The sequence below is a fragment of the Tepidiphilus baoligensis genome, from assembly GCF_012911495.1.
Lineage (GTDB): Bacteria > Pseudomonadota > Gammaproteobacteria > Burkholderiales > Rhodocyclaceae > Tepidiphilus > Tepidiphilus olei.
This window is the reverse complement of record NZ_JAAAUB010000008.1, coordinates 1-113,652: the sequence shown is the minus strand read 5'-3', so window position 1 is coordinate 113,652 and position 113,652 is coordinate 1. Positions and strand designations below refer to the sequence as shown.

Below are 113,652 nucleotides of genomic sequence, written 5' to 3'. Positions count from 1 at the left end.
TCTCTCGCTCATCTCCGGGGCTCGCGCCATTCAGCAAGGCAAGGTGTGGGTGCTGGGGGGCGACATGGCAGAAGCCAGCCACCGACGCGAGGTCTGCCCCGACATCGCCTATATGCCCCAAGGTCTGGGCAAGAACCTCTATCCGACGCTTTCCGTGGCCGAGAACATCGACTTCTTCGGCCGCCTTTTCGGCCACGACGCCGCCGAGCGCAAGCGACGCATCGAACAGCTCACGCGCGCCACGGGGCTCTTCCCTTTTCTCGATCGACCCGCCGGCAAACTCTCGGGCGGCATGAAGCAGAAGCTCGGCCTATGTTGCGCCCTCATCCACGATCCCGAGCTCTTGATCCTCGACGAGCCGACCACCGGCGTCGACCCTCTGTCTCGCCGGCAGTTCTGGGCGCTCATCGACGACATTCGCGCCGCACGGGAAGACATGAGCGTGATCGTGGCCACCGCCTACATGGAGGAGGCGGCACGCTTCGACTGGCTCGTGGCCATGGACGAGGGAAAAGTACTCGCCACCGGCTCGCCGCAGGAATTGCTCGAGCAGACCGGTAGCGACACCCTGGAACAGGCCTTCATCGCGCTGCTACCGGAAGAGAAGCGCCGGGGATATCGACCCGTCGAAATCGGATCGCTACCCGAGCGGGGCGACGAAGAGATCGCCATCGAGGCGAAAGATCTGACGATGCGTTTTGGCAATTTCGTTGCCGTCGACCACGTCAGCTTTCGCATCCGCCGTGGCGAGATCTTCGGCTTTCTTGGCTCGAACGGTTGCGGCAAGACGACGACGATGAAGATGCTCACCGGGCTACTCACGCCCTCCGAGGGCAAGGCCTGGCTCTTCGGCAAGGAAGTCGACCCGCGCGACATCGATACGCGCCGCCAAGTGGGCTACATGTCGCAGTCCTTTTCGCTCTACGACGAGCTCACGGTGCGGCAGAACCTCGAGCTGCACGCGCGGCTCTACGGCATCCCCAAGGAGAAGATCGCCGATCACGTCCAGGAAGTGGTGCAGCGCTTCGGACTCTCGCGAATCATCGACGCCCTTCCCCCTTCACTGCCCCTGGGACATCGGCAGCGGCTGTCGCTCGCGGCCGCCGTCATCCATCGACCGAAAATATTGATCCTCGACGAGCCGACCTCGGGGGTCGACCCGGTGGCGCGCGACGGGTTCTGGAACCTCTTGCTCGAGCTGTCGCGCCGCGACGGCGTGACGATCTTCATTTCCACCCACTTCATGAACGAGGCGGAGCGCTGCGACCGCATCTCGCTGATGCATGCCGGGAAAGTGCTCGTCACGGGAGCGCCGGCCGAGATCGTGCGCGAGGGCGGTCACGAGTCGCTCGAAGCGGCCTTCATCGACCATCTGGAACGGGCTGCACAAGAGGGGCAACAGGCCGACGATACCCAAGGGTCGACCGCCATGAGCGGCGAAGAACGCAAACGCACGGCGGGTCTGACCGAAAAAGCGCCGGTGCGGGGAACGACGCACACCACCTCCTTTTTCAGCCTGCGCCGGATGCTGAGCTACCTGGTGCGCGAAGCTCTGGAACTGCGTCGCGACCCGATCCGCCTGTCGCTGGCGCTGGTGGGCAACGCCATCTTGATGCTGGTGATGGGCGTTGGCATCACCATGGACGTGGAGGATCTGACCTTCGCCGTCCTCGATCGCGACCAGACCACGCTGAGCCAGTCGTACGCCCTCAATCTGGCCGGTTCGCGCTATTTCAGCGAGCAGCCTCCGATCGCCGACTACGAAGAAATGGACCGGCGAATGCGCTCGGGCAAACTGGGTCTGGCGGTCGAGATCCCGCCAGGCTTTGCACGCGACCTCGCGCACGGCAAACCGGTGGAGGTCGGGGCGTGGATCGACGGAGCGATGCCTTCGCGCGCAGAGACGATCCGTGCCTATGTCCAGGGGATTCACGCGCAGTGGCTCCAGACACAAGCGCGCGAACGCCACTTGCCCGACCCGACGCTGGCCACGATCGAGATCCGTTTCCGCTACAACCCGGACGTGAAGAGCATCGTCTCGATGGTACCCGCAGTCATCCCGCTGCTACTGATGCTCATTCCGGCGATGCTCGCCGCCTTGGCGATCGTACGCGAAAAGGAACTGGGGTCGATCACCAACTTCTACGTCACCCCGACGACGAGGATGGAATTCCTCCTCGGCAAGCAAATCCCCTACGTGATTCTCTCCCTCATCAGCTTCGTGCTGCTGCTCGCGCTGGCCGAATTCGTCTTTCGCGTGCCCGTCAAGGGAAGCTACCTGGCGCTGTTCCTGGGTGCAATCTTGTATGTCATGGCCTCGACCGCCTTGGGTATATTGATCTCGAGTTTCATGCGCAGCCAGATCGCGGCGCTCTTCGCCACGGCGGTGCTCACACTGCTGCCGGCGACGCAATTCTCGGGCCTCATCGATCCGGTCTCCTCGCTCGAGGGTGGAGGTCGGCTGATCGGCGAAATCTATCCGACCACCCACTTCGTCGTGATTTCTCGTGGTACGTTCTCCAAAGCCCTGGGCTTGGGCGATCTGCCCGACGCCTTCGTGCCGCTCGCGCTCGCCTGGCCCATCCTCTTTGGCTTGTCGGCGGCACTACTGCGCAAACAGGAGCGTTGAACCGTGCGCTGGTCCCACGTCTGGCATCTCGGCATAAAAGAGTTCTACAGTCTGGGACGAGACCCGGTGCTGTTGGTGCTGATCCTCTATGTCTTCACCTTCTCCATTCATTCCCGGGCCACGTCGATTCCCGAAACACTCAACAAGGCACCGATCGCCGTGGTGGACGAGGACCGCTCGCAGCTCTCCGAACGTATCCTCCATGCCCTCTATCCACCGTATTTTCTGCCGCCGGAGCGCATCGACACCGCCACGATGGATGCGCGCATGGACCGCGGACTGGACACCTTTGCGCTGAACATCCCGCCCGATTTCGAGCGCGACGTGATGGCTGGCAAGAAACCGGCAATCCAGCTCAACGTCGACGCCACCCGGATGAGCCAGGCATTTACCGGCAGCGGCTACGTGCAGACCATCGTCAATGAAGAGATCGCGGCCTACGTCGCTCGCCGCAAGGCGCAGGAACGCCAGCCCGTGGAGCTCAGCTTGCGTATCCGCTTCAACCAGGAATTGAACAAATCCTGGTTCGGGGGCATCATGGGCATCATCAGCGAAGTGACGATGCTCTCCATCGTGCTCACCGGCGCAGCGCTCATCCGCGAGCGCGAACATGGCACGATCGAGCACCTCCTGGTGATGCCGGTCACCGCACTCGAGATCATGTTGAGCAAAATCTGGTCGATGGGGCTGGTCGTCCTGGTCGCCGCGACGCTTTCGCTCATCTTCGTGGTGCATTACTGGATCGGAGCGCCGCTGCAGGGTTCGGTACCGCTCTTCGTGGCGGGAACCGCCGTCCATCTGTACGCCACCACGGCGATGGGCATATTCTTGGGCACGATGGCACGCTCCATGCCACAGCTCGGCCTGCTGCTCATGCTCATCCTGCTCCCCTTGCAGATGCTCTCCGGAGCGACGACGCCACGCGAGAGCATGCCGCAATTCGTCCAGGACATCATGCTGCTCGCACCGAACACGCATTTCGTGATGCTCGCCCAGGGCATCCTCTACCGCGGTGCGGGGTTCGACGTGGTCTGGCCCCAGTTTGCGGCGCTCGCGGTGATCGGCACGGTGCTCTTCCTCTCCTCTCTGATCTACTTCCGCAAGATGCTGGAGACGCAGCAGTGACGGTCGATCCCCGACTTCCCTCGGGTCGAAGCCCCGCAATGAGAGGCGCCACGAACGGCCTAGGGCACGTGGACAGGGCAGTCTCGTCCGCAGCCCGGACGCACTCCACTCCCCGCTTGGCAGTGCGTCTCGGCACGCTCTTGTCCCTGATCGCCTCGAGCATGCTGTTCGTCGCAGGGGCGGCGGTGGCGCGCGCCGACACAGCGCTCCCCTGTGTCGCGCCACCACCGCCGGATACGTCTGCGCTCGTATCACCACGCCAGGCGACCGGCGCGCCCGAGGCTGCGAGCGGCTATACACCCAAGACCCTCGTGCGGGCGTCTCGAGCCATGGTGGTGGCCGCCAATCCCCTGGCCGCGGCGGCCGGCTGCGAGGTGCTGCGGCGCGGCGGCAGTGCCGTGGATGCGGCGGTGGCGACCATCGCGGTCTTGGGCTTGGTCGAACCGCAATCGGCCGGACTCGGCGGCGGCGGATTCCTGCTCTCCTGGGACGCCAAAACGCGGCGCCTGACGAGCTACGATGGTCGCGAGACGGCGCCACTGGCCGCCGACCCCTACGACCTGCTGCGCATCGCCCCCGAAGATCCCGCCCCACCCCTGCCGCTCACGCCCCAGACTCCGGCCAACGAACGGTTCGACGCGCTGCGCGCGAGCGGCCGCTCGATCGGCACGCCGGGCCTAGTCCGCTTGCTCGAGCACGCGCATGCCGAGCACGGGCGTCGCCCCTGGGCCGAACTCTTCGCACCGGCGATCCGCCTCGCCGAGCAAGGCTTTCCTCTTTCGCCACGCCTGGCGGCGGTGGCCACACCGCTCACCCGCTGGTTGCGGCTCGATGCCGAGGCCAGTGCTTGGCTCCTCACCCCCGAGGGCAAGGTAAAACCCGTGGGCACGATCCTCACCAATCCAGCCTACGCCCGCACGCTGAAAGAACTGGCGAGCGCCGGGCCGGATGCCTTCTACACGGGGCCGCTCGCGCAGGCGGTGGTGGCGCGGGCCCGCGCTGAGCACGGCGCCGACGGCACACCACTCACCCCGTCGAAACTCGCCGACGAGGATCTGGCGCGCTATCGGGCGATCGAGCGTCCTCCCGTATGCGCCCCCTATCGCGCCTGGTGGGTGTGCGGCATGGGGCCGCCCTCTTCGGGCGGCATCGCCGTGGGCCAGATCCTGGGCCTGCTCGAACGGTTTCCCCTCGCCCAACACCCCCCGGCAGCCGGTGCCGAGGGGGGCCTGCCGGACGCCCAGGCAGCGCACTGGCTCACCGAGGCGGAACGGCTCGCCTTCGCCGACCGCGACCGCTACGTGGCCGACCCGGCCTTCGTGCCCTTGCCCGGCGGCTCGCCCGATGCCTTGCTCGATCCGGACTATCTCGCCGGGCGATCCCGGCTCATCCGGGACGGGCAAAGCCTCGGCACGGCACCGGCCGGAACGCCGCTCGCCTCAGCGCCGCAGTACGCTGCAGGCCCGGAAATCGAGGAGCACGGCACCACCCACCTCGGCGTGGTCGACGCCGAGGGGAACGTGGTCGCCTTCACCGCCTCCATCGAATCGGCCTTCGGCTCGTTCCACATGGTCGGTGGTTTTTTTCTCAACAACGAGCTCACCGACTTTGCTCGGGAACCCTTCTCGGAAGGCGTTCCCGTGGCCAACCGGCTGGAGCCGGGCAAGCGCCCGCGCAGCTCCATGGCGCCGACGCTCGTCTTCAGCCGCGCTGCCGATGGCGGGCTGGGCGAATGGCTGCTCACCACCGGCTCACCGGGCGGTTCGGCCATCATTCCCTATGTGGCCCAAGCGCTGGTGGCACAGCTCGATTGGGGGCTCGATCCCTACGCCGCGGCGGCCCAGATCCACGTCGGGGCTTTCAACCGCCCCGAAACCTGGCTCGAAGACGGGCACCCTACCCCTGCGGCGGCGCTCGTCGAGGGTCTGCGGGCGCGGGGGCACGAGGTCGTGCGCCGCCCCCAACCCAGCGGCATCGCCACCATCTTCCGCACTCCCCACGGGAAACTGGAAGGGGCAGCCGATCCGCGCCGCGAGGGTCTCGCCCTGGGGTTCTGACCATGCTTGCACCGCTCTATCTCGCCTCGCAAAGCCCGCGCCGGCGCGAGCTCCTTGCCCAGCTCGGATGGGAAGTCCGGGTGATTCCATTGGAGGGCGAATGGGTAGACGAAACCCCTCATGCGGACGAGACGGCAACCGACTACGTGCTACGGCTCGCCCGAGCCAAGGCCGAAGCCGGCTGGCGGCGGCGCGAGGCGCTGGCACTGCCGTGCGGCCTGGTGCTGGGCGCCGACACCACGGTGCGCATCGACGGGCTGATCCTGGGTAAGCCGCGCGACGCCGACGAGGCGCGAGCCATGCTGCGGCGCCTTTCGGGTCGCCGGCACGAGGTGCACACGGGCGTGGCGATCACCGACGGCAGCCGTACGCACGCGCTCTGCTCGACGAGCCGCGTCTGGTTCACCACGCTCGCAGACGAGGACGTCGAACGTTATCTCGCCACCGAGGAACCTTGGGACAAAGCCGGTGCCTATGCGTACCAAGGACGCGCGGCGGCCTTCATCGAACGCATCGAGGGTAGCGCCTCGGGTATCATCGGCCTGCCGCTCTTCGAAACCGCGCGTCTGTTGTCCGTTTTCGGCTATCCTCCGTTCCCATGAGCAAAGAATTCCTCATCAACTGCACGCCGCAGGAGACGCGGGTGGCCGTGCTCGAGCAAGGCGTGGTGCAGGAACTGCACGTCGAACGCCTGGCACACCGCGGGCTGGTCGGCAACATCTACCGCGGACGCATCGTCCGCGTGTTGCCGGGGATGCAATCGGCCTTCGTCGACGTGGGCCTGGAGCGCACCGCCTTTCTTCACATCACCGACCTGTGGCAGGCCGAGCGCCACCCGGAGTCGCCCCTCCGCATCGAGCGCCTGCTCGCCGAAGGCGAGGAGATCACCGTCCAGGTGCTCAAGGACCCGATCGGCAGCAAAGGCGCCCGGATCACCACCCAGATCAGTCTGGCGGGGCGTTATCTCGTCTACCTTCCCCAGGAAAATCACATCGGCATCTCGCAGAAAATCGAGGGCGAGAGCGAGCGTGAGCTCCTGCGCGAACGGCTCATGGCGCTGTTGCCGCCCGAGGAGAACGGTGGCTACATCGTGCGTACCAATGCCGAGAATGCCACCGACGAGCAACTGGCCGCCGACATCGCTTATCTGCGCCGACTCTGGGCCGACATCCAGGGCGAAGCCATGCGCCGGCGCGCACCAGCGCTGATCCACGAAGATCTCGACCTGGCGCTGCGCGTGCTGCGCGACTTCGTCGATCGCGACACCACCCTCATTCGCATCGATTCACGCGAAAACGCCCAGCGGCTCCTCGCCTTCGCCGAGACTTACACCCCCCAGGTCGCCCCCCTCATCGAGCATTACCGCGGAGACCGGCCGCTCTTCGAGCTCTACAACGTCGATGACGAAATAGAAAAAGCCCTGTCGCGCCGGGTCGAACTGAAGTCGGGGGGCTATCTCATCTTCGACCAGACCGAAGCGCTCACCACCATCGACGTCAACACCGGCGCGTTCGTGGGCGCACGCAATTTCGACGAGACCATCCTCAAGACCAATCTCGAGGCGGCGCAGGCAATCGCACGCCAATTGCGGCTGCGCAATCTCGGCGGCATCATCCTCGTCGATTTCATCGACATGACCAACCCCGAGCACCGCGAGCGCGTGCTCGAAGAGTTCAAGAAAGCCCTCTCGCTCGATCACACCAAGATCACGGTGAGCGGATTCACCCAGCTCGGTCTGGTGGAGATGACGCGCAAGCGCACACGCGAATCCCTCATGCAGCAACTGTGCGAGCCCTGCCCCATGTGCGAGGGACGCGGTTTCGTCAAGAGTGCCGAGACGGTGTGTTTCGCCATCCTGCGCGAGATCCTGCGCGAGGCAAGACAATTCGCCGATGCCAAGGAGTTTCGCATCCTCGCCTCGCCCGCCGTGGTCGACCTCTTCCTGGAAGAGCAGTCGCAGGCGCTGGCGATGCTGTCCGATTTCATCGGCAAGGAGATCTCGCTGCGCAGCGACACCTGCTACACGCAGGAGCAATACGACATCGTGCTTTTGTGAGGCGTCGTCCATGCCCATCCGTTCCCTCTCTCTCGAACCCGATGCCCGTCTGCGTGCTCGCCCCATCGTCTGGCTGCTCGCCACGCGCCCGGCCTTTCTGGTGGTCACCCTCGTCGCGGTGCTGCTCGGGCTCGCGCTCACGGCTTACGAAGGCGCGGCGCTGCGACCCTGGGCGGCACTGGCCACGCTCGTCTTCGCCCTGATGGCCCACGCCGGGGCCAACGTGATCAACGATTATCACGATCGCGACACCGACGGACTCAATCACGACCGACTCTATCCCTTCACCGGCGGCTCGCGTTTCATCCAGAACGAGGTGCTCACGGCGCGCGAAACCGCCTGGCTCGGTTACGGAGCGCTGGCCCTGGTAGTGCCGGCAGGGCTCGCGCTCGCCCTCACCAGCGGACCGCTGCTCGTCCCCATCGGTCTTGCAGGGTTATTCCTCGGTTGGGCTTATTCCGCGCCCCCTTTGCGGCTTGCCGGCCGGGGGCTGGGAGAAGTCGTCATCACCGCGGCCTGGCTGCTGGTGATCGTCGGCACGCACTACGTCCAGGTCGGCCATCTTTCCGCCGTGCCCGCCTTTGTGGGTCTGCCGTATGCGATCCTGGTCGCGGCCATCCTCTACGTCAATCAGTTCCCCGACGCCAAGGCGGATGCGGCTGCCGGCAAACGCACGCTGGTCGTGCGACTCGGTCCCGAGCGTGCCTCCCGCGGCCTGTCCCTGCTGGGTCTGTACGCCGGCGGCTGGCACCTCGGCCTCATCGGGGCCGGAGGATTGCCCCCCCTCGCGCTCGGCGCATTGTTGCCGCTGCTCGCCCTCGTGCCAGCCACGGACCATTTGAAAAAGCATGCCGGCGAGCCGGCAAAACTGCGTCCGGCCATCACCCGCACGCTTGCCGCCACCATCGGCTACGGCGTCGTGCTCACCCTCACCCTGTGGATTTCGGCATGATCGGACTCGTGCGCGGTATCGTCCGCGAAAAGGCCCCGCCTCGGATCCTCGTCGATACCGGACCCCTCGGCTACGAGCTGCTCGTACCCATGAGCACCTTTTACACCCTACCGGCGATCGGGCAGGAAGTGACGCTGCGCACGCATCTCCTGGTGCGCGAGGACGAACACCAGCTCTATGGCTTTGCCACGGAAGAAGAGCGCCATGCCTTCCGCCAGCTCATTCGCATCGCCGGCATCGGTGCGCGTACGGCGCTCGCCATCCTCTCGGGCCTGAGCGTGCGCGAGCTGCGCGAAGCCGTTTTGCTGCAAGACGGCGGTCGGCTCGTCAAAATTCCCGGCATCGGCAAGAAGACCGCCGAGCGCTTGCTGCTCGAGCTCAAGGACAAGACGGGATCGCTCCAACCCAGCGGCACGACCCCATCGACCGAGGCCGGTTCGATCGGTGCCTGCGCCGTAGAAGAGACCGTGCGCACCGAGATCGTCGCCGCACTCTTGGCGCTGGGTTACTCCGAGCGCGAGGCGCTGCGCGCCGTGGCAGACCTCCCGCCGCAGACCGACACAGCCTCCGGCATACGGCTCGCGCTCAAGTCCTTGGCGCCGGTGGGTTAGGGAGACGCTGAAGAAATGAGCGAGCGGGATGAAGCGCAAGGCGGAAGGTAGCGCAGCGACCGAGACATATTGAGTGCATAGGCGAGGGAGCAAGCACCGCGCAACGCAGCGATTCGCCCGCGCAGCCAATCATTCAGCGTTTCCTTAGCCCGGAGGGAAGAGCGCCAGCACCATCGCCAAGGCAAGCGGCAGAAAGAGCACCGCGGCCAGGTTGCCGACCAGAACGATGGACGCGACCTTGTCCGGTTCTTGGCCATAGCGTTCAGCGAACAGGTAATTGAGCACCGCTGGCGGCAGAGCACCGAAGATCACCAACAGCGCCGACTCGAGCGGCTCCAGGCGCACCCCCATCAACCGGTAGAGACCGATCATCGCCGCGGCGAGCGCCATGCCCGCGAGGGGGCGGGCCACGGCGACGATCGTCCCCAAACGCCAAGCGCGAATGGGCGTCTCGGCCAGGCGCACGCCGAGGCCGAAGAGCATGAGCGGAATCGAAATGTCACCCAACATCTTGATGGTGGTGAGCAAGGGCGGCCAAACCGTCCAACCCGCCGCGCCCACGGCAAGCCCGGCGAAAGCGGCCAGCAGCGTGGGCACGCGCCAGAGATGGAACAGCCGGGCACGGCGATCGAGCAACCACACTCCCAGGCTGAAGTGCAACAAGTTGCTGACGATGAAGAGCACCACCATGGGGGGCAAAGCCACCTCACCAAAGGTCAACAAGGCGAGAGGCAAGCCGAGATTACCGCAATTGTTGAACATCATCGGAGGGGCGAGCGTCCGCACCTCCTGCCGCAGGTGACGGGCAAGTCCCCACCCCATCAGCCCCGAGCCGCACACGAGGACCGCGGCAGCAAGCACGAGGGACAGATACTCCCTGACATCGACATGCCGGCCGGCGAGCGCGGCGAAGACGAGCGCCGGGGTGAAGACGTCCATGTTGAGCCGGTTCGCTCCCGAGAGCTCGGGGCGGTGGCGCTTGCCGACGACGTAGCCCAACGCCACCAAGGCGAAGAGGGGGAAGAGGATTTCGACGATGCGCTGTGCGAGCACGACCGTGCCTCACAGCACGTAGCGTGCCAGATCCTCGTCGCCAGCCAAATCGGCCAGCCGCCCATCGACGTAGGCAGCATCGATCACCACCGGTGGCAGCGGCTCCCCTCCGGCACGGAAAGAAACTTCTTCGAGGAGTTTCTCCATCACCGTGTATAGACGCCGCGCACCGATGTTCTCGACGCGCTCGTTCACCGCCCAGGCGATCTCGGCGAGCCGTCGCACACCGTCGGGGGCGAATTCGAGTTCCACCCCGTCGGTGGCCAACAGCGCCCGGTACTGCTCCACCAGGCTCGCTTCCGTCTCGGTGAGGATGCGCACGAAGTCGTCTACCGTAAGGCTGTCGAGCTCGACCCGGATGGGGAAGCGCCCCTGCAGCTCGGGAATGAGGTCGCTCGGTTTGCTCAGGTGGAAAGCGCCCGAAGCGATGAAGAGGATATGGTCGGTGCGCACCATGCCATACTTGGTGGCCACGGTGGTTCCTTCCACCAGCGGTAGCAAATCGCGCTGCACACCCTGGCGCGAGACGTCGGTCCCTGCCGATTCCTGGCGCGCGGCGATCTTGTCGATCTCGTCGAGAAAGACGATGCCGTTTTGCTCCACGGCCTGCAGTGCTTCCTGCTTGAGCTCTTCGTCATCGACCAGCTTGGCGGCCTCTTCCTCGGTGAGCACTTCCATCGCCTCGCACACCCGCATCTTGCGCGTGCGCCGCTTGCCGCTGCCCAGCGTCTGAAAAAGTCCCTGCAGCTGCTGGGTGAGCTCTTCCATGCCCGGCGGGCCGAAGATCTCGGCACGCACGGCGGGCGAGACGACCTCGATTTCGATCTCTTTTTCGTCGAGCTGGCCTTCGCGCAGCATCTTGCGGAATTTCTGCCGCGTGGCGCTCTCGGCGGGTGCCGGCTCGTCGCCGAAGGAGCGCGCCGGCGGCAGCAACACGTCGAGGATGCGATCCTCGGCCGCGTCGCGCGCCCGGTCGCGCACTCGACGCATGGCCCGCTCCTTGGCCTCTTTCATGGCGATTTCGACCAAGTCGCGGATGATGGTGTCGACGTCGCGCCCCACGTAGCCGACCTCGGTGAATTTCGTGGCTTCGATCTTGATGAAAGGGGCATTGGCAAGCCGCGCGAGCCGTCGGGCGATCTCGGTCTTTCCCACGCCGGTGGGACCGATCATGAGGATGTTCTTGGGGGTGATCTCGTGGCGCAGCGGCTCGGGCACCTGGGCGCGGCGCCAGCGGTTTCGCAGCGCCACGGCCACGGCGCGCTTGGCCTCGTGCTGGCCGACGATGTACTTGTCGAGTTCCGAGACGATCTCGCGGCAGGTGAGCGGGGTCATTCCAGCACCTCGATGACGTGGTTTTGATTGGTGTAGATGCACAGATCGCCGGCGATGCGCAAGGATTCGGCGACGATCTCTCGTGGCGGCATCTCGGTGTGGCGCAATAGCGCCTGGGCCGCCGCGTGGGCATAGGCCCCACCCGAGCCGATGGCGACGATCCCCTCCTCGGGTTCGAGCACGTCACCATTGCCGGTCAGGATGAGGGAATGCTCGCGGTCGGCCACGGCGAGCATGGCCTCCAGCCGACGCAGCATGCGATCGGTGCGCCAATCCTTGGAGAGCTCGACCGCGGCGCGCAGCAGATGTCCTTGGTGCTTCTCGAGCTTGGACTCGAAGCGCTCGAAAAGGGTGAAGGCGTCGGCCGTGGCCCCGGCGAAACCGGCGAGGACCTTGCCGTGATAGAGCGTGCGCACCTTGCGCGCCGTGGCCTTGACGACCACGTTACCCAGAGTGACCTGCCCGTCGCCCCCCAGCGCCACCATGGTGCCGCGGCGCACCGACAGGATCGTGGTGCCGTGATAGGGTTCCATGAGACTCCTTCGGTTAATAGACTTTCGTTTGGATCGTGGCGACTTGACTCATGCTCAGTACATCGAAGAGGGCGTTCACCACTTGGCTGACGTTGCGCAGGATCACCTGCTTGCCTTGCCCCTTGAGCGCGGCGAAGGCATTGTAGAGCATGCCCGCAGCGACGAAATCCACACGACGGAGGTCGCGACAATCGATGACGATGGAGTCGTGATCGCGAGAATGATTCAGGATCTCCTGTACCAGGTCGCTGATCGAGCGCTCGTCTACGTCTCCCGTCAGCGCCAACTCGCCTTCCGGAACATCGGGCACGGCAGAGGCATCGCCGGCAGGAGAGGATTCGGCTCCGACACAGGCCGGATCGCTCATCCATACGGGCGGAATGGCCTCGAAGGTTCCGGCAAAATCGACCACCAGCGATTCGGCCCGCTCCATTTGCCCCGCTGCAGTACGCCAAACGATCTCCAACTCCCATAGGGCACGGTCGTCACCTGCCTTGCGGCGCGCTTGCTCCAGCACCGAAAGGGCGACATCGAGGCGTAGCCATCGAATCTTGACCCCTTTGTCGAGCAATTTTTTTAGCAAGGCCAACAACAAGGCCGCCCCCGAGGGCTCGATCCGACGCAATCGGGCAGCATCCAGACGAATTTCCGAGGCCGCTTTGGTCAAGCGCAACAGCCGCTCCTGTAACGGAGCGAACGCAGAAGCATCCAGGTTCATGGGCAAGACGACCAGAGGGGCACCAGGCAGCTTGGATCCATGAGCCTCGCCGTCGTCACCGAGCACGGGGGGAGAGCATCCGAAGTGCACGGCGTAGGCCAGCGCCGCCTCCTCGAATCGTTTGCGATCCCCACGGGCCGCAAGCATGTCGAACAGCACCCACCACGCCTCTTTGGGCGCGGCGCTATCGGCGAGAAAGCGCTCCAGGGTCGAGAGAGCAGAGACCTCGTCCCCTCGCGCCCAATACATCCCCGCCTCCTGCACGGCGTCTCGCCCCATGAACAGGTCTTCGACTGCCAGGGCCGTCGCGGCCAAGGCGTCCTCTTCGAAGGCGAACGGATCGTCCGGATCGTGGTTCATACCGCAGGGCTCCTCCCGATCTTTGCAGTCTACCTGCAGAATCGCGCCACGCCAATCTCCAGAGGCACGGCGAACGATCTTCCCTGCGGCGCAACCACAGGTTTGCCGACCGCGGCGCTCGGCGATTCTTCAAGGGTCTGGCCCCCGGCCGATACGCTATAATCGGCTTCATCATGGATCCCTCTGCCCCTGCCGCTGCCCACACGCTCGAGATCCGCGTCTATTACGAAGACACCGATTGCGCCGGTGTCGTCTATTATGCCAACTATCTCCGTTTTTGCGAGCGCGGGCGCACCGAATTTTTGCGCGCCCTCGGTTTCTCGCAAAGTCGGCTGATGCGCGAACACGGAATCGGGTTCGTCGTGCATCGGCTGCAGGCGCACTATCGCCACCCGGCACGGCTCGACGACCGGTTACAACTGGTAACCCGCGTACACGCCTTGGCGCGCGCCAGCATCGTCTTTACACAACGGCTCTGGCGCGATACGCTGCCGATCTTCGACGCCGAGGTCACCGTGGCCTGCGTCGATCTGCAGCGTGGCCGGCCAGTCGCGCTTCCAGCCGTCTTACGCACGCAGATCCCCCTTTCCTGAGCCCACCATTCCGTCCACCATGAACGTCACCACCGATTTGTCGTTTACCCATCTGATCCTGCAAGCCAGCGTGCCGGTCCAACTGGTCATGCTCATCCTCGTCCTGTTGTCGGTCATGTCCTGGTACTGGATTTTCCGCAAGATTTTCCAAGTCCGGCACGCACGCCGACGCACCGATGCCTTCGAGACGAGTTTCTGGCAGGGTAGCGACCTCGAAACGCTCGCGCGCATGACCGAAACACGCCTACAACATGCCGGTCCCATGGAGCTCGTCTTCCTTGCCGCATGGCGCGAATTCCTGCGCCAGCGCAGTCGCTCGCTCGACCCTGCGGCCGAACTCGAGAGCGTTCGCCGGGCCATGCGCGCTGCCTATCAGCGCGAAATGGACGAACTGGAGGCACACCTGTCCTTCCTCGCCTCCACCGCTTCGGTGGCACCCTACATCGGCTTGCTCGGCACGGTCTGGGGCATCATGAACTCCTTCCGCGGCCTGGCGAACATGACTTCGGCCACGCTGTCGCACGTTGCACCGGGCATCGCCGAGGCGCTCATCGCCACGGCGATCGGCCTCTTCGCCGCCATTCCCGCAGCGGTGGCCTACAACCACTTCACCCATGACATCGAGCGCCTGTCGGTACGCATCGAGACTTTCATGGAAGAACTGACGAACCTGCTGCAACGGCAGCTGCGCTGACGCCGGAGGCATTCCGATGGCCAAACGCAAGTTGATGAACCAGATGAACGTCGTACCCTACATCGACGTCATGTTGGTGCTCCTGGTGATCTTCATGGTCACCGCCCCCATGATCCAGCTGGGCAACGTCGAGCTGCCCAGCGTGGGCAATCTGCCTGCACCTCCCTCGCAAGCAGCGATCGTGATCGTGCGGGCCGACGGTAGCCTTGCACTCAAGCCGAACCCCGCCGCGCCCGAAAAGAACGTCGACGGGCCGACGCTTCTGCGCGAGCTACAGGCGCTCAAAGCCAAGGATCCGAACCTGGCGATCGTCGTGGCCGGAGATCGTCGTGCCACCTACGAGAAAATCATGGACACGCTCGACCGGCTGCGCAACGAAGGCTACACCCGCATCAGCTTGCAGACGAGCAGTTCCCCGCGATCGCCGACCGGAGGCGCCACCGCGCCCTGAGCCCCTCATGGCAGAGCCTTTTTTCCGCTCCTCCGCCCCCTCGCCCCGTCGCAGCAGGCAAGGCAAACTGCTTGCCATGATGCTTGCCGTGGGGCTGCACCTGCTGCTCCTATCCTTCATCGCTTTCTCGGTTCGATGGAAAGTCGGCGAGCCCTCGCCCTTGCTCGTCGATCTCGTGGCCGCACCACAGGCCGCCCACACACAGCTCCCAAAAACCCGGACCCCACCCCGGGTCCTCAGCCGGCACCCAAGCCCGAGCCCAAACCGGAACCCGCTCCACCCAAACCGGAACCTCGTCCGGAGCCCCCCAAGCCCCTGCCGGAACCGAAACCCGAGCCCAAACCGGAACCGCCCAAGCCGGCGCCGGCGCCTCCGCCCAAGCCCGAGCCGCCCAAAGCCGAACCCAAGCCCTCCGCGCTGGAGAAACCCGACATCGCGCTCAAGGAAGAGGCGAAAAAACCCGAACCCAAGAAAGAACCGCCCAAGGAAGAACCGAAGAAAGAGCCGCCCAAACCGGAAAAAGAGCCCCCCAAGCCCGAGCCGAAGAAACCCGAACCGAAGAAGGAACCGCCGCTCGACGACTTCGCCAAGCTCGCCGAGGCGCGCTTGCGCCAGCAAAGCCCCAACGCGCCAGCGCAGACTCCGAGCACCGGTGGCGCCCCCGGTGGCCCGTCGGAGCAGGCCCGCGCCACCTACATCGACCAGATCCGCGCCAAGGTGCGAGGCAACATCGTCGTTCCACCGGGCGTGCAAGGAAACCCGGAAGCGGTATTCATCGTCGACCAGCTGCCGGACGGGACGGTCATCAACGTCCGCCTGGTACAATCCTCCGGCAATCCGGCGCTCGACGCCGCCCTCGAGCGCGCGATCCGGCGCTCCAGCCCCCTGCCGCTACCCGAAGACAAGCGGCTCTTCGAGCGCACCCTCACTCTCAAGCTGCGGCCATTGGCGCAATGAGCACGTGAATGCGTTGCCAGCAAAGGGAATTTGTGCAAAACTTGCCGCTTCGAATCTTACGGATGATCGCGATGCGGGGATTCGCTCATCACCTCTTCCACTGGCGTCTAGTCGTCACGCTGTTGCTCGCCACCTGCGCGGCGCTGCCTGCACGGGCGCAGCTGACCGTCGAAATCACCGGCGCCGGCGGTCAACGCATTCCCATCGCCATCCCCTATTTGGCCGGTGAAGAGCTCTTGCCGACCCCGATTTCCCAGATCGTCGGTCAGGATCTCGCCAAGAGCGGCATCTTCCAGTTGGTCGATGTCGGCCTCCTACGGCTGCCCGAGGATCAGATCCCAGATTATGCCAACCTCGCCGCGCGCGGCGCCGATGCCGTGCTCGCCGGTAGCGCTACCGTCCTGGGCGCGGGTCAATACGAGGTTCGGGTGCGGGTATTCGACACGCGGCGCCAGGCCGATCTCGGCGGCATCCTTTACCGCTTCACCCCCTCGCAAACCCGGGCCACCGCGCACCGCATCGCCGACTTCGTCTATGAAAAGCTCACCGGAATCCCCGGCTACTTCGCCTCACGGCTCGCCTACGTCGTCAAACAGGGGAATCGATACGAACTTCGCATCAGTGAGGCCGACGGCAGCAACTCGGTCCCGGCGCTCATCTCGCAGGAACCAATCATCTCGCCGACCTGGAGCCCTGACGGCACCAAGGTGGCCTACGTCTCGTTCGAGGCGAAGAAACCAATCGTATACGTGCATGAGCTCGCCACCGGCCAGCGCCGCGTGGTGGCCAATTTCAAGGGCTCGAACTCCGCACCGGCCTTTTCTCCCGATGGGCAAAGCATCGCCCTGGCGCTCACTCGCGACGGCATCTCCCAGATCTACCTCGTACCGGTCATGGGTGGCACGCCCGTCCGCCTGTCGCGCAGCCATGCCATCGACACCGAACCGGTCTTTTCCCCCGACGGCCGCCATATCTATTTCACCTCCGACCGCGGCGGCTCGCCCCAGATCTACCGCATGCCGGCGAGCGGCGGCGCGGCCGAACGAATCACGTTCGAAGGAGAATACAACGTCAGCCCCGACGTCTCGTCCGACGGCAAGCTGCTCACCTTCGTCACGCGCAACCAAGGGCGTTATCAGGTGGCGCTCCTCGACTTGCAAACGCGCCAGCAGCTCATCCTCTCCGATTCCACGCGCGACGAATCGCCTTCGTTCGCGCCCAACGGACGCATGATCGTCTATGCTTCAGAATTCGGCGGACGAGGATCCCTCTTCGCCGTCTCGACCGATGGCAAAGTTCGCCTTCGCCTCTCGGCCGAGGGAGCCGACGTGCGGGAACCGGCCTGGGGGCCGCTACCGCGCTGAGGTCCTTTGTGTTCGTTCCCTTTTCAATCATTGCACAGGAACCGTGAAACAAATGAAAAAACTACTCACTCCCGCGGTCTTTTGTCTCGGGATCATCCTTTCGGCCTGTTCCTCGACCGGCACCGTGGAAGAAGGCACGGGAAGCGTCGAAGACCGCAACGTCGGCGCCGTGACCACGGTGACGCCGACCTCCCCACGCAGCGCCGCACTGGCCGCCCTGCGCGACCCCAACAGCCCCCTGTCCAAGCGCAGCATCTACTTCGACTTCGACAGCTACGTCGTCAAGCCGGAGTTCCAGTCGCTGGTGCAGGCCCATGGTCGCTTCCTCGCGCAAAACCCGGATTTCAAAGTCCTGATCCAGGGCAACGCCGACGAGCGCGGTAGCCGTGAGTACAACTTGGCGCTGGGTCAAAAACGCGCCGAGGCGGTCAAGAACGCACTCCTGACCTTCGGTGCGCGCGAAGATCAGGTCGAAGCGGTGAGCCTGGGCGAGGAGAAGCCCATCTGCACCGATCGCACCGAAGAATGCTACGCGCAAAACCGCCGTGCCGACATTCTATATTCGGGTGAATTTTGACGGAGGCGCGTTCGATGCCCAAGCCCCCTGTCTGGCCGCTCTACGTCCTTATCGCCTCGGCAGCTTTTTGCCGTCCGGCATTCGCGATCTTCTCCGACGATCAGGCGCGGCAGGGGGTGGCTGAGTTACGCCAACAGGTGCAGACCCTCGGTGAGCGCGTCGACAACCTGGCGCGCGCGCAAGTTACCCAGAGCAACGACCTCGAGCGCTTGCGTGAAGAGATGCGCCGCCTCACCGGACGCATCGAAGAGCTGCAATACAAACTCGAACAGATCGAGAAACGGCAGAGGGATTTTTATCTCGATCTCGATGCCCGTCTCACGGCCCTGGGTGCCGGCGCCACGGGATCGGCGGCGCCCGCCGCCACCTCGCCGGCCCAGCCCACCACCCAAGGCGCCCCCGCCTCGTCTGGCAATGCGAAAGCCGATTTCGATGCAGCCCTCGGAAAACTCCAGTCGAGGGACGCCAAAGGGGCGCTTGCGGCATTCCAGGACTTCCTGCGCCAACATCCCAACGATGCGCAGATTCCTCAAGCACATTTCTGGGCCGGCACGGCTGCTTTACAGCTCAAGGAATACGAGACCGCACGCCGCCATTTCGCCCGCGTGGTGTTCGATCACCCCAAACACGAGCTCGCCCCAGACGCCATGCTGGGGCTAGCCAATGCTCTGCAAGGCATGGGCGATGAAGTCGGCTCCATCGACATGCTCAAGCGTCTCGTGGAACGTCATCCCAATACCCCGGCGGGTCAAGTTGCCCGCCAACGTCTGGGGCGATGAAAACGCGAGATCGTCTGCGGGTCAGCGAGATCTTCGCCTCCATTCAGGGAGAATCGACGACGGTGGGCGTGCCTACCGTCTTCGTGCGCCTCACCGGCTGTCCTCTACGCTGCCATTGGTGCGACACGACCTACGCCTTCAGCGGCGGCGATCGTCTCTCGATCGACGAAATCCTCGAGCGGGTGGCCGCCCTGGGGCTATCCGAAGTCTGCGTCACCGGCGGAGAGCCTCTGGCACAGCCGGCCTGCCACGAGCTGCTCACGGCGCTACTCGATGCGGGGCATCGCGTCTCGCTCGAGACGAGCGGGGCGATCTCCATCGTCGGACTCGACCCCCGCGTGCGCTGCGTGATGGATCTCAAAGCCCCCGGTTCGGGCGAAGCCGACAAGAACCTGTGGGACAACCTCCAACACCTGCGCGCGCACGACGAGGTGAAGTTCGTGCTCGCCGACCGCACCGACTATGAGTGGGCCAAGGATGTGCTCGAGCGCCACGGGCTCGCCCGCCGTGCCACCGTGCTCTTCTCACCGGTAGCCGGGTCGCTGCCGCCCGCGCTGCTGGCCGAGTGGATCCTGGCCGACCGCCTGCCGGTGCGTTTCCAGCTGCAATTGCACAAAATTCTTTGGGGCGACACGCGCGGCAAGTAACGCCTCATCGCCCATCGCCTCTTGAGCGAGGACCCCTGTGATGAATGATGTCCCCTCCCGCAACGCCGTGGTGCTGCTCTCCGGCGGGCTCGACTCGAGCACGGTGCTCGCCATCGCCCGCACCGAAGGCTTTCGTCCCTATGCCCTGTCGGTGGCCTACGGCCAGCGGCACGACGCGGAACTCGCGGCCGCGGCGCGCGTGGCCCAAGCATTGGGCGCCGTCGAGCACCGCGTCGCCCGGGTCGATCTGGGCGTATTTGGCGGCTCGGCGCTCACGGATGCGGCGATCGCCGTGCCCGAGACACCGAGCGAAGGCATTCCCGTCACTTATGTGCCAGCGCGCAACACCGTGCTCCTGTCGGTGGCGCTCGCCTGGGCCGAGGTGATCGGGGCTTACGACATCTTCATTGGGGTCAATGCCGTGGACTATTCCGGCTATCCCGACTGTCGGCCGGAATTCATCGCCGCCTTCGAGGCACTGGCCAACGTCGCCACCAAGGCCGGGGTCGAAGGGGCGCGTTTTCGCGTCCACACCCCGCTCATGCGGCTCTCGAAAGCCGAGATCATCCGCCGCGGGCTGGAACTCGGCGTGGATTATTCCCTCACCGTTTCCTGCTACCAAGCCGATGAAGCGGGGCGTGCCTGCGGCCGCTGCGATGCCTGCCGGCTGCGCGCCCAAGGGTTCGCCAAAGCGGGGGTCCCGGATCCGACCCCTTATCGCTAAGGACACGGTCGTTGCTTGGCAAACACGCGGCGATCGTCGTAGCATTGACACCAAACCGCACGGTCTAGCGCACGATGGCCCGTACTCCTACTCCACCGGAACTGCCCACTGCTTCCAGCCTCGTCGGTCCCGGCGATCGGCGCCGGCTCGACCTGCTGCTCGCCGGGCTCGACCTACTCGACCAGGCGATCGCTGTATTCGATGCCACCCCCAAACTCGTGGCCTGGAACCGGGCCATGCAGCGTCTGCTCGATTTCCCCGAAAACCTCGTCCATGAAGGCACGCCTTTCGAAGCCTTCGCCCGTTTCAACGCCGAGCGCGGCGAATACGGCGAGGGCGACATTGAGCGCCTGGTGGCCGAACGGGTGATGGCCGCGCGCGCCTTCCAGCCGCACTATTTCGAACGCGAACGCCCCAACGGCCGCATCCTGGCGGTACGCGGCGTGCCCATCCCCAACCTCGGGTTCGTGTCGCTGTGGACCGACATCACCGAGCAGCGGCGCTACGAGCGCCTCATCGAAGAGCAGAACCAGACCTTGGAAGCCCGGGTAGCCGAGCGCACGGCGGCGCTCGCGCGGGCCAACGAAGAGCTGCGCGCCGCCCAGGTCGAACTCGATCAGACCGCCGAGGCCTTGCGCCGCTCGGAAGAGCGTCTGCGACTCATCCTCGACTCGATCCCGGCCATGGTGGCCTATCTGGATGCCGACGAGCGCTACCGCTTCGCCAACCGGGTCTATGCCCGCTGGTTCGGTCTCGAACAGGACGAGATCGCGGGCCACACCGTGGCCGAGATCACCGGACCCGACACCTACACCCAGATCGCGGCCCACCTGGCGCGCGCCCACGCCGGCGAGACCGTCAGCTACGAATACGCCCGCCGCAACGCCCAGGGCCGGCTGGTCCATGCCCGTAGCACCGTCGTGCCTGAATGCGACGAGCATGGCGCGGTCGTGGGTTTCTTCGTGCTCTCGATCGACATCACCGAGCAGAAAGCACATCAGAACGCCCTCATCCAGGCGCAGAAGATGGAAGCGATCGGGCAGCTCACGGGCGGGGTCGCGCACGATTTCAACAACCTCCTCACCACCCTCATCGGCAACCTCGAAGGACTCAAACGCTATCTCGGCGACTCCAGCGCCGTGCGTGAATACCTCGAACCGGCCCTCGCGGCGAGCACCCGGGGCGTGGCGCTCATCCGCCGCCTGCTCACCTTCGCACGCTCGCAGCCGCTCGCACCGCAGGCGGTCGAAGTCGGCGAGCTGGTACGCTCCATGGGCGTGATCCTCGAGCGCACCCTGGGGGAGACCATCGCCATCGTGCTCGACCTCCCCGCGGCCCCTCTTTACGCCTACGCCGACGCGCATCAGCTCGAGAATGCGCTCCTCAATCTCGCCTTGAACGCCCGCGACGCCATGGCCGAGCGCGGCGGCACCCTGACGATCCGCGTCCGCCCCTGGCACCGCGATGAAGGCGTGGCCTCCGACATCCCCGTCGGCGACTATGTGCGCTTCGACGTCAGCGACACGGGATGCGGGATGGCCCCAGAGCAACTGACCCGTGTCTTCGAGCCGTTCTACACCACCAAGCCGTTCGGCCAGGGAAGCGGCCTGGGGCTGGCGATGGTCTATGGCTTCGTACGTCAGTCCGGTGGCGACATCCAGGTACGCAGCGAACCCGGCCGTGGCACGACCTTCTCCTTTGCCCTGCCCCTGGCACCGGCAGCGGCCGACGTTCGCGGAGCAAACCGAGAGGAAGAGGCCGAGGCCCCGCCCTCTCCTCCCCGCATGGTGTTGCTGGTGGAAGACGAACTGCCGGTGCGCCACGTCCTGCGCCAGCAGCTCATGGCGTTGGGACACACCGTGCTGGAAGCGGCCAACGCGCACGAAGCATTGGAGCTGCTCGAGCACGTCGAGGAAATCGAGCTCCTCGTCACCGATGCCGTCATGCCGGGGGAACTCGACGGGCGCCGTCTCATCGCCCGCGCTCGTATGCTACGATCGGCACTGCCTACCGTGCTGGTCACGGGCTATGCCCACGACGATGGCCCCCCGGTGGATGGCTACATCGTCCTGCCCAAACCCTGTACCCAGGCCCAACTCTCCCGGGCGCTCGTCGCCGCCCAGCGCCTCGCCGCAGGAATGCCCCGATGAACGCTCCCGACGCCCATCTGCTCGTCGTCGAAGACGACCCCGACGTCGCCCGTCTCATCTGTCGCAGCCTGAGCGAATTCGGCTTCGCGTGTGACGTGGCCGCGAGCGGCCGGGCCGCGCTCGACGCCGTGCGCACCCGTACGCCGGAATTGGCCATCGTCGACCTGGGGCTACCGGACATGGACGGCCTGGCGCTGATCGCCGAGATGCAACGCCTGCATCCCTGCGCCGTGCTGATCCTCACCGGCCGCGCAGGCGTGGCCGACCGCGTGCTGGGGCTGGAGCTGGGAGCGGACGACTATCTCGTCAAACCCTTCGAGCCGCGTGAGCTGGTGGCCCGGGTCCGCTCCATCCTGCGCCGCTATCAGAAGACCGCCACCCCCTCCTCCGACGCGGCACGGGGCATCGCACATTTCTCCAGCTGGCGCTACGACCCGGCAAGCCACACCCTCACCGATCCGCAAGGAGACAGCACGAGGCTCTCCACCGCCGAGGCGCAGCTGCTGATGCTCTTCCTCAGCCACCCCAACCGCATCCTCTCGCGCGAGCGTCTCGTGGGAAATCGACCCGTCGAATCGTACGATCGCAGCATCGACGTGCGCATCTCACGGCTACGGCGCAAGCTGCGCGACGATCCGCACGACCCGCGCCTCATCAAGACGGTCTATGGCGCGGGCTACCTCTTCGCCGCCCCCGTGCGCTGGGAGTAGAATCCGCTGGGAGTAGAATCATCTTCTTTCCTTCCCTGCGACCGAATCCATACCATGACCATGAACGATCCTTCCCCCCCATTCCGCATCCTCGGCATTCAGCAAATCGCGCTCGGTGCGCTGGACAAAACGCGGCTCGCCCGCCTGTGGGTCGAGCTCTTCGGCCTACCGGTCACCGGCACCTTTCGCTCCGAGCGAGAGAACGTGGATGAAGACATCGTCGCCCTGGGCGCGGGCCCCTTCAAGGTCGAGGTCGACCTGATGCAACCGCTCGATCCGGCGAAGAAACCGGCGGTGCACGCCACCCCGCTCAACCACGTCGGGCTGTGGGTCGACGACCTGCCCAAGGCGGTCGAATGGCTCTCGGCGCACGGCGTGCGCTTCGCCCCCGGCGGCATTCGCCGCGGCGCGGCCGGCTACGACATCTGCTTCATCCACCCCAAGGGCAACGACGAATTCCCCGTGAGCGGCGAAGGCGTGCTCATCGAGCTCGTCCAGGCTCCGCCGGAAGTGATCGAGGCGTACGCGACGATCGCTGCTGCCTCACGTTGATTTTGTCCAGGGAGACGCTGAAGAAATGAGCGAGCGGGAGGAAGCGCAAGGCGTTTGGTGCGCAGCGACCGGAACAAGTCAAGATTCTTGGGCCGGCGTTCCCCTTTGCGACCGAGCCTGCGGGCCGCCTCGAGCCCGGCGCGGGTGCGCTCAACGATGAGTTCGCGCTCCATCTCCGCGAGGCTTGCCATCACGTGGAAGAAGAACCGACCCGATGGCGTACTCGTGTCGATCGCATCGGTGAGGCTTTTGAACTGAACCCCGCGCTGCTGCAGTTCCCCCACCAGATCGAGCAGCTGCTTGACGCTACGGCCCAGGCGATCGAGCTTCCACACCACGAGCGTATCCCCTGAGCGCAGCATGTCGATGGCCCGTGCCAGACCCTCGCGGTCGGTACGGCTGCCGCTTGCCCGATCCTCGAAGATGCGCTCGCACCCGGCCTTGGTGAGGGCCTCGCGCTGCAGCTCGAGGTTCTGATCCTGCGTCGAGACGCGGGCGTAACCGATCAACGTGGAAGGTTCCCTGGAAGTGGGGTGAGGCGCATTTCTCGAAACCCGCAACGATCGAACGAAACGAGCATTCTATTTCAAGAACGGGTTTCGAGAGAGTGAAGGCCTTGGAATCACGGGGTGCAGCGGGTGGTGGAGTGGCGTTATCGAAAACGGGCGGTTTTACCATTTTTATTACATGTGTAGTATCATGAAAATTGAAATGTAACCACTGGAGCGCACTATGACTTCAACGACCAAGGAATCCAAGGTAGCGCGCTACCGTGAGCAGATGCGCGCGGCGGGGCTGCGGCCTGTCCAGTTTTGGGTGCCAGATACCCGCTCACCCGAGTTCAGGGCGCAGCTGCGCACGCAGTGCCAAAGCCTGAAGGGCGACGCGGCGGAAGCCGAGGTTTTGCGCTTCACTGAAGCGGCTGCATTGGACATCGAAGGGTGGGATTGATGCAGCGAGGCGATCTCGTAACGGTTTCATTGCCAGGTGACTACGGTAAACCACGGCCCGCCCTGATCGTCCAATCCGACTTGCTCTCCGAGCTGGAAAGCGTGGTGCTGTGCCCGGTGACGAGCAATCTGCGCAATGTCGCGTTTCGCGTCACCGTGGAACCCAACCAGGCCAACGGACTGCGTGTGATCTCGCAAGTCATGGTGGACAAGCTCTCGACGCTACCGCGCGCCAAGATCAGCGAGCCGTTTGGTCGCCTCGATGGCGAGCGGATGAAAGCGGTAGATAGAGCGCTGCTGCTGGTCGTTGGCCTTATCTGATCGGATGCAAGTCGTACGCCAAGAACCTATCCGATTGACAACAAAGGAAAAAAAGGGACATCCATTTTTATTTTTTATTTTGGAGGAGCGCGCTGCCATCGCCATCGTCGAGTACGACGGCAACGTTGACCGGGAGCACTGACCCACTACGGTCTGAGCTGCCCCGTGCATCTGCTGCATGTCGACATCGCCGGATCAACCGACTGGGTGCTGACCACCGACGTCGACGCAGCAAGGGCTTCGCTGAAGGAAGTCGGCGGTGACCGCGCTTTTTGGCGAACAGTTGGCAGTGGGCCTGCAGCCAGTCGGCGAACTCAGTCACCGTGAGGATGGGAATGCGAACCTGGTCTCTGACCGCCTGAATATCGCTGTCGCCACTGACCAGTGCATCAGCCTGAGCCACGGCGGCGAGCGCCAGAAAGATCACATCGCCGGGATCACGAATCTCCGGCAGCCCTCCGGGCCTTGCCTCGACCTTGACGGTTTCCACGAACGGCAGAAATTCAGCCAGTAACGTTTCTTGCTCGTCCTGACTCAGATTGAACTTGGGGTAGGCAAGGACGTGCAGCAGTTCGCTGACCGTGTCGCGACTGGCCAACGCGATGAAGTGCTTGGCCTGCCACGCCTCGCGCAGCCAAGCAAACTTACCCCGCGAGAAGATCAGGGCCGAAACCAGGCAGTTGGTGTCGAGGACAACGCGCGGGATGCTGCTCATGTGCGCTTTCTCGCCCAGGCGATGGCCTCAGCCACGTCGTCTTGCGTGATGCCCAGTTCTTCCAACTTGGCCCGTACCGCGTCAGCCTGCTGCAGGCGAACCGGCGTCAGCACGATCTTGCCGTCCTGAACCGTGACGTCGTAGTAGTCGGCCTCGCCCACGGTCTGGACGATGGCCTTGGGCAAGGTGACCTGGTTCTTGCTCGTGCGCTTGGTCAGCATGACAATCTCCGAAAGCAATGAAGTAAGGAATCAAATTTTCGCGAGTTTTCAGGCCAATGAAACCACAGAACAGAAAGGCAGAACAGAACAGAAAGGGACACCCAGTGGCCGGGACGAAGCCGGCAGAAGATTGGAGGTGCGATTCCTCTACCCGGTAACGCACAAAAAGGAACACCCATTGACCATCATTTACCATTGCATCAATGGGCGCCTCGCCTTTGCAATACACCGACGTGGTAATCGAGCGTTTCCGACACAACTGCTCCGACAGCTTGGCTAGTAGTGGTAGCGGCCTTGCAAAAACTCGATCCGATCCGCTTTCACCAGATAGACGCAACGGTGTTCCTGCGTGATCCGGCGTGACCAGACATCCGGGCCCAGATACTTCAATGGTTCGGGATTGCCAATGCCCTTGAATGGATCGCGCAGGACGGCCTTGACCAGCTCCAGGAGGCGCTTGGCAGTGCGGCGTTCTGTTTCCACCCAGTAGCTCAAGTCCTCCAAGAACTCGGGATGAAACACCGCGACGCGCTTGAGCTCAGTCTTCGATGCCATAGAGTTTCTCGAGGGCATCGACCGCAGTGGGTGCGACCTCACCGGCCCGAGCACGGGCCAGGGCAGTCAACAGACGTTCCGCATTCTTTGGCGAGCGCAGCAGATGCGCTGTCTCCATCAGGCTTTGTAGTTCATCGGCGGCAATCATTGCAACGGCCCCCCCCGAGCGGCGACGCACCACGACGACTTCACGGTCATCGACCGCACGATCCATCAGAGTCTTGAGTTGCTTGCGGGCCTGGCTGTAGGTGGTTTCGATGGTCATGACGATCTCCGTTAGTTGGACATATATATTGTACAACTATGACATGACAAAGGAACCCCTTCTTCCGTCAGTTCCCACTCACTGCTGTCACACGCTGATTTTGAAAAGAAAAAAGCCGACCCCCATAGGCCGGCTTTTCTTCACCCTCGCGAGGGAGGAAGCTCATTCGAATTCGAGGATCACTTCGTCCACCGCCAGGCTGGCGCCCGGTTTGGCGACGATTTTCTTCACTTTGCCGTCCTGCTCGGCGCGCAGGATGTTCTCCATCTTCATCGCCTCGATCACGGCGAGTTTCTCCCCGGCCTTGACCTCCTGCCCTTCGGCGACCGCGATCTCACGCAGCAGCCCCGGCATGGGCGAGAGGAGGAATTTGGACATGTCGGGCGGCGTCTTGACCGGCATCAGCGACCAGAGAGCGGCGATGTGGGCCGGCAGAACGCGGGCACGCAGCTCGGCGCCGTGGTGGCGCAGGACGTAGAGGATGCCCTCGCGTTCGAGCTGCACCGTCATCGGCGCATCGCCGATGCGCACCTGGAGCACGATCTCGCCCAGGCGCCAGCGCGGGTCGAAGTCGATCTGCAGCACCCGATCACCCGAGCGCACCACGAAGCGGGTGTCCGAGAGTTCCTCGACCGTGGCCGCCGTGGCACCCTGCGCGTCGATCACCTGGTAGTTCGGCGAGGGCGTGTAGCGATGGCCGTTCATCTGACCCGAGAGGCGGGCGTTACGCAGGCGCAGCTTGTGTTCGACCGCCGCGAGGATGAGGCGCAGCATCAAGGGGTCTTCGTGCGGCACCATCTCCGGCGTGAATCCCTCAGGAAACTCCTCGGCGATGAAACCGGTGGTGAGCCGACCCTCGCGGAAGCGCGGATGCTGCATGAGCGCCGCCTGGAAGGGGATGTTCGAGTGGATACCGCGGATGACGAAGGCGTCGAGTGCCTCCTGCATCCGTTCGATCGCCTCCAGCCGGTCGCGCCCGTGCACGATGAGCTTGGCGATCATCGAGTCGTAGTACATCGAGATTTCGCCGCCTTCATAGACGCCGGTGTCGACGCGCAGCTGGCCCGGCACTTCGGCGGGCGGACGAAACTTCACCAGGCGCCCGGTGGAAGGCAGGAATCCGCGGAAAGGATCCTCGGCGTTGATGCGGCATTCCATCGCCCAGCCGTCGATGCGCAGCTCGGATTGCGACAGCGGCAGTTTCTCGCCGGCGGCGATGCGAATCATCCACTCGACCAGATCGAGCCCGGTGATCATCTCGGTGACCGGGTGCTCGACCTGCAGCCGCGTGTTCATCTCGAGGAAGTAGAAGGACTTGTCCTTGCCGACGACGAATTCCACCGTACCGGCGGACTGGTACTGCACCGCACGCGCGAGCGCCACCGCTTGCTCACCCATGGCGCGGCGGGTGTCGGGGTCGATGAAGGGGCTGGGCGCCTCTTCCACGACTTTCTGGTGGCGACGTTGCACCGAGCATTCGCGCTCGAAGAGATAGACGTAGTTGCCGTAGGCGTCGCCGAAGACCTGGATCTCGATGTGGCGCGGCTCTTCGACGAATTTCTCGATGAAGACGCGATCGTCGCCGAAGGCATTGCGCGCCTCGTTGCGGCAGGATTCGAACCCTTCGCGGCATTGGGCATCGTCGTAGGCTACGCGCAGACCCTTGCCGCCACCGCCGGCCGAAGCCTTGATCATCACCGGGTAGCCGATGTCGCGGGCGATGCGCACGGCCTCATCGGCCGATTCGATCGGGTCATTGTAGCCGGGAATGGTATTGACGCCCGCCTGCATGGCGAGCTTTTTCGAGGCGATCTTGTCGCCCATCGCGGCGATCGCCGCGTGTTTCGGTCCGATGAAGACGATGCCTTCTTCTTCGAGCCGACGGGCGAATTCCTCGTTTTCGGAGAGAAAGCCGTAACCGGGATGGACCGCCTCGGCGCCGGTCTGTTTGCACACGGCGATGATTTTGTCCATCGCCAGGTAGGATTCCTTGGAAGGCGCCGGGCCGATGCATACCGCCTCGTCGGCGAGCTGCACGTGCAGCGCGCGCCGGTCGGCCTCGGAATAGACCGCCACGGTGGCGATCCCCATCTTGCGCGCGGTCTTGATCACCCGGCAGGCGATCTCGCCCCGGTTGGCGATCAGAATCTTTTTGAACATGGTGGTGTTTTCCCTCATTGCGATGAACCGTTGGCGTGCCGCCTCACAGCGGGATGTTGCCGTGCTTGCGCCAGGGGTTTTCGAGCTCCTTGTCCTCGAGCATGGCCAGCGAGCGGCAGATGCGCTTGCGCGTGGCGTGCGGCATGATTACGTCGTCGATGTAGCCGCGCCGCGCCGCCACGAAGGGGTTGGCGAACTTCTCGCGGTATTCCGCTTCGCGGGCCGCGATCTTCTCGGGGTCATTCTTCTCGTCGCGGAAGATGATCTCGACCGCACCCTTCGGTCCCATAACCGCGATCTCGGCGGTGGGCCAGGCGAAGTTGACGTCGCCGCGCAGGTGCTTGGAGGCCATCACGTCGTAGGCACCGCCATAGGCTTTGCGGGTGATGACGGTGATCTTGGGCACCGTGGCTTCGGCATAGGCATAGAGGAGCTTGGCGCCGTGCTTGATGATGCCGCCGTATTCCTGGGCCGTACCGGGGAGGAAGCCGGGCACGTCGACGAAGGTGACGATGGGGATGTTGAAGGCATCGCAGAAGCGCACGAAACGCGCCGCCTTGATCGAGGATTTGATGTCGAGGCAGCCGGCGAGCACCATGGGCTGGTTGGCCACGAACCCGACGGTTTTGCCTTCCATGCGCCCGAAGCCGACGACGATGTTCTTGGCGTAGTCGGGCTGGATCTCGAAGAAGTCGCCCTCGTCGACCACCTTGAGGATGAGCTCTTTGATGTCGTAGGGCTGGTTGGGGTTGTCGGGCACGAGGGTGTCGAGCGAGGGTTCCATGCGCTCGGCCACGTCGCTGGTGGGGCGCACCGGCGGCTTCTCGCGGTTGTTGAGCGGCAGGAAGTCGAAGAAGCGGCGCAGCTGCAAGAGCGCCTCGATGTCGTTCTCGAAGGCCGCATCGGCCACGCCCGAGCGCGTGGTGTGGGTGATCGCCCCGCCGAGCTCCTCGGCCGTGACTTCTTCGTGCGTGACGGTCTTGACCACGTCCGGACCGGTGACGAACATGTAGGAGGTGTCCTTCACCATGAAGATGAAGTCGGTCATCGCCGGCGAATAGACCGCGCCGCCCGCACACGGCCCCATGATCATGGAGATCTGCGGAATCACGCCGGAGGCGAGTACGTTACGCTGGAACACATCGGCATAGCCACCCAGGGACGCCACCCCTTCCTGGATGCGCGCCCCGCCCGAGTCGTTCAGACCGATCACGGGAGCGCCGACCTTCATCGCCTGATCCATGATCTTGCAGATCTTCTCGGCGTGCGCTTCCGACAGCGACCCGCCGAAGACGGTGAAGTCCTGGCTGAAGACGAAGACGAGCCGGCCGTTGATGGTGCCGTAGCCGGTCACCACGCCGTCACCGGGGATGTGCTCCTCGTCCATCCCGAAATCGGTGCAGCGGTGCTCCTTGAACATGTCCCACTCTTCGAAGCTGCCCTCGTCGAGCAGCACCTCGATGCGCTCGCGCGCGGTGAGCTTGCCCTTGGCGTGCTGGGCGGCGATACGCCGCTCGCCGCCGCCCAGCCGGGCGCGGGCGCGTTGCTCTTCCAATCGACGGATGATGTCCTGCATGGTTTATCCTCACTGACTGATGGTCTGGCTCGCATCGAGCAGGCGCCGCGCCGCAACCACCGGCGCGAGCCGCCCGCTCTCCACGTCCCGTTCGATCGCCGGCAGCATCGTGCGCACGGCAGGGTGTTGGCGGAAACGGCGCTTGAGTTCGGCGTCGATCCGTTCCCACATCCAGGCGAGCGCCTGACGGCGGCGTTTTTCGGCAAGTGCTCCGTTTTTCTGCATCGTGTCGCGAAAGGCGAGCACCGTCTCCCAGAAGCGATCGAGCCCCTCGCGCTTGAGCGCCGACACGAGCAGCACCGGCACGCGCCAGTCGGGATGCGTCGGGCGCAGCATGTGCAACGCCGTCTCGAGCTGGGCCTTGGCCCGCATCGCCGCGGCCGAATCGGCGTCGGCCTTGTTGATGACGATGAGGTCGGCGAGCTCCATGATCCCCTTCTTGATGCCCTGGAGATCGTCGCCAGCGTTGGGCAGCTGCAGCAGGACGAACATGTCGGTCATGTTGGCGACCGCCGTCTCCGATTGCCCCACGCCCACGGTTTCGACGATGACGACGTCGAACCCCGCCGCCTCGCACACCAGCATCGTCTCGCGCGTCTTCTCGGCCACGCCCCCGAGGCTGCCCGCCGAAGGGCTGGGGCGGATGAAGGCGCGCGGATCGCGACTCAGGCGCTCCATGCGCGTCTTGTCCCCGAGAATGGAGCCGCCCGAGACGCTGGAAGAGGGATCGACGGCGAGCACGGCGACGCGATGTCCGCGCTCGATGAGATAAAGGCCGAGCGCCTCGATGAAGGTCGACTTGCCCACTCCCGGCACGCCGGAGATACCCAGGCGCAGCGCCCCGCCCGTGTGCGGCAGCAGCGCCTGCAGCACGGCCTCGGCCCGACGCTGATGATCGGGCCGGCTCGATTCGATGAGGGTGATCGCCTTGGCGAGCGGCCGTAGCTGGCGCGCGAGCACCCCTTCGACGAGGGCGCGATCCTCCTCGCCGAGTTCGGGCTGCCCGTCAAAACGCTCCGGTACCGCTTCCTGCTGCGACACGGCTCACCCTCGGCCACGGGCGGCACGAATCGCCGCGAGTACCTGGCGCGCCGCCTCGGGGATCGGCGTGCCCGGCCCGAAGATGCCCTTGGCGCCGGCCGCATAGAGGAAATCGTAATCCTGCGACGGAATGACCCCGCCGACGAAGACGATGATGTCCTCGGCCCCCAGGCGCTTGAGCTCGTCGATGAGCGCGGGCACCAAAGTCTTGTGGCCGGCGGCGAGCGTCGACACCCCCACGGCGTGGACGTCATTTTCCACCGCGTGGCGCGCCGCCTCTTCGGGCGTCTGGAACATGGGACCGATGTCGATGTCGAACCCGAGATCGGCAAAAGCGGAGGCGACCACCTTGGCCCCCCGGTCGTGCCCGTCCTGACCCAGCTTGGCGATCATGATGCGCGGGCGACGGCCCTCTTCCTCGATGAAGCGCTCGATCTCGTCCTTGAGCATACGCCACTCCTCGCGCCCCTCCACGACGGCGCCGTAGACGCCAGTGACCGTCTGCGGATTGGCCTGATAGCGGCCCCAAACTTTCTCCAGGGCATCGGACACTTCCCCTACGGTGGCGCGGGCACGCACCGCCTCGATCGCGAGCGCGAGGAGGTTCCCTTCCCCGGTCTGGGCACAGCGGGTGAGCGCCTCGAGCGCCTGCTGCACTTTCACGGGATCGCGCTCGGCACGCAATTTCTTCAGCCGCTCAACCTGCTTCTCGCGCACGGCGCGGTTGTCGATCTCCAGCACCTCGATGGGGTGGTCTTCCTTCTCCAGACGGTACTTGTTCACGCCCACGATCACGTCGAGCCCGGCGTCGATGCGCGCCTGCTTCTCGGCGGCGCACTCCTCGATCTTCATCTTCGCCCAGCCGGATTCGACCGCCTTGGTCATGCCGCCCATCGCCTCGACTTCTTCGATGATGGACCAGGCCTTGTCGATCATCTCCTGCGTGAGCGTTTCCATCATGTAGGAGCCGGCCCAGGGGTCGATGACGTTGGTGATGTGGGTCTCTTCTTGCAAGATGAGCTGCGTGTTGCGGGCGATGCGGGCCGAGAACTCGGTGGGCAGCGCGATCGCCTCGTCGAGCGCGTTGGTGTGCAGCGACTGCGTGCCGCCGAAGACCGCGGCCATGGCCTCGATCGTGGTGCGGATGATGTTGTTGTAGGGATCCTGGGCGGTGAGCGACCAGCCGGAAGTCTGGCAGTGGGTGCGCAGCATCATCGAGCGCGGATTCTTGGCGCCGAACTCCTTCATGATGCGCCACCACAGGTAGCGCGCCGCGCGAAGCTTGGCGATCTCGAGGTAGAAGTTCATGCCGATGGCGAAGAAAAACGACAGCCGCCCGGCGAATTTGTCGATGTCCAGGCCCCGTTTCATGGCGGTGCGCACGTATTCCATGCCGTCGGCCAGGGTGAAAGCGAGCTCGAGCGCCTGCGTCGCCCCCGCCTCCTGGATGTGGTAGCCCGAGATCGAGATGGAGTTGAACTTGGGCATGTGCTCGGCCGTGTAGGCGATGATGTCGGCGACGATGCGCATCGACGGCTCGGGCGGGTAGATGTAGGTGTTGCGCACCATGAATTCTTTGAGGATGTCGTTCTGGATCGTGCCCGAGAGCTGATCCTGCCGCACCCCCTGCTCCTCGGCGGCCACGACGTAGCCGGCGAGCACCGGCAGCACCGCCCCGTTCATGGTCATGGACACCGAGACCTTGTCGAGCGGGATGCCGTCGAAGAGGATCTTCATGTCCTCGACCGAGTCGATCGCCACCCCCGCCTTGCCGACGTCGCCGATCACGCGCGGATTGTCGGAATCGTAGCCGCGGTGCGTGGCCAGATCGAAGGCCACCGAGATGCCCTGCCCGCCGCCGGCGAGCGTCTTCTTGTAGAAGGCGTTCGATTCCTCGGCCGTGGAAAAGCCCGCGTACTGACGGATGGTCCAGGGTTTGACCGTATACATCGTCGGCTGTGGCCCGCGGATGAAAGGCTCGAACCCGGGCAGCGTGTCGGCGTGCGGCAGACGGTCGAGGTCGGCTCGCACGTAGAGCGGATGGACGACGATGCCTTCGGGCGTGTGCCAGTCGAGCCGGCTCAAGTCGCCGTCGGGCGCTTGCTTGGCCGCGGCTTTTTTCCAGGCTTCGAGATCGGGTTGGGGATAGCTAGGTGCGGATTTGGACATGAAACGACCCTCGACGAGGATGATGGCTGCGCCTTCGCGCCAGCGAGACGGCGAGCTTCAGCTGAGGAGACAAAAAAACGAAAACAGAAAATATAATATGTAATCCATAATTATGGAAGCCCCTGGGAGCCCTCGCCGATGACTCCACAACGCATCGCGCCCCAAGCACTTTACCAGGAAGTGGCCGAGAGGCTGCGTCAGCGCATTTTCGCGCACGAATTACCACCGGGACAGCCGATCGACGAGCTGGGCCTGGCGGCCGAATACGGGATTTCGCGTACCCCCTTGCGCGAGGCCCTGAAAGTGCTCGCCGCCGAGGGGCTGGTGACCCTGATCCCGCGGCGCGGCGCTTTCGTCAGTCAGATCTCCGCCTCGGAGCTGGATGCGATCTTCGACGTACTCGCGGTGCTCGAGGGGCACGCCGCGCGCCGCGCCGCCGAGCGGTTGGACGAAGGAGCTGCCCAGCGGCTACGGCGACTACACCAGCGTCTGGAGGAAACGGCACACCCCGGCGCGATCGACGAATTCTTCGAGGCGAACCAGGCGTTCCACGCCGAAGTCTTGCGGCTCGCGAACAACCCTTTCCTGTCGAGCACGATCCAAGATCTGCGTCAAAAGATACGGTTGAGCCGTCACCATTCGCTCTACGACGAAGGGCGCCTGGAACGCAGCCTGCAGGAACACCGCGAGCTGCTCGCCGCCCTGCTCGAGGGCGAGGCCGCGGCCGCCGAACGGTGCATGCGCGAGCATCTGCGCTCCGGACGCGAGGCGATCGCCCACCTGCGCCGCGATGCCACCCCCACCCTAGATACTGAAGAATCCTCATGAGCGGAACCCTGCACACGACCCCACACCCCGAATCGGCCTGCCTGGTCGTCACCCTCGAGAATCCGGGAAAACGCAATGCGCTCGATGCCGCCCTGTGGCAGGCGCTGGGCGATCTCTTTCTCGAACTCACCGCCGAAAATCTTCCCTGGCGCAGCGTCATCCTCACTGGCGCGGGCGGGGTTTTCGCCGCCGGCGGTGATCTGGAAGAATTCCCCCGCGTGCGCGCCGACCTCGCCTCGGCGCTCGACTACCACGAAGGCAAAGTCGGACGGGCGCTGCGCGCCATCGCCGAGTGTCCGCTGCCGGTGATCGCGGCGATCGAGGGCCCCTGTATCGGCGGCGGGCTGGAGATCGCCGCGCTATGCGATCTGCGCGTGGCCGGACACGGCGCCCGCTTCGGCGCCCCCATCGCCCGGCTCGGTTTCTGGATGTACCCCGGCGAACTCGCCCTGCTGTATGAGCGTCTGCCGGAAGGTCTGCTCGCGCAGATGCTGCTCGAAGGGGCCGTGCTCGATGCCGAGCGCCTGTGGCGGCTCGGTGTATTGCATCACCTCGTCGAGGACGGCCATGCGCTCGAAGAGGCGCTGGCCGTGGCGCGACGCATCGCCACCGGAGCACCGCGCGTGGCGCGAATGCACAAATACTGGCTGCGCCGCCTACGACGGTGCACGCTGCTGTCCGAGGAAGAAAAACGCGCCGGGCTGGCCTTCCTCGACGATCCCGACTACCGCGAAGGGCTCAGCGCCTTCCTGGAGAAACGGGCACCGTGTTTCGGACGCCACGGCCAAAGCGAGAACGAAGGAAATCCCGACGAACATTGATTGCGTTCGCATCCGCTTCACGCTAAGATCATGGAATCGCCCTTGTCATCCCCAGGAGATAGCATCATGCGCTTCGATCCCCTGCCCATCGCCGCCGCGCTGGGTGCCGTCCTGCTCGGCGGCTGCACCAACCCCGGCGCACCGCTTCCCACCGATTTCGCCCAAGAACCGCAGCAAAAAATCCAGGCAGTACGGCAATGGCAAACGGTGGCCACGAGCCTGGCCGAGCGGCTGAGCGTCATGATGATCCGGGACAATGCCTGCACGCCGCAAGCCGCCCTGTGCGACACCCTCTACGTGCACCCGGCAGCCTACTCCTCGACCTTCGATGCCGCCTTCCGCGAAGCCTTCGTCAGCTATCTCGTCGGGCGCGGCTGGAACGTCGCCCAGCAAGGGCCGGCCGACATCGAGATCGACCTCGACAGCCGCTACGCCAAGCTCTCCACCGCTCCCGAGGTCGAAGTGATGGTCACGGCATCGGCGCGGCGCGGTGACCGCTATCTCGCCCGTATCTCCGACGTCTATTACATCACCAGCCCCGAGCTCTACGCCAAAATGGCCTCTTCCAACCCCTCGTACGAACCCACTTGGCTGACGGTGCAAGGAGACTGACCATGCGGCATTCGCTCTCGATCCTCATGTTCTCCGGCGCCCTCGCCCTGTCCGCTTGTGCCACCGAGACCCTCCCACCCCTACCCAAGGCCGATCCCGCCGTAATCATCAACAAAGCCTATGAGACGGCCGACACCCTGATCGACCAACTCCCGCCCGATCTGCGCGCCGGCCCCGTGCTCTTCGCCACCTTCGTCGACGTCGATGCACTCGATCGCTCCACCACCTTGGGGCGCACGCTCACCGAGCAAGTCGCCAACCGCTTCGTGCAGCGCGGCTTCGTCGTCACCGAGCTCAAACTGCGCACGGCCGTCTTCGTCAAGCGCGACACGGGCGAGCTCATGCTCGCGCGCGAAGTCGACCAGATCGCCCGCGAACACGACGCCCGCCTCGTCGTGGTCGGCACCTATGCACCGGCCAAGGAAGCCGTCTATCTGAGCGTCAAGGCGATCAATCCGGGCACGGGTCAGGTGCTCGCGGCTCAGGACACCATCGTCCCCATGGACAGCAACGTGAAAAGCCTGTTGCGCTGAGTTCGAGCGGACGAAGAAACGCCGCCCTTCGGGCGGCGTTTTCGCATCAACTTCAGGACACGCCAAGCATCCGCCGCCAGTCGCAGTGCGCCTCGATCGCCGCGGCCAGGCGTTCGATCGCCGCTTCGCGCCGTTGCACTGCATCCTCGGTGGAGAGCGCCGCCCCGGCCCAGTGCGCGAGCGCGGCGAAGGCGGGGGCTGAGTCGAAGAGGCCGTGCCAGTAAGTGCCGAGGATCTGCCCGTCTTCCGCGAGCGCCCCGTCGGGCACGCCGTCCTCGCCGATCACGACAGGATGCGCGAGCGCCGGCCCTTCGCTCACGCCGAGGTGAATCTCGTAGCCTTCGACCTCCGCACCGCCCAGTGTGGCAGCAAGCCGCCCGCGACAGCGGCGCAGCACCTTCCGGGAATCTAGCCGCGTGCGCAAGGAGAGCAACCCCAGGCCGGGCCGGCCGCCCGGCGCGCCTTCCAATCCCAAGGGGTCGTCGAGCCACTCACCCAGCATCTGAAACCCTCCGCACAGGCCGATGATCTTGCCGCCGTAGCGCAGATGTCGGCGCAGCAGCGCCGGGCCGCCGTGGGATTCGAACCAAGCCAGATCCGCCTGCACCGCCTTGGAGCCGGGCAACACCACCAGGTCGGCTCCGGGCCAGGGACCGCCGTGCCACCAGTGGAAGTCGACCTCGGGGTGCAGGCGCCAGGCGTCGAGGTCGGTGTGATTGCTCACGCGCGGCCAGGCGATCGCCACCACCCGCAGCCTCGCCCGCGCGGTGCGCTCCACCGGCGCCAGGCCGTCCTCGGCCTCCAGCGCGAGCTTCCCCAAATGAGGCAGCACGCCGAAGACCGGTTTGCCGGTACGCTCCTCCAGCCACTGCAGGCCCGGCGCAAGGAGCGAGAGGTCCCCGCGAAAGCGGTTGATGACGAAACCGCGCATGCGCGCACGCTCGCTCGGCGAGAGACATTCGAGCGTGCCGACGATCTGGGCGAAGACGCCGCCGCGGTCGATGTCGGCCACCAGCGCCACCGGGATGTCGACCGCTTCGGCGAACCCCATGTTGGCGATGTCGCGCGCGCGCAGATTGACCTCCGCCGGACTGCCCGCGCCCTCGACGAGGATCCACTCGAATTCCTCCTGCAGTCGCGCCCAGGATTCGAGCACCGCCCGTAGCGCCACCGGCTTGTAGGCGTGATAATCCCGCGCCGACAGGGTATGCACCGCCCTCCCGTGGATCACGACCTGGGCGCCGATGTCGGTGGTAGGCTTGAGCAAGACCGGGTTGAAATCCACCCGAGGTTCGAGTCCGGCGGCGAACGCCTGCAACGCCTGGGCGCGCCCGATCTCGCCGCCGTCGGCCGTCACGGCGGCGTTGTTGGCCATGTTCTGCGGCTTGAACGGGGCCACACGCACGCCGGCACGCGCGAGCAGGCGGCACAATCCTGCCACCAGCGTGCTCTTGCCGGCATCCGACGTGGTCCCCTGGATCATCAACGCGCGCGCCATGCCCGTCCCCGCGACCGGAAAACCCCCGATTATAATGGGCGACTTCGCCCCTTTCCCGCCGTCATGCCCATACTCCTGGCCACCGTGCTCGCCCTCGCGCTCGATCGCCTCTTCGGCGAGCCGCCGCGCTGGCACCCCCTCGTCGGATTCGGTCGCTGGGCCGGTGCCCTGGAACGCCTCGTGCGCCAGCACCTCGGCGAGGGCGTGGGCGCAGGAATGCTCGCCTGGGCGCTGGCGGTGCTGCCCTGGGTGGGACTGGTCGCCGCTTTGGGACGGGTGCATCCCTTCGTCGAAAACGCGCTCGCAGTCGGCTGCCTGGCGCTCGCCCTCGGGGCGCGCAGCCTGCGTGAGCACCTCGAACCAGTGCGCGACGCGCTCGCCGCCGGAGATCTGCCCAGGGCCCGGGCGCGGGTGGCCTTCCTCGTGAGCAGGGACACGGCGGCGATGACGGGCGAAGACGTGGCCCGCGCTGCCACGGAATCGGCGCTGGAAAACGGCCACGACGCCGTGCTCGCCCCCCTGGTGTGGTTCGCGCTGCTCGGCGCGCCCGGCGTGGTGCTGCATCGCCTGGCCAACACGCTCGATGCCATGTGGGGCTATCGCACGCCGCGCTACGAGCGCTTCGGCAAGTGCGCCGCCCGCATCGACGATGGGCTCGGCTGGCCGAGCGCACGGGTCACGGCGCTCCTCTATGCCCTGGGCGGACGCACGGCGGCGGCGCTGCGGTGCTGGCGTCGCCAAGCCCCGCAGTGGGAGAGCCCCAACGCCGGCCCGGTGATGGCGAGCGGTGCCGGCGCGCTGGGCGTCACCCTGGGCGGCGAAGCCTCCTATGGCGGAACGCGGCACGAGCGCCCCCTGCTCGGCGAAGGTCCCGCGCCGAGCGCGGCCAGCGTGGCCGCCGCCATGGAACTCGTCGAACGGGCCGTCTGGGGTTGGTTGCTCCTGCTCGCGCTCCTCACCCTGGCGGGAGGTGCGCGATGAGCCGACCGGTACACGGCGGGCGCCTGCGCGAGGCGGCGCGTCGCCACGGTCTGCCGCCCGAGTGCTGGCTCGACCTCTCCACCGGCATCAGCCCCTGGTCCTACCCCCTGCCGCCGGTCCCCGAGGAAGTCTGGCGGCGTCTACCGGAAGAAGACGACGGGCTCGACGAACTCGTGCATGCCGTCTTCGGCCGCCCCGCCCTGGCGGTACCCGGCACCCAAGCGGCCATTTCCCGCCTGCCGGCCCTCTTGCCCGACGTGCGCCGCGTGCTGGTGCCGCACCCCACGTACGGCGAGCACGCCCATGCCTGGCGCACCCACACCGTCTTGCGCTGCGCCCCCACCGCCGACGAGATCGACGCACGGCTCGACGAAGTCGACGCGCTGGTGCTCGTCCATCCGAACAACCCCACCGGGGCGCGCTTTCCCTCCCATAAGCTACACGCATGGCATCGGCGTCTCGCCGGGCGCGGCGGTTGGCTGATCGTGGACGAAGCCTTCCTCGAACCGGGCGAGGCGGGCAGCCTCGTGGTCGAGACCGGCTCTCCCGGCCTCGTCGTCTTGCGTTCGCTGGGCAAATTCTGGGGGCTTGCGGGTCTGCGCTTCGGCCTGGTCTTCGCCCCCGAACCGCTGCGCGAGCGCCTCGCCGCCTTGCTCGACCCGTGGGCGGTGAGCCATCCGGCGCGCTGGGCAGCCCGGCTCGCGCTCGCCGATTCCACCTGGCAGGAACGGCAGCGCGCGCGTCTGGCCGCTGCCTCGCTTGCCCTGGCGACGATGCTGAAAGAATCCGGTCTCAGGGTGAGCGGCCGCACCTCGCTCTTCGTCTGGGTCGAGACGCCGCGGGCACCGACGCTCGCCGCCGCCCTCGAGCGCCACGGCATCCTCGTGCGCCGTTTCGACGACCCGCCGGGGTTGCGCTTCGGGCTACCCGCCGACGCGGCCCAGTCAGAGCGACTGCGGGCGGCGCTCTTCGAGGCGATCGCCGAGACTCCAAGGATTTCATCATGAACGAATTCGCCCTGATCGAGCATTTCTTCGCCGATCCCGCCGCGCACGAACCCACCCCGCCTTGGCTGCGGCTGGGCATCGGTGACGACGCGGCGCTGCTCGTCGAGGAAAGCGGCTGGGAGACGGTGATCACCTGCGACACCCTGGTCGAAGGACGGCACTTCCTGGCCGGAACCGATCCGGAAGCGCTCGGCTGGAAAGCGCTGGCGGTGAACCTCTCCGATCTGGCGGCCATGGGCGCCGTCCCCACGGGGTTCCTCCTCGCCCTCACCCTGCCCGAGGCCGATGAAGCCTGGCTCACGGCCTTCGCCCGCGGGCTCTTCGCCTGCGCCCGGCGGCACGGCGCCCGGCTCATCGGTGGAGACACCACCCGCGGCCCACGGGCGCTCACGATCACGGCGCTCGGACGGGTACCGGCGGGCGAGGCGATATTGCGCAGCGGCGTGCGCGAAGGGGACGACGTCTGGGTGAGCGGGCGACCCGGACGCGCTGCCCTGGGGCTCGCCGTGCGATTCGGGGAACTCTCGCCGAACCTGCCCGGCGCCGGTGAATGGCTCGCCGCGCTCGATCGTCCCGAACCGCGCCTTGCCTTGGGACGCCGCTTGCGGCGCCTCGCGCACGCGATGCTCGACGTCTCGGACGGATTGCTCGGCGACCTCCGGCACCTCCTCGAACGCTCGGCACCGCCCCTCCTCACTGCCGAGATCGAGGTGGCCAGACTGCCGCTCGCCCCGCTCATCGCCGGCGGGGCGCCGCCGGAGCGGGCGCGGACCGCCTTGCTCGCCGGTGGCGACGACTACGAACTCCTCTTCACCGCCGCGCCGGAATCGCGCGACCGAATCATCCTTCTCGGCAAGGAACTCGACCTGCCGCTTTCCCGCATCGGGCGGATCGTATCAACGGAGCAACCGCCCATCGTGCTCATCGAGCCCGACGGCCGGCGTACCCTGCCCGAAGTTTTGGGCTATGATCATTTCCGCCCATGAAAGGAGCGCCCATGTCCGCCGAGCGCACACGCCCCTCCGTCGCCTTCCTCCTCCAGCATCCGGCGCACTTCATCGCGCTCGGATTCGGGGCGGGTCTCTCTCCCCGGGCTCCGGGCACGGTCGGTTCGCTCCTTGCCTGGGCGCTCTACCCCCTGCTGCGCGCCCCGGTATCCGAGGGGCTCTTCCTGCTGCTGCTCGCCTCCTTTTTCCTCGCCGGCGTCATCGCCTGTGACCGTACGGCCAAGGCGCTGGGCACCAAGGATCCCGGCGCCGTGGTCTGGGACGAGATGATCGCCGTCTGGCTCGTCCTCTTCTTCTGCCCGCCGGGGCTTGCCTGGCAGGCGGCGGGCGTGGCGCTCTTTCGCCTGTTCGACATCGCCAAACCCGAACCCATCGCCACCCTGGAGCGGCGCTTCCGCGGCGGCTTGGGCATCATGATCGACGATCTGGCCGCCGCCGGGTACGTACTGCTCGTGCTCGCCCTTGCGGCGCACTTCCTGGGAGAAGGCGCGTGATCCACCCCGAAGATCCGCTGGGACGGCTCGCCCGGGAGTTGGGCATGCTGCTTGCCGCCCGCGGCTGGATGCTCGCCACTGCCGAATCCTGTACCGGCGGGGCCGTCGCCGAAGCGATCACGGCGATCGCTGGCAGCTCCGGCTGGTTCGAACGCGGTTTCGTCACCTACGCCAATGCCGCCAAGATCGAAATGCTCGGCGTCGATCCCCTCACCCTCGAACGCCACGGGGCCGTGTCGGAAGCCGTGGCGCGCGAGATGGCGCTCGGTGCACTCACGCACAGCCAGGCCGAGCTGGCCTTGTCCATTACCGGTATCGCCGGGCCCGACGGCGGCACGCCGGACAAGCCCGTGGGTACCGTCTGTTTCGGCTGGGCCTGGGATCGGACCCGGCCGCGGGTACGCAGCGAACGGCGCCACTTCGCCGGCGACCGCATCGCCGTGCGCGCCCAGGCCGTGCGCACGGCGCTCTCCGGTGCCATCGCCCTGTGCCACCCCTGAACCATCCTGTGCCATAATCGGTCGAAGCGTTTTCGTACTTGCCAGCCAAGGAATTTTCGATGGACGACAACAAACTCAAGGCGCTGCAGGCGGCGCTCGCGCAGATCGACAAACAGTTCGGCAAAGGTTCGGTGATGCGCATGGGCGACGCCCAAGTGGTACGCGACATCCAGACCGTCTCCACCGGCTCGCTCGGGCTGGACATCGCGCTGGGCATCGGCGGGCTGCCGCGCGGGCGGGTGGTGGAGATCTACGGCCCCGAATCCTCGGGCAAGACCACCCTCACGCTGCACGTGATCGCCGAAATGCAGAAACTCGGCGGCGTGGCCGCCTTCATCGATGCCGAACACGCCCTCGACGTACAGTATGCGAAGAAGCTGGGCGTCGATATCGACGATCTCCTCGTGTCGCAACCCGACACCGGCGAGCAGGCGCTCGAGATCGCCGACATGCTGGTGCGCTCGGGCGGGGTCGACATCGTGGTGATCGACTCGGTGGCCGCACTCACCCCCAAAGCCGAGATCGAGGGGGAAATGGGCGACTCGCTCCCCGGCCTGCAAGCGCGGCTCATGAGCCAGGCGCTGAGAAAGCTCACCGCCAGCATCAACAAGACCAACACGCTCGTCATCTTCATCAACCAGATCCGCATGAAGATCGGCGTCATGTTCGGCAACCCGGAAACCACCACCGGCGGCAACGCGCTCAAGTTCTATTCCTCGGTGCGGCTCGACATCCGCAAGACCGGCACGATCAAGAAAGCCGACGAGGTCGTCGGCTCCGAGACCCGCGTCAAGGTCGTCAAGAACAAGGTCGCCCCGCCCTTCCGCGAAGCGATGTTCGACATCCTCTACGGCGAGGGTATCTCGCGCGAGGGCGAGATCATCGACCTGGGCGTGGATCACAAGATCATCGACAAATCGGGCGCCTGGTACGCCTACGAGGGCGAGAAGATCGGTCAGGGCAAGGACAACGCGCGCGAATTCCTGCGTCAGCGCCCCGAGCTCGCGCGGCGCATCGAGAATCAGATCCGGGCCAAGGTGGGCTTGCCCCCGCTGCCCGAGATCGCATCCGCCGCGCCCAGCGCCGCCCCGAGCGAATCCGCCCTTGCCGCTCCGGCGGCCGAATAAGCCTACGTCATGGCGATGAGCGGGCCGAGCGTGTGGCAAAGAGCGCTGCGGCTGCTCGCGCGCCGCGAACACAGCCGCGCCGAGCTCGCGCGCAAGCTCGCCCCCCACGGCACGCCCGAGGAAATCGCAGAGGCGCTCGCCCGCCTCGAGCGCACGGGACTCCTGTCCGACGAGCGCTGCGCCCGCGCCTTCGTCGCCGCCCGGGCCGAGCGCAGCGGCCGGCGCCTTCTGGAGCTGCGGCTGCGCGAGCGCGGGCTGGACGACGCCCTCATCGACGACGTCCTCGACGCGCTGGAAGCCGAATCGAGCGAAGCCGAGCGCGCCGCCGCCCTGTGGCGCAAACGCTTCGGCACGCCGCCCGCCGACGCCAGGGAATGGGCCCGGCAGGCACGATTTCTCGCCGGCCGCGGATTCTCCCCGTCCCTCGTCACCCGGCTGCTGCGCGACCCGCCCGAAGACTTCACCGAACCTTTCCCTGACACCGAACCCTGAGTCCTCCATGTCGCTGCTGCACGTCGAACGCCTGCGCAAAACCTACGGCAAACGCACCGTCGTCGCCTCGGTCGATCTCACCGTCGAAGCCGGCGAGATCGTGGGGCTGCTCGGTCCCAACGGGGCGGGCAAGACCACCTGTTTCTACATGATCGTCGGGCTCGTGCGCGCCGACGACGGCAAGATCGAGCTCGACGGTCAGGACGTCACCCACGAACCCATCCACCGCCGCGCCCGGCATGGCCTCTCTTACCTGCCGCAGGAAGCGAGCATCTTCCGCCGCCTGTCGGTGCGGGAAAACGTGCGTGCCGTACTCGAACTGCGGGGGCTACCCAAAGAGGAGATTCGGCAGAAAGAAGACGAACTGCTCGCCGAACTCGGAATCGCGCATCTGGCCGATCAGCCCTCGGTGTCGCTCTCCGGCGGCGAACGGCGCCGCCTCGAAATCGCCCGGGCGCTCGCCACCGACCCGAAGATCATCCTGCTCGACGAACCCTTCGCCGGCGTCGATCCCATCGCCGTGATCGAGATCCAGCGCATCGTGCGGTTCCTGCAAGAGCGCGGCATCAGCGTACTCATCACCGACCACAACGTGCGTGAAACGCTCGGCATCTGCAACCGCGCCTCCATCCTCGCCGACGGCCGGGTCATCGCCTCGGGCCGCCCCGAGGAGATCATCGACGACCCGCACGTGCGCCGCGTCTATCTCGGCGAACATTTCCGCCTGTAGCCATGAGCCTCGAGCCCCGCCTGCACCTTCGTGCCAGCACCACGCTCGCCCTCTCCCCGCAGATGGCGCAGGCGCTCAAGCTCCTGACGCTGTCGGCCGTCGAACTGCAGCAGACCCTCGAAGAAGCCCTGCAGGCGAACCCCCTCCTCGAAGTGGCGGAGACCGACGAAGAATCCCCCGAAGAAACGCTTCCCATCGCAACCAACGAAGGCGATGAATCCGACGACTGGCAGGCGCAACTCCTCGAGCGTCCCAGCGCGGAGTCGCCTGGCGAAGCGCACGAGTACACCGAAGACACCCTCCAGCCCGCGCCCGAAGAACAAACGAGCGCCAACGACGCTGAATCCTTCGACGACGAGCTCCTGTGGCAGGACGCCCGCCCCGCGCGCGACGACGACGAGGCGCCCGACTTCACCGAGTGGCACGCCGCCGCCACCGATCTGCACCACTACCTGCACGAACAGGCCGCGCTCACGCCGCTCGCCGAACGCGACCGGGCCCTCGTCGCCTTCATGATCGAAGCGCTCGACGACGACGGTTACCTGCACGAAGACCTCGACGAACTGCTCGCCAGCATCCCGCCCGAACTCGAAGTCGGCCGTGAAGACCTCGAGATCGCCCTCAAGCTCATCCAAAGTTTCGATCCCCCCGGGGTCGGGGCGCGGGATCTCGGCGAATGCCTACGGCTGCAGCTGCGCGAGCACCCCGACACGCCGGCGCGGCGCCTGGCCGAGCGGCTGGTGAGCGAAGCGCTCGAGCTCCTCGGCCGTAAGGACTATGCCATACTCAAGCGCCGCTACGCCTGCGACGACGCCCTGCTGCGCGAGGCGCTCGCCCTCATCGCTACGCTCGACCCCCACCCGGGCAGCCGCATCGGCGGCGAACCACCCCCCTACGTCATCCCCGACGTCATCGTGCGCCGGCGCGACGGCCGCTGGCAAGCCGAGCTCAACCCGGCCGTCGCCCCCCGGCTCACCCTCAACCAGCGCTACGCCCAGATCCTCGGCGAGCGGCGCGACGGCACCGAAGCCCTGCGTGAGCATCTCGCCGCAGCAAAGATCCTAATCCGACAACTCGAACAACGCAACCACACCATCCTGCGCGTCGCCCAGGAAATCGTCGAGCGCCAGCAAGACTTCTTCGAGCACGGCGAAGCCGCCATGAAGCCGCTCACCCTGCGCACGCTCGCCGAAGCGCTCGAACTGCACGAATCCACCATCTCCCGCGTCACTCAGGGCAAATACCTGCAGTGTCCACGGGGCGTCTTCGAATTCCGCCACTTCTTCGGCGGCGGCATCGCCGGTGAAGACGGTGAAATCGCCTCGGCCACCGCCATCAAGGCCCGGCTGCGAGCCCTGATCGAACGTGAAAACCGGACAAAACCGCTGTCGGACACCCGCCTCGCCGAGCTACTTGCGGCAGAAGGTATCCCCATCGCCCGCCGAACCGTGGCAAAATACCGCGAGCAGATGCAAATCCCGCCGGCGAACCGGCGCAAAGCCTTGTAATCACCACCACAGGAGTGTGCGATGAACTTCACCATCACCGGCCATCACGTCGAAGTCACCCCCGCGCTGCACGACTATGTCACGGAAAAAGTCGAACGGGTGCTGCGGCACTTCGACCACGCCACCTCGGCGCAGATCATCCTGCGCGTCGAGCGCAACACCCACAAGGCCGAAGTCACCGTACACGTCAAGGGCAAAGATTTCTTCGCGGAAGCCACCGATCCGGCCGACCTCTACGCCGCCATCGACGCGATGATCGACAAACTCGACCGTCAAGTGCGCAAGCACAAAGAAATCGTCACCAACCACCACCAGCCGGCCGCCCCGGCCGCTCAAGGCGAGTGACCGTCCCTGGGGTGGCCCCAGCCGCCACCCTGGTGCCCTCACCCTCGACTCGGCCATGAACCTCATCGCCAGCCTTCTCGACGTCGAGCACATCGCCCTCGACCTCCCCGCCGCCGACAAGCAGCAGGCCCTGGGAGCCGCCGCCCTGCTCTTCGCACGCGACGGGCTCGACCCGGCCAAGGTACAGGCGGCGCTCGCCGAGCGCGAACGGCTGGGTTCGACCGGCATCGGCGAGGGCGTAGCCATCCCGCACGGCCGACTCAAAGGCCTCGCCGCCCCCCGTGGCGCCTTCGTGCGGCTCGCCACCCCCGTGCCGTTCGACGCCTGCGACGGTCGTCCCGTACGGTTCATGTTCGTCCTCCTCGTGCCCGAGCAGGCCACCGAAGAACACCTGCAAATCCTCTCCCAGCTCGCCGAACGTTTCAGCGACCCGGACGTACGTCAGGCGCTCATGACCGTTTCCGATCCGGAATCCGCCCTTGGTCTGCTGACCGGCACCGATGGCTGAACCCGCGAGATGAGAGAGACCTCGCTGCGTGCCGTCATCGAGGCGATCGACCCCGAACTGCACCTCACCCACGTCACCGGCTCGCTCGAACGCACCCTCGCCGTCCTCGACGAGCGCCTATGGCCGGCCGACCTCGTCGGCCACCTCAACCTCATCCACCCGGGGCGCGTCCAGATCATCGGCGCCGCCGAGATGACCTGGGCGCGACGCCTCGGACAAAAGCGCATCGCCCGCCACCTCGAGGAAATCTTCACCGCCAAACCCCCCGCCCTCATCGTCGCCGACGGCTGCACTCCCCCGCCCATCCTCGTGGCCCTATGCCGCACGCACGACGTGGCACTCTTCACCACCGAGCGCCCATCGGCCGAAGTCATCGACCGCCTGCGACACCACCTCTCGCGCGTGCTCGCCGAGCGCGAGACGCGCCACGGCGTGCTCATGGACGTACTCGGCCTCGGCGTCTTCATCACCGGCGACCCCGGCACCGGCAAATCCGAGCTCGCGCTCGAGCTCATCTCCCGCGGCCACGGGCTGGTGGCCGACGACATGGTCGAATTCGCCCGCCTCACCCCCACCGTGCTCGAAGGCCGCTGTCCGCCGCTGCTGCAGAATTACCTCGAAGTGCGGGGGCTGGGGTTGCTCGACATCCGCACCATTTTCGGCGAAACCGCCCTGCGCCGGCGCATGCGGCTTCGCCTCATCGTCCACTTGCGCCGGGTGCTACCGGGCGAACCGCCGCCGCCGCGCCTGGAGATGGAGCAGGTCACCGAAGAGATCCTCGGCGTGCCCATTCCCAAGACCACGCTGCCGGTGGCCGCCGGGCGCAATCTCGCCGTGCTACTCGAAGCCGCCGTGCGTGTCACCATCCTGCGGCTGCGCGGCATCGACTCCACCCGCGAATTCATCGACCGTCACAATGCGCTGCTGGCCCAGCAGAGCCCAACCGAAACCGACTCCCATGGAAACCTCTGAACCTTCCTGCGATTACCTCGAACGCATCCTCACCGCCCAGGTCTACGACGTCGCCGTCGAAACGCCGCTCGACCCCGCGCCCATCCTCTCGCGGCGCCTCGGCAACCGAGTGCTCATCAAGCGCGAGGATCTGCAACCCGTCTTCAGCTTCAAGCTGCGCGGCGCCTACAACAAGATCGCCAAGCTCCCGCCGGAGGCGCTCGCGCGCGGCGTCATCTGCGCCTCGGCCGGCAACCACGCCCAGGGCGTGGCACTCTCCGCCCAGAAACTGGGCGCGCGCGCCGTCATCGTCATGCCCACCACCACCCCGCTCATCAAAGTCGAAGCCGTGCGCAGCCGCGGCGCCGAAGTCGTGCTCTACGGCGAATCCTTCTCCGATGCCTACGCCTACGCCCGCACCCTCGAAGAAGAGGAAGGGCTCGTCTTCATCCACCCCTTCGACGATCCCGACGTCATCGCCGGCCAGGGCACCATCGCCATGGAACTCCTGCGCCAGCACCCCAAACCGATCGACGCCGTCTTCTGCGCCGTGGGCGGCGGAGGGCTGATCGCCGGCATCGCCGTCTATCTCAGCGCCTGCGCCCCGAGATCCGCATCATCGGCGTCGAGGCCGAAGGCTCGGACGCCATGACCCAGTCGCTCGCCCGGGGCGAGCCGGTCGAACTCGCCCAAGTCGGCCTCTTCGCCGACGGCACCGCCGTCAAGCGCGTGGGCGACGAAACCTTCCGCCTGTGCCAGCGCTACCTCGACGACATGATCGTGGTGAGCAACGACGAGATCTGCGCCGCCATCAAAGACGTCTTCGAAGACACCCGCGCCATTCTCGAACCGGCCGGAGCACAAGCCCTCGCCGGCCTCAAGTCCTACGCCCAAAAAATGGAGCTCAAGGACAAGACGCTGGTCGCCATCGCCTCCGGCGCCAACATGAACTTCGACCGCCTGCGCTTCATCGCCGAGCGCGCCGAGCTCGGAGAACGGCGCGAAGCCGTGCTCGCCGTCACCATCCCCGAGCGCCCCGGCGCGTTTCGCCGATTCATCACGCTCCTGGGCAAGCGCAACGTCACCGAGTTCAACTACCGCTATTCGGATCCCGAGGAAGCGCACATCTTCGTCGGCGTCGGCATCCACGACCGCAGCGAAGTCGAGAAACTCGTCACCCAACTACAGGCAGAGGGTCTGCCGGCGATCGACCTCACCGACGACGAACTGGCCAAATCCCACATCCGCTACATGGTCGGCGGACGCGCCCCGCACGTGCGCCACGAACGGCTCTTGCGCTTCATCTTCCCCGAACGCCCCGGCGCGCTCGCCAACTTCCTCGCCCAGTTGCGCTCGGACTGGAACATCAGCCTCTTCCACTACCGCAACCACGGCGCCGACTTCGGCCGCGTCCTCGTCGGCATGCAGGTTCCACCGGAAGAAGACGAAGAATTCGCCCAGTTCCTCACCAAGCTCGGCTACGAATACGTCGAAGAAACGAACAACCCCGCCTATTCCCTCTTCCTCGCCGCCGGCTGAAACACCCCCGCCTCGGTCACGATCCAGTCCATCGGCACATCGTGCGCCTCGGGGTGGGTGTCGGGCACGCGCGTGCATTCATACCCCACCCCGATCGCCGTCACGGGGCGCCCTGCCGCGCGATACGCTGCAAGGGTACGATCGTAGAACCCGCCCCCGTAGCCGATGCGATAACCCGCCGCGTCGAACGCCACCAGCGGCACCAGCAACACCACCGGCCACACGTGCTCCTCGCCCGCCGGAACCGGCAGCCCGAAGAGGTCGCGCGTCATGGGCGAACCGGGCGACCACGGCCGGAAAACGAGCGGCGCCGCCTTGCGTAGCGCCACCGGCAGCGCCACCCCGATACCGCGCCCTTCCGCCCATCCCCACAGCGACGCGAGCACGTCCGGTTCCGTCCGCACCGCCCAGAACCCCCCGACCCAGCCCCCCTCTTCAGGCAAAGACTCGAGCAGTCCGGCTACCGCCCGCCAGATCAGATCGTCCCAGCGTCGGCGCACTTCGGGCGCGATCGCCTCCCGCCGCGCCAAGGCCGATCGCCGCATTTCCACCCGATTCATTCCCCACCCTTCGATCTCCGATTCACCATGAGTTACAATAAACGAAACGGCCTTTTTCCGCCAACCGCCCGATCCGCCATGTCCCTCCGGCCCTCCCTGCTCTGCACCGCCCTGCTCGCCGTCGCCCTCGTGCCCGGCGCACCCGCCGTAGCCGCAGCCGAAGGGCAGCGGGTGAAACCCGCCCCGAAGGCCGTCGAGGCCAAGGCCCATGCCGCCCCGAAACCAGCCGCGCCGAGCGGCCCCGACGCGATCGATCGTGCTCGTTCCGCCTACGCGCGCGGCGATCTCGCCACCGTGCTGCAGCAGCTGCCGCACGTCACCGCCCACCCGCTGGGCGACTACGTCCTCCTATGGTCGCTCATCCAGCGCCTCGGCCGCCCCAGTGAAACGGTACAGCCACAGGAAATCGAGGCGTTCCTCGCGCGTCACGGCGACGACGCCCTGGGCGAGCGCCTGCGCCGCGAGCTGCTACGCACCGCCGTGCGACAGGAACGCTGGAGCGAGGCGCTGCAGCACTATCGCACCCTCGTCAAGCCCGACCGCGACGCCCAGTGTTGGGGCACGCTCGCCTGGATCCAGGATCAACCCCTATCCGGCATTCCCACCAACGACGTGCTGCGCCTGCTGGTCTCCAGCCCCCGCCCCGGCACCGAATGCGTCCCTCTCTTCGCCACGGCTGCCCAGCAGGGGCGGATCGACCAACGAATCCTACGCCAGCGCCTCTACGCATCGCTTGCCCAGAGCGGCCCGTCCGCCGCCAAAGAATGGCGCGCACTCGCCGGCCTGAGCGAGAGAGAATGGCTCGACCTCGAACACGCCACCCGCGACCCGCTCGCGACATTCGCCCTGCCCGACGCCTCGTCCACGACCCTCGCCGCCGCCCTCATCGCCCTGCAGAAAGAAGACCCCGAAGCGGCGCACGAATGGCTCCTCACCATGGCCGAACGGCTCGACCCCGAAGCGCGCGACGTCGTTCGCTGGTCGCTCGTGCTCTACGCCGCCAAGCGGCGCCTGCCACAGGCCAACGCCTGGGCCGACGAAATCACCCTCTCACCGCTCTGGACCGAACCGGCACGCTGGGCCGTGCGCGCGGCGCTCGCGGCGCAGGATTGGCCCAAAGTCTGGCAGCGCATCGAAGCGCTCCCCCCGGGCGAGCGCGAGCGTAACGAATGGCGCTACTGGCAAGGCTATGCCCTCCAGCAGCTGGGCAAAAGCGAACTCGCCGAGGCCATCTTTCGCACCCTCGAGCGTGGCGACGACTACTACGCCATGCTCGCCGCCCATGCCCTCGGTCACCGCTGGCGCCTGCCACCGCAATCTCCCCCTCCGTCGCCGCGCGAAGTGCGCGAGATCGAACGCCACCCCGTCGTGGTGCGCATCCTGGCCCTGGCCGAGCGGAACTGGTTTTTCGAAGCCGCACGCGAAGTCGAGGCCCTGGGCCGCAAGCTTTCGGTGCCCCAGGCACGTGCCGCCAGCGTCGCGCTCACCCAGGCCGGACACTTCGATCTGGCCATCCGTCTGGCCGAATCCATGGACGACGACGGGTTCCTCCTCGCCCGCTACCCGCTCGCCTACCGCGAACTCGTCGAACGCTACGCTGCCGCGCAAAACGTCGACCCCGCCTGGGTCTGGGGCCTGATACGTCAGGAAAGCCGCTTTCGCGCCGACGCCCGCTCGAGCAGCGGCGCGCTCGGTCTCATGCAGATCATGCCCGCCACCGGCAAGTGGCTCGCCGGCAAGCTCGGCATCCCGCGCTTCGACGTCGCCCGCCTGCGCGACCCCGACACCAACGTGATGCTGGGCGTCACCTACATGCGCATGGTCACCGAACAGCTCGACGGCCACCCCGTGCTCGCCACCGGCGCCTACAACGCCGGCCCCGGCCGCATGGGACGCCTGCGGCCGCAACAGGCGCTCGAGACCGAGATCTACATCGAAAACCTGCCGATCGACGAGACGCGCGACTACATCAAGAAAGTACTCGCCAACACCGTCGTCTATTCGGCCATCCTGAACGGGGGCAAAGGCAAGGACATCACCGACTTCCTCCTTCCCTTGCCCGGACTGAGCAACGCCGCCGGCGCACCCGCGCCGGTGCTGGACAACGGATGATGCTCGACCAGGAGAAACGACCATGACCACTGCGACCGAACGCACCGCCCTCGTCCTCGGCGGAACCGGATTCGTCGGCAGCCACCTGCTCGACCGGCTCGTCACCGAAGGCTGGCGCGTCGTCGTGCCCACGCGCCGTCTACAGAATGCGCGTGACCTCAAGCTGCTGCCCACGGTCGAAATCGTCGAAGCCGACGTGCACGACCCGAAGACGCTCGAACGCCTGTGCGCCGGCAAACGCCTGGTGGTCAACCTCGTCGGCACCCTGCACTCGCGCCCCGGACGTCCCTACGGCCCCGAGTTTGCCCGCGCCCACGCCGAACTGCCGCAAAAACTCGCCGAAGCCTGCCATGCGCAGGACGTACGCCGCCTCATCCACCTGAGCGCCCTGGGCGCCGCGCCCGACGCCCCCTCGCAATACCTGCGCTCCAAGGCGGACGGAGAAGCGCGTCTCCGCGCCGCCGGCGACGGGCTCGACTGGACCATCTTGCGCCCTTCCGCCATCTTCGGCCCCGGCGACTCCTTCCTCAACCGCTTCGCCGCACTCGCCCGGCTCTTCCCCATCCTGCCGATCGGCGCAGCGCAGGCCAAGCTGCAGCCGGTCTATGTGGGCGACGTCGTCGAGGTCATCCTGCGCGCGGCGGCCACCGCCAAGGCCGCGGGTCAAACCTACGAGCTCGCCGGCCCCACGGTCTATACGCTCGCCGAGATCGTCGCCTACGCCGCCCGTACGAGCGGCCATCCGCGCCGCGTGGTGGCACTCCCGCCGCGGCTCGCCAGAGCGCAGGCGTGGCTGCTCGAACACCTCCTGCCCAACCCGCCGCTCACGCGCGACATGCTCGATTCCCTCTCGATCGACAGCGTGGCCCACGGCGAGCCGCTGCCCTTCGGGCTCGAACCCACGCCGATGGAGGCCATCGGGCCGGCTTACCTCGCCAACGACACCTTCCGCAGCCGCTACGTCCGCTGGCGCATGCGAATGCAACACGGATGAAAATCTACTGCGTCGGCGGAGCCGTACGCGACGAACTCCTCGGCCGGCCCGTGAGCGACCGCGACTGGGTCGTGGTCGGCGCCACCCCCGAGGAGATGCTCGCCCGCGGCTTCCTGCCCGTGGGCAAGGATTTCCCCGTCTTCCTGCACCCCGAGACGAAAGAGGAATACGCGCTCGCGCGCACCGAGCGCAAGACGGGGCACGGCTACCACGGCTTCGCCTTCCACACCAGCCCCGAAGTCACCCTCGAAGAAGACCTCGCGCGCCGCGACCTCACCATCAACGCCATGGCCCGCGACGAAACGGGGCGCCTCATCGACCCCTACGGCGGACTCGAGGATCTGCGCCGCAAGGTGCTGCGCCACGTCAGCCCGGCGTTTGCCGAAGACCCGGTGCGCATCCTGCGCGTGGCGCGATTCAGCGCCCGCTTCCCCGACTTCACCCTGGCCCCCGAGACGCTCGCGCTGATGCGGCGCATGGTGGAGGAAGGCGAAGTCGATCACCTCGTACCCGAACGGGTCTGGCAGGAACTCGCCCGCGGCCTCATGGAGGCGCGCCCCGACCGCATGATCGAGGTGCTGCGGGAATGCGGAGCGCTCGCACGCCTGCTGCCCGAAGTCGATGCCCTCTTCGGCGTGCCGCAACCGCCAAACTACCACCCCGAGATCGACACGGGCATCCACGTGCTCGCCGCCTTGCGCGTGGCCGCGGAGCGCACGCTCTCGCTGCCCGCCCGCTTCGCCGTGCTGCTGCACGACGTCGGAAAAGGGCGCACGCCGCCGGAACTCTGGCCGCACCATTACGGACACGAAGCGCGCGGCGCGGCCCTCGTTCCCTCGATCTGCGCCCGGCTGCGCACGCCCGTCGAGTGCCGGGAACTGGCCGTGCTCACCGCACGCGAGCACGGACTGATCCACCGCGGTCCGCGCCTTCGCCCCGCCACCCGCGTGCGCGTGCTCGAGCGCTGCGACGCCCTGCGCCGTCCCGAGCGATTCCTCCACCTGCTCGAAGCCTGTGCCTGCGATGCCCTCGGCCGCCCCGGACTCGATATGGACTACGAACCGGTCGAGCGGCTCTGGCGCGATACCCTGGAGGCGGCCAGAAGCGTCGATGCCGGCGCGATCGCCCGCACCTGCACCGAACGCAGCCAGATCCCGGCAAGGCTGCACGAGGCGCGCGTCGCCGCCGTCAAGGCGCGCGCCGCGCGCGGTGGGGATGGCGATGAAGTTTCGTCGCCATCCACTGCCGCCACCACCGCCGGTACCCCATCCTCCTCCCCGCTGGAGGGTGCCTGAGGCCGTAGTATCATAAAATAAGCTGCCGTTATCCTTTGGCTACGCCACAACCCCAACACCCCCAACCCTTACCGAGCCCATTCCATGACCGAGCACCTCGAACTGCTGCATGAAGCCCCCAGCCACCCAGTGAATGCCCCGCCCCTCCTCTTCCTGCACGGCGCCTACGTCGGCGCCTGGTGCTGGCAGCAGCACTTCCTGCCCTGGTTCGCCGCCCAAGGCTACGACGCCTGGGCGCTGTCGCTGCGCGGCCACGGCGGCTCACGCACCGATCGCCCGCGCGACACGCTCTCCATCGATGACTACGTCGACGACGTGCTGCGCGCCCAGGAACGCCTGCCCGCCGAGCCCATCCTCGTCGGCCACTCCATGGGCGGTTTCGTCGCCCAGAAAGCCCTCGAGCGTCACCCGTTTCCCGCGCTCGTGTTGCTGTGTTCGGTGCCGCCTACCGGACTCAGTGGATCGCTGCTGCACATGCTGCTGCACACGCCCATGGCCCTGCTCGAAATGAACCTCTTCACGGCCGGCAAGCGCAAGCCGCACCGCAGCCTGGTCAAAGCGCTCTTCCACCATTTGCCGCCAGAACCCGACCTCGCCCGTTATCTGGCCGCGAGCGGCCCGGAATCATTGCGCGCCATCTGGGACATGATGGGATTTGCCCGCGTCGATCGCGCCAAACAGCATCCCGCCCCGGTATACGTCTTCGGCGCCGAACACGACAAGATCATCCCACCCGACCAGGTGGAGAACACGGCGCGTTTCTACGGCACCACCGCCCGGATCCTGCCCGATTTCGGTCACACCCTCATGCTGGAGCCGGGCTGGGAGCGCGCCGCACGCGCCATCGCGCAGGTGCTGCAGCCGGCAGCGCAAGCCGCCTGAACGCCGCTCACCCCCAAGGAGGCGGCTCGATCCCCCGCCCCAGCGCGATCACCTTGAAGAGCTCCCCCATCTCGTGCGGCATGATGAGCCGCTGCAAGGCGCGCGCGGCCTTCAGATACGCCAGGCTCCCCGGCTCGGCGCGTTCCTCCAGCCGCTGCAGGATGCCGTTGGCCAGCAAGAATCCCGCCTGGTTCATGAAGGCCAGCGTCTCCAGCCCCTCGGCCTCGGCCGCCTCGGCTACGGAAGTGAAATCGACGAAACTGGTGATGTCCATCGCCCCCGGCAGCCACAGCGGATCCTCCACCACTCGGTGGCGAAAATAGCACTGCAGCGTGCCGCGCCCGCGCCACGGCACGTAATACGTCTCCCGCGGATAGCCGTAGTCGATCAGCAGCAACATCCCCGCCTGCAGCGCACGGGCGAGCGTCCCCACCCAGGCACGTGCCACCGGGTGGACTTCCGTCAGGTACTCCCGCCCTTCCAAATGGGGCAACTCGATCCCCTCCAGCCCGGCGAGCGCAGCTGGCGTCGGCGGGCGATCCTCCCAGGCGAGCGCACCGTCGCGCACCGTCACGCCGCGCTCGAACGCCTCCCCTTCGGCCGTTCCCACCAGATGCACCGGCAGCACGTCGAGCACTTCGTTGGCGAGCAGCACTCCGCGGAAGGAATCGGGCACGGCCTCGAGCCAGACCACGCGCTCGGCAAGCGCTCCTGCCTGCGCCGCGATCGTCTCCTGCTGGCGAGCGCGCAGCGACCCCGACACTTCCAGGATGGCGTAGCGCTCGGGCAGCGCCCCGAGCTCGGCGAGCCGGCGCAGCACGTCGGCCGCGAGCAAACCGGTGCCTGCCCCGGCTTCGAGCACGATGCCTCCCGTCTGCCGCAACACCGGCGCGATCGCATCGGCCAGCGTCGCCCCGAAGAGCGGCGTGATCTCCGGCGCGGTGATGAAATCCCCCGCCGGGCCGAATTTCGTCGCCCCACCGCTGTAGTAGCCCAGATCCGGCTCGTAGAGCGCCCAGCGCATGTAGTCGGCGAACGGCACCCAGCCGCCGGCCTCCTCGATGCGCGCCACGATGCGCGCGCGCAAGGTCTCGCTCGCCGCCACCACCTCCGGTTCGGGCGTCGGCACCCCCCTCGTCGTTCGCTCCCGTTCGAACACTGAAAGCCCCCCATTTTACGCTACCATAATCCGATCTTTGCCCGACGGACGAAGCCATGACCCCCTCGCCCTCCGAGCACCGCCCCGTCGTTCTCGTCACCGGCGCCGCCCGGCGCATCGGCGCGGCCATCGCCCGCCATCTGCACACGCACGGCTGGAACGTCGCGCTGCATTATCGCACCTCGGCCTCGGCCGCCGAGCGGCTCGCCACGGAGCTTACCGCCGAACGCCCCGGCAGCGCCGCCTGCTTTGCCGCCGAGCTCGCCGCCCCGGCGAATGCCCCCGCGCTCGTCGCCGCCGTACTCGATCGTTTCGGCCGGCTCGACGCCTTGGTCAACAACGCCTCGACCTTCTATCCCACCCCGATTCCCGAGGTCACCCCCGAGCAGTGGGAAGATCTGCTCGGCGCCAACGCCCGCGCCCCCTTCTTCCTCACCCAGGCGGCCGCGCCCGAACTCGCGCGCCGGCGCGGCGCCGTGGTCAATGTCGTCGACATCCACGCCGAACGGCCGCTGCCCCGCTATCCCGTCTATACCGCCGCCAAGGCGGCGCTCGCCGGGCTCACCCGGGCGCTCGCCATCGAGCTCGCCCCGGCGGTGCGAGTCAACGGCGTCGCGCCCGGTGCCATCCTCTGGCCGGAAGACGATCAATACCCGCCCGCCGAGCGCGAGCGCATCCTCGCCCAGATCCCGCTGCAGCGCCTCGGCGAACCCGGCGACATCGCCCGCGCCGTGCGCTTCCTTCTGGAAGACGCCCCTTACGTCACCGGCCAGATCCTTGCCGTCGACGGCGGACGCAGCCTCGCCCTCTAGGGGACGCTGAAGAAATGAGCGAGCGGGATGAAACGCAAGGCGGAAGGTAGCGCAGCGACCGAGACATATCGAGTGGATAGGCGAGGGAGCGAGCACCGCGCAACGCAGCGATTCGCCCGCGCAGCCAATCATTCAGCGTTTCCCTGACGCGGACGGACTATACTGAACTCTCTCCGACTTCGTCGCCTTGCTGCTCGCCGAACCCGACGCCCGCGAACTCGCCCGTGGATACGGCCCGGAGCGTTTCGGCGTATGATTCGTACCATAACGACCACATGGGGAGCACCCGATGAAACGTCTCGTCCCGGCACTGATCGCCGCCTGTCTGAGCCTGCCCGTGCTTGCGCAGGACAAGAATGCGATGACCGCTTTCTACGGCCAAGACGGCGACATCGACCGCTATGGCCTCTCCTGGCGCTTCAAACCCTTCTGGGGTGATGTCTGGGGCGGCTGGCACGCCTCGCTCTCGCCCGAAATCGAAGCCTCCTACCTCGAATATAACGGAAGACACCCGGGCAACGACTCCTCGGGCGAGCTTGGCGGCCTCGTGCGCTTCCGCCTCGAACGCGGCGTCGGCGCCGTTCGTCCTTACCTCGATCTCGGCCTGGGCGCTGCCGGCTTTACCGATACCCACCTTGGCAACAAGGATCTGGGCAGCGCCTTCCAGTTCACCGAGCAGATCGGCGTCGGCGTCTCGATCGACCAGACCTGGTCGATCGGCTATCGCTTCTCCCACTACTCCAATGCCGGCATCGCCAGCGACAACGACGGGCTCAGCCTGCATCACGTCGTGCTCGAAGTGAAATTCTGACGATGGCTTACTTTCGCCACCACGTCTTCTTCTGCTGCAACCAGCGCCCGGCGGGCGAAGCCTGCTGCGAAGACCATGGTGCGAGCGCCCTGCTCGCGCACGCCAAGGCCCGCATCGAGGCGCTGGGTTTGAAGGGCAAGGGCGGCATCCGCATCAACAAGGCCGGCTGCCTCGGGCGCTGCGACGAAGGGCCGGTGTTGGTCGTCTACCCCGAAGGCGTGTGGTACACCTACCTCGACGAAGCGGACATCGACGAGATCATCGACGAGCATCTCGTCGGTGGCCGCCCCGTCGAGCGCTTGCGACTGCCCGATTGACCATGGAACGGATCCGCGTCGACACCCTGCTCGTCCCCGGCCCGGCCGGCACGATCGAAGTACTCGCCGACTTGCCCGCCGCGCCGCGCGGCGTGGCGCTCGTGTGCCATCCCCACCCGCTCTTCGGCGGAGCCAACACCAACAAGGTGACCTACACGCTCGCACGCGCCTACGCCGAACTCGGCTACGCCGCGCTGCGGCCGAACTTCCGCGGCGTCGGGCGCAGTGAGGGCCGGCACGACCACGGCGAAGGCGAAACGGAAGACATGGTGGCCCTCATCGCCTGGGCACGCGAGCGCTGGGGCGAGGGCGAACTCGCGCTCGCCGGCTTCTCTTTCGGCGCCTACGTGCAGACCCGTGTCGTCGGCCGGCTGCCCGAACCGCCGCGCCACCTCACCCTCGTGGGTCTGCCCCATGGCCTCGCGCTGGGCAGCGGCAAGCAGTACGACACCCCCCTACTTCCCGAGACGCTGCCCGCACTGCTGATCCACGGCGAGCACGACGACATCGCCCCGCTTGCCCGCGTCTTCGACTGGGCCCGCCCGCAGACGCGGCCCGTCGTCGTCATCCCCGGGGCGGACCACTTCTTCCACGGCAAGCTCGCCCTCATCAAGACGCTGGTTTTGCGCGACCACGCCGCCGGACGCTGAAGATGCCGGACGCCACGCCAGCGCAGCGGCGCCCGTCCCGGGCGCCGCACACTCACATACTACGGCGGTACTGCCCGCCCACCTCGTAGAGTGCCTGCGACAGCTGCCCCAGCGAGCAGTAGCGCACCGCGTCCATCAGCACCTCGAAAACGTTCCCCCCGGCCATGGCCGTCTCCTTGACCTTGGCGAGCCACTTCGGCGCCTCCTCGCGGTTGCGCTCGTGGAATTCGCGCAGGCGGCGCAGCTGGCTTTGCTTTTCTTCCTCGGTCGAGCGCGCGAGCTCGAGCTTCTCGGGGATGACGTCGCCCTTCGGATTGCGGAAGGTATTGACGCCGATGATGGGCAGGCTGCCGTCGTGTTTCTTCTGCTCGTAATGGAGCGATTCTTCCTGGATCTTGCTGCGCTGATAGCCCGTCTCCATCGCCCCGAGCACCCCGCCGCGTTCGGCCAGACGCTCGAATTCGCGCAGCACCTCCTCTTCCACGAGGTCGGTGAGCTCCTCGATGATGAAACTGCCCTGGTTCGGGTTCTCGTTCTTCGCCAGCCCCCACTCGCGGTTGATGATGAGCTGAATGGCCATCGCCCGGCGCACCGACTCCTCCGTGGGCGTGGTGATCGCCTCGTCGTAGGCGTTGGTGTGCAGGCTGTTGCAGTTGTCGTAGATGGCGATGAGCGCCTGCAGCGTGGTGCGGATGTCGTTGAAGTCCATCTCCTGCGCGTGCAGCGAGCGGCCCGAAGTCTGGATGTGGTACTTCAGCTTCTGGCTGCGCTCGTTGGCTCCGTAGCGATGCTTCATCGCGATCGCCCAGATGCGCCGCGCCACGCGCCCGATCACCGAATACTCCGGATCCATGCCGTTGCTGAAGAAGAAGGAGAGGTTGGGCGCGAAGTCGTCGATGTGCATGCCGCGCGCCAGATAGCTTTCCACGTAGGTAAACCCGTTGGCGAGCGTGAAGGCGAGCTGGGTGATCGGGTTGGCGCCGGCCTCGGCGATGTGATAGCCCGAGATCGACACCGAATAGAAGTTGCGCACGTCGTGATGGACGAAGTACTCCTGGATGTCGCCCATCAGTTTCAGGGCGAACTCGGTGGAGAAGATGCAGGTGTTCTGGCCCTGGTCTTCCTTCAGGATGTCGGCCTGCACCGTGCCGCGCACCGTGGAGAGCACCCACTCCTTGATCTTCTCCGCCTCTTCTTCCGTGGGTTCGCGCCCGTTCTGCTCGCGGAACTTGTCGATCTGCTGGTCGATGGCGGTGTTGAAGAACATCGCCAGGATCATCGGCGCGGGCCCGTTGATGGTCATCGACACCGAAGTGTTGGGCGCGCACAGGTCGAATCCCGAGTAGAGCACCTTCATGTCGTCGAGCGTGGCCACCGACACGCCCGAATTGCCGATCTTGCCGTAGATGTCGGGCCGCTCGTCCGGATCGCAGCCGTAGAGGGTGACCGAATCGAAGGCGGTGGAGAGCCGCGCCGCCGGCATTCCTTCGGTGAGCGCACGGAAACGCCGGTTGGTGCGGAAGGGGTCGCCCTCGCCAGCGAACATGCGTGTCGGATCCTCGTTCTCGCGCTTGAAGGCGAAGACCCCGGCGGTGTAGGGGAAAGAGCCGGGCACGTTCTCCTTCATGAGGAATTTGAGCACCTCGCCCTCATCCTCGAACTGGGGCAGCGCCACCTTGCGGATCTTGTTGCCCGAGAGCGACTCGTGATAGAGCCGGGTGCGGATCTCCTTGTCGCGGATCTTCACCACGTACTCGTCCTGGGCGTAGAGCTCGCGCAGGGTCGGCCACTGCTCGAGCAGTTTCTTGGCGTGCGGCGTGAGCTCCCCATCTTTCCACGCGATGAGCTCGTCGAAGTGCTCGGCCGGCTTGCCGCACTGCGCGAAGAGCGCCTTGGCGATGCGCAGCGACTGGCGCTCGCGGGCGATGCGCGCCTGCGCCTGCACCTGGCGGTGATAGTCGCGCACCGTCTGCGCGATCTCGGCCAGATAGCGGGTGCGCTCGGGCGGGATGATGGCCCGCCCCTTGCTGGACGCGCGCACCGACACCAACGGCAGCTTGCCCGGAATCTCCGCCTTCAACCCCTGCGCCACCAGCCGCGGCAGCATGGCCTGGTAGAGCGCGGTGACGCCGTCGTCGTTGAAACGCGAGGCCATGGTGCCGAACACGGGCATCTCTTCCGGGGCCAGATGGAAGAGCTCGCGGTTGCGCTGATACTGCTTGCGCACGTCGCGCAACGCATCCTCCGCCCCTTTGCGGTCGAACTTGTTGATCGCCACGAAATCGGCGAAATCGAGCATGTCGATCTTCTCGAGCTGGCTCGCGGCGCCGAACTCCGGCGTCATCACGTAGAGCGAGGTGTCCACGTACGGCACGATGGCCGCGTCCCCCTGGCCGATGCCGGAAGTCTCGACGATGACGAGATCGTAGCCGGTGAGCTTGCAGGCGGCGATCACCTCCCTGAGCGAACGCGACACCTCGCTGCCGGTGTCGCGCGTGGCGAGCGAGCGCATGTAGATGTTCTCGTGCTCGATCGAATTCATGCGGATGCGATCGCCCAGCAACGCCCCGCCGGTGCGCTTGCGCGAGGGGTCGATGGAGATGACGGCGATCTTCAGCCGATCCCCCTGATCCAGCCGGAAGCGGCGCACCAGCTCGTCGGTGAGCGAGCTCTTGCCCGCCCCGCCGGTGCCGGTGATGCCGAGCGTGGGCACGCGCAGCGAAGCGGCCGCCTCCAGCAGCCCCCGGCGGATGGAATCGGGATAGGCGTCGTTCTCCAGCGCCGTGATCACGCGCGCGAGCGTGCGCCAGTCCCCCTGCCCCAAGCGCTCGAGGATCGCCTCGAGCGTCGCCGGCGCCTCATGGCTGAGGTCGAAGTCGGCGCGCCGGACCACGTCGTTGATCATGCCCTGCAGCCCCAGGCGGGCGCCGTCCTCGGGCGAATAGATGCGCTCCACCCCGTAGGCCTCGAGCTCGCGGATCTCGGGCGGCACGATCACCCCGCCGCCGCCGCCGAACACCTTGATCTTCTCCCCGCCGTTCGCCCGCAGCAGATCGACCATGTACTTGAAGAACTCGACGTGTCCGCCCTGGTAACTCGTCACGGCGATGCCCTGCACGTCCTCCTGCAGCGCCGCGCGCACGATCTCGCCCGCCGAACGGTTGTGCCCCAGGTGGATCACCTCGCAGCCCGTCGCCTGCAGGATGCGGCGCATGATGTTGATCGAAGCGTCGTGCCCGTCGAAGAGCGCCGCCGCGGTGACGAAGCGCACTTTGTTCTTCGGCTTGTACGGGGCGATTTTTTGCTGGATGTGCGGATCGCTCATGAAATGTCCCTCCTCGTTCGATGCGGTTTCTCGAACGGGAATGTAGCGCGAAGATGACGTTGACGTCAACGTCAACCGAAAAGAACGGCCTCGCCGATGGCTTGGAGCAGGCCGGCGCGCGCATCATGCACCCGGCCCTACCCGACGATGGATGTCAGCGGCCCGCAGGCTGCAGCAGCCGCGTGCGTTCCCGCTCCAGGCGAGCCGCGCGGCGCTCGAGCAGCTCCATCTCCTTCACTTGCCGCCGCTCCACCCCTTCGCGCTCACGCACCCGGGCTTTCTCGAACGCCGCGCGCTGGGCGGGTTTCAGGTCGGCGGGGGCCTCCCGCACCGCCAGCGCCATGCGCTCGTCGGCGTGGCGGGCGCGCAGCGCCTCGCGCTCACGCGCCAGATCGCGCAGCTCACCCTCGATCTGCGCGAGCCGCTGCTGGCGCAGGGCAAAGGACTGCGGTGATTCGGCCACCGTCTCGCGCGTCTTTTTCGTCGCTGCCGGCGGTGCAGCCGGCGACGGACGCAGGGTGACCGCCGTGGCATCGGGGCCGCAGGGGTTCGCCTCGAAGCGGATGCTACCGTCGGCAGCGGTGCAGCGGTAGACCACGGATTCCTCCGCCCACCCCGGCAAGGCGGCGAAGAGCAAGGCGCACGGCGCGAGGACTCGCGCCAAGCATGAAGGAGAGCATTTCATCGTGTCGGCCCCCGGCGCGACGCAACGAGCGGATCCAGGAAACGAACGCCGAGCCGCGGAAACTTCCGCCGTCTCGATACGGCGAGCGCACACCCAGGAGCCCGGGCGCACGAAAAAAAGGGAAGAGGTGCGACCCTCTTCCCTTCCCTGGATCAGACTCGCCTTGCGGCTAGGCTGGATCAGAAGCGGTGGTTGAGACCGACGTAGAAGAGGTCGGTGTCGCCCATTTTTTCAGTAGAAGGCTGACCACCTGACACCGTCAGGTCATCATAATCGACCTTGGTGTAGCCGACGTAGCCGGTGGTGCGCTTGGAGAGCGCATGGGTGTAGGCGACGGTGAAGGACTTGGGATCGGCGCTGGAGGTCATACTCCCCGCTTTATCGACGTCCGCCTGGGCGTAGGCGACGTGGATGTTGCCCGTACCCACCGGCACGATCACGCCGACCTGCCACAGATCGACGTCGAAGTCCTTGATGCCGAGCACGTCGCGGCCCTGCTGGTAGGAACCGGCGAGCGTGGCCATGCCAAAGTTGTAGGAGGCACCGAGCAACCATTCATTCTGGGTTTCGTCGGCAACATCCTTGAACTTCACCGCCTGATAAATGCCACCAACCTTCAACGGGCCGTTGTCGTACTTCAGCGAGACGCCGTACTTGTCGTCGTCGGTGTAGTCCGGACCACCTTTCATGTCGACTTCCCGATTACCCGCCGAGTAGATACCGGCCAGACTCACCGACTGGAACGTGCCGTTGTAGGTGACCGAGTTGTTCCAGCGCGCCGCGGAGTTCGGGGTGATGGTGAGACCGGCGAAGTTGGACAGCAGGCTCATCGGGCTGATGGAGGCGTTCAGCAGCGCGTCGTAGTCGGCCGTGAAGTAACCCGGGGCGTATTGACGGCCCAACGCGACCTGACCGAAGTTGCCCTTCAGGCCGACGTAGGCCTGGCGGGTGAAAGCCTGGCTACCTCTGTTCGCTTTATCATCATCACTCGACATCGCGGCCGATTTGCCCGTGTCGATGTTGAAGCCCTGCTCCAGCACGAACACAGCCTTCAGGCCGCTGCCGAGGTCTTCCTCGCCGCGGAAGCCGAGACGGCTACCCGCCAGACCGCCGGAGCCGACGCCCATCGTGTCCTCACCCGCCAAGTCGCCGAACTGCATGTAGGCGTCGGCCACGCCGTAGACCTGGATGTTCGACTGGGCGAACACCGGCGCCGAGACGAGGCCCGCCACCGCCAGTGCGATCAGTTTCTTTTGCATCGTATTTCTCCTCTCTTGCAAGAAGGAAGCCCGTTTGGGGCGGAACCGCTCCGCCCACCCAAAAGCATCACCACCGTCGGCGAAGCTTGAGATGCATTGTTGCGCACGCCCCGAGCCCTTGACAAGAGCCCGAATGCGAATCCTCGGAAGAAACGCGCATTCTTGTTGCACCGATGCAACAACGCGGAACCCCCAGGGACGCTTGGCACTCTCAGGCATCGAGTGCTAAATTCGATACGACGACACAGGAATCCGAACGGAGGAGCGCAATGACGAGGAACGCGGTCGTACCGCTGGGATACGCGCCGGGCTTGCCGAGCCCCGTCTCCAGCCTGGAGCAGTACGTGCGGGCGGTGCGCAGCATCCCGCCGCTCTCCGCCGAGGAAGAGAGGGAACTGGCGCGCCGCTGGCGGCTGGAGCGCGATCTGGAGGCGGCACGGCGCCTGGTGTTGGCGCACCTGCGCTACGTGGTGGCGATCGCCCGGCAGTATTTCGGCTACGGTCTGCCTGAGGCCGACCTCATCCAGGAGGGCAACGTGGGGCTGATGAAGGCGGTGCGCCGCTTCGACGAGACCCGCGGCGTGCGGCTCGTCACCTTTGCGGTGCACTGGATCAAGGCGGAGATCCACGAGTTCATCGTGCGCAACTGGCGTCTGGTGAAAATCGCCACCACCAAGGCGCAGCGCAAGCTCTTCTTCAACCTGCGCCGCCTGAAAGGCTCGAGCAACGCGCTGCAGCCGGCCGAGGCGCGGGCGATCGCCGACGAGCTCGGGGTGAAGCCCGAAGAGGTGCTGGAGATGGAGGCGCGCTTTGCCGGGGCGGAGGTGCCGCTGGAGGCACCCACAGGGGAAAGCGAGGAAGACGCGCTGCCCGCGCCGATCGCCTATCTGCCCGATCCGGGGGCGACGCCCGAGGAGGCGGTGCTGGAAGCCGAGGCGCACTGGCTCGCCGACGAGGGGTTGCGCGCAGCGCTCGCGCGGCTCGATGCGCGCAGCGCCGACATCGTGCGCCGGCGCTGGCTGGCCGAGGAGCCGGAGACGCTGCAGGCGCTGGCGGCGGAGTACGGCGTCTCGGCCGAGCGCATCCGCCAGATCGAGGCGGCGGCGATCAAGAAACTGCGCGCCTGGCTCACGCAGGCCGCGGGCGCGGGAGTGCCTGCCCATGCCTGAGGCCGTGCCCAACGTGCTCTCGATTGCCGGCATCGACCCTTCCGGCGGCCCCGGCCTCTACGCCGATCTCAAGACCTTCGCGGCGCTGCGCACCTACGGCTGCGGCGTGGTGGCGGCGCTCACGGCGCAGAACACCCGGGGCGTGCGCGCGGTGCACGTGCCGCCGGCGGAGTTTCTGCGCGCGCAGCTCGACACGCTCTTCGACGACGTGGCGATCGCCGCCGCCAAGACGGGGATGCTCGCCACCGCGGCGGTGATCGAGACCGTCGCCGAGCGGCTCGCCCACTGGCGGGCACAGGGGCAGAGCCCCATTTTGGTGGTCGACCCCGTGATGGTCGCAAAGAGCGGGGATGCCCTGCTCGACCGGCAGGCGGTGGGCGCGCTCGTGGAGGCGCTGCTGCCGCTTGCTACCGTGATCACGCCCAACCTGCCGGAGGCGGCGGTGCTGCTGGGGCGCACGGCGCCGGAGAGCCGGCGCGAGATGATCCGCGCGGCCGAGGCGCTGCGCGCGCTCCTGCCCACCGACGACGGGCACTGGGTGCTCCTGAAGGGCGGGCACCTGCCGGGGAGCGAACTCGTGGATCTGCTCTTCGACGGCGAGCACCTGCACGAATTCGTCGCTCCCAAGGCGGCGACGAAGAACACCCACGGCACCGGCTGCACCTACGCCGCGGCGATTGCGGCGCTCGCCGCCCGCGCCGGCGCGCCGCGCACCGACACGGCGATGCGCGAGGTGGTCTCCGAGGCACATCGCTATCTCCAGGGCGCGATCGCGGCGAGCGGCGCGCTCGCGGTCGGCCACGGGCACGGGCCGCTGCATCACTTCCACGCGCTCTGGCTATAATGGGCCGACGGGCATGTCGCCCGGCCCCATACAGAGAGCGCGCCCATGAACGCCAGAGACCATTTTTTCGCCGCGAGCGCGCGCGTCGACGCCGCCGCGGTCCAGCCTTTCCCCAATTCGCGCAAGATCTACGTGCAGGGCTCGCGCCCCGACCTGCGCGTGCCCATGCGGGAGATCCGGCAGGCGGACACGCCGGCTTCCTTCGGCGCTGAGCCCAACCCGCCGATCTACGTCTACGATACTTCCGGCCCCTACACCGATCCCGATGCGCACGTCGACATCCGCCGGGGTCTGCCGCCGCTGCGCCGGGCTTGGATCGAGGAGCGTGGCGATACCGAGGAACTGCCCGGCCCGACGAGTGCACACGCGCGGGCGCGCCTGCGGGACCCCGCCACCGCCGGGCTGCGCTTTCCGGGCCTTGCGCGCACGCCGCGCCGCGCCAAGCCCGGGGCCAACGTGACGCAGCTGCACTACGCGCGCCGCGGCCTCGTCACGCCCGAGATGGAGTTCATCGCCATCCGCGAGAACCAAAACCGCCGGGCGTATCTCGAGGCGCTGGCGCGAAGCGGGCCGCGCGGCGAGCGCCTCGCGCAGATCCTCGCGCGCCAGCATCCGGGGCAGCGTTTCGGGGCGCACATCCCCGAGGAGATCACGCCGGAATTCGTGCGCGCGGAAGTGGCCGCCGGCCGGGCGATCATTCCGGCCAACATCAATCACCCCGAATCCGAGCCGATGATCATCGGGCGCAACTTCCTGGTGAAAGTGAATGCCAACATCGGCAACTCGGCGCTCGCCTCCGACATCCAGGAGGAAGTCGACAAGATGACCTGGGCGATCCGCTGGGGGGCCGATACGGTGATGGATCTCTCCACCGGCCGCCACATCCACGAGACGCGCGAGTGGATCATCCGCAATTCGCCCGTGCCGATCGGCACGGTGCCCATCTACCAGGCGCTGGAGAAAGTCGACGGCAAGGCCGAGGAGCTCACCTGGGAGCTCTTCCGCGACACGCTCATCGAGCAGGCCGAGCAGGGGGTGGATTACTTCACCATCCACGCCGGCGTGCGGCTCGCCCACATCCCGCTCACCGCCCAGCGCCTCACGGGGATCGTCTCGCGCGGAGGTTCGATTTTGGCGAAGTGGTGCCTGGCGCACCACCGGGAGAATTTTCTCTATACGCACTTCGAGGAGATCTGCGAGATCCTGAAGGCCTATGACGTGGCCTTCTCGCTGGGCGACGGGCTGCGCCCCGGTTCGATCTACGACGCGAACGACGAGGCGCAGCTGGCGGAGCTGAAGACGCTGGGAGAACTCACCCGCATCGCCTGGAAACACGACGTGCAGGTGATGATCGAGGGGCCGGGACACGTGCCGATGCAGCTCATCCGGGAGAACATGGAGAAGGAGCTCGAATGGTGCGACGAGGCGCCGTTCTACACGCTCGGGCCGCTCACCACCGACATCGCCCCCGGGTACGATCACATCACCAGCGCCATCGGCGCGGCGCAGATCGGCTGGTACGGCACGGCGATGCTGTGCTACGTCACGCCCAAAGAGCACCTGGGGCTGCCGAACAAGACCGACGTGAAGGAAGGCATCGTCACCTACAAGCTCGCGGCGCACGCGGCCGATCTCGCCAAGGGGCATCCGGGGGCGCAGATCCGCGACAATGCGCTCTCCAAGGCGCGCTTCGAGTTCCGCTGGCAGGACCAGTTCAACCTCTCGCTCGACCCGGACAAGGCGCGCGAATTCCACGACGAGACGCTGCCCAAGGAATCGGCCAAGGTGGCGCATTTCTGCTCGATGTGCGGGCCGAAATTCTGCTCGATGAAGATCACGCAGGAAGTTCGCATCTACGCCGAGGAGAAAGCGCTCTCCGCAGAGGCGGCGCTCGCCGCGGGCCTGGAGGAAAAGGCGGACGAATTCGTGCGCAGCGGAGCCGAGCTCTATCGTCCCGAATAGCGTCGAGACGATGAGCGCGTCCGTAGCGGAATCGGAAGACGCGGCGCTCGCCGCGCGCATGCAGGCGCTGCTCGCCCGTGTCTTCGGGCATGCGCGCTTTCGCGGACCGCAGGCCGAGATCGTGGCGCACGTGGCGCGCGGCGGCGACGCGCTGGTGTTGATGCCCACGGGCGGCGGGAAGTCGCTGTGCTATCAGCTGCCGGCGCTGCTGCGCGAAGGCGTGGGGGTGGTGATCTCGCCGCTCATCGCGCTGATGGAGGATCAAGTGGCGGCGCTGCGAGAGAACGGCGTGGCCGCGGCGGCGCTGCACTCGGGCATCGCCCCGGAAGAAGCCGAGTCGATCGAGCGCGCGACCCGCGAGGGGCGGGTGAAGCTCCTCTATTGCGCACCGGAGCGGCTGCAGACGCGCCGTTTCCTCGAGCTATTGGATGCGCTCGCCGCGCAGGGGGCGATTGCGCTCTTTGCCATCGACGAAGCCCACTGCGTGTGGCAGTGGGGGCACGACTTCCGTCCCGACTATCTGCACCTGGCGATGCTGCCGGCGCGCTACCCCCGGGTGCCGCGCATCGCGCTCACCGCTACGGCCGACGCGGCGGCCCGCGAGGAGATCGCCGCGCGCCTGGCGCTGCACGAGGCGCGCCGCTTCATCACCAGTTTCGATCGCCCCAACCTCTTCTACGCCGCCGAGCGCAAGCGCGGCGACGGACGGGCGCAGCTCCTTGCCTTCCTGCGACGCCAGCCGGAGGGCGGCGGCATCGTCTATTGTCTGTCGCGCGGCAAGACGGAGAAACTCGCCCGCTGGCTGAACGAGCGGGGCATCCCGGCGTTGCCCTACCACGCCGGGCTCACGCACGAGGTGCGCGAGCGCCACCAGCGGCGCTTCCTTGCCGAGGACGGCCTGGTGATGACGGCGACCATCGCCTTCGGCATGGGCATCGACAAGCCGGACGTGCGATTCGTCGCCCACCTGGATCTGCCGCGCTCGCTCGAAGGCTACTATCAGGAGACGGGACGCGCCGGCCGCGACGGCGAACCGGCGCAAGCCCATCTCCTGTGGAGCGGCGAGGACGCGGTGTGGCATCGGCACATGATCGAGACCTCCGACATGCTGCCGGAGCAAAAGGAGATGGCACACCGGCGGCTGGACACGCTGGTGGACATGGTCGCGGGCACCGGCTGCCGGCGGCAGGCGATCCTCGCCTATTTCGGCGAGACCGTCGGCCCCTGCGGGCGCTGCGACCGGTGCCTCGCGCCGGTGCGGCCGTGGGAGGCGACGGACGCGGCGCGCAAGGCGCTCTCCACCGTCTATCGCACCGGCCAGCGCTACGGCGCGGCGCACCTCATCGACGTGCTGCGCGGTCACGCCACCGAGGCGGTGGTGCGCCGCGGGCACGACCGGGTGAGCACCTACGGCCTGGGGGTCGATCTACCCGTCGAGACCTGGCAGGCGGTATTCGACGAGCTGCTGTTGCGCGGCCGGCTCTCGATCGACTTCGAGCGGCATCGCGCCCTGATGCTCACGCCCCGCGCGAGGCCCCTGCTGCGCGGCGAGGAGCCGTTCTTTCTCGCCTTGCCTCGCGCGACGCCCAAAGGCTCGGCACGGGGCGCGACCGCGGCTACGGTGCCGCCAACCGACGCCCTCTCGCCAGCCGAGCAGGCGCGTTTCGAGCGTCTGCGGCGCTGGCGCCTGCAGCAGGCCCAGGCCGACGGCGTGCCGGCCTACGTGATCTTCCACGACAAGACCCTGCGCGAACTCGCGCGCCGCGCCCCGGCAACGCTCGCGGAACTCGCCGACATCGAAGGAATCGGTGCGCGCAAACGGGAGCGATGGGGCGAGGAATTGCTCGCGCTGCTGGCCGCGGCGAGCAACCAATCCGCAGCGCTTGCGGTGCTCGACAAGGCCGCCGACCAGCCGCCACTTCCCTCCGATCTATAGCGTTCCTCGAGGCTGCGACGTGGGAGCGCGGGGTCGTGATCGGGACGGCCTGCCGTGTGAGGCGCTGCGCGGAAAAAGACTCATCGTCGGCATTCCAGGAACGCCTCGAGCGTCAATTTAGGTGCAGGGCGTTTCACTTGTTGCACTTATTGTGCTAAGGTTGGCAAGGATCACTGCTTCAGGAGCGAACCATGCGTACCCTCGATCATCTTCACCGTGTTTCCCCTCCTTTGCTTTCCGATGAGGACAAGGAACTGGCCAAGGCCGCTCAGCGCTGCATCATGGCCTCGCTGGACCATGCGCGGGCCGCGACGATCACCTTGCGAACGGACGAGGGAGGTTCTTCCCCCGTCGTCGAGCTGCCGCCGGCCACCTTGAGGTTGATCGGCCAGTTGCTGGGGGCCTTGAGCGAGGGGCATACCGTCGTGCTGATGCCGGGCACTCAAGAGCTGACGACGGTGCAAGCGGCGCATCTGCTCAATGTCTCACGCCCATTTCTCATCAAAGAGATGGAGGCCGGCCGCCTACCGTATCGCAAGGTGGGCTCGCATCGGCGCGTTGCCCTCGATGATCTTCTGGCGTACGCCAAGGAGATGCGGGCAAGGCAACGGCAAGCGCTCGAACGCCTGGCAGAAAACGAGCGCGAGTTGGGGTTGGACTACTGATGATCGTCTCCCCCCTTCACACAGCGATTCTGGATGCGTGCGTTCTGTACCCCATTGCAATAGCCGATGCCCTCGTAAGCATGGCCGCGGAAGGGGTATTCACAGCCAAATGGACCGTACGCATCGAGGAGGAGTGGATGGGCGCGCTCGAGCGGCAGCGACCAGACCTCGTCGGCAAACTGGGGGTCCGCCGTGACAGCATGCGAGAAGCCATCCAAGACTGGGAGGTCCCGGAATCGGCCTGGGGCCCCTTGGTGCCAGGTATCCATCTTCCTGACCCGAACGACGCGCACGTCCTGGCCGCAGCCATCGCCTGTAATGCAGATTACATAGTTACTTTCAATTTCAAGGACTTTCCACGAGACATCTTGAATGAACACGGGATCATCTTGTCGGATCCCGATTCTTTCATCATCGAGCAGTGGGATATGGATCCCATCGGGGCGATCTTGGCATTCAAGCAAATGCGTGCCCGTCGCAAAAAACCTCGTTCGGGTCCGAGCGAATTTGCCGACATTTTGGAACGAGCCGGTTTGCCCATGACCGCCAACAAGATAAGAATGGCCGCCGATCTCATCTAGGGAGAAAACGACGATGGCAAAGACTTCCTATCCCCTGCGGCTCGATGAAGACGAACGTGCGCGCGCCAAACGGGTGGCCGAGGCCTTGGGCGTTTCGGAAAACCGGCTCTACGCCGAGCTGATTCACGACGGTCTGCTGATGCACGAGCAGCGCCTCTACCTCCAGCGTCTGCGCGAGCTTGCCGCAACCAGCGACAAATCCGCAGCGCTGGCGGTGCTCGACAAGGCCGCCGACCAGCCGCCACTGCCTTCCGACCTGTGAGACCGACTCAGCGCACGACGCCGAACAGGGGCCGGTCATGGCGCGGCTGTAGCGGCCGGCTGGTGCGCGGCCCTTGCGTGAGCGGGGCGATCTCGGCGGGGATGGCCTCGAGCGGCTCGCGAAAGACGATCCAGCGCACGTCTTCACGGCACGGCGGCCAAGGCTCGGAGCCCTCGTAGGTGAAGTAAGAGACGTCGACCGGCTCGAGCGTGCGCAGGTCGAGCGGCAATTCGCGCGGCGCGGCGCTTCCCTGCCCCGCCCAGTCCGCCAGCGCGGCGAGCAGCGGATGGGTGCGCTCGGCGGCGACCACGCGCAGCGCCACGAAGAGCCGGGAGCCGTCTTCCGCCCGATGCTGCAGAACCATCTCTCCCAAAGCGACCCGCATCCCGAGCCGGTGCGCTCCGGGGTGATGCCAGCCGATCCGCTCCAGCCGATACCACGTTCCTTGCCACCCCAGGCGCTGTTCCCGCGCCGGTTCGAGCAGCAAGCCCGTTTTGTCCTGCTTCAGGACGACGCGGCTGGGTTGGTAGCGGAAGAAAGGGGGCGGAAGATCGGCCGGCGTGGCGCCTTCGAGCGCGATGGGGGATTGACGCTTGCCCTCGCGGCACAAGCGCCAGTCGGGCGAGAGGAGGTGCCAGCGGGCGGGACCGGCCGGGCCGTCGGCGTAGGTCCATTTCTCCGGCATGGGCCGCGGCACGGCGCGGGCCGACGCGACCCTGCGCGGCGGAGGCGGAGTCGTGGCGGCTCGGCTCGGTGCCGGAGCGGGAGTGACCACCGGCGGGGAAAGCAGCCCCGGCGGCGGGCGTGAAGGGGCCGGGGGAGGCACCGGTGGAGATGCCCCCGGGGGCGTAGGCCGTGTCTGCTGCGGCATCGGAGTGCCCCCAGGTGGCGAGGGAAGCGGCAAACCGGCGATTTCGGGCGGGAGAGACTTCGGATCCACGAGGTCCACCCCGAGGGGCAAGACCGGAGGCGCGGCGACAGACGGCTTGGTCCCGTTTCCTTCCATGGCGCTACCGGCCGAGGCGAGGACCTCTTGGGCGATGCGTTGCAAGGCTTCCGCCGAAGGGGGGCTACAGACTACCATCCACAGGCGCTCATCGACCGTACCGGGCAAGACCGGCGCCGGTTGCGGCCTCTCGATCGTCTCTTCGGCCACGGGAAGATCGTTCGCGTCGAGATACACCCGCTTCACCGTGGTGTAGGTACGGCGCTGGCAGTCGAAGCGGTTGAGCGCCTTCACCGCGGCATAACCCCGCCGTCGGGATTCTTCCGGGCTGAACGTCACCCGCCCCCAGACGACTTTGACCCCGCCTTCGGCAGGGATGAGCGTATCCGGATCGATCTGCACCAGGCGGTCGCGGTCACGGGCCACGGTCTGCCATTCGGCTCGCGCCACCGTGCCAAGCGCACCCAGCACGAGCAGCACGAGCAGACGTCTCCACCATCGTATCGTCATGATTCCGCGTCCCATGATGACCCGCTCCGCCGCGCCCAGCCGCTCTCGATACGTTCGTTATCGGCAGTAGCGAAAAAAACTTGAGCTCCCGAAGGCGGCGGCACCGACGTGGATTTCGGGTAAACTGCACTGGATTCCGCCCTACGATGTCATTTCCATGTTCGTCCTTTTCGAAGACGCCGGCGCATTCAAGGCCGGCACGGTCGTTTCCGAGCAAGAAACCACGCTGCACGTCGAGCTCCCCTCCGGGCGGCGTCTGAAGGTCAAGCGTAACGCGGTTTTGCTACGCTTCGACGAGCCGCAGCCCCAGGTCTTGCTCGACGAAGCGCAGGCACGGGCCGAAGCGCTGGACGTCGATTTCCTGTGGGAAGTCTGCGGGGAGGACGAGTTCTCCTTCCTCGACTTTGCGCGCGAATACCATGGCGCCGAGCCCTCCGCGGTCGACGCGGCCGCGCTGCTGCTGCGGCTGCACGCTGCTCCGATCTACTTTCACCGCAAGGGCAAGGGGCGGTTCCAGAAGGCTCCGCCCGAGATCCTGCAGGCGGCGCTCACCGGCCTGGAAAAGAAACGCAAGCGTCAGGAGGCGATCGAGCGCATGCGCGACGAGCTCCTGGCCGGGCAGCTGCCCGAAGAGATCGCCGCCGCATTGCCGCAGATTCTCTACCGGCCCGATCGCAACCGCCCAGAGACCCAGGCGCTGGAAGCCGCCAGCGTCGCCCTGCGCTGCTCGACCGCCCAGCTGCTGCTTTCGGTGGGTGCGATCGCCTCGACGCATGACTATCACTTTGGCCGTTTCGTCTTCGAGGCCTTTCCCGACGGACTCGATTTCCCCGAGCATGCCGTGCCGGCCTTGCCGCAAGATTTGCCCACGGCCGACGTCGAGGCATTCTCCATCGACGACCTGTCTACCACCGAGATCGACGACGCATTCTCGGTCTCGCCCCGCCCCGGCGGCGGCTGGCGCATCGGCGTGCACATCGCTGCCCCCGCCTTGGGAATCTCCCCCGGGGATACGATCGATGCCATCGCCCGAAACCGCATGTCCACGGTCTATATGCCAGGGCGCAAGATCACCATGCTCCCACCGGCGGTGGTGGAACGATTCACTCTCGCCGAGGGGCACACTCCGCCGGCGTTGTCGCTCTATCTGGACGTAGACGCCTCGCTCGCCATCCAGGGCATGGAGACGCGGCTCGAACGGGTGCCCATCGCCGCCAATCTGCGCCTGCATGCGCTCGAACCCTTCTTCAACGAGGAAACCCTGCAGGACGCCTTGCCCGAGGATCTGCCCTGGCGAACCGAGTTGAAACTGCTCTGGGAGCTGGCCACGGTGCTGGAAGCCGGGCGCGGCAAGGCATCCGTGGCGCAGAACCAGATGGATTACATCTTCCATGTCGACTGGGCGGTGACGACCGAAGACGGGCCGGGCTGGGTAACGATCACGCCGCGGCCGCGAGGGGCGCCCATCGACAAACTGGTGAGCGAATTCGCCATCCTCACCAACCAGACCTGGGGCCGGCGGCTGGCCGAGCACGATCTGCCCGGCATCTATCGGGTCCAGCCTGCCGGCGGCAAGGTGCGCATGGCACTGGCCGCCGAAAGCCATGAGGGACTGGGCGTCGATTGCTACGCCTGGTCGAGCTCCCCCTTGCGCCGTTACGTCGATCTGGTGAACCAGATGCAGCTGATCGCTACGGTTCGCGGCACCCCTGCGCCCTTCCCCGAGCGCAGCCCCGAGCTTCTCTCGATCGTGCGCCAGTTCGAGGCGGCCTATCTCTCTTACCAGGAGTTCCAGCGCCACATGGAGCGCTACTGGTGCCTGCGCTGGCTACGGCAGCACCGCATCGCGCGGCTCGGCGCCGCGGTGCTGCGCGACGATCTCGTACGCTGCGAGCGCCTGCCGCTGGTCGTGAAAGTTCCTTCCCTGCCGCCGCTCGACCCCGGCTGCAGGGTAGAGCTGGAAGTGGAAAGCACCGAACTCATCGACCTGGAACTCAAACTGCGATTCCGGCGTCTCATCGGACCAGGTGAGGCGACCGAAGCCGCGCCCGACGAACCCACCACCACGGTGCAATGAACGCGTCTTTCCTGCCCTCCTTTGCAGCTCCTGCGCTGCCACGGCTATGGCGCCGGGTCCGGCACTGGCCCCTCGCCTGGGCCATGCTCCTCTCCGTGAGCATGCACCTCGTGTTGCTCGCCCTCGAATTCACGCCTCCCGAACCCTCCGCGTCGGCCAAACGAGACGAGGGTCTGGAGATCGTGCTCGTCAATGCACGAAACCGCGAAACGCCAACGGATGCCAAGATCCTCGGACAGTCTTCCCTGATCGGCGGAGGAAGCGAACGAAACGCGCCCACGCCGACCACGACTGAGAAGCCGCGCGAGCGTGAATTTCCCACGGAAAACCCCGTCGAGACGCGCGCCCGTCACAGCGAGAAACCCTCCCCGGCGAAACCCACGCTCAGCCGCCGCAACGGCGAAACAGCGGCGTCCGATTCCCCGCAGACTCGGCCCAGCACTCCGACCCCGAGCGGACTGGACCTGCTCGATCAGACGGCGAGCATCGCCCGCCTGCATGCGGCGCTCGACGAAAAGAACCAGCCCCTGAACGGACCGCGCAGGCGCTTTTTCGGGGCCAACGTGAAGGAATACCGTTTCGCCCGCTACATCGAAGACTGGCGGCTGAAAGTCGAGCGCATCGGCACGCTCAACTACCCCGAGGAAGCCCGAGGCAAGCTCTACGGTAGCCTGCTCATGTCGGTGGCGATCGGTGCCGACGGCGAGCTGCTCGAGGCACGCATCGAACGCTCCTCCGGCCATCCGGTGCTCGACCAGGCGGCGCTGCGCATCGTCCGGCTCGGTGCCCCTTATGCGCCCTTCCCGCCGGAGATCCGTGCCGACACCGACGTGATCGTCATCAAACGCACCTGGACCTTCACCCGCGAATCGCGCCTGCAAGGGAACTGAACCATGACCGATCGTTACGCCGTTTTCGGCCATCCCGTGGCGCACAGTAAATCTCCCTTCATCCATCACGCTTTTGCCGAACAAACGGGGCAAGATCTGCGCTACGAGGCGATCGACCCCGGCGCCGAGGGTTTCGCCGCGGCCGCGCGGCGATTCTTTGCCGAGGGCGGGAAAGGCGCCAACGTGACGCTGCCCTTCAAAGAGCAGGCGCTGAAGCTCGCCGACGAGGCGCTGCCGCGCGCGCGCGAGGCCGGAGCCGCCAACACGCTCATCGCGCGCGGCGGCCGGATTCTGGCCGACAACACCGACGGGGTGGGTTTGGTGCGCGATGTGACGCAGCACCATGGCGTACCGCTCGCCGGAGCCGAAGTGCTCCTCCTGGGCGCGGGCGGGGCCGCGCGCGGCGTGCTGGGGCCGCTGCTACGCGAACGGCCGCAGCGCCTGGTGCTCGCCAACCGCACCCCGGCCCGCGCCGAGGCACTCGCCGAGGCGTTCGCGGCACTCGCCGCCGAAACGGGCGTGAGGCTGGAAGTACATACGTGGGAAACGCTACGCCTGCCGTTCACCGTGGTGATCAACGCCACGAGCGCGAGCCTCGCCGGCGAGCTGCCGCCGCTGCCGCCGGAGCTCTTCGCCGCGCGGCCCTTCGTCTACGACATGATGTACGGCGCCGCGCCCACCCCGTTCCTGCGCGAGGCGGCGCGCCACGGTGCGCGCACCGCCGACGGGCTGGGGATGCTGGTGGAGCAAGCCGCCGAGAGCTTCTTCCTCTGGCGCGGCGTGCGCCCGGACGCGCAGGCGGTGTATGAACGCCTGCGCGCCGCGCTCACGGGCTGAGGATCAAAGGGGAGAGAATGCCCGACGAGCCGCCTCCACCGTGGCGTCGATGTCGGCTTCGGTGTGCGCCGCCGAGACGAAGCCCGCCTCGAAGGCGGAGGGCGCGAAATGGTGCCCCGCCGCCAGCATGGCGTGGAAGAAGCGCTTGAAGCGCTCGACGTCGCAAGTCATCACTTCGGCGTAGGAACCCGGCACCCTGGGCGCGAAATAGAGGCCGAACATGCCGCCGAGCGAATCGGCAGCGAAGGGCACGCCCGCCTCTTCGGCCGCACGCTGCAATCCCGACACCAAACGCGCGGTGAGCGCCTCGAGCCGCTCGTAGAAACCAGGTTCCGAAACGAGCTCGAGCGACGCCAGCCCGGCGGCCACCGCCACGGGCGAACCGGAGAGCGTGCCCGCCTGATACACCGCCCCGAGCGGAGCGACGCATTCCATGATCTCGCGCCGTCCGCCGAAAGCGGCCACCGGCATGCCGCCGCCGATCACCTTGCCCAGCGTGGTGAGGTCGGGCCGGATGCCAGTGCGCCCCTGCATCCCCTGCAGCCCCACGCGGAACCCCGTCATCACTTCGTCGAAGATGAGCACCGCACCGTGGCGGTCGCACAGCGCGCGCAGCCCTTCGAGGAAGCCGGGGCGCGGCTTGACGAGGTTCATGTTGCCCGCGGCCGGCTCGACGATGACCGCGGCGATCTCGTCGCCGCACTCGGCAAAGGCCGCCTCCACGGCTGCAAGCTCGTTGTAGGGCAGCACCAGGGTATCGCGCGCCGCCCCTTCGGGCACCCCGGCCGAACTGGGATGCCCGAAGGTGAGGGCGCCGGAGCCCGCCTTGACGAGCAGCGCGTCGGCATGCCCGTGATAACACCCTTCGAACTTGACGATACGGGCTCGCCCCGTGTAGCCGCGCGCCAGCCGAATGGCGCTCATCGTGGCCTCGGTGCCCGAACTCACCAGCCGCACCATTTCGAGCGAAGGCAGAAGCGCCGTGAGCCGCTCGGCCATCTCCACCTCCAGCGCCGTGGGGGCGCCGAAGGAGAGGCCGTCGGCGGCCGCCCGCTGCACCGCCTCGACGATCTTCGGATGCGCGTGCCCGGCGATCGCCGGCCCCCAGGCGCCGACGTAGTCGATGTAGCGCGTCCCGTTTTCGTCCCAGAGATAGGCGCCTTGCGCGCGGCGAATGAAGCGCGGCATGCCGCCCACCGAGCGAAACGCCCGCACCGGTGAATTCACCCCGCCCGGAATCACGCGCCGGGCCCGTTCGAACCACGCCTCGTTGCGATCCGTCATCGTTTCTTCCCTTCCGTGCCGAAAACGCGATTGTGCCACGCCGCCCAGGCGAGCGCCCGCTCCAGCGGATCGGGCGCGGCGAAGAGATCCGAGATCACCGCGAGCCAGTCGGCTCCGGCGGCGACGAGCTCGTCGGCGCGCTCCAAAGTGATGCCGCCGATCACCGCGATCGGCACCGGCAGCTCGGCGCGGGCGCGGCGCAGAAGTTCGAGCGAGGCGCGCGCCGCGTGGGGCTTGGTCGGGGAAGGATACATCGCGCCGAAGGCGACGTAGCTCGCTCCTTCGGCGAGCGCCGCCTTCGCCCGTTCGAGATCCGCATAGCAGCTCGCCCCGATGAGCGCGCGAGGGCCGAGCCGCTCGCGCGCCCGCGCGATCGAACCGTCTTCACGCCCCAGATGCACGCCCGCCTCGAACCGGGCGGCGAGTTCGACGTCGTCGTTCACGACGAGCGCCGCCCCGGCAGCCCGCACCAGCGGCGCGAGGCGCTCGAGCTGGCGCGCTCGGCCAACGTCATCGAGCGCCTTGTTGCGGTATTGCACCAACACCGGCCCGGCGAGCAGCGCCGTGCGCAACCGCGCAAGGAGAACGTCGTCGTCGGGTTCGTCGGGGGTGATCAGATACAGGCCGCGTCCGGGCAGCCGAGAAAAACGCGTTTGCATTGAATCATGGTATCATGGATCATCGCCGCCACGGCCTGAAAACGGCCTGAATGCCGAGAACGGGGATCCGACGTGAACACCGAACGCAAACCACGCATCCTGGTGGTCGACGACAGCAATACCATCCGCCGCAGCGCGGAGATCTTCCTCGGCCAAGCAGGCTATGAAGTCATGCTGGCCGAAGATGGTTTTTCCGCGCTCGCCAAAGTCGTCGATTTCATGCCGGACATCATCTTCATCGACGTGATGATGCCCCGTCTCGATGGTTACCAGACTTGCGCCCTCATCAAGCAGAATCCAAAATTCCGCCATATCCCCGTGATCATGCTCACCTCGAAAGACGGCGTCTTCGACCGGGCGCGTGGGCAGCTCGTGGGCTCGGACGAATACCTCACCAAGCCTTTCACCAAGAACGAGCTACTCGCGGCGATCGCCCGGCACTGGCCGCCCAAGTCCGAAGCGCACGCTTCAGTGCAAGGAGAATGATCCCATGCCCATCCGCCGCATTCTCGTCGTCGACGACTCCCCCACCGAGCGACTCGCGCTCACCGAGCTCCTCACCCATGAAGGCTACCAGGTCATCACTGCCGAGAACGGCGATCAGGCCCTGGCGTTGGCCCGTACCGAATCGCCCGATCTCGTGCTGATGGACGTCGTCATGCCCGGCATCAATGGCTATCAGGCCACACGCCAGCTGCAGCGCGACGCAACCACCAAGCACATCCCGGTGATCATCTGCACCACCAAGGGCCAAGAAGCAGACCGGGTCTGGGGCTTGAGACAGGGCGCCGTGGCCTATCTCGTCAAGCCCATCGACGAAGCGGCGCTGCTTGCCGCCATCCGCAGCATGGGCTAACCATCCATGGCCCGGCGGATTTCCCTTCGTGACTTCCAGCAGCAGCTCGCCGAGCGGCTGCGCGAAGCTTCCGTAAGCCGCCTCGAGCACTGGTTGGTACTCCGTGCCGGTGGACGGCGCCTGCTCCTGCCGCTCACCGACGCGACGGCCATCGCCGACGAATTCGCGCTCGCCCCCATTCCCCATGCGCCGGGCGGCTATCGCGGGCTGGCCAACGTGCGCGGCAACCTCGTCGGCGTCGTCGATCTCGGCTGGCTGGAGAATGGCACCGAAACCACATTGGGCAAGCAGTCCCTGCTGCTCGTTCTGGCACCCCGCCTCATCGAAAACACCGCCCTGCTACTCGAGGAAACGGCCGGCCTGCGCCCAATGAACGCATTCACCCCCGTCGAAAACGAATCCGGTATCCACCCCTGGCACGTGCGCGCCTACCACAGCGCCGACGATCCCGAACCCTGGTTCCTGATCGACACGGCGCGTCTGGTGGCGGATCCTCTGTTCTTTGGCATCACCTCGCCGGGGTGAACCCCCGGCGCACCCTGACACCCGACACGTATCCGAGCAACGAGGAATCATCATGGCGTTCAGTCTCTTCAAGAGCCAAGCTCCTGCTGGTAGCGCATCCGATGAACACACCGACGCCCCCCCTCGGCTCTCGCCAGACGCTCTGCGGCGCCGTCTGATCCTCCTGGCGAGCGTATTGATCGTGATGGTCGCAGCCATTGGCTGGCTCGTCGTCTCGGTCAACCAGGCCGGGCTCGCCGTCGAAGAGCGTATCGCCGCGATCGAACGGGTCAAGGACGCCGCCCATGCGCTCGGACGCACCCTACCCTGGACCCTGCGCGGCGAGGCCGAAGCGTTCACCGCCCTGCGGCAAAACCGCCGCACCCTCGACGAATCCCTTTCCGTCCTGGTCACGAAAGCCGCCGAACATCCCCAGACCGCCGAACTGCAAACCCGTTGGCGACTGATACAGCCTCTTTTGCAACGATTCCTCGACGCCGAACCCTCGCTGCGCGCCTTTCGCGAGTCTGCGCCCGAAGCACAGGAGCTCACCGAGAGCGCATTCAAGCTGCTCGGAGAAATCGACCGCCTCATCGCCGACGCCAACGAGCTACGCGACGCCGTCCAGATCGCCGGCGAGACCGCCATTTCCACGCGTTACCTCTTCATCGTGCTCGCTGCGATCGCCATCGCTGGCGTCTTCGTTTCGTTGAGCAAAACCTACTTGGATGACGCCCGCGCCCGCGAGCTCGAAACCGAGCGCCAGCGCCAACGGCTCGAGGAAGAAAACACCCGCACGCAGCAGGCCATCGTGCAACTGCTCAACGAGATCTCGGACCTGGCCGACGGCGACCTCACCATCCGCGCCACCGTTTCCGAAGACATCACCGGGGCGATCGCCGACTCGGTGAACTACGCCATCGAAGAACTCGGCTCGCTCGTGCGCCGCATCAACGACACGGCAGAACGATCACCGACTCCACCGAAGAAGCGCGCCGCATCTCCGGGGAACTGCTCGAGGCGGCTCAAACCCAAGCCGACAAAATCGAGGAAGCCGACGCCATCGTCCAAGACGTGGCCAACGCCCTGCGCGAGACGGCCGCTTCGGCCGAAGAAGCGGCAGGTACTGCCGGCCGCTCGCTCGAGGCCTCCGCCAAAGGGACCGAGGCGGTCAACGAAACCATCCAGGGCATGAACCGCATCCGCGACCAGATCCAGGAAACCGCCAAGCGCATCAAACGACTGGGCGAATCCTCCCAGGAGATCGGCGAGATCGTGGAGCTCATCTCCGACATCACCGACCAGACCAACGTGCTCGCGCTCAACGCCGCCATCCAGGCTGCCGCCGCGGGCGAAGCCGGACGCGGGTTCACCGTCGTGGCCGAGGAAGTGCAGCGGCTGGCCGAACGCTCGGCCGAAGCCACCAAGCAGATCGCCGCCATCGTCAAGACCATCCAAACCGATACCCAGGATGCGGTCGGCTCGATGGAAGCCGCCACGCGCGAGGTCGTCGCCGGAACGGCCCTGTCCGATTCGGCCGGCGCCGCACTGGAAGAAATCTCGCGCGCTGCCAAGGAAACCGCCACCCGCATCACCCGGATCGCCCACGACATCCAGGCTCAGGCCGAACGAGGCGCCCAGGTCTCCGCGCTCATGCGCGAGATCCTCGCCATCACCCAGCAGACCCGCGAAGGAACGGAGCGCACCGTCCAGTCCATCGAATCCCTGGGTGAACTCGCCGCCGATCTGCGCGGTTCGGTCGCCGGTTTCCGCGTCTGATCGCCCGAGACGAAGGCCATGGTGCATCGCCCAGCCCCCGAGCCTCTATCCTGGATCGCCCCCGAAGTCGAACGCGCCCTTGCAGGGGCGCGCTTGGCCTTTGAGCGGACCCGCGCACACTACGACCCACACTACGACCCCGAAACCCTACGGCAAACGGCATCGTCGCTGCACGAGACCCGGGGCGTGCTCATCGTCGCCGGCCTCGAAGGCTTCGCCCAGTACCTCGACATGCTGGGGCGGGCCATGGAGAAAGTCTCCACTCGTCCCGATCCCGATCCGGAAGCGATGGATCGATTGCAGCGCGCCGCGATCGCCGCCGAAAATTATTTCCTCGAGCTCATCCACTCCGGCAAAGACCAACCCCTACGGCTAGGTCGGTACTACCTCGAGCTCGCAGCACTCGCCGGAGAACCCAGCGCCGCGGTGAGCGATCTCTTCCAATTCGAAGTCTCGACCCAACCTCGACCGCAACCCGTCGTCTCCGATGAAGGGCGCATCCGTGCCGCCTTGCTGCGTCGCTTCGAAAAGGGTTTGGTCGGCTGGTTCAAACCGGCCGACGAGCGCGAGGCCATCGCGGCCCTCACGCCCATACGCGAGGCGCTCGCGGGTTTGCTCAAGCTGGATGCCGGCCGCCCCCTGGAGCCGCTGTGGCTGGCCGCGCTCGCCTATGCCGACGCCCTCAGGGAAGGGCGTCTGGCGCGCGACGAGGCTTCCAAGCGCATCCTGCACGACCTGCACCGCACGATGCGCCACGCCGGGAAATTCTCTCGCCCACCCCGCCGGCTCTTGCAAGCGCTCACTTATCCCGTCGCCCGGCTCGAGCCCCGCAGCCGAGCGCAGCGGTTGTTGCACGAACACTGGCGGCTCGCCGAAGCGTTGGAAGACCAAGATCTTCCTCTGGCCGAAATCCCTTTTCGCGCCCAGCTCGACACCCTGGCCGAGGGGATCGACCGGCTGATCGAACACTGGGAGCGGCTCACCCAGGCGTCGAGTCCGCCGCTTGGGGCATTCAGCCAAGAACTCGACGCCTTGCGCCGACTCGCCCAACCCTTGGGCCGGGCAAGCATCGATCGGGCCATCGAGGCGCTCGCCGCGCTCGTGCAGTGGATGGAAGAGCAACCCGACGAATCCCTCGCCGCTCAGGCCCAGTTGGAGCTCGCCCGCACGCTCCTCATCCTTTCGGCCTACTGCCGCGCCGCCCATTGGGACGAACGCATCGAGCGTCGCCTCCAAACCCAGATCGAGCGCTTGCGCGCCTTCGTCGAAGGCCGTCCTCTCCCCGAATTCGAGCCCCAGGCCACCGAAGCCGACAGCCGCAGTATCGGCAAAGAACTCTCACGGCTGCTGGCAGAAGCCGAAACCCTGCTCGACCGCTACTATCGCGATCCGACCGAGCTCCTCGACAAGGCCCACGTCAACCGCCTGCTCGCGGAGGCACGCGCCACTTTGCTGCTCATCGGCGCCGACGAAGAGGCCAAGGCGCTCGCCCAACTGCCTCCCTTGGTCGAGCGCTTGGCCGAACAGGGCATCCTCGAAGACTCCGAGCAGCGCCAGCTCGTCGAGACGCTCGCCTATCTCCATACCCGAACCGAAGCCTTGGCGCGTGGTGAATCCCTCGAGGAATCCGCGGCATCCGTTCCCCAGGCCACCGCCGTTCCCCTGCAAGAACTCTTCGCCGAGGAAGGAGAAGCGCTGGGTACCGACTTGTTGCTCGAAGAAGAGTCGTCCACCGAGGAAGCGTCGATACTCGCTCCGGAACTCGCTCCATCTCCTCTTCCCGAGCAAGCGATCGAGCCCATCCCCGCGCCGCCCAGCGAAGAACAAAAAGAAGCGGCGGCCGAGGACGAACTGCTCGACATCTTCCTCGAAGAGGCCCGCGAAGTCCTCGCCACCCTGGAGTGCCGCATCCCGGAGCTACGAGAACGACCGGACGATGTCGACGCGCTCACGGAAGTGCGTCGCAGCATCCACACGCTCAAGGGCAGTGGCCGCATGGTCGGCCTTACCGAGCTCGGCGAATGCGCCTGGGCTCTGGAACAGACCCTCAACGCTTGGTTACAGCGCCAATGGCCAGCCACCCCGGCGCTGATTCAGTTGCTCCAGCAGGCCCACCGCCTCTTCGCCGACTGGGTGGAGGCAATCGCTGCCGGCCGGATCGAAACTCCGGCGCGGGCCGCCGCGCTCGCGGCCGAAGCCGAGCGCCTGCGCTCGCTCGAAAGCCCCGAAACCGCACCGCAAGCCGCACCTCTTCCGCCCCCCGAACCGCCGAAACACGTTTTCGGGGATCGTAGCGTCTCACGCACCGTATTCGACGCCTTTCGCCAGGAAGCGCGCGAACGGCTCACCGCCTTGCGCAGCTACCTCGACGAGGAGGCTTCCACCCCACCCGACGACACGCTCGTACGGCACGTCCACACGCTTGCCGGCATCTCGGCCACCGCCAAGGTCTTCGAGATGCACGATCTGGCCCGCGCGCTCGAACTCGGACTCGAACGGCTGGCCAAGTCGCACACGCCCCCCGACGCACTCGAGCGCGACCTCCTGTGTGCCGCCGCCGAGTGGCTCGACACGGCGCTCGAACACGTCGAGGCCGGGCGCATCCCCGAACTTTCCGGCGAACTCCCGTCTGCCTTGGAAGCCGTCGGCACGGTCACCGAAACCGCCGCCGCGACGCCGTCTCCGCCCGAAGCAGAAACGACCTCCCCGCGGCCGTCTCCGCCCGAGGCGGCAGCCCTGCCCACCCGGTCGGCCCCGGAAGCCCCGCCGGAATCGCTCGAGGCCGCGCATCCTCTCCCCCAAGAGATCGACCCCCAGCTTCTACCGGTCTTTCTCGACGAAGGCGAAGCGCTCTTCGAAACGCTCTTCGAGCGGCTCGACCGCTGGGACGAAACGAACGAAGAAAAAAACCGCGAGGCCCTCGCCCGCACGCTGCACACCCTCAAAGGCAGCGCCCGCATGGCCGGCGCCCTCGAACTGGGGGAGCGCATCCATCGTCTCGAACAAGAACTCAAGGAAGCCGGACCAGCCGCCAGGGATCTCGCACGCAACGGCATCGACGCGGCCTACGCCATGTTCCGCCAACTAGCTATGCCCGTGGCGGCGACGGCGACGGCGACGACGATTGGTGCCTTTCCCCCGGAGCAGACCCCAGGGGCGGCGAGCGCAGCGGCGATGCCGGAAACGGAAAGAGCTCCTACCCGGGAGCCTGCCGAGAGCCAGATCGGCCTGCGCGTCCAGGCCGGCACCATCGACCGGCTGGTCAACGATACCGGCGAGATCGGCATCTTGCGTGCCCGCGCCGAGCAAGATCTCCACGCCCTACGCGCTGCCGTGCTCGAGCTCACCGACGACGTCATCCGCCTGCGCACCCATCTGCGCGAGCTCGAGATCCAGGCCGAGACGCAGATGCAGACGCGCATCCACACGGCCGATGCGGCGCACGCCGAGTTCGATCCGCTCGAACTCGACCGCTACACGCGTCTGCAGGAACTCACGCGCCTGCTCGCCGAAGGAATCGCCGACGTCGCCACCATCCAACAAAGCGCGCTGTCGCACCTCGACCACGCCGAATCCGCCCTCAACCAGCAAGCGCGGCTCACCCGCGAGGTACAGCACGAACTGATGCAGGTTCGTTCGGCGCCGGTCGCCAGCGTCGCCGCACGTCTACACCGCGTAGTGCGCCAGACGGCCAAGGAACTCGGCAAACGCGTCAACCTGGACATCGAGGGGGGGCAGATCGCCCTCGACCGGGCGCTCCTCGAGCGCATGGTACCGTTGCTCGAGCATCTCCTGCGCAACGCCGTTGCCCACGGCATCGAACCCCCCGAGGAACGGCGAGCCGCCGGCAAAGCCGAATTCGGCCAGATCACGCTGGCCGTGCGCAATCTCGGCAGCGAAATCGAATTCTTGGTACAAGACGACGGTCGAGGTCTCGATTACGCCGCCATCCTCGAACGTGCCCGCAGCGCCGGGCTACTCGCCCCCGACGCTCGACCCGACGAAGCCGGCCTCGCTCGGCTCGTCTTCCTCCCTGGGTTCTCCACCGCCGGGGAGGTCAGCCAGATCGCCGGCCGCGGGGTGGGGCTGGACGTCGTCCACAGCGAAATCCAGGCTTTGGGCGGACGTATCGACCTCGTGAGCACCCCCGCCCACGGCACGACCTTCCGCATCCTGCTACCCGCCACCCTGGCGATCACGCAGGCGCTGCTCGTGCGTACCCTCGAGCGCCGCTGGGCGATTCCGGCCAATTTGATCGTTCAAACCGAGCACCTTCCCGCCGAGGCGCTGCGCGCCGCACAGCAGATGGGGCATGTCATTTGGCAAGAAAAAGCCTATCCGCTGCACTATCTCCCTCATCTCCTTGATCGTCCGAATCAAGTCGAGCCCCTGGATCGGCGTAACTGGGTGATATTGCTCGCTTCCGGCGAAGAGCGGCTCGCGCTGCACGTCGATGGACTCGCCGGCAGTCAGGAAGTCATCGCCAAACCAGCGGGGCCGCATCTCAAGCGTATCGCCGGCATGCTGGGCGCGACGCTGCTCGCCGATGGGGAAATCACGCTCATCCTCAACCCGGTGGCGCTCGCGCGCACGCCCGCCAAATCGACCGCGGACGAGCTCCCCGATCGGCCGAGCGGCGTTTCCCAGCCCAAACCTTTGGTCCTCGTGGTCGATGATTCGCTCACCGTGCGGCGCATCACGGGGCGGCTCCTCGAGCGGGCGGGTTACGAGGTCGTCCTCGCCAAAGATGGCATGGATGCGCTCGACAAACTCGCTTCGCTGGAGCACTTGCCCGTGGCGATCCTCTCCGACATCGAGATGCCGCGCATGGACGGATTCGAGCTGCTGCGCCAGATCCGGGCCGACGCACGCACTCGCGACCTCCCGGTGGTGTTCATCACCTCCCGGCTCGCCGAGAAGCACCAGGCGCACGCGATGGCGCTGGGGGCAAACGCCTATCTCGGCAAACCCTACGACGAAGACGAGCTCCTACGCCTGCTGCGCCGCTACCGCGAGGCCGCGGCGCAACCCGCCTGAGCGATGCGCGCGCATTCATCCCTGCCGCCACCGGCCGAGGGCGCGACTCGCCCTCTGCACCTGCGCGAGACGATCAGGCGGCTATGGCCCTACCTCTGGCGTTATCGCTGGCGGGTGCTCGGCGCCTTTGCCGCACTCATCGCGGCGAAGTTCGCCAACGTCGCCGTGCCGCTCCTCTTCAAGGAGCTGGTCGATTTCCTGTCGCTGCCGCCGCAGGCGCCACGCTGGGCCTTGCCGCCGCTCGCCCTCGTCTTCGCCTACGGGCTCGCGCGCTTCGGCACCGCGTTTTTCACCGAGCTGCGCGAGCTCCTCTTCGCACGGGTCACCCAGGCCGCGGTGCGCGCGTTGTCGCTCGAAGTCTTCTCCCACCTGCACGCCCTGTCGCTGCGCTTTCACCTCGAACGGCAAACCGGGGCACTCACCCGCGATCTCGAGCGCGGCACGCGCGCCATCGGCAGCCTCATCAACTTCACGCTCTACTCCATCGCCCCGACGCTGGTGGAGATCACGCTCGTGCTCGCCATCCTCTTCGCGCGCTACGAACCGGCCTTCGGCGCGATCACGCTCGCCACGCTCATGACGTACGTCGCCTTCACCGTCGTCGTCACCAACTGGCGCACCGTGCAGCGCCGCCGGCTCAACAAGATCGACGCGCAGACCCACAGCCGCGCCGTCGATGCGCTCCTCAACTACGAGACGGTGAAGTACTTCGCCAACGAAGCCTATGAACGGCGACGCTACGACCAGGATCTCGAACGCTGGCAGGAAACCGCGATCCGCAACCAGCTCTCGCTCTCTGGGCTCAATCTCGGCCAGGCGGCCATCATCACCGTCGGCGTGGTCGCCATGATGGGGCTCGCCGCGGCGCGGGTACAGGCAGGCGTGATGACCCTGGGCGACATCGTGCTCGTCAACGCCTTCCTGCTGCAGCTCTACCTGCCGCTCAACTTCCTGGGCGTGGTCTACCGCGAGCTGCGCCAGGCGCTGGTCGATCTCGAACGGCTCTTCGCCCTGCTCGACGAAAGAGAGGAAGTACGCGACGCCCCCGACGCGATCGAGCTCCCCGACGGGCCGCTGGACGTACGTTTCGAGCGAGTCTCTTTCCACTACGACCCCAGCCGACCCATCCTGCACGAAGTCGATTTCACCCTGCCCGCCGGGCGTACCGTCGCCGTCGTCGGCTCTTCCGGCGCCGGCAAATCCACGCTGGTGCGGCTCCTCTTTCGTTTCTACGACGTCACCGGCGGGGCGGTACGCGTGGGCGGAATCGACGTGCGCCACCTTAAGCAGGAGAGCCTGCGCCGTGCCGTGGGCATCGTGCCGCAAGAGACGGTGCTCTTCCACGACACGCTGGGCTACAACATCCGCTACGGCCGGCCCGAGGCGAGCGACGAGGAAGTCTGGGCCGCGATCCGCGCCGCCCGACTCGACGAGCTCGTCGCCCGTCTGCCCGAGGGGCTGGAGACGCGGGTGGGCGAGCGCGGACTCAAGCTCTCCGGCGGCGAGAAGCAGCGCGTGGCGATCGCGCGGGTGCTGCTGAAGAACCCCCGCATCCTGGTGCTGGACGAAGCCACCTCCTCGCTCGATTCGGCCACGGAGCGCGCCATCCAGGGACAGCTCGAACGCATCGCCCAAGGCCGTACCACCCTGATGATCGCGCACCGCCTCTCCACCGTGATGCACGCCGACGAAATCCTGGTGCTCGAAGAAGGGCGCATCGTCGAACGCGGCCGGCATGCCGAGCTGCTCGCGCGGGGCGGACGCTACGCCGAGCTGTGGCACCACCAGCAGCGCCAAGAAGACGCACTCCAGCCCCACGCCGTGTAAGCCCGCCCCCGTTCGCAGTGGTTTCGCCGGGAGCCCCCAGAGCCCTCCAGGGATGAGTCACGGCAAAACCGTCGCGCCGTGGGAACGAACTGTTAAACTTTCACGACAGCATTTCAGTGCACTCCCCATGGCCGCACCTCCTCGCCCGCGCTTGCTTTGGCTCGCCACCGGCGGCACCCTCGCCGCCACCGGCCGGGGCATCGCGTACCACGCCGGGGCGCTCTCGCCCGAGGCCCTGCTCGCAGCGATCCCCGAGGCAGGCCAGTACGCCGAGCTCGAGCTCGCTTCGCCCTTCGCCATGGATTCCAAGGACGCCACGCCGCACCATTGGCTGAGGCTGCACGCCGCGATCACGCAAGCCCTCGCGCGCCCCGAAATCGCCGGCCTCGTCCTCTCCCACGGCAGCGACACGCTGGAAGAGACGGCGACGCTGCTCGCGCTCACCCTTGCTCCGACTAAACCCGTGGTCCTCACCGGCGCCATGCGCCCGCCGGCCGAAGCCGGAGCCGACGGGCCGCGCAACCTCCTGCACGCGATCCGCCTTGCCGCCGATCCGAACACCCCACCGGGCGTCTTCCTCGTCTTCGGTGAGAAGCTCTTCCCCGCCCTGGGGCTGCGCAAGGCGCACACCCTGGCGCTGCAGCCCTTCGCTGCCGAACCGCGGGGCGCGCTCGGGTCGACCTTTCCCTGGCTGCCGCCGCCGCTCGAAGAACGCCCCTCGCCGCTGTCCCTGCCCCGCCCCTGGCCCAGCGTCGAGCTCCTTTCGGCCACGGCGCTCGATCGGCCCGCGGCGCTGCAGCGAGCCCAGGAAGAAGGCGCGAACGCAGTGGTGCTGCTCCTGCCGGGACACGGCAGCGTCCCCGAAACATGGGAAGCGGCGATCGCCGCCGCCACCGCAGCCGGACTTCTGGTGGTGCGCGCGAGCCGCTGTGGCCTGGGGCCGGTGCTCCCACACCCCGTCGACGCGCGCCTGGGCACCCTCCCCGCCGGCATCCTCTCCGCGCCTGCGGCCCGCGTGGCCGCCGCCCTCGTCGCACCCCATCCCTGCGAGGAACGCGAACCGCTGTGGCGGGCGCGCTTCCTGCCTTACGGAGCCGGCGCGTGAGCGCAAGGAACGCGGCCACTTTTCTCGCCGCCGACGTCGGCGGCACGCGCACCCGCTTCCTGCTCGCGCGCTGGCGGGAAAGCGAAGCCGCGCCCGACGCCCACGAAAAACCCCAAGACACCCCAAGCCAGGAGGGTTTTTCGCGCCCCGCTCCCGCCTGGGAGCCGCTGTGCCAGCGGGTGCTCGCAGACGACGCCTTCGCCTCGTTTACCGCGGTGCTCGACGCCTTCCTCGCCGACTGCCCCCCCGGAGCCAAACCGGAACTGGCCGTGATCGCGCTCGCCGGCCCCGTGACCGGGCGGCGCGCGCGGCTGACCAATCGCCCGTGGACAATCGACGCCGATGCCTTGGCCGCCCGCCATGGCTGGCCGCGGGTCGAATTGATGAACGACTTCGCCGCCCAGGCGCACGGCATCGCCGCCGCACCGCGAGAGACGTTGCACGTGCTGCAAGAAGGGGCAATCCGCCCGGGGCTTGCCGCCGTGCTCGGACCCGGCACGGGCCTGGGCATGGGCTTCTTCCTGCGCGAGGGCGAGACGGTGCGCGTCTTCCCCAGCGAAGGCGGGCACGCCGATCTCGGCGGTTTCGATCCTCCCTTTCTCACCTCCTGGAGCGCCTGGCTCGCCCGCGAAGGGCGCATCCCCTCCTGGGAGAGCCTGCTGTGCGGCCCCGGCCTCGTGCGGCTTACCGCCTTTCTCGCCGCCGAGCGCGGCCAAAGCGCACCCTGGCCGGATGCGCCGGCCATCGTCGCCGCGGCCGGGGAAGGAGAACCGCTCGCCCAGACGGCGGTGAATACCTTCGTGCGCGCGCTGGGCGCCTGTGCCGGCGATCTCGCCCTCATCGGCTGGACTGTGGAAGGCGTCTACCTCGTGGGCGCGCTCGCCACGGCCCTGCGCCCCTGGCTGGATGCGCCGACCTTCCGCGCCGCCTTCGCCGCCAAGGAACGTCATGCCGGGGTACTCGCTACGCTGCCGATCCTGCTCGCCGAGGATCCCCTGCTGGGTTTGAAGGGCGCTGCCGCCTTCGCCTGTCGCCTGCTCGCCGGAGATCGGGCATGAGTGCACCGCCCCCCTCCGTCCCCCTGCTGCCCTTCCTCCTGCTGGGCCTGCGCTATTACCGCCGGCCACGGGCCTGGGGTGGCGCCTCGGTGCTCGTGGCCCTCACCCTCGCCCAGGTCGGCCTGGCGCTATGGACCAACCACTGGCAACGTGCCCTTTTCGACGCCTTGGAGCGCCGCGACCTCGTCGAACTGCCCGCCCTCATCGCCACCTTCCTCACCATCCTGTTGCTGAGCGTAGCCGTCACCGGCGTCCACCTCCTCGTCAAACGTGGCTGGCAACTCGGTTGGCGACGCTTTCTCACCGAGCAGCTGCTCGAGAACTGGCTCAGCCGGGGACACCACCACCGCCTGCGCCACCTGCCCGGCGCTCACGACAATCCCGACGCCCGCATCGCCGAAGACGTGCGCATCGCCACGGAAGTGGCCGTCGAACTCTTCCACTCGCTGCTCTACTCGCTCGCCTCCATCGTGCTCTTCGTCGACGTGCTGTGGGTGGTCGGCGCCGAACCGCACGCCTCACCCCCCGGCACCATGGTCTGGCTTGCGCTTGCCTATGCCGGCATCGGCACGATCACCGGGGTGCTGCTGGGCCGGCCGCTCACCCGGGCCACCGACCAGCATCAGTCGCGCGAGGCCGACTTTCGCTACGGGTTGTCGCACATCCGCGACAAGTCGGAAGCGATCGCGCTCGCCCAAGGTGAAGCCTCCGAGCGCCGTCTGACGCGCGAGCGGTTCGAATCGCTGGCGCGAACCTGGTGGAAGCAGTCCCTCGGCTACCTCGGCCTGGTGTCGTTCTCCACCGCCTACGGAACGCTCCTGCCGGTTTTTCCCATCCTGGTGCTCGCGCCGCACTACATCGCCGGCACGCTCACGCTCGGCATGCTGATGCAGGCGGCCCAAGCCTTCGAACGGCTCACCAACGCGCTCTCCTGGCCCATCCACAGCATGGGCGACATCGCCCGCTGCCGCGCCTCGATCGAGCGCGTCGCGGCGCTCCATCACGATCTCGGCGAGATCGAGACGATCGAGCGGCTGTGCCTACCGGGGCAGGTCTGCCGCAGCGTCGGCCATCCGGGGCAGATGGTGATCGAACGGCTCACCTTGACGCTGCCCAACGGCCACCCGGTGCTGGAAAATTTCTCGCTCACGCTACAGCGCGGCGAAACCGTGCAGCTCGTGGGCGACCCGAACACCGGCATCGCGCTACTCAAGGCCATCGCCGGCGTCTGGTCCTGGGGGCAGGGAAACATCATCCTGCCCGACGGTGAGACGCTTTCCTTCGTGCCACAGCGGCCTTTCCTGCCCGAAGGACCGCTCATCGCCGCTCTCACCTATCCACGCGATCCGGCGGAAGTCGAACGCAAGGCCGTCGTCGACATCTTGCAGGCCGTGGGGGCGGATGCGCTCGTCGAGCGGCTCGACGAGCGCGACGACTGGAACCGCACTCTGACCGCGCCGGTGCAGCAGCGGCTGGCGCTTGCCCGCACCCTGCTCGAGCGGCCCGCCTGGGTGTTCTACGAAGCCCCGCCCGATGCCGTGCCCGCACCGGGTAAATTCGATCCAGTAGCGCTGCTGCGCGAGCGCCTGCCCGAAGCGACGCTGGTGATCTTCTGGCCGCATCACCAGCCCTATCCCGGCGTGCAGCGCGTCGTCGCCCTCAATTGAACCGCGCCGGCAGCCAGCCGCGCGCCACCGCCTCGCGCAGGCACCACGCCGGCGTCGTCTCGGTCTTGTAATTCCAGAAGAACCAGCCGCGATAGCGCTCGAAGGTGAGGAGCTGCGCCGCCGCGTAGCCGCGCAGCGCCACTCCCTGCTGAAAGGCGTCCAAGCCTTCGAGCGGGTGCGTCGTCGGCCCGTCGGCCCACAGCGACACCTCCTGCAGCTTGAGCCCGAGGCTCCACTCGCCGCACACCGTCGGCAGCCCCAGCTCCCGCCCGATGGCGTCGGCCTCGGCCCGCAGATCGACCACGGTCTCGCGCAAGTGTTCGTAGATGTCCGCCTCCAGATCCTCGGGCGTGAAGCACTGGTAGCGGTGCACGTCGAACCAGACGTTCTCGTACGGCGGCGCATTCATGAATCCGAGATACTCGCGCCAGTCGCGAAAACCGTCGTGGAACATCACGCCGACCGTGGGCGGACAGTGCGCCCGGATCGCCGCGTAGGCGCGCTCGTAGTAGCGCTTCAATATATCCGTAGGCACGTCCCAGCGCGGTTCGTTCAATACTTCGAAAGCGAAGAGCGCCGGCTCGGCGCGATAGCGCTCGGCCAGGCGCCCCAGGAGTTCGACCGAATGGTCGATGTATTCTGCTTTGGTGTGCCAGTCGCACACGTTAAGTATTCCGCCGTTGTCGAAGCCGTTCTGGCAGCCGGCGGCCGCGTGCAGGTCGAGCACCACTTTGAGTCCGAATTCTTCCGCCCAGCGCAGCGCCCGGTCGAGCACCTCGATGCCGCCGGTGACGAAGGGCTCGCGCCGCGTCCCATAGACCGGATGGTAGGGATAGGGCGGCCCCAGCACCCAGTGACCGAACGGGATGCGCACGGCGTTCAGCCCCCGTTCGGCGATCCAGGCGAAATCCTCCCGCGTGATCCAGCGCGCCCAGTGCGCCCGCAGCCGCGGGGTGGCCTCCTCGCCCAACGCCACGCACCAGGTCGTCTCGTCGGTAGCCTCCACCCCTTCGAAAAGGCTGGGCACCATCCACTTCTCGAGCACCAGCCACGAGCCCAGATTCACCCCCCGCAAGCGTTCCATCGCCCTCTCCCCGGCCGCATCGTGGAGTCATTATAGGCATCTGCTACGACGGTTTTCGTTTCGACGCGCTCGCCGTCCTCAAAAAGGACGAAGGGCTGCCCGACGTCGCTCCCGGCGAACCAGGCGGACCGCGGCCTGCCTGGTCGCACTTCCTCGCCCGCCCCGGCCTGCTCGACTGGGTACGCGACTTGACTGAGCACACCGGCATCACCCGGGATCATCTCGACGAGAGTTGCTCTCTGCAGGACTTACAACCTCTGTCCCCATTGCCCGGCAAAGCACGACTCGGTGAGCGGCCGACGCTCGCGCGGGGCGCGTTCCTTCTCGGCGAGTTCCCCATCGAGCACGTCCGGCTCGGCCGGATGCCCCACGGCGATGAGCGAAATCACTTTGTAGCGATCCGGCACGCCGGCCACGGCGCGGATCGCCTGGGCGTCGAATCCGGCCATGGGGTGCGACATCAATCCCAGGGCCACGGCTTGCAGGCAGAGATTCTCGGCCGCGGCGCCGCAGTCGTATTCGGCCCAGGCGTTGGGTTCGCCGTTGTAGGAAAAAAATGGGTCGGCGCACACCAGCACGAGGAGCGAGGCGCGCTTCACCCACGCCTGGTTGAATGGCCACAAGGTGGCAAAAGCCTTTTCCCATCCCTGAGGATCCTGGGTGCGGTGCCACACGACGAAACGCCAGGGCTGATCGCCATAGCACGACGGCGCCCAGCGCGCCGCCTCCAGTAACGAAAGCACCTGCTCGCGCGTCACGGCTTTGGTCTCGTCGAACGCACGACCGCTCCAACGCTCGGCGATCAGAGGATGGATCGGGACTTCGGTCACGGCGGGTTTCTTCATGTCGGTCTCCGTCGCACAAAAATCCCGCTCATCTTAGGCCCGGATCCGGCACGAAAGCAAGATCGCGCGTACTCCGAAGCCGGGATGCCACGGATGGGCTATAGTAAAGCGACGGGGTTCCAGCCCCTCCCCGTTTCATTCCAAGGAGTGTGACTCATGAGCATTCCCGCCAAAGCCTATGCCGCTTTCGACCCGCATTCCCCGCTCGTTCCCTGGGAAATCGCCCGCCGCGAGCCGGGGCCCTACGACGTACAGATCCAGATCCTCTACTGCGGCGTGTGCCACTCCGACCTGCACCAGGCGCGCAACGAGTGGAAGAACACGATCTATCCCTGCGTGCCCGGGCACGAGATCGTCGGGCGCGTGGTCGCCGTGGGCGAGAAAGTCACCCGATTCAAGGTCGGCGATCTCGCCGGCGTCGGCTGCATGGTCGACAGCTGCGGCCATTGCGACGCCTGCGCGAGCGGGGAAGAGCAATACTGCCGTGAAGGGTTCGTCGGCACCTACAACGGTCGAGGTCCCGGCAGCGAGAACACCTACGGCGGCTACTCCCAAGTCATCGTGGTGAAGGAAGCCTTCGTGCTGCACATCAAGCATCCGGAAAAAGATCTCGCCGCGGTGGCGCCGCTGCTGTGCGCCGGCATCACCACCTATTCGCCGCTGCGCCATTGGAACGTCGGCCCGGGCAAACGGGTAGGAATCGTCGGCCTGGGCGGGCTCGGGCACATGGCCGTCAAACTCGCCCACGCCATGGGCGCGCACGTGGTGCTCTTCACCACCTCGCCCGGCAAGACGGCCGACGCCAAGCGGCTCGGGGCCGACGAGGTCTGCATTTCCAAGGATCCCGAGCAAATGGCCCGCTACCGCGAGCAGCTCGACTTCATCCTCGACACCGTGGCGGCTCCGCACCGGCTCGACGACTACCTGCAGCTCTTGAAACGCGACGGTACGCTCACCCTCGTGGGCGCCCCTTCCGAGCCGCACCCTTCGCCCGGGGTCTTCAATCTGCTCTTCCGGCGCCGCAGCCTCGCCGGCTCGCTCATCGGCGGCATCCGTGAGACGCAGGAGATGCTCGATTTCTGTGCCGAACACGGCATCGTCTCGGACATTGAGCTCATCCCCATCGATTACATCAACACCGCCTACGAACGCATGCTGAAGAGCGACGTGAAATACCGTTTCGTCATCGACATCGCCGCTTCATTGAAATGAGGATGCAGGAGCCTTCACCATGAAACGACTGGAAAACCACGTCGCGCTGGTCACCGGCGGCGGGCGAGGCATCGGCAAGGCCATCGCCACCCGTCTGTATCAGGAAGGGGCGAAAGTGGCCATCTGCGGCACCACGCCCGAGGTGCTGGACGCGGCTGCGCGCGAGATCGGCCCCGACGTGCTCGCGCTCGTCTGCGACGTCTCACAGGCCGATCAGGTCGAGGCGACAGTGCGGCGCATTCGCGAACGCTTCGGCAAGGTCGACATCCTGGTCAACAACGCCGCCGTGATGCTACGCCACGTCAGTCTGGAGCGGGCCGCCCGCCCCTTCACCGAACTGGAAGAAGAAGTCTGGGACCGGGTGATGGCGGTCAACGTCAAAGGCCCGTGGCTGTGCGCCCGCGCCGTCTTCCCCGACATGCAGGCACAGCATTGGGGACGCATCATCAACATCGCCTCGGATACCGTCTTCATCGGTCGCGGCAACGGTGCGCAATACATCACCTCCAAGGCCGCCGTGATCGGGCTCACGCGTGCGCTTGCCTGTGAAGTCGGTCGCCACGGCATCACGGTCAACGCCATCTCGCCGGGCTTGACGCAAAGCGAGACGATCCGCGAACATGGGTTTGAGGCCATGGCCAAGCAGCTGGCCGAACAGTCGGCCATCCCACGACCCGAGGTTCCCGAAGATCTGGTCGGCGCCGCCGCTTGGCTCGCCTCCGACGACGCCGCCTTCGTCACCGGTCAGACGATCTGCGTCGACGGCGGATTGGTGTTGCACTGAGCAAGTATGCACCGACCCAGGAACCTTCTCATGACGACCAACAAACCCACCGTCCTCGTCACCCTAGCCCCCGCCGTGCGAGAAACCGTCGAAGGGCGGCTCGGAGAACTCGCCCGGATCGTCTTCCTCTCCGATCTCCCCGAAGCGCAACGGCGTGACGCCCTCGAGGGAGCCGAGTATCTCCTCACGCTCAATCCGCAGCGGGAATTCGGCCCATGGTGGCCGCAGCAACCGCGCTGGCGCTTCGTCCAGTTCACCACCGCCGGGGTCGATCACGTCGACTTCACCCGCATCCCCGCCGAGACGATCGTCGCCAGCAACGTCGGCGGGTTCGCCGAGCCGATGGCCGAATACGTGCTCGCCACGGCGCTCGCCCTGAGCAAGAAACTGCTCCATTACCATCGCCTGCTGCAACAAGGCGTGTTCGCCCAGTTCGGTGAGACCGGCACGCTGCGCGGCAAGACGGTGACGATCCTCGGCTTTGGCGGCATCGGCCACGCCTGCGCCACGCTGCTGGGTCTCTTCGACATGCGCCTCTTCGCCATCAACCGCAGCGGCAAGACCGACGTTCCCGTGTGGCGCTGCGGCACCCTCGCCGATCTCGAAGACGCCCTGCGGCTGGCCGACGTCGTGGTCGTCTGCCTGCCGCTCAATCGCGACACCCGGGGCCTGCTCGGGGCGCGCGAGCTCGGATGGCTCAAGGACGACGCCATTTTCATCAACGTCGCCCGCGGCGAGATCGTCGACGAAAAGGCGCTCTACGACTTTCTCCTTGCGCACCCCAAGGCGCAAGCGGCGATCGACGCCTGGTGGATCGAACCCTTCCGCCACGGGGAATTCCGCATGAATTATCCTTTCCTCGATCTTCCCAACGTGCTCGGCAGCCCGCACAATTCCGCCCGCATCCCCGGCTGGGAACGGGTGGCGCTCGAGCGTGCTTGCGACAACCTCGCCCGCGCCCTCGAGGGTGCGCCCGTGCACGGCCTCGTCGACCGTCGCGACTATCTTTGAATCGCCATGGCGCGCCCCTCGGCCCGCATGCTGATCGTCTGGCACTCGCGCACCGGCGCCGCCCGACAGATGGCCGATGCCGCCCACGAAGGCGCGCTCGAGGCGCTGCGCGAACTCGAAGCCCTCGAACGCGTGTCGGTCGTCCTACGACGGGCGGCAGAAGTCACGCTCGAAGAGGTGCTCGCCGCCCAGGGCTATCTCTTCTGCGCCCCGGAAAACCTCGCCACCCTCTCCGGCGAGATGAAAGAATTTTTCGATCGCTGCTACTACGGTGTGCTCGACCGAGTCAATGGCCGGCCCTACCTCGCCCTGGTCGCCGCCGGCAGCGACGGCACCGGCGCCGTGCGCCAGATCGAACGCATCTGTACCGGTTGGCGCCTGCGTCCGCTCGCCCCCGCCCACGTCGTGCTCACCCACGCCCAAACGCCAGAGCAAATCCTCGCTCCCAAGACGCTGCCCGAGCACGAACGCGAACGCTGCCGCACCCTCGGCGCGACGATGGCGGCGTGGTTGGTATGAACCTGCGAGAAGCGATCACCCCCCGTTCGCCGCGGCATACATGGGCTTGCCATCGCTGAGGGCGATCCAGCCTTTCACGATCCGGTAAATCACCCAGACACCAGAGATGACGAGCACGATCATGCCCACCGCCATGAAAGAAGTGGCCACGCCCACGACCAACCACAGCAGGCTGTACCAGAAGGTTCTGCGCTGCCACAGGAAGTGCGACTCGACCCAGGTGCCGCGCACATCGGGGTATTTCACGTAGTTGACGATGATTCCCACCAGATAGGTGACCCCCAGGATCAAAGAGGCCGCGTAGAGCGCATAGATGATGGTGGCCCACTTCTTCGCCTCGCGGAGCTTGGTTTCATCGCCCGCGGATGAAGTTGCCTCGATGATTTCCATGAAATATCCTTTTCGCGCAGAATCGAACAGAAGAAGAATATCATATCCGAGCACAGGAGAACGGCACTTTGCTGCCACGCAGTCGGTCAATCGAGGACCCATGGACGGATCACCCATGAAACCTCCCTTCCCTTTACGTGGGCGCGGCGTGACGATCGCACCACGGAATCGCTATGCCCGTCTCGAGCGCGAGCCTTTCGACGACGGTTGGCCACAAGAAGAAGAAACGCCCGGCGCGCCTCCGACCGAAGTGCGCTGGGAAGAAGCCCATAGCGCCCTCACGACCAACCGCTCGCCCGATCTTGGCTTCGATCGCTCGATTAACCCCTACCGTGGCTGCGAACACGGCTGTGCCTACTGCTACGCCCGGCCGATGCATGCCTGGCTGGACCTCTCGCCGGGACTGGATTTCGAGCGCATCATCATCGCCCGACGTCACCTCGCCGACCGGCTGCGCGCCGAGCTCAACCGCCCTGGCTATCGGCCTGCGCCGATCGCCCTGGGCACCGCCACCGATGCCTGGCAGCCGGTGGAACGCAAACTGGGGCTCACGCGCGCGGTGCTGGAAGTGCTCGCCGAGGCGCGCCATCCCTGGACGGTCGTCACCAAGGGCAGCGGCATCCTGCGCGACCTCGACCTGATCGCCCCCATGGCGGCTTCGGGGCTGTGTGAAGTCTATGTGACGCTGACCACGCTCGACGCCGAACTCGCCCGCCGGCTGGAACCCCGCGCGGCGAGCCCGCGGCGGCGCCTGGAAGTAATCGCGGCGCTCGCACGAGCCGGCGTGCCGGTGGGCGTGAGCCTCGCGCCCCAGATTCCTTTTCTCACCGAAGACATGGAAGCGGTGCTCGCCGCCGCGGCCGAAGCCGGGGCATGCAGCGCGTTCATGAGCATCTTGCGCCTACCGCAGGAGCTGGAGACGATTGTCGACGATTGGCTGCAGCGGCACGTACCCGAGCGGCGTGAGCGCATCCTCGCGCGCTTGCGCGAGCTGCACGGCGGCAAGCTCGATGGCCCGTTCGGCGAGCGTTTCCGCGGCCGTGGCCCCTGGGCCGACCTGCTCGCCCAGCGCTTTGCCATCGCCCGACGTCGCGCCGGCCTCGAACGATCGCTCCCGCCGCTCGTCACCCACCTCTTTCGCCCGCCGGCGAAGCGCGCCGGCGAGCCGGTGCAGCAGGCGCTCTTTTGAGCAAAGCCACTTCTCCCTTTGCACCGCGTCCGTCCGCGTCCGGACGGATGCCCCGGTTGAACACTCGGCTCTTTCGATCTTCCCGAGCGGCATGAATGGACGGACCGAACCGTGGTACAAACCGCAACCAGGAACAAACCGCAAAGGATGAGACGATGGACCGGCAACCGATCGTGCAGAAAGTCTATCTGGTGGGCGCCGGCCCTGGCGACCCGGAACTGCTCACCGTCCGGGCGCTGCGCCTGCTGCAGGCAGCCGACGTGCTCGTCTACGACAACCTGGTGAGCCCGGCCATCCTCGATTGCGTCCGCCCCGAGGCGCAGCGCGTCTTCGTCGGCAAGCGCGCCGGACGGCATACGCTGCCCCAGGAAGAGATCAATGCGCTCCTCGTCGAACTGGGGCAGGCCGGCGGAGTGGTCGTGCGGCTCAAGGGAGGCGACCCCTACATCTTCGGGCGCGGCGGCGAAGAAGCCGAAGCGCTCGCCGCAGCCGGCATCCCTTTCGCGGTCGTACCCGGCATCACGGCGGCCTGCGGCATGGCCGCGAGCCAGGGCATTCCACTCACGCACCGTGACCATGCGCAATCTTGCCTCTTCGTCACCGGTCACCTCAAAGACGGCGCCCTGCTGCTCGACTGGGAGGCGCTCGCGCGGCCACGACAGACGGTGGTCTTCTACATGGGGGTAAGCACCCTGCCCACGATCTGCCGCGAACTCGTCGCCCATGGCCTGCCGGCCGACACGCCTGCGGCCGTGGTACGCAACGCGACCCTGCCTGATGCCGAACGCCTCGTCGGCACATTGGCGAGCCTGCCCGCCCTGGCGGCCGCCGCCGAGCTTGCCCCGCCGGCGCTGCTGGTGGTGGGAGAAGTAGCGGCGCTCGCCGAACGGCTCGCACCCTGATCAGTCTTCCGCGCTGCCGTAGTCCCTCAGCCGCCCCACGTCCGACGCCTTTCTCCGGCCAGAGTCATACGACACTCCCTGCTTGGCCCGACGGTATCGACGGTTTCAAAAGGGCGAACAACGCCGCCCGCCGCAGGCGATTGGCGAGCTCCTGTGCCGCGTCCATAACACGCTCCTCAATACAGCGGCGCCGCTCCCGGCGGGCGCGTCTTGAATCGCCGATGTACCCAATAGTACTGCGCCGGCATGCGACGGATCTCGCCTTCGAGCCAACGGTTCATGCGCGCCGCGTCGGCCACCTCGTCCTCGGTGGGGAAATCCTCCCAAGGCTCGCCGAATCGCGTCACGTAGCCTTTACCATCGGGCAGCATCTCCGTGACACACGGCACCACCGCAGCGCCCGTGAGTCGTGCCAGTCGCGACAGGCCAGTGATCGTGGCCGCCGGCACCCCGAAGAACGGCACGAAGACAGACTCCTTGCGCCCGTAATCGAGATCGGGCAGATAGTAGAGCGGCCGACCGGCGCGCAAGGCGCGTACCACCGGGCGAATGCCGTCCTGGCGCGCCACTTGGAGCTGATCACCGAAACGTGAACGCCCCCAGTTGAGCCAGTGATCGGCCACGGGATCCTTTTTCTGGCGCGAATAGACATAGACCCCGTCGTACTCCATCGCCACCCGTGTCCCGCCCATATCGAGGCCGAGGAAGTGCGGCACGAGCAGAATCACTGGCCGCCCTTGGGCCCGAATCGCATCGACGCCCTCTTTGCCTTCGAGCCGCACCAAGCGGCGGATGCGCTCAGCCGGAGCGAACCAGGCGACCCCCCGCTCGAGGATGCTGCGCCCGAGCAAGCGGAAGTGCTCGCGCAACACCGCGCGGCGCTCCTCTTCCGTCCATTCGGGAAAACACAGCCGCAGGTTGACCTCGGCCACGTGCCGGCGCGAGCGCGCCAAGTGAAAGAGCAGCGCGCCGAAGCCGCGGCCAATGGCCGCCTGCAGCGACAGCGGCAGCCAATGCAGCACCCATAGCAACGCGACGAGCAAACGAGACATTTCCTCATTACCTTGGAGAAGATTTATAATTATCCTCTATCCGCCGAGTTAATCCGACAACTTGCGGGGCGGACGAGAAGGGCAGCTCGAAGAACCGTCGTGCAGTAGGTTAGTCGAGCTGTCCAAGAAATACCGCTAAAGCGTCGCCGCTCCCCCGATCCCCAGAGCCGGCACGCCGCCTCATGGGGATCAAAAGGAGCGAATCGATGGCCAAGGAATACCTCTTCACCTCCGAATCCGTCTCGGAAGGGCACCCCGACAAGGTCGCCGACCAGATCTCCGACGGCGTGCTCGACGTCATCCTCGGTGAAGACCCCCACGGGCGCGTCGCCTGCGAGACCCTCGTCTCCACCGGGCTCGTGGTCATCTCCGGCGAGATCACCACCAAGGCGCACCCCAACTACCGCGAGATCGCACAGGACGTGATCCGGCGCATCGGCTACGACGATTCCGACATCGGTTTCGACTACAAGTCCTGCGCCATCCTCACCGCCATCAACCGCCAATCGCCCGACATCGCCCAGGGTGTGGGCAAGGCCTTCGACGACCCGCTCGACCAGGGCGCCGGCGACCAGGGCCTCATGTTCGGCTATGCCTGCAACGAAACCCCCGTGCTCATGCCGCTGCCCATCTACTACGCCCACCGCCTCATGCAGCGCCAGGCCGAAGTGCGCAAGGACGGCAGGCTCCCGTGGCTGCGGCCCGATGCCAAATCCCAGGTGACGGTGCGTTACGTAGACGGCAAACCCACCCAGGTGGAAACCGTGGTCCTCTCCACCCAGCACCACCCGGACATCACCTACGACGAGATTCGCGAAGCGGTGATCGAGGAGATCATCCACCCGATCATCCCGCCGGAGCTACGCGCCCCCGACATCAAATACCTCATCAATCCCACTGGGCGCTTCGTCGTCGGCGGCCCGCACGGCGACTGCGGCCTCACCGGACGCAAGATCATCGTCGACACCTATGGCGGTGCGGCGCATCACGGCGGCGGCGCGTTCAGCGGCAAGGACCCTTCCAAGGTCGACCGCTCGGCGGCCTACGCCGCGCGCTACGTGGCGAAGAACGTCGTGGCCGCGGGTCTGGCGGATCGCTGCGAAGTGCAGATCGCCTACGCCATCGGCGTGGCTCGCCCCGTGAGCCTCATGGTCGAGACCTTCGGCACCGGCAAGATCCCCGACGAGAAGATCGAGGCCCTCGTGCGCCGACACTTCGACCTGCGCCCGCGCGCCATCATCGAGATGCTGGACCTGCTGCGCCCCATCTATTCCAAGACCGCCGTTTATGGTCACTTCGGCCGCGAGGAGCCCGAGTTCACCTGGGAAATGCTCGACAAAGCCGAAGCGCTGCGCGCCGACGCCGGTCTGTGACCTTTCACGGACGCCCCATGCGGGCGCCGCGGATCATCGCCGCAAGCGGCTGCAGGCAACGCGCCTAGCGTAAGGATGCCTCCCCCATCCGAGGCGATGGGCAAGCATCCGAGCACGGAAACACGTCGCCAGGCAGCCGCGCAGGAGATTGTTCGCAGCCCGCACGAGGTGCGTCCGCAAAGTTTTTCGAACCCATCATCAGGTTTTCCCGGTGCCATACGGGAGATTTGCCAGGATACAATCCGCCTCCATGTCCTCAGACGCTTCCCTCCTGCTCGACTTCGTCCTGCTCTTCGCCGGACTCGCGTTGCTCACCTTGGGTGCAGAATGGCTCGTGCGCGGCGGCGCGCGCCTCGCAACCCGATTCGGCATCTCCCCCCTGGTCGTGGGGCTCACCATCGTCGCCTTCGGCACCAGTGCCCCGGAACTCGCCGTTTCGGTCGGTGCAGGCTTGCGCGGGGCGCCCGATCTTGCGCTCGGCAATGTGGTCGGCTCCAACATCGCCAACATCCTGCTGATCCTCGGCGTCACCGCGATCATCGGGCATATCCAGGTTCACTCTCAACTGTTGCGGCAAGAAATCCCCGTGCTGCTCGGTGCCGTCGCCCTGTTCTGCACCACCTCCTTCGACGGCATCCTCAGCCGCCTCGATGGCCTGATCCTCTTTTCCTCGATGATCGCCTATACGGTCTTTCTACTGCGCCAAGCGCGCACCCTCCCGCCCCAGGAAGAAGCAGGGCTTGCCACCGACATTCCGCGAAGCCGCTGGGACGAACACGCAGGTGTGCAGATGGCGCTGGTGCTCGTCGGCCTGGGGCTCCTCATCTACGGGGCCGACCTGGCCGTGGGGGCCGCCTCCGGCATCGCCCGCAGCTTTGGCGTGAGCGAGCTGGTGATCGGCCTCACGGTCGTGGCGGTAGGCACGTCGCTCCCCGAGATCGCCACCTCCGTCGTCGCTGCCCTTCGCGGCCATCGCGATATGGCCGTCGGAAACGTGATCGGCTCCTGCACGTTCAACCTGCTCTCGGTGCTCGGCGCTACCGCCCTGGTCGCGCCGCACGGAATCCTGGTGAGCGAGACGATACGTCACGTCGACTCCTGGGTCATGCTGGGCACCACGGTGGTGCTGCTACCCATCATCGTCTCCGGCGCCGGCATTCGCCGCAGCGACGGGGCCTTGTTGCTCGCCTTCTACCTCGCCTACCTCGTCCATCTGGGGTTGGACGCGAGCGCCCACCCCTGGCGCGAAGGCTACGTCCAGCTCATGCTCTCCTTCGTCCTGCCGCTCGCCATGGTCTATCTCATGGTGCGTTACGTGCAATCCATCGAGCGCCGCCAATAGCAGGCTGTTCGAGGCCCCTAAGCGACTGCGCGACCCTTTGCTATAATCCCCGCAACCGAGGAGCGCTGCAACCCGTCCCCGCGGGCCAGGCTCGGTTCAGATTCAACGGCGCTCACCCGTCTTCTCCGGCCGGACGGAAGACGCAGGTGAGCTGCGCATCCGCTCGGCCTCGTTCCCGAATAGGAGCATTTCGATGAACCAGGCCGTATCTACCCCCGATCACGTCGTCGCCGATCTCTCCCTTGCCGAATGGGGCCGCAAGGAAATCCGCATCGCCGAGAGCGAGATGCCCGCCCTCATGGCGCTGCGCCGCGAATACGCCGAGCAAAAGCCGCTCACGGGCGCCCGCATCGCCGGCAGCCTGCACATGACCATCCAAACCGCCGTGCTCATCGAAACGCTGGTGGCGCTGGGCGCTCAGGTGCGCTGGGCCTCGTGCAACATCTTCTCCACCCAGGATCACGCCGCCGCGGCGATCGCCGCCGAGGGCATCCCCGTCTTCGCCAAGAAAGGCGAGACGCTCGAAGAATACTGGGACTACACCCACCGCATCTTCGAGTGGCCCGACGGCGGCCATGCCAACATGATCCTCGACGACGGCGGTGACGCCACCCTCCTCCTGCACTTGGGCGCCAAGGCCGAGCGCGACCCGAGCGTGCTCGATCGTCCCACGAGCCTCGAAGAAAAAGTGCTCTTCGCCCGCGTGCGCGCGCAGCTCGAGCGCGACCCTTCCTGGTACTCGCGGCGCATCGCGGCGATCCGCGGCGTCACCGAAGAGACCACTACCGGCGTGCATCGCCTCTACCAGATGCAGGAGCGCGGCGAGCTGCGCTTCCCCGCGATCAACGTCAACGACTCGGTCACCAAGTCCAAGTTCGACAACCTCTACGGCTGCCGCGAATCGCTCGTCGACGGCATCAAGCGCGCCACCGACGTGATGATCGCCGGCAAGATCGCCGTCGTTTGCGGCTACGGTGACGTGGGCAAGGGCTCGGCCCAGGCCCTGCGGGCGCTGCGCGCCGAAGTCTGGGTCACCGAGATCGACCCCATCTGCGCCCTGCAAGCGGCGATGGAAGGCTACCGCGTGGTGACCATGGAAGAAGCCTGTGACAAGGCCGACATCTTCGTCACAGCCACCGGCAACTACCACGTCATCACCCACGAGCACATGCGCCGCATGAAAGACCAGGCGATCGTGTGCAACATCGGCCACTTCGACAACGAGATCGACGTTGATTCGCTGCGCCAATACCGCTGGGAAAACATCAAGCCCCAGGTCGACCACGTCATCTTCCCCGATGGCAAGCGCATCATCCTGCTCGCCGAAGGACGTCTGGTGAACCTCGGCTGCGCCACGGGGCATCCGAGCTTCGTGATGAGCTCCTCCTTCGCCAACCAGGTGCTGGCGCAGATCGAACTCTACACACACCCCGAGCGCTACCCCGTGGGCGTCTATCGCCTGCCCAAACAGCTCGACGAGAAAGTCGCCCGGCTGCAATTGACGCGCCTCAACGTCCAGCTCACCCGGCTCACCCCCGAGCAGGCGGCCTACATCGGCGTGCCCGTCGACGGGCCTTACAAGCCTGAACATTACCGCTACTGAGCGTGAGGAAGCGACCGATGCCGCCGCTCGAAATCTCCGTCGAATTCTTCCCGCCGCAGACGGCGGAGGGCGAAGCCAAGCTCGAGGAGGCGCGCCGGCGCCTCACGCAACGCCTGCGCCCGGCCTACTATTCCGTCACCTACGGCGCCGGTGGTTCCACCCGCGAGCGCACCTTCGCCGTGGTCGAGCGGCTGCACCGCGCCGGGCTCGACGTCGCTCCCCACCTCTCCTGCATCGGCGCCACTCGCGCCCAGATCCGCGAGATCCTGCGGCAGTACCAAGCGCTCGGCGTGCGCCGCCTCGTGGCGCTTCGGGGTGATCTCCCCTCCGGCGTGCGCGACCCCGGCGAGCTGCGCTACGCGAACGAACTCGTCGAGTTCATCCGCACCGAGACGGGCGATCACTTCTGGATCGCAGTCGCGGCCTATCCCGAATACCACCCGCAGGCGGCGAGCGCCACGGCCGATCTCGACGCCTTCGCCCGCAAAATGCACGCTGGCGCCGACTGCGCCCTCACACAGTACTTCTACAACCCCGACGCCTACGCCCACTTCGTCGAGGAATCCCGGCGCCGCGGCGTCACTGCCCCCATCGTGCCCGGCATCATGCCGATCACCAGTTTCGCGCGGCTCGCCCGCTTCTCGGATGCCTGCGGCGCCGAGATCCCGCGCTGGATCCGCAAGAAGATGGAAGCCTACGGCGACGATGCCGAATCGATCCGCGCTTTCGGCCTGGAAGTACTCGTTCGCCTGTGCGAGCGCCTGCTCCAACTCGGCGCCCCGGGCCTGCATTTCTACACCATGAATCAAGCGGAGCCGACGCTCGCGATCGCCGAGGCGCTGGGATTGACCCCGTGCGCGGCAAGCTGATCGCTGCTGCGCAGAGCCCCTTCTGCGAACCTTCTTGCCGTCTGGACGGTCGATGCTTACACTGAAAGCATGATGCATGTACCGGAGCCTTCCATGTCCAGCTTGACGATCTCCCAGATCGACGAAACCCTAGAGTCAGCCTTGAAACGGCGTGCCGCGCAAGACGGCGTCTCGGTGGAAGAGGAAGCCCGGCGTCTGCTGCGCCGCGCCGTGCTGGAAGAAGAAACACCTGGGTTCGGCCGGCGCATCGCGCAGCGCTTTCACGACCTCGGTGTGGACGATCTCCCGATCCCCCCGCGCACGGCCCCGCGACCGCCCCCCTTCCAAGACGAAACGGCATGATTCTGCTCGACACCAACGTCCTGTCCGAACTCATGCGCCCCGCCCCGGCGCCGCAGGTGCTCGCCTGGCTCGATCGCCAAGTGCCCTCTCAGGTCTACCTCTGTGCTACCGTCCGTGCCGAAATCGAACTGGGCATCGCCCTTTTAGCAGACGGCCGAAAGCGCCAAGCGCTCTGCAGCGTTGCGCAGAGCATGTTCCAAGAAGAGTTTGCCGGCCGCTGCCTCCCCTTCGATGAGTCTGCCGCCGTTCGCTACGCAGAAATCGTAGCGTTTCGCCTACGTGCTGGACGTCCGATCAGCGTAGAAGATGCCCAGATCGCGGCGACCGCCCTCAGTCGCGACCTGATGCTCGCAAGCCGCAACGTACGCGATTTTTCCGGCATCCCAGGCTTGCGCCTCATCGACCCTTGGATGATGCCTATTTGAGGCCGTTAGGGCTGCATGGAAGGGCTCTCTTCCCGTTACGTCAGATCTTCTCTCTGCACTGGCAAAGGCTGCGGCACGTCGGTCTTCAAACCGATCACCCGCTCCAAGCACCGTTGCCAGCGCGCGACGAAGTCCTGCGGCTCGATCGGAGCGCCGTTCAGTTCCGAGAGGCTCACCGTGCGCGCCCGCAGCAGGGGCTCGTCCTGCGGCCGGGCGAAAGCCGCGCACAGCAGCGCCCAGTCGACGGGGGCAAGCAGCAAGCCCACTCCCAGGACGGCGCCTTCGCGCGTGCGCCGCTGGGCGAAACCGGCGAGCTTGCGCCCCTTGGCATCCGCGAGCTCCCACGGGCCGAAGCTACCAAAACAGGCCCAATCCAACGCCTTGTTCGCGATAGGAACGGTACCGGGTGGCACCGCCCGCACCGCTAGCCCCAAATCGGCGAAGAAGGCGATGTGCGCCTCGGCGCAGCGCCGGTAGGCGTCGACGAGGCTCCCCTCGAGCCAGGGATGGCCGAGCGGCAGACGGATGACGGCGCTCACCCACCCCGGGCCGGCGAGCACGGCGCCGCCCCCGGAGCCGCGCACTCGCACGCTGACGCCGGCCGGCAGGCGCGACGCCACTTCCGGCAGCAACCGGCGCTGCGCGCACCCGAGCACCACGGAATGATGCACGGGTGCGCTCACTTCCACCCTCGGTGTCACAGCACCGAGGCTTGCCGCTCCCGTCATGACACCTCGAGCCGCGCGATCGCCCGTTCCCGGCCGAAAGTCTCTCCTTCAGGCACCAAGATCTGCGCCAAACGCCCCGCCTGCGGCGCGCTCACTTCGACGTTGGTCTTGACGATCACGACGTTGGCGATCGGCTGCCCGGTCGCGACCTGCTCCCCCTCGCGGACGAGCCACTTGTCGAGCAACGCTTCGACCCCTTCGTCGACGTCCTCCCACACCTCCGGAGGCAGCCGGATCTCGATCACACTCATGCACGTCCTCCTGAAGCCAGGTGCCCTTGCATCGTTTCCTTGGCCGCAGCCACGATGTGCTCGACTTGCGGGATCACGAACTGCTCCAGCGGTCGACTATAGGGAATCGGCACGTTGGGCACCCCAAGCCGCTTGATCGGCGCTCGCAGCGCGATGCGGTCGAGATGCTCGCCGACGATCGCAGCGATCTCGCCCGTGAGACCGAAGCCGAGATAGTCTTCGTCGGCCACCAGCAAGCGCCCCGTCTTGGCCACGGAAGCGAGCACCGCCTCGCGGTCGAGCGGCACCAGGGTGCGCAGATCGAGGATCTCGGCCTCGATTCCTTCCTTCGCCAACATCTCGGCCGCGATCACGGCCTTATGCACCATCTGGCTCAAGGTAACGATCGTGAGATCCTTGCCTTCACGCACGACGCGCGCCTGGCCGAAGGGGATGGTGTAGGGTTCTTCGGGCACTTCGGTCGTGCTGCCCTCGAAGTAGGCCATCCAGGGCAAGCCCATGATCCCCTTGTGGAACATGTAGAGCACGGGATTGTCGTCGCGAATCGCTTCGATGAGCAGACCTTTCGCATCGTACGCGTTCGAAGGCACCACCACCTTGAGCCCCGGCACGTGCGCGAACACGCCGTAGAGGCACTGCGAATGCTGACCCGCGTCGTTGTAGCCGCCGCCGATCGCCGTGGTGATCACCACCGGCAAGCGCACGTTACCGCCGGACATGTAGGTATTTTTCGCCAGATGGTTGTAGATCTGGTCCATGCACACGCCGAAGAAATCGACGAACATCAGCTCGGCCACGGGGCGCATGCCCGCAGCCGCCGCCCCGATGAAACCGGTCTCGGAAATGGGCGTATCCATCACCCGCTCCGGCCCGAACTTCTCGATCAGCCCTTGGGTCGCGCCGAAGATGCCCCCATAGACGCCGACGTCCTCGCCCATGATGAATACGTTCGGATCGCGCTCCATCTCCTGCGCGAAGGCTTCCGAAATCGCCTCCTCCATCGTCAGTCTACGTCCAGCCATCTCTCACCCCCCTCGAACGAACACGTCTTCGAGCGCCTCTTGCGGCGCGGGATACGGACTCTGGCGGGCGAAGGCGAACGCCTCATCCACGCGCCGTGCCCGCGCGACGATTGCCTCCTCCTCTTGCGCCGTCAGCACGCCATCCTGCTTCAGCCTCGCGGCAAGCTTCGGAATCGGGTCGAGCGCACGCAGGTGCTTCACCTCGTCCTTGGGACGATAGACCTCCGCGTCCCCCTGGAAGTGGCCGAAACAACGGAAGGTTTTTGTTGCCTTTGCCACCCACAAAAGGTAAGCTCACCATATTCTCCTCTTGGATCGCCGTCACTCTCCCGAGGGCGCATGCTCATGAGCTCACCGGCTCAGCTCTCTCTTGTCGACGAAACCGCACGCCTGGCCACCCTCGAGCGGCTGCAGATCTTCGGCACCGAACCCGAATCGCGCTACGACCTGATCGCCAAACTGGCGTCCCGCTTCCTCCAGGTACCGATCGCCCTCTTGTCGTTCATCGATGCCGATACCTTGTGCGTCAAGGCCAGGACGGGCATCGAACTGGACCGCCTGCCGCGCCGCCATGCCTTCTGCGCCCACGCCCTCGCCGCGCCCGAAGGGTGCCTGGTGGTCGAAGACACGCATGACGATCCGCGGTTCGCCGACCTTCCTTTGGTCGTCGGTCCGCCAGGCATTCGCTTCTACGCAGGCCATACGATCTACATCGAAGGTCAGCCCGTGGGTACCCTGTGCGTCATGGACACCGAACCGCACACGCTCACGGCCGAAGCGCTGCAAACCTTGGGCGAACTCGCGGCGATGGTAGAAAAGCTGCTCGCCGCCCGTCTGCAAGCGATCGAATACCGCGAAGCCATGCGCCGCCAAGCATCGCTGGCGAGCGAACTCAAGGCGATTCTCGAGACCGCCGCTGCCGGCATCATCCGCATCGACGCCCAAGGACGTATCCAGTCGTTCAACCGCGCGGCCGAGCGCCTCTTCGGCTACCGCGCCGACGAAGTACAAGGGAAGAACGTCTCCTTGCTCATGCCCGCTCCCTGGGCCGAAGCGCACGACGGCTATCTCGAACGCTATCTGCGCACACGCGAAGCACGCATCATCGGCAGCGGCCGCGACGTACGGGGACGCCGCGCCGACGGCAGCGAATTTCCCCTCCACCTCGCCGTGAGCGAAGTCCAGTCGGGGGGAGAAACTCATTTCATTGGCATCATCTCGGACACCAGCGCCCTGCATGAGGCGATGGAAACGGCACAACGCGCCAACCGAGCGAAGTCCGAATTCCTCTCGCGCATGTCGCACGAACTGCGCACCCCCTTGAACGCCATCCTAGGGTTCTCGCAGTTGCTGCTCCAAAGCAAGCGCGAACCGCTGGGTGAGCGGCAACGGCGGCACGTGGAACAAATCCACCGCAGCGGGCAGCATCTGCTCGCCCTCGTCAATGACGTGCTCGACCTGGCACGCATCGAAGCCGGGCGCTTGTCGCTCTCGCTCGAACCGGTGGCGCTGCGCACCCTCCTCGACGAGGCGCTGGAACTGGTCGCGCCGCTAGCCGACGAAAAAGGCATCCGCATACACGATCACAGCCGCGCCGCACCGCCAGGGCGAGTGTGGGCCGACTTCACCCGCGCCAAGCAGGTGCTGCTCAATTTATTGAGCAACGCCGTCAAATACAACCGCCCCGACGGCGAAATCCACCTGCGCGTCCTCGCTCCCGGTGAGCACGAGGGCCCGGCAGGACAATGGGGAATCGAAGTCGCCGACACCGGCATCGGCATTGATCCGGAACGCCTCGATGAACTCTTCCAACCCTTCAGCCGGCTGGGGCAGGAACGAGGGCGGATCGAAGGCACGGGCATCGGTCTGGTCATCTCACGTCAGCTCGTCGAACAGATGGGCGGGCAGTTCATCGTCCATAGCCAGCCCGATGTAGGCTCGCGTTTCGCCTTCACCCTGCCGGGCACCGCTGCCAACAACGTCATTGACGTGCCAAACCTCCGACTGCCGACGCTCGCCGGACGTACGATCCTCGCCATCGACGACAACCCCGCCAATCTTAGCCTACTCGAACAGGTCCTAGGCGGAGAAGCGGGCGTGCAATTGCTCTACGCCCCCACCGCCGCACGCGGTATCGAGCTTGCCACCGAACGCCGTCCGGACGTGATCCTCCTCGACATCCACCTGCCGGGCATCGACGGCCACGAAATGCTCGAGCGCCTGCAACGTCAAGCCAGGACTGCGACCATCCCAGTGATCGCCCTTTCGGCCGACGCCTCGGCCAAAGCGATAGCCAAAGCCGAACGGCATCCCCGACTCGTCGCTTATCTCACCAAACCCCTGCGGCTCGATGCCCTGATGAGCGCGTTGTCGCAAGCCTTGTCGCTTGCTCAGGAACCGCAAACATGATCCTGCCCGAGCAGCCCCTCACCGACGCCGCGATCCTCATCGTCGATGACAACGCTGCCAACCTCGCCCTGCTGGAAGCCATCCTGGAGGAAGCCGGTTTCACTCACCTCACGAGCCACACCGATCCGCGCGAGGCGCTCGAAGCCTGGCAGGCAGGCCACTTCGACCTCATGCTGCTCGACATGCGCATGCCGCACCTCGACGGCTACGCGGTCATGGAACGGCTCAAGGCGCAGCTGCCGGCCGACGATTACCTGCCAGTGATCGTCCTCACGGCGCAGATCGACGAAACCACGCGCCAGCGTGCACTCGCCGCCGGCGCGCGCGACTTCATCACCAAACCCTTCGACGCCGTCGAGGTGGTACAGCGCATCCTCAACCATCTGGAAGTGCGCGCCAAGCACAACCGCCAGCGCCAAAACGCACTGTCTCTGAGCCAGAACGTACAGCACCAGGAAGCCCTGCTACTGCAACAGGCGCGCGACCTCGAATACTTTGCTACCCATCATCCCATCGTCGGTCTGCCGCACCGCCCCACCATGACCCGTCGGCTGGAAACCCTGATCGCATCCGGCACCTTGCCCTTGGCCGTTCTGCTCACACGCATCAAACCCGACGCCCGGCTCGAGAGCCTTGCCGGGTACGACTTCGCCGACCGGGTGTTTCATCGGCTCGGGGAACGCTTGATCGCCGAGCTCGACGAACCGCAGAACGCCGGCTATTGGGGTAGCGGCAGTTTTCTCGCCCTCATTCAAGGAGATGACGAGAAAATTCAGCGCGAAGCCACGCGCCTGTTGCGCGCCTTGCTCGCGCCACTCGAGCTCGACGGCTACCCCCTGAGTTTCTCTGCTCGAACCGCCTTGGTACAGGCACCCCAACACGGCAGCGACGCAGCCACCCTCTTGCGCCGCGCCATGCTCACCCTGCGCATGGCGCCATCACTCGACGTACCGCACCTCACCGTCTTCGATCCGGTCATCGAACAGGCCCTGCAAGAGCGAGAGCGCCTCATCGCCGCCCTGCGCGAAGCCTCCCACGCCAGACAATTACGGCTCGTCTATCAGCCGAAAGTCAGCTTGACGACGGGGAAAATCGTGGGCGCCGAAGCCTTGATGCGCTGGCACCACCCCACCCTCGGGACCGTGCCGCCGCTGCGCTTCATCCCGCTGGCCGAAGAAACAGGGCTCATCGCCGACCTGGGCCACTGGGCGATCGAAGAAGCACTCGCCGCCCTCGTGCGCTGGCATCGCCGTTGCGGGCGTCTCGTTCCCGTAGCGGTCAACCTCTCGCCGCGACAGCTAGAGCTCCTGCGTCTGCGCGGCGAGTCGCTCGACGATCACGTGCACAGTCTGCTCGCACGTCACGGCCTTCCACCCCACTGCCTGGAACTCGAGCTCACCGAATCCTCCCTGATGCAGCAGGAAGAGACAGCGCTCGCCGAATTGCAGCGGCTACGCGATCTGGGCATCTCGCTTGCACTGGACGACTTTGGCACAGGTCATTCCTCGCTCGCCCGCTTGCAGCAACTGCCGGTAACGACGCTGAAGATCGACCGCAGTCTCGTCAAAGGGGTTACCGGAAACGCCCGCCATCACGCCCTCCTCGGTTCGGTGATCAACCTGGGATGGGCCCTGTCCTTGAATGTCGTCGCCGAAGGGATAGAGACCGTGGAAGAGGCAGAGATTCTGCGTCAATTGCATTGCCCAATAGCACAAGGCTATTACTTCCATCGTCCGTTGCCTGAAGCGGAATTTGCCGCGCTCTTGTAAAGTACACGGTACAAACACCATGGACCCGCCCAAACCCAGCCCTGCCCGCCATCCATTCAAGCAAATGGCAAAGCAGAGCGGTATAATCAAATACCTGAATCCGTGGTCACCAAAGTCGAAACCTTTCCTGTGAG

General features: G+C 66.5%; 106 protein-coding genes, 4 pseudogenes and 1 riboswitch (1 of these 111 only partly in view). Of the genes and pseudogenes, 80 read left to right on the top strand and 30 right to left on the bottom strand.

The features are described 5' to 3' along the window. The 7 genes in view from rbbA to ruvA are tightly spaced (at most 38 nt apart) and all read left to right on the top strand, a layout consistent with a single transcriptional unit that may run on beyond the window. A protein-coding gene (rbbA, locus tag GV368_RS07055; RefSeq protein WP_169116018.1) for a ribosome-associated ATPase/putative transporter RbbA crosses the window boundary here: on the top strand, nt 1-2,629 show its 3' portion. The gene continues 140 nt to the left of window position 1, outside the view; only the last 2,629 of its 2,769 coding nucleotides appear in the window; its start codon lies off the left edge, out of view; it ends in the stop codon at nt 2,627-2,629. Between the two features lie 3 nt (nt 2,630-2,632). Beyond that, the gene (locus GV368_RS07050; protein WP_169116017.1) at nt 2,633-3,754 is read left to right on the top strand and encodes an ABC transporter permease; all 1,122 of its coding nucleotides are present in this window, start codon (nt 2,633-2,635) and stop codon (nt 3,752-3,754) included. A gap of 38 nt (nt 3,755-3,792) precedes the next feature. Continuing rightward, the gene (locus GV368_RS07045) at nt 3,793-5,811 is read left to right on the top strand and encodes a gamma-glutamyltransferase family protein (protein WP_169116016.1); all 2,019 of its coding nucleotides are present in this window, start codon (nt 3,793-3,795) and stop codon (nt 5,809-5,811) included. Between the two features lie 2 nt (nt 5,812-5,813). Continuing rightward, nucleotides 5,814-6,413, top strand: coding sequence for a Maf family protein (locus GV368_RS07040; RefSeq protein WP_178086749.1), 600 nt, complete (start codon nt 5,814-5,816; stop codon nt 6,411-6,413). Beyond that, the gene (rng, locus tag GV368_RS07035; RefSeq protein WP_169116015.1) at nt 6,410-7,867 is read left to right on the top strand and encodes a ribonuclease G; all 1,458 of its coding nucleotides are present in this window, start codon (nt 6,410-6,412) and stop codon (nt 7,865-7,867) included. Before GV368_RS07040 ends, rng begins: the two co-directional genes overlap by 4 nt. Before the next feature lie 10 nt (nt 7,868-7,877). Continuing rightward, on the top strand, nt 7,878-8,819 hold the full coding sequence (locus GV368_RS07030; protein WP_142803786.1) for a prenyltransferase: 942 nt from the start codon (nt 7,878-7,880) through the stop codon (nt 8,817-8,819). After that, entirely contained in the window at nt 8,816-9,430 is a 615-nt protein-coding gene (ruvA, locus tag GV368_RS07025) for a Holliday junction branch migration protein RuvA (protein WP_142803787.1), read from the top strand. The genes GV368_RS07030 and ruvA overlap by 4 nt, the downstream gene beginning before the upstream one ends. Nucleotides 9,431-9,574: 144 nt before the next feature. Here ruvA and GV368_RS11655 read toward each other — a convergent pair whose 3' ends face one another. From GV368_RS11655 to GV368_RS07005, 4 genes are read right to left on the bottom strand one after another with little or no spacing between them, the layout of a single operon-like run. After that, nucleotides 9,575-10,483, bottom strand: a complete 909-nt coding sequence (locus tag GV368_RS11655; RefSeq protein WP_142803788.1) for an AEC family transporter — start codon at nt 10,481-10,483, stop codon at nt 9,575-9,577. Between the two features lie 9 nt (nt 10,484-10,492). Next, nucleotides 10,493-11,818: an ATP-dependent protease ATPase subunit HslU gene (gene hslU, locus GV368_RS07015; RefSeq protein WP_169116014.1), complete on the bottom strand. Its 1,326-nt coding sequence runs from the start codon at nt 11,816-11,818 to the stop codon at nt 10,493-10,495. Further along, complete coding sequence (hslV, locus tag GV368_RS07010) at nt 11,815-12,351, bottom strand: ATP-dependent protease subunit HslV (protein ID WP_169116013.1); 537 nt, start codon at nt 12,349-12,351, stop codon at nt 11,815-11,817. Before hslV ends, hslU begins: the two co-directional genes overlap by 4 nt. 13 nt (nt 12,352-12,364) lie before the next feature. Beyond that, nucleotides 12,365-13,429 carry an STAS domain-containing protein gene (locus GV368_RS07005; protein WP_142803791.1) on the bottom strand — a complete coding sequence of 355 codons (1,065 nt, stop codon included), beginning with the start codon at nt 13,427-13,429 and terminating at the stop codon, nt 12,365-12,367. Nucleotides 13,430-13,602: 173 nt separating this feature from the next. Here GV368_RS07005 and ybgC point away from each other — a divergent pair, with 173 nt between their 5' ends. The 12 genes from ybgC (at nt 13,603) to GV368_RS11355 (ending at nt 23,627) form a co-directional block, all read left to right on the top strand. Further along, a complete protein-coding gene (gene ybgC / locus GV368_RS07000) occupies nt 13,603-14,022 on the top strand; it encodes a tol-pal system-associated acyl-CoA thioesterase (RefSeq protein ID WP_142803792.1) in 420 nt (139 codons plus the stop codon). Nucleotides 14,023-14,041: 19 nt separating this feature from the next. Next, the gene (gene tolQ / locus GV368_RS06995) at nt 14,042-14,716 is read left to right on the top strand and encodes a protein TolQ (RefSeq protein ID WP_142803793.1); all 675 of its coding nucleotides are present in this window, start codon (nt 14,042-14,044) and stop codon (nt 14,714-14,716) included. A gap of 16 nt (nt 14,717-14,732) precedes the next feature. Continuing rightward, complete coding sequence (locus tag GV368_RS06990; protein WP_142803794.1) at nt 14,733-15,167, top strand: ExbD/TolR family protein; 435 nt, start codon at nt 14,733-14,735, stop codon at nt 15,165-15,167. A 135-nt stretch (nt 15,168-15,302) separates the two neighbouring features. Continuing rightward, entirely contained in the window at nt 15,303-16,124 is an 822-nt protein-coding gene (locus GV368_RS06985) for an energy transducer TonB (protein WP_206673324.1), read from the top strand. A gap of 71 nt (nt 16,125-16,195) precedes the next feature. Then, nucleotides 16,196-17,488, top strand: a complete 1,293-nt coding sequence (gene tolB / locus GV368_RS06980; protein WP_142803796.1) for a Tol-Pal system beta propeller repeat protein TolB — start codon at nt 16,196-16,198, stop codon at nt 17,486-17,488. A gap of 52 nt (nt 17,489-17,540) precedes the next feature. Continuing rightward, nucleotides 17,541-18,065, top strand: a complete 525-nt coding sequence (pal, locus tag GV368_RS06975; protein WP_142803797.1) for a peptidoglycan-associated lipoprotein Pal — start codon at nt 17,541-17,543, stop codon at nt 18,063-18,065. Nucleotides 18,066-18,079: 14 nt separating this feature from the next. Beyond that, nucleotides 18,080-18,844, top strand: coding sequence for a tol-pal system protein YbgF (gene ybgF / locus GV368_RS06970; RefSeq protein WP_169116012.1), 765 nt, complete (start codon nt 18,080-18,082; stop codon nt 18,842-18,844). Further along, the gene (queE, locus tag GV368_RS06965) at nt 18,841-19,491 is read left to right on the top strand and encodes a 7-carboxy-7-deazaguanine synthase QueE (RefSeq protein ID WP_169116011.1); all 651 of its coding nucleotides are present in this window, start codon (nt 18,841-18,843) and stop codon (nt 19,489-19,491) included. Before ybgF ends, queE begins: the two co-directional genes overlap by 4 nt. A gap of 40 nt (nt 19,492-19,531) precedes the next feature. After that, on the top strand, nt 19,532-20,215 hold the full coding sequence (gene queC, locus GV368_RS06960) for a 7-cyano-7-deazaguanine synthase QueC (RefSeq protein ID WP_142803800.1): 684 nt from the start codon (nt 19,532-19,534) through the stop codon (nt 20,213-20,215). Between the two features lie 74 nt (nt 20,216-20,289). After that, nucleotides 20,290-22,365 carry a PAS-domain containing protein gene (locus GV368_RS06955; protein ID WP_169116010.1) on the top strand — a complete coding sequence of 692 codons (2,076 nt, stop codon included), beginning with the start codon at nt 20,290-20,292 and terminating at the stop codon, nt 22,363-22,365. Next, entirely contained in the window at nt 22,362-23,075 is a 714-nt protein-coding gene (locus tag GV368_RS06950) for a response regulator transcription factor (RefSeq protein ID WP_169116009.1), read from the top strand. The genes GV368_RS06955 and GV368_RS06950 overlap by 4 nt, the downstream gene beginning before the upstream one ends. A gap of 60 nt (nt 23,076-23,135) precedes the next feature. Beyond that, nucleotides 23,136-23,627, top strand: a complete 492-nt coding sequence (locus tag GV368_RS11355) for a VOC family protein (protein WP_169116008.1) — start codon at nt 23,136-23,138, stop codon at nt 23,625-23,627. Nucleotides 23,628-23,662: 35 nt separating this feature from the next. On the opposite strand, the pseudogene GV368_RS06940 reads toward GV368_RS11355, so the two are convergent. Further along, nucleotides 23,663-24,136, bottom strand: a pseudogene (locus GV368_RS06940) (recombinase family protein); the annotation flags it as partial. Between the two features lie 223 nt (nt 24,137-24,359). Here GV368_RS06940 and GV368_RS06935 point away from each other — a divergent pair. Together GV368_RS06935 and GV368_RS06930 are read left to right on the top strand one after the other, a co-directional pair. Next, nucleotides 24,360-24,578 carry an antitoxin MazE family protein gene (locus GV368_RS06935; RefSeq protein ID WP_142811006.1) on the top strand — a complete coding sequence of 73 codons (219 nt, stop codon included), beginning with the start codon at nt 24,360-24,362 and terminating at the stop codon, nt 24,576-24,578. Then, nucleotides 24,578-24,898, top strand: coding sequence for a type II toxin-antitoxin system PemK/MazF family toxin (locus GV368_RS06930; protein ID WP_142811008.1), 321 nt, complete (start codon nt 24,578-24,580; stop codon nt 24,896-24,898). The genes GV368_RS06935 and GV368_RS06930 overlap by 1 nt, the downstream gene beginning before the upstream one ends. 67 nt (nt 24,899-24,965) lie before the next feature. On the opposite strand, the gene GV368_RS11125 is transcribed toward GV368_RS06930, so the two are convergent. From GV368_RS11125 to scpA, 8 genes are all read right to left on the bottom strand, one after another. Beyond that, the gene (locus GV368_RS11125; RefSeq protein WP_206673322.1) at nt 24,966-25,613 is read right to left on the bottom strand and encodes a putative toxin-antitoxin system toxin component, PIN family; all 648 of its coding nucleotides are present in this window, start codon (nt 25,611-25,613) and stop codon (nt 24,966-24,968) included. Then, a complete protein-coding gene (locus tag GV368_RS06920; RefSeq protein ID WP_142803807.1) occupies nt 25,610-25,834 on the bottom strand; it encodes an AbrB/MazE/SpoVT family DNA-binding domain-containing protein in 225 nt (74 codons plus the stop codon). The genes GV368_RS11125 and GV368_RS06920 overlap by 4 nt, the downstream gene beginning before the upstream one ends. Nucleotides 25,835-26,110: 276 nt before the next feature. Beyond that, the gene (locus GV368_RS06915; RefSeq protein WP_142811012.1) at nt 26,111-26,389 is read right to left on the bottom strand and encodes a Txe/YoeB family addiction module toxin; all 279 of its coding nucleotides are present in this window, start codon (nt 26,387-26,389) and stop codon (nt 26,111-26,113) included. Beyond that, complete coding sequence (locus GV368_RS06910; RefSeq protein ID WP_142811014.1) at nt 26,373-26,654, bottom strand: type II toxin-antitoxin system Phd/YefM family antitoxin; 282 nt, start codon at nt 26,652-26,654, stop codon at nt 26,373-26,375. Before GV368_RS06910 ends, GV368_RS06915 begins: the two co-directional genes overlap by 17 nt. 162 nt (nt 26,655-26,816) lie before the next feature. Then, the gene (accC, locus tag GV368_RS06905; protein WP_169116007.1) at nt 26,817-28,814 is read right to left on the bottom strand and encodes an acetyl-CoA carboxylase biotin carboxylase subunit; all 1,998 of its coding nucleotides are present in this window, start codon (nt 28,812-28,814) and stop codon (nt 26,817-26,819) included. Nucleotides 28,815-28,857: 43 nt separating this feature from the next. Beyond that, the gene (locus tag GV368_RS06900) at nt 28,858-30,390 is read right to left on the bottom strand and encodes an acyl-CoA carboxylase subunit beta (RefSeq protein ID WP_169116006.1); all 1,533 of its coding nucleotides are present in this window, start codon (nt 30,388-30,390) and stop codon (nt 28,858-28,860) included. Between the two features lie 9 nt (nt 30,391-30,399). Next, nucleotides 30,400-31,431, bottom strand: a complete 1,032-nt coding sequence (gene meaB, locus GV368_RS06895) for a methylmalonyl Co-A mutase-associated GTPase MeaB (protein ID WP_169116005.1) — start codon at nt 31,429-31,431, stop codon at nt 30,400-30,402. A 3-nt stretch (nt 31,432-31,434) separates the two neighbouring features. Then, entirely contained in the window at nt 31,435-33,600 is a 2,166-nt protein-coding gene (scpA, locus tag GV368_RS06890; RefSeq protein ID WP_169116004.1) for a methylmalonyl-CoA mutase, read from the bottom strand. Between the two features lie 138 nt (nt 33,601-33,738). Here scpA and GV368_RS06885 point away from each other — a divergent pair, with 138 nt between their 5' ends. From GV368_RS06885 to GV368_RS06870, 4 genes are all read left to right on the top strand, one after another. Further along, nucleotides 33,739-34,428 carry a GntR family transcriptional regulator gene (locus GV368_RS06885; RefSeq protein ID WP_142803815.1) on the top strand — a complete coding sequence of 230 codons (690 nt, stop codon included), beginning with the start codon at nt 33,739-33,741 and terminating at the stop codon, nt 34,426-34,428. After that, nucleotides 34,425-35,249 carry an enoyl-CoA hydratase/isomerase family protein gene (locus GV368_RS06880; RefSeq protein WP_169116003.1) on the top strand — a complete coding sequence of 275 codons (825 nt, stop codon included), beginning with the start codon at nt 34,425-34,427 and terminating at the stop codon, nt 35,247-35,249. The genes GV368_RS06885 and GV368_RS06880 overlap by 4 nt, the downstream gene beginning before the upstream one ends. A 66-nt stretch (nt 35,250-35,315) precedes the next feature. Next, nucleotides 35,316-35,861: a hypothetical protein gene (locus GV368_RS06875; protein WP_142803817.1), complete on the top strand. Its 546-nt coding sequence runs from the start codon at nt 35,316-35,318 to the stop codon at nt 35,859-35,861. 2 nt (nt 35,862-35,863) lie between these two features. Then, nucleotides 35,864-36,394, top strand: a complete 531-nt coding sequence (locus tag GV368_RS06870; RefSeq protein ID WP_142811025.1) for a FlgO family outer membrane protein — start codon at nt 35,864-35,866, stop codon at nt 36,392-36,394. Between the two features lie 52 nt (nt 36,395-36,446). Here GV368_RS06870 and GV368_RS06865 read toward each other — a convergent pair whose 3' ends face one another. Then, nucleotides 36,447-37,892 carry a cobyric acid synthase gene (locus GV368_RS06865; protein ID WP_206673321.1) on the bottom strand — a complete coding sequence of 482 codons (1,446 nt, stop codon included), beginning with the start codon at nt 37,890-37,892 and terminating at the stop codon, nt 36,447-36,449. Between the two features lie 63 nt (nt 37,893-37,955). Here GV368_RS06865 and GV368_RS06860 point away from each other — a divergent pair, with 63 nt between their 5' ends. The 13 genes and pseudogenes from GV368_RS06860 (at nt 37,956) to ilvA (ending at nt 49,081) form a co-directional block, all read left to right on the top strand. After that, a complete protein-coding gene (locus GV368_RS06860) occupies nt 37,956-38,873 on the top strand; it encodes a CobD/CbiB family cobalamin biosynthesis protein (protein ID WP_169116002.1) in 918 nt (305 codons plus the stop codon). Next, on the top strand, nt 38,870-39,880 hold the full coding sequence (gene cobD / locus GV368_RS06855) for a threonine-phosphate decarboxylase CobD (RefSeq protein ID WP_169116001.1): 1,011 nt from the start codon (nt 38,870-38,872) through the stop codon (nt 39,878-39,880). Before GV368_RS06860 ends, cobD begins: the two co-directional genes overlap by 4 nt. Beyond that, nucleotides 39,874-40,866: a thiamine-phosphate kinase gene (gene thiL, locus GV368_RS06850; RefSeq protein WP_385916558.1), complete on the top strand. Its 993-nt coding sequence runs from the start codon at nt 39,874-39,876 to the stop codon at nt 40,864-40,866. The genes cobD and thiL overlap by 7 nt, the downstream gene beginning before the upstream one ends. An 11-nt stretch (nt 40,867-40,877) precedes the next feature. Beyond that, nucleotides 40,878-41,381: a phosphatidylglycerophosphatase A family protein gene (locus tag GV368_RS06845; RefSeq protein ID WP_169115999.1), complete on the top strand. Its 504-nt coding sequence runs from the start codon at nt 40,878-40,880 to the stop codon at nt 41,379-41,381. Continuing rightward, nucleotides 41,381-41,881 carry a CinA family protein gene (locus tag GV368_RS06840; RefSeq protein WP_456243393.1) on the top strand — a complete coding sequence of 167 codons (501 nt, stop codon included), beginning with the start codon at nt 41,381-41,383 and terminating at the stop codon, nt 41,879-41,881. The genes GV368_RS06845 and GV368_RS06840 overlap by 1 nt, the downstream gene beginning before the upstream one ends. Nucleotides 41,882-41,940: 59 nt before the next feature. Beyond that, nucleotides 41,941-43,008, top strand: a complete 1,068-nt coding sequence (gene recA / locus GV368_RS06835; protein ID WP_169115998.1) for a recombinase RecA — start codon at nt 41,941-41,943, stop codon at nt 43,006-43,008. Between the two features lie 15 nt (nt 43,009-43,023). Beyond that, complete coding sequence (gene recX / locus GV368_RS06830; RefSeq protein ID WP_142804243.1) at nt 43,024-43,500, top strand: recombination regulator RecX; 477 nt, start codon at nt 43,024-43,026, stop codon at nt 43,498-43,500. A gap of 7 nt (nt 43,501-43,507) precedes the next feature. Further along, on the top strand, nt 43,508-44,230 hold the full coding sequence (lptB, locus tag GV368_RS06825) for an LPS export ABC transporter ATP-binding protein (protein ID WP_142803824.1): 723 nt from the start codon (nt 43,508-43,510) through the stop codon (nt 44,228-44,230). Between the two features lie 2 nt (nt 44,231-44,232). Beyond that, nucleotides 44,233-45,738 (top strand): RNA polymerase factor sigma-54, encoded by a 1,506-nt coding sequence (locus GV368_RS06820; protein WP_169115997.1) that lies wholly within the window; start codon nt 44,233-44,235, stop codon nt 45,736-45,738. Between the two features lie 21 nt (nt 45,739-45,759). Then, nucleotides 45,760-46,083 carry a ribosome hibernation-promoting factor, HPF/YfiA family gene (gene hpf / locus GV368_RS06815; protein ID WP_142803826.1) on the top strand — a complete coding sequence of 108 codons (324 nt, stop codon included), beginning with the start codon at nt 45,760-45,762 and terminating at the stop codon, nt 46,081-46,083. A gap of 55 nt (nt 46,084-46,138) precedes the next feature. Beyond that, nucleotides 46,139-46,591 (top strand): PTS sugar transporter subunit IIA, encoded by a 453-nt coding sequence (locus GV368_RS06810; RefSeq protein WP_169115996.1) that lies wholly within the window; start codon nt 46,139-46,141, stop codon nt 46,589-46,591. A gap of 9 nt (nt 46,592-46,600) precedes the next feature. Next, on the top strand, nt 46,601-47,563 hold the full coding sequence (gene hprK, locus GV368_RS06805; protein ID WP_169115995.1) for an HPr(Ser) kinase/phosphatase: 963 nt from the start codon (nt 46,601-46,603) through the stop codon (nt 47,561-47,563). After that, nucleotides 47,550-49,081, top strand: a pseudogene (gene ilvA, locus GV368_RS06800) (threonine ammonia-lyase, biosynthetic). The gene hprK and the pseudogene ilvA overlap by 14 nt, the downstream one beginning before the upstream one ends. On the opposite strand, the gene GV368_RS06795 reads toward ilvA, so the two are convergent. After that, complete coding sequence (locus tag GV368_RS06795) at nt 49,054-49,626, bottom strand: 5-formyltetrahydrofolate cyclo-ligase (protein WP_235933714.1); 573 nt, start codon at nt 49,624-49,626, stop codon at nt 49,054-49,056. The pseudogene ilvA and the gene GV368_RS06795 sit on opposite strands and share 28 nt — an antisense overlap. 93 nt (nt 49,627-49,719) lie before the next feature. On the opposite strand from GV368_RS06795, the gene GV368_RS11650 reads away from it, so the two are divergent. From GV368_RS11650 to GV368_RS06775, 4 genes are all read left to right on the top strand, one after another. Then, nucleotides 49,720-51,753: a lytic transglycosylase domain-containing protein gene (locus GV368_RS11650; protein WP_169115993.1), complete on the top strand. Its 2,034-nt coding sequence runs from the start codon at nt 49,720-49,722 to the stop codon at nt 51,751-51,753. Between the two features lie 22 nt (nt 51,754-51,775). After that, nucleotides 51,776-52,747, top strand: a complete 972-nt coding sequence (locus tag GV368_RS06785) for a complex I NDUFA9 subunit family protein (RefSeq protein ID WP_169115992.1) — start codon at nt 51,776-51,778, stop codon at nt 52,745-52,747. Further along, a complete protein-coding gene (locus GV368_RS06780) occupies nt 52,744-54,042 on the top strand; it encodes a multifunctional CCA addition/repair protein (RefSeq protein ID WP_169115991.1) in 1,299 nt (432 codons plus the stop codon). Before GV368_RS06785 ends, GV368_RS06780 begins: the two co-directional genes overlap by 4 nt. 84 nt (nt 54,043-54,126) lie before the next feature. Continuing rightward, entirely contained in the window at nt 54,127-54,924 is a 798-nt protein-coding gene (locus tag GV368_RS06775) for an alpha/beta hydrolase (protein ID WP_169115990.1), read from the top strand. 7 nt (nt 54,925-54,931) lie between these two features. Here the strand turns inward: GV368_RS06775 and GV368_RS06770 are convergent, their stop codons facing one another. Continuing rightward, a complete protein-coding gene (locus GV368_RS06770; protein WP_169115989.1) occupies nt 54,932-56,053 on the bottom strand; it encodes a class I SAM-dependent methyltransferase in 1,122 nt (373 codons plus the stop codon). Between the two features lie 86 nt (nt 56,054-56,139). Here GV368_RS06770 and GV368_RS06765 point away from each other — a divergent pair, with 86 nt between their 5' ends. From GV368_RS06765 to GV368_RS06750, 4 genes are all read left to right on the top strand, one after another. After that, on the top strand, nt 56,140-56,895 hold the full coding sequence (locus GV368_RS06765; protein ID WP_169115988.1) for a pteridine reductase: 756 nt from the start codon (nt 56,140-56,142) through the stop codon (nt 56,893-56,895). Nucleotides 56,896-57,184: 289 nt separating this feature from the next. Then, nucleotides 57,185-57,706, top strand: coding sequence for an acyloxyacyl hydrolase (locus tag GV368_RS06760; protein ID WP_169115987.1), 522 nt, complete (start codon nt 57,185-57,187; stop codon nt 57,704-57,706). A gap of 2 nt (nt 57,707-57,708) precedes the next feature. Next, nucleotides 57,709-58,023: a (2Fe-2S) ferredoxin domain-containing protein gene (locus GV368_RS06755; RefSeq protein ID WP_169115986.1), complete on the top strand. Its 315-nt coding sequence runs from the start codon at nt 57,709-57,711 to the stop codon at nt 58,021-58,023. A gap of 2 nt (nt 58,024-58,025) precedes the next feature. Continuing rightward, nucleotides 58,026-58,673 carry an alpha/beta hydrolase gene (locus GV368_RS06750; protein ID WP_169115985.1) on the top strand — a complete coding sequence of 216 codons (648 nt, stop codon included), beginning with the start codon at nt 58,026-58,028 and terminating at the stop codon, nt 58,671-58,673. Nucleotides 58,674-58,725: 52 nt separating this feature from the next. Here the strand turns inward: GV368_RS06750 and icmF are convergent, their stop codons facing one another. The 3 genes from icmF to GV368_RS06735 form a co-directional block, all read right to left on the bottom strand. Continuing rightward, the gene (gene icmF, locus GV368_RS06745) at nt 58,726-61,998 is read right to left on the bottom strand and encodes a fused isobutyryl-CoA mutase/GTPase IcmF (protein WP_169115984.1); all 3,273 of its coding nucleotides are present in this window, start codon (nt 61,996-61,998) and stop codon (nt 58,726-58,728) included. A gap of 154 nt (nt 61,999-62,152) precedes the next feature. Next, entirely contained in the window at nt 62,153-62,662 is a 510-nt protein-coding gene (locus GV368_RS06740; RefSeq protein WP_169115983.1) for a DUF4124 domain-containing protein, read from the bottom strand. Nucleotides 62,663-62,862: 200 nt separating this feature from the next. Continuing rightward, entirely contained in the window at nt 62,863-63,942 is a 1,080-nt protein-coding gene (locus GV368_RS06735; protein ID WP_169115982.1) for a porin, read from the bottom strand. Nucleotides 63,943-64,211: 269 nt separating this feature from the next. On the opposite strand from GV368_RS06735, the gene rpoH reads away from it, so the two are divergent. From rpoH to GV368_RS06700, 7 genes are all read left to right on the top strand, one after another. Then, nucleotides 64,212-65,111, top strand: coding sequence for an RNA polymerase sigma factor RpoH (rpoH, locus tag GV368_RS06730; RefSeq protein WP_169115981.1), 900 nt, complete (start codon nt 64,212-64,214; stop codon nt 65,109-65,111). Beyond that, nucleotides 65,104-65,955 carry a bifunctional hydroxymethylpyrimidine kinase/phosphomethylpyrimidine kinase gene (gene thiD, locus GV368_RS06725; protein ID WP_169115980.1) on the top strand — a complete coding sequence of 284 codons (852 nt, stop codon included), beginning with the start codon at nt 65,104-65,106 and terminating at the stop codon, nt 65,953-65,955. Before rpoH ends, thiD begins: the two co-directional genes overlap by 8 nt. A 45-nt stretch (nt 65,956-66,000) precedes the next feature. Next, nucleotides 66,001-67,917: a phosphomethylpyrimidine synthase ThiC gene (gene thiC / locus GV368_RS06720; RefSeq protein WP_169115979.1), complete on the top strand. Its 1,917-nt coding sequence runs from the start codon at nt 66,001-66,003 to the stop codon at nt 67,915-67,917. A gap of 10 nt (nt 67,918-67,927) precedes the next feature. After that, nucleotides 67,928-69,853 (top strand): DNA helicase RecQ, encoded by a 1,926-nt coding sequence (gene recQ / locus GV368_RS06715; RefSeq protein WP_169115978.1) that lies wholly within the window; start codon nt 67,928-67,930, stop codon nt 69,851-69,853. Between the two features lie 191 nt (nt 69,854-70,044). Continuing rightward, nucleotides 70,045-70,518: a helix-turn-helix domain-containing protein gene (locus GV368_RS06710; protein ID WP_142805148.1), complete on the top strand. Its 474-nt coding sequence runs from the start codon at nt 70,045-70,047 to the stop codon at nt 70,516-70,518. After that, complete coding sequence (locus tag GV368_RS06705) at nt 70,518-71,099, top strand: PIN domain-containing protein (RefSeq protein ID WP_142805147.1); 582 nt, start codon at nt 70,518-70,520, stop codon at nt 71,097-71,099. The genes GV368_RS06710 and GV368_RS06705 overlap by 1 nt, the downstream gene beginning before the upstream one ends. 13 nt (nt 71,100-71,112) lie before the next feature. Beyond that, nucleotides 71,113-71,361, top strand: a complete 249-nt coding sequence (locus tag GV368_RS06700; RefSeq protein WP_169115977.1) for a hypothetical protein — start codon at nt 71,113-71,115, stop codon at nt 71,359-71,361. 7 nt (nt 71,362-71,368) lie between these two features. On the opposite strand, the gene GV368_RS06695 is transcribed toward GV368_RS06700, so the two are convergent. Further along, nucleotides 71,369-72,832, bottom strand: coding sequence for a surface-adhesin E family protein (locus GV368_RS06695; protein ID WP_169115976.1), 1,464 nt, complete (start codon nt 72,830-72,832; stop codon nt 71,369-71,371). Nucleotides 72,833-72,974: 142 nt separating this feature from the next. Here GV368_RS06695 and GV368_RS06690 point away from each other — a divergent pair, with 142 nt between their 5' ends. From GV368_RS06690 to aroE, 3 genes are read left to right on the top strand one after another with little or no spacing between them, the layout of a single operon-like run. Beyond that, a complete protein-coding gene (locus GV368_RS06690) occupies nt 72,975-74,894 on the top strand; it encodes a ribonuclease catalytic domain-containing protein (RefSeq protein WP_169115975.1) in 1,920 nt (639 codons plus the stop codon). After that, a complete protein-coding gene (locus GV368_RS06685; protein ID WP_169115974.1) occupies nt 74,891-75,784 on the top strand; it encodes an energy transducer TonB in 894 nt (297 codons plus the stop codon). The genes GV368_RS06690 and GV368_RS06685 overlap by 4 nt, the downstream gene beginning before the upstream one ends. 3 nt (nt 75,785-75,787) lie before the next feature. Further along, nucleotides 75,788-76,621 (top strand): shikimate dehydrogenase, encoded by an 834-nt coding sequence (gene aroE / locus GV368_RS06680; protein WP_169115973.1) that lies wholly within the window; start codon nt 75,788-75,790, stop codon nt 76,619-76,621. Nucleotides 76,622-76,624: 3 nt separating this feature from the next. Here the strand turns inward: aroE and hemL are convergent, their stop codons facing one another. Further along, complete coding sequence (gene hemL, locus GV368_RS06675) at nt 76,625-77,905, bottom strand: glutamate-1-semialdehyde 2,1-aminomutase (protein ID WP_169115972.1); 1,281 nt, start codon at nt 77,903-77,905, stop codon at nt 76,625-76,627. Further along, nucleotides 77,902-78,564, bottom strand: a complete 663-nt coding sequence (gene thiE / locus GV368_RS06670) for a thiamine phosphate synthase (protein WP_169115971.1) — start codon at nt 78,562-78,564, stop codon at nt 77,902-77,904. Before thiE ends, hemL begins: the two co-directional genes overlap by 4 nt. A 72-nt stretch (nt 78,565-78,636) precedes the next feature. Between thiE and GV368_RS06665 the strand changes: the two genes are divergently transcribed. From GV368_RS06665 to GV368_RS06625, 10 genes and pseudogenes are all read left to right on the top strand, one after another. Beyond that, nucleotides 78,637-79,050 carry a response regulator gene (locus GV368_RS06665; RefSeq protein ID WP_169115970.1) on the top strand — a complete coding sequence of 138 codons (414 nt, stop codon included), beginning with the start codon at nt 78,637-78,639 and terminating at the stop codon, nt 79,048-79,050. A gap of 4 nt (nt 79,051-79,054) precedes the next feature. Beyond that, a complete protein-coding gene (locus GV368_RS06660) occupies nt 79,055-79,420 on the top strand; it encodes a response regulator (RefSeq protein ID WP_142805138.1) in 366 nt (121 codons plus the stop codon). 6 nt (nt 79,421-79,426) lie between these two features. After that, nucleotides 79,427-79,945 (top strand): chemotaxis protein CheW, encoded by a 519-nt coding sequence (locus tag GV368_RS06655; RefSeq protein WP_169115969.1) that lies wholly within the window; start codon nt 79,427-79,429, stop codon nt 79,943-79,945. A gap of 52 nt (nt 79,946-79,997) precedes the next feature. Further along, the gene (locus GV368_RS11345) at nt 79,998-81,119 is read left to right on the top strand and encodes a methyl-accepting chemotaxis protein (RefSeq protein WP_235933710.1); all 1,122 of its coding nucleotides are present in this window, start codon (nt 79,998-80,000) and stop codon (nt 81,117-81,119) included. After that, nucleotides 81,113-81,703: pseudogene (locus GV368_RS11120) on the top strand (methyl-accepting chemotaxis protein); the annotation flags it as partial. The gene GV368_RS11345 and the pseudogene GV368_RS11120, both read left to right, overlap by 7 nt. A gap of 18 nt (nt 81,704-81,721) precedes the next feature. After that, nucleotides 81,722-86,740 carry an Hpt domain-containing protein gene (locus GV368_RS06645; protein ID WP_169115968.1) on the top strand — a complete coding sequence of 1,673 codons (5,019 nt, stop codon included), beginning with the start codon at nt 81,722-81,724 and terminating at the stop codon, nt 86,738-86,740. A 3-nt stretch (nt 86,741-86,743) separates the two neighbouring features. Then, entirely contained in the window at nt 86,744-88,567 is a 1,824-nt protein-coding gene (locus tag GV368_RS06640) for an ABCB family ABC transporter ATP-binding protein/permease (RefSeq protein ID WP_169115967.1), read from the top strand. Nucleotides 88,568-88,694: 127 nt separating this feature from the next. Then, nucleotides 88,695-89,672: an asparaginase domain-containing protein gene (locus tag GV368_RS06635; protein WP_169115966.1), complete on the top strand. Its 978-nt coding sequence runs from the start codon at nt 88,695-88,697 to the stop codon at nt 89,670-89,672. Continuing rightward, nucleotides 89,669-90,730 carry a glucokinase gene (locus GV368_RS06630; RefSeq protein ID WP_169115965.1) on the top strand — a complete coding sequence of 354 codons (1,062 nt, stop codon included), beginning with the start codon at nt 89,669-89,671 and terminating at the stop codon, nt 90,728-90,730. The genes GV368_RS06635 and GV368_RS06630 overlap by 4 nt, the downstream gene beginning before the upstream one ends. Continuing rightward, complete coding sequence (locus GV368_RS06625; protein WP_169115964.1) at nt 90,727-92,397, top strand: ABC transporter ATP-binding protein/permease; 1,671 nt, start codon at nt 90,727-90,729, stop codon at nt 92,395-92,397. The genes GV368_RS06630 and GV368_RS06625 overlap by 4 nt, the downstream gene beginning before the upstream one ends. Here GV368_RS06625 and GV368_RS06620 read toward each other — a convergent pair. Continuing rightward, nucleotides 92,390-93,481, bottom strand: a complete 1,092-nt coding sequence (locus GV368_RS06620; protein ID WP_169115963.1) for a glycoside hydrolase family 5 protein — start codon at nt 93,479-93,481, stop codon at nt 92,390-92,392. The two genes, GV368_RS06625 and GV368_RS06620, sit on opposite strands and share 8 nt — an antisense overlap. A 248-nt stretch (nt 93,482-93,729) precedes the next feature. Next, on the bottom strand, nt 93,730-94,326 hold the full coding sequence (locus GV368_RS06615; RefSeq protein WP_169115962.1) for a nitroreductase family protein: 597 nt from the start codon (nt 94,324-94,326) through the stop codon (nt 93,730-93,732). 156 nt (nt 94,327-94,482) lie between these two features. Here GV368_RS06615 and GV368_RS06610 point away from each other — a divergent pair, with 156 nt between their 5' ends. The 4 genes from GV368_RS06610 to GV368_RS06595 are packed head-to-tail and all read left to right on the top strand — an operon-like array spanning nt 94,483 to nt 97,852. Next, nucleotides 94,483-95,538, top strand: a complete 1,056-nt coding sequence (locus tag GV368_RS06610; RefSeq protein ID WP_169115961.1) for an NAD(P)-dependent alcohol dehydrogenase — start codon at nt 94,483-94,485, stop codon at nt 95,536-95,538. Between the two features lie 19 nt (nt 95,539-95,557). Then, on the top strand, nt 95,558-96,322 hold the full coding sequence (locus GV368_RS06605; RefSeq protein WP_169115960.1) for an SDR family NAD(P)-dependent oxidoreductase: 765 nt from the start codon (nt 95,558-95,560) through the stop codon (nt 96,320-96,322). Nucleotides 96,323-96,352: 30 nt separating this feature from the next. After that, a complete protein-coding gene (locus GV368_RS06600) occupies nt 96,353-97,333 on the top strand; it encodes a 2-hydroxyacid dehydrogenase (protein WP_169115959.1) in 981 nt (326 codons plus the stop codon). Nucleotides 97,334-97,360: 27 nt separating this feature from the next. Next, the gene (locus GV368_RS06595; protein ID WP_206673318.1) at nt 97,361-97,852 is read left to right on the top strand and encodes a flavodoxin family protein; all 492 of its coding nucleotides are present in this window, start codon (nt 97,361-97,363) and stop codon (nt 97,850-97,852) included. 15 nt (nt 97,853-97,867) lie between these two features. Here GV368_RS06595 and GV368_RS06590 read toward each other — a convergent pair whose 3' ends face one another. Further along, nucleotides 97,868-98,242: a DUF4870 family protein gene (locus GV368_RS06590; protein ID WP_194240920.1), complete on the bottom strand. Its 375-nt coding sequence runs from the start codon at nt 98,240-98,242 to the stop codon at nt 97,868-97,870. Between the two features lie 115 nt (nt 98,243-98,357). Here GV368_RS06590 and GV368_RS06585 point away from each other — a divergent pair, with 115 nt between their 5' ends. After that, nucleotides 98,358-99,431 carry a PA0069 family radical SAM protein gene (locus tag GV368_RS06585; protein WP_169115957.1) on the top strand — a complete coding sequence of 358 codons (1,074 nt, stop codon included), beginning with the start codon at nt 98,358-98,360 and terminating at the stop codon, nt 99,429-99,431. Nucleotides 99,432-99,586: 155 nt separating this feature from the next. Beyond that, nucleotides 99,587-100,333 (top strand): uroporphyrinogen-III C-methyltransferase, encoded by a 747-nt coding sequence (cobA, locus tag GV368_RS06580; RefSeq protein ID WP_206673317.1) that lies wholly within the window; start codon nt 99,587-99,589, stop codon nt 100,331-100,333. Between the two features lie 176 nt (nt 100,334-100,509). On the opposite strand, the gene GV368_RS06575 is transcribed toward cobA, so the two are convergent. Then, entirely contained in the window at nt 100,510-101,385 is an 876-nt protein-coding gene (locus GV368_RS06575) for a lysophospholipid acyltransferase family protein (RefSeq protein ID WP_169115955.1), read from the bottom strand. Nucleotides 101,386-101,591: 206 nt separating this feature from the next. Here GV368_RS06575 and metK point away from each other — a divergent pair, with 206 nt between their 5' ends. The 6 genes from metK (at nt 101,592) to GV368_RS06545 (ending at nt 107,339) form a co-directional block, all read left to right on the top strand. Then, the gene (gene metK / locus GV368_RS06570) at nt 101,592-102,758 is read left to right on the top strand and encodes a methionine adenosyltransferase (protein WP_142805346.1); all 1,167 of its coding nucleotides are present in this window, start codon (nt 101,592-101,594) and stop codon (nt 102,756-102,758) included. Between the two features lie 250 nt (nt 102,759-103,008). Further along, nucleotides 103,009-104,100 carry a calcium/sodium antiporter gene (locus GV368_RS06565; protein WP_178086748.1) on the top strand — a complete coding sequence of 364 codons (1,092 nt, stop codon included), beginning with the start codon at nt 103,009-103,011 and terminating at the stop codon, nt 104,098-104,100. 51 nt (nt 104,101-104,151) lie between these two features. Continuing rightward, nucleotides 104,152-104,221: riboswitch (S-adenosyl-L-homocysteine riboswitch) on the top strand. A gap of 72 nt (nt 104,222-104,293) precedes the next feature. Next, complete coding sequence (gene ahcY / locus GV368_RS06560; RefSeq protein WP_169115954.1) at nt 104,294-105,703, top strand: adenosylhomocysteinase; 1,410 nt, start codon at nt 104,294-104,296, stop codon at nt 105,701-105,703. A 17-nt stretch (nt 105,704-105,720) separates the two neighbouring features. After that, nucleotides 105,721-106,572, top strand: coding sequence for a methylenetetrahydrofolate reductase [NAD(P)H] (gene metF / locus GV368_RS06555; RefSeq protein ID WP_169115953.1), 852 nt, complete (start codon nt 105,721-105,723; stop codon nt 106,570-106,572). A 93-nt stretch (nt 106,573-106,665) separates the two neighbouring features. Continuing rightward, nucleotides 106,666-106,914 carry a FitA-like ribbon-helix-helix domain-containing protein gene (locus tag GV368_RS06550; protein WP_142805349.1) on the top strand — a complete coding sequence of 83 codons (249 nt, stop codon included), beginning with the start codon at nt 106,666-106,668 and terminating at the stop codon, nt 106,912-106,914. Then, on the top strand, nt 106,911-107,339 hold the full coding sequence (locus tag GV368_RS06545) for a type II toxin-antitoxin system VapC family toxin (protein WP_169115952.1): 429 nt from the start codon (nt 106,911-106,913) through the stop codon (nt 107,337-107,339). Before GV368_RS06550 ends, GV368_RS06545 begins: the two co-directional genes overlap by 4 nt. 35 nt (nt 107,340-107,374) lie before the next feature. On the opposite strand, the gene GV368_RS06540 is transcribed toward GV368_RS06545, so the two are convergent. The 4 genes and pseudogenes from GV368_RS06540 to GV368_RS06525 form a co-directional block, all read right to left on the bottom strand. Continuing rightward, nucleotides 107,375-108,022 (bottom strand): lipoyl protein ligase domain-containing protein, encoded by a 648-nt coding sequence (locus GV368_RS06540; protein ID WP_169115951.1) that lies wholly within the window; start codon nt 108,020-108,022, stop codon nt 107,375-107,377. A gap of 41 nt (nt 108,023-108,063) precedes the next feature. After that, nucleotides 108,064-108,318 carry a lipoyl domain-containing protein gene (locus tag GV368_RS06535; RefSeq protein WP_194240919.1) on the bottom strand — a complete coding sequence of 85 codons (255 nt, stop codon included), beginning with the start codon at nt 108,316-108,318 and terminating at the stop codon, nt 108,064-108,066. Beyond that, nucleotides 108,315-109,340, bottom strand: coding sequence for an alpha-ketoacid dehydrogenase subunit beta (locus GV368_RS06530; RefSeq protein ID WP_169115950.1), 1,026 nt, complete (start codon nt 109,338-109,340; stop codon nt 108,315-108,317). Before GV368_RS06530 ends, GV368_RS06535 begins: the two co-directional genes overlap by 4 nt. A gap of 3 nt (nt 109,341-109,343) precedes the next feature. After that, a pseudogene (locus GV368_RS06525) lies at nt 109,344-109,604 on the bottom strand (thiamine pyrophosphate-dependent enzyme); the annotation flags it as partial. Nucleotides 109,605-109,685: 81 nt separating this feature from the next. Here GV368_RS06525 and GV368_RS06520 point away from each other — a divergent pair. Continuing rightward, on the top strand, nt 109,686-111,749 hold the full coding sequence (locus GV368_RS06520; protein WP_169115948.1) for a PAS domain S-box protein: 2,064 nt from the start codon (nt 109,686-109,688) through the stop codon (nt 111,747-111,749). Continuing rightward, on the top strand, nt 111,746-113,518 hold the full coding sequence (locus GV368_RS06515; RefSeq protein ID WP_169115947.1) for a putative bifunctional diguanylate cyclase/phosphodiesterase: 1,773 nt from the start codon (nt 111,746-111,748) through the stop codon (nt 113,516-113,518). The genes GV368_RS06520 and GV368_RS06515 overlap by 4 nt, the downstream gene beginning before the upstream one ends. Nucleotides 113,519-113,652: the final 134 nt, after the last annotated feature.

Coding starts and splice junctions, on each gene's coding strand:
- GV368_RS07045 (WP_169116016.1), top strand. CDS start 3,793: ATGAGAGGCGCCACGAACGGCCTAGGGCACGTGGACAGGGCAGTCTCG.
- GV368_RS07040 (WP_178086749.1), top strand. CDS start 5,814: ATGCTTGCACCGCTCTATCTCGCCTCGCAAAGCCCGCGCCGGCGCGAG.
- rng (WP_169116015.1), top strand. CDS start 6,410: ATGAGCAAAGAATTCCTCATCAACTGCACGCCGCAGGAGACGCGGGTG.
- GV368_RS07030 (WP_142803786.1), top strand. CDS start 7,878: ATGCCCATCCGTTCCCTCTCTCTCGAACCCGATGCCCGTCTGCGTGCT.
- ruvA (WP_142803787.1), top strand. CDS start 8,816: ATGATCGGACTCGTGCGCGGTATCGTCCGCGAAAAGGCCCCGCCTCGG.
- hslU (WP_169116014.1), bottom strand. CDS start 11,818: ATGACCCCGCTCACCTGCCGCGAGATCGTCTCGGAACTCGACAAGTAC.
- hslV (WP_169116013.1), bottom strand. CDS start 12,351: ATGGAACCCTATCACGGCACCACGATCCTGTCGGTGCGCCGCGGCACC.
- GV368_RS07005 (WP_142803791.1), bottom strand. CDS start 13,429: ATGAACCACGATCCGGACGATCCGTTCGCCTTCGAAGAGGACGCCTTG.
- ybgC (WP_142803792.1), top strand. CDS start 13,603: ATGGATCCCTCTGCCCCTGCCGCTGCCCACACGCTCGAGATCCGCGTC.
- tolQ (WP_142803793.1), top strand. CDS start 14,042: ATGAACGTCACCACCGATTTGTCGTTTACCCATCTGATCCTGCAAGCC.
- GV368_RS06990 (WP_142803794.1), top strand. CDS start 14,733: ATGGCCAAACGCAAGTTGATGAACCAGATGAACGTCGTACCCTACATC.
- GV368_RS06985 (WP_206673324.1), top strand. CDS start 15,303: ATGGAAAGTCGGCGAGCCCTCGCCCTTGCTCGTCGATCTCGTGGCCGC.
- tolB (WP_142803796.1), top strand. CDS start 16,196: ATGCGGGGATTCGCTCATCACCTCTTCCACTGGCGTCTAGTCGTCACG.
- pal (WP_142803797.1), top strand. CDS start 17,541: ATGAAAAAACTACTCACTCCCGCGGTCTTTTGTCTCGGGATCATCCTT.
- ybgF (WP_169116012.1), top strand. CDS start 18,080: ATGCCCAAGCCCCCTGTCTGGCCGCTCTACGTCCTTATCGCCTCGGCA.
- queE (WP_169116011.1), top strand. CDS start 18,841: ATGAAAACGCGAGATCGTCTGCGGGTCAGCGAGATCTTCGCCTCCATT.
- queC (WP_142803800.1), top strand. CDS start 19,532: ATGAATGATGTCCCCTCCCGCAACGCCGTGGTGCTGCTCTCCGGCGGG.
- GV368_RS06955 (WP_169116010.1), top strand. CDS start 20,290: ATGGCCCGTACTCCTACTCCACCGGAACTGCCCACTGCTTCCAGCCTC.
- GV368_RS06950 (WP_169116009.1), top strand. CDS start 22,362: ATGAACGCTCCCGACGCCCATCTGCTCGTCGTCGAAGACGACCCCGAC.
- GV368_RS11355 (WP_169116008.1), top strand. CDS start 23,136: ATGAACGATCCTTCCCCCCCATTCCGCATCCTCGGCATTCAGCAAATC.
- GV368_RS06935 (WP_142811006.1), top strand. CDS start 24,360: ATGACTTCAACGACCAAGGAATCCAAGGTAGCGCGCTACCGTGAGCAG.
- GV368_RS06930 (WP_142811008.1), top strand. CDS start 24,578: ATGCAGCGAGGCGATCTCGTAACGGTTTCATTGCCAGGTGACTACGGT.
- GV368_RS11125 (WP_206673322.1), bottom strand. CDS start 25,613: ATGAGCAGCATCCCGCGCGTTGTCCTCGACACCAACTGCCTGGTTTCG.
- GV368_RS06920 (WP_142803807.1), bottom strand. CDS start 25,834: ATGCTGACCAAGCGCACGAGCAAGAACCAGGTCACCTTGCCCAAGGCC.
- GV368_RS06915 (WP_142811012.1), bottom strand. CDS start 26,389: ATGGCATCGAAGACTGAGCTCAAGCGCGTCGCGGTGTTTCATCCCGAG.
- GV368_RS06910 (WP_142811014.1), bottom strand. CDS start 26,654: ATGACCATCGAAACCACCTACAGCCAGGCCCGCAAGCAACTCAAGACT.
- accC (WP_169116007.1), bottom strand. CDS start 28,814: ATGTTCAAAAAGATTCTGATCGCCAACCGGGGCGAGATCGCCTGCCGG.
- GV368_RS06900 (WP_169116006.1), bottom strand. CDS start 30,390: ATGCAGGACATCATCCGTCGATTGGAAGAGCAACGCGCCCGCGCCCGG.
- scpA (WP_169116004.1), bottom strand. CDS start 33,600: ATGTCCAAATCCGCACCTAGCTATCCCCAACCCGATCTCGAAGCCTGG.
- GV368_RS06885 (WP_142803815.1), top strand. CDS start 33,739: ATGACTCCACAACGCATCGCGCCCCAAGCACTTTACCAGGAAGTGGCC.
- GV368_RS06880 (WP_169116003.1), top strand. CDS start 34,425: ATGAGCGGAACCCTGCACACGACCCCACACCCCGAATCGGCCTGCCTG.
- GV368_RS06875 (WP_142803817.1), top strand. CDS start 35,316: ATGCGCTTCGATCCCCTGCCCATCGCCGCCGCGCTGGGTGCCGTCCTG.
- GV368_RS06870 (WP_142811025.1), top strand. CDS start 35,864: ATGCGGCATTCGCTCTCGATCCTCATGTTCTCCGGCGCCCTCGCCCTG.
- GV368_RS06865 (WP_206673321.1), bottom strand. CDS start 37,892: ATGGCGCGCGCGTTGATGATCCAGGGGACCACGTCGGATGCCGGCAAG.
- GV368_RS06860 (WP_169116002.1), top strand. CDS start 37,956: ATGCCCATACTCCTGGCCACCGTGCTCGCCCTCGCGCTCGATCGCCTC.
- cobD (WP_169116001.1), top strand. CDS start 38,870: ATGAGCCGACCGGTACACGGCGGGCGCCTGCGCGAGGCGGCGCGTCGC.
- GV368_RS06845 (WP_169115999.1), top strand. CDS start 40,878: ATGTCCGCCGAGCGCACACGCCCCTCCGTCGCCTTCCTCCTCCAGCAT.
- recA (WP_169115998.1), top strand. CDS start 41,941: ATGGACGACAACAAACTCAAGGCGCTGCAGGCGGCGCTCGCGCAGATC.
- recX (WP_142804243.1), top strand. CDS start 43,024: ATGAGCGGGCCGAGCGTGTGGCAAAGAGCGCTGCGGCTGCTCGCGCGC.
- lptB (WP_142803824.1), top strand. CDS start 43,508: ATGTCGCTGCTGCACGTCGAACGCCTGCGCAAAACCTACGGCAAACGC.
- GV368_RS06820 (WP_169115997.1), top strand. CDS start 44,233: ATGAGCCTCGAGCCCCGCCTGCACCTTCGTGCCAGCACCACGCTCGCC.
- hpf (WP_142803826.1), top strand. CDS start 45,760: ATGAACTTCACCATCACCGGCCATCACGTCGAAGTCACCCCCGCGCTG.
- GV368_RS06810 (WP_169115996.1), top strand. CDS start 46,139: ATGAACCTCATCGCCAGCCTTCTCGACGTCGAGCACATCGCCCTCGAC.
- hprK (WP_169115995.1), top strand. CDS start 46,601: ATGAGAGAGACCTCGCTGCGTGCCGTCATCGAGGCGATCGACCCCGAA.
- GV368_RS06795 (WP_235933714.1), bottom strand. CDS start 49,626: ATGCGGCGATCGGCCTTGGCGCGGCGGGAGGCGATCGCGCCCGAAGTG.
- GV368_RS11650 (WP_169115993.1), top strand. CDS start 49,720: ATGTCCCTCCGGCCCTCCCTGCTCTGCACCGCCCTGCTCGCCGTCGCC.
- GV368_RS06785 (WP_169115992.1), top strand. CDS start 51,776: ATGACCACTGCGACCGAACGCACCGCCCTCGTCCTCGGCGGAACCGGA.
- GV368_RS06780 (WP_169115991.1), top strand. CDS start 52,744: ATGAAAATCTACTGCGTCGGCGGAGCCGTACGCGACGAACTCCTCGGC.
- GV368_RS06775 (WP_169115990.1), top strand. CDS start 54,127: ATGACCGAGCACCTCGAACTGCTGCATGAAGCCCCCAGCCACCCAGTG.
- GV368_RS06765 (WP_169115988.1), top strand. CDS start 56,140: ATGACCCCCTCGCCCTCCGAGCACCGCCCCGTCGTTCTCGTCACCGGC.
- GV368_RS06760 (WP_169115987.1), top strand. CDS start 57,185: ATGAAACGTCTCGTCCCGGCACTGATCGCCGCCTGTCTGAGCCTGCCC.
- GV368_RS06755 (WP_169115986.1), top strand. CDS start 57,709: ATGGCTTACTTTCGCCACCACGTCTTCTTCTGCTGCAACCAGCGCCCG.
- GV368_RS06750 (WP_169115985.1), top strand. CDS start 58,026: ATGGAACGGATCCGCGTCGACACCCTGCTCGTCCCCGGCCCGGCCGGC.
- icmF (WP_169115984.1), bottom strand. CDS start 61,998: ATGAGCGATCCGCACATCCAGCAAAAAATCGCCCCGTACAAGCCGAAG.
- GV368_RS06735 (WP_169115982.1), bottom strand. CDS start 63,942: ATGCAAAAGAAACTGATCGCACTGGCGGTGGCGGGCCTCGTCTCGGCG.
- rpoH (WP_169115981.1), top strand. CDS start 64,212: ATGACGAGGAACGCGGTCGTACCGCTGGGATACGCGCCGGGCTTGCCG.
- thiD (WP_169115980.1), top strand. CDS start 65,104: ATGCCTGAGGCCGTGCCCAACGTGCTCTCGATTGCCGGCATCGACCCT.
- thiC (WP_169115979.1), top strand. CDS start 66,001: ATGAACGCCAGAGACCATTTTTTCGCCGCGAGCGCGCGCGTCGACGCC.
- recQ (WP_169115978.1), top strand. CDS start 67,928: ATGAGCGCGTCCGTAGCGGAATCGGAAGACGCGGCGCTCGCCGCGCGC.
- GV368_RS06710 (WP_142805148.1), top strand. CDS start 70,045: ATGCGTACCCTCGATCATCTTCACCGTGTTTCCCCTCCTTTGCTTTCC.
- GV368_RS06705 (WP_142805147.1), top strand. CDS start 70,518: ATGATCGTCTCCCCCCTTCACACAGCGATTCTGGATGCGTGCGTTCTG.
- GV368_RS06700 (WP_169115977.1), top strand. CDS start 71,113: ATGGCAAAGACTTCCTATCCCCTGCGGCTCGATGAAGACGAACGTGCG.
- GV368_RS06695 (WP_169115976.1), bottom strand. CDS start 72,832: ATGGGACGCGGAATCATGACGATACGATGGTGGAGACGTCTGCTCGTG.
- GV368_RS06690 (WP_169115975.1), top strand. CDS start 72,975: ATGTTCGTCCTTTTCGAAGACGCCGGCGCATTCAAGGCCGGCACGGTC.
- GV368_RS06685 (WP_169115974.1), top strand. CDS start 74,891: ATGAACGCGTCTTTCCTGCCCTCCTTTGCAGCTCCTGCGCTGCCACGG.
- aroE (WP_169115973.1), top strand. CDS start 75,788: ATGACCGATCGTTACGCCGTTTTCGGCCATCCCGTGGCGCACAGTAAA.
- hemL (WP_169115972.1), bottom strand. CDS start 77,905: ATGACGGATCGCAACGAGGCGTGGTTCGAACGGGCCCGGCGCGTGATT.
- thiE (WP_169115971.1), bottom strand. CDS start 78,564: ATGCAAACGCGTTTTTCTCGGCTGCCCGGACGCGGCCTGTATCTGATC.
- GV368_RS06660 (WP_142805138.1), top strand. CDS start 79,055: ATGCCCATCCGCCGCATTCTCGTCGTCGACGACTCCCCCACCGAGCGA.
- GV368_RS06655 (WP_169115969.1), top strand. CDS start 79,427: ATGGCCCGGCGGATTTCCCTTCGTGACTTCCAGCAGCAGCTCGCCGAG.
- GV368_RS11345 (WP_235933710.1), top strand. CDS start 79,998: ATGGCGTTCAGTCTCTTCAAGAGCCAAGCTCCTGCTGGTAGCGCATCC.
- GV368_RS06645 (WP_169115968.1), top strand. CDS start 81,722: ATGGTGCATCGCCCAGCCCCCGAGCCTCTATCCTGGATCGCCCCCGAA.
- GV368_RS06640 (WP_169115967.1), top strand. CDS start 86,744: ATGCGCGCGCATTCATCCCTGCCGCCACCGGCCGAGGGCGCGACTCGC.
- GV368_RS06635 (WP_169115966.1), top strand. CDS start 88,695: ATGGCCGCACCTCCTCGCCCGCGCTTGCTTTGGCTCGCCACCGGCGGC.
- GV368_RS06625 (WP_169115964.1), top strand. CDS start 90,727: ATGAGTGCACCGCCCCCCTCCGTCCCCCTGCTGCCCTTCCTCCTGCTG.
- GV368_RS06620 (WP_169115963.1), bottom strand. CDS start 93,481: ATGGAACGCTTGCGGGGGGTGAATCTGGGCTCGTGGCTGGTGCTCGAG.
- GV368_RS06615 (WP_169115962.1), bottom strand. CDS start 94,326: ATGAAGAAACCCGCCGTGACCGAAGTCCCGATCCATCCTCTGATCGCC.
- GV368_RS06610 (WP_169115961.1), top strand. CDS start 94,483: ATGAGCATTCCCGCCAAAGCCTATGCCGCTTTCGACCCGCATTCCCCG.
- GV368_RS06605 (WP_169115960.1), top strand. CDS start 95,558: ATGAAACGACTGGAAAACCACGTCGCGCTGGTCACCGGCGGCGGGCGA.
- GV368_RS06600 (WP_169115959.1), top strand. CDS start 96,353: ATGACGACCAACAAACCCACCGTCCTCGTCACCCTAGCCCCCGCCGTG.
- GV368_RS06595 (WP_206673318.1), top strand. CDS start 97,361: ATGCTGATCGTCTGGCACTCGCGCACCGGCGCCGCCCGACAGATGGCC.
- GV368_RS06590 (WP_194240920.1), bottom strand. CDS start 98,242: ATGGAAATCATCGAGGCAACTTCATCCGCGGGCGATGAAACCAAGCTC.
- GV368_RS06585 (WP_169115957.1), top strand. CDS start 98,358: ATGAAACCTCCCTTCCCTTTACGTGGGCGCGGCGTGACGATCGCACCA.
- cobA (WP_206673317.1), top strand. CDS start 99,587: ATGGACCGGCAACCGATCGTGCAGAAAGTCTATCTGGTGGGCGCCGGC.
- GV368_RS06575 (WP_169115955.1), bottom strand. CDS start 101,385: ATGTCTCGTTTGCTCGTCGCGTTGCTATGGGTGCTGCATTGGCTGCCG.
- metK (WP_142805346.1), top strand. CDS start 101,592: ATGGCCAAGGAATACCTCTTCACCTCCGAATCCGTCTCGGAAGGGCAC.
- GV368_RS06565 (WP_178086748.1), top strand. CDS start 103,009: ATGTCCTCAGACGCTTCCCTCCTGCTCGACTTCGTCCTGCTCTTCGCC.
- ahcY (WP_169115954.1), top strand. CDS start 104,294: ATGAACCAGGCCGTATCTACCCCCGATCACGTCGTCGCCGATCTCTCC.
- metF (WP_169115953.1), top strand. CDS start 105,721: ATGCCGCCGCTCGAAATCTCCGTCGAATTCTTCCCGCCGCAGACGGCG.
- GV368_RS06550 (WP_142805349.1), top strand. CDS start 106,666: ATGTCCAGCTTGACGATCTCCCAGATCGACGAAACCCTAGAGTCAGCC.
- GV368_RS06545 (WP_169115952.1), top strand. CDS start 106,911: ATGATTCTGCTCGACACCAACGTCCTGTCCGAACTCATGCGCCCCGCC.
- GV368_RS06535 (WP_194240919.1), bottom strand. CDS start 108,318: ATGAGTGTGATCGAGATCCGGCTGCCTCCGGAGGTGTGGGAGGACGTC.
- GV368_RS06530 (WP_169115950.1), bottom strand. CDS start 109,340: ATGGCTGGACGTAGACTGACGATGGAGGAGGCGATTTCGGAAGCCTTC.
- GV368_RS06520 (WP_169115948.1), top strand. CDS start 109,686: ATGAGCTCACCGGCTCAGCTCTCTCTTGTCGACGAAACCGCACGCCTG.
- GV368_RS06515 (WP_169115947.1), top strand. CDS start 111,746: ATGATCCTGCCCGAGCAGCCCCTCACCGACGCCGCGATCCTCATCGTC.